Source organism: Paraburkholderia sediminicola (assembly GCF_046026895.1).
In the GTDB taxonomy this organism is placed as follows: domain Bacteria; phylum Pseudomonadota; class Gammaproteobacteria; order Burkholderiales; family Burkholderiaceae; genus Paraburkholderia; species Paraburkholderia sediminicola_C.
Window position 1 is genome coordinate 1 of sequence record NZ_JAQQEU010000011.1, and the last position, 112,817, is coordinate 112,817.

The following is a 112,817-nucleotide window of genomic DNA, read 5'->3' on the forward strand; positions in this document are numbered from 1 at the left end:
CAGTCTGAGAGTTGGATTGAACTTCGTTTCCGCTGCTGTCGTTCATGCCGGACGCGTTGCCGCCCTCGCCTGTTCGGCGGACTGCCCCGTCGCCGCCCGACGACGCCGCGCGATCCGCTGAATGCGGTGCGTGGCCATACCAGCGCGGATAAAACTGTCGCACCGCCTCGCCGTCGAAACGCAGCGCGTGGCAGCGTCCCAGCTGGAATGGCGGTTTGTCGTTGGAATGCTCGCCTGGGCTGTTAGACGATTCGTCCCCTGAACTCGCGTTCGCGCCCGGTGTGCTGTCGTTGGTGTTCCACACGTCGCCGGCGAATGCCTGAATGGCGGCCGTGGGCAGGATTGCGCACAACTCGGTGAGATGCGTGCAACCAGCCGTGCCGCCCAGCAAACGGGCGACATCGCGACGGAAGTTGTTGAACAGATTGAGCCCGATGAGGGCACGGTAGGCGGGATTGCTGACTTGGCACAAACCAGGATACGGCACCCAGTCGGACGACGCCTCGGCGTCGACGACATTGAGCGTGCGATCGATGGTGATGCGAAGCCAGAGTTCATGGATCGGCTGACCATTGGGCCGGACGCCCGACGCAAGCACCACGTCACGCGGTTTTTCGTCGGTCAAGCATGCTTCCACATCCCACAGGCCATCTGCTCGCTCATAGGCTTCCGCTCTGATTGCGCGGCGATGGCGCAACTGACGGGACACTGGCGGGGAGAGCGGCATGCGGGAAGGAAAGGCCGGATTGGAAAACCCACGAATTTTAGCATACTGGGTATGTGAAACAGGTTGGAATACACGCGAGCGTTTGGCGCCCCTGAGCGCGCGGCGGACGTTGCGCCGCTAATCGCCACTCCATGTCTCGTCGATGCCTTTGAGGATTTTGCCGATTGTTGCGCCGGAGAAACCACGCGCCGCCAGAAAGCGCGCCTGCTTCGCCCGCTCGGCCGGCGTTTCGGGAAGCTGACCGAATTTTTTGCGCCAGATGGCTTGAGCGCGCGTGAGTTCGGTGTCACGCAATTGCGCGCTGGCCTCTTCGACGAGCGTCTGATCGACCGCATGCTGCTTCAGCTCGCCGATGATCCGGCTCGTGCCCAGTCGCGACGAGCGCCGGTGAATCAGACTTTCCGCGAAACGTGAGTCGGATAGCCAGTTCTCGGCTTCCAGTGCGTCGAGCACCGTGTCCAGCGAATCGGTTTCCTCGACGAATGGCTTCAGTTTGCGTGCGAGTTCGGCGCGGCTGTATTCTCGGCGAGATAGATAGCCGAGCGCGCGTCCTTTGAGTGAACGTGCGGGGCGTTGGGATTTTTTGGCTTCGTCCTGCCCTGGCTTCGCTTCGCCAGACGTGCGACGCGAGCGGGTGTAGGTGGTCTCGGAAGGATCCGAGGCGGCAAGCGCAGAGGATTCAGACGGCGCGCGCTGCGGGCCACGGCCCGCGGCGCGATCGTGTGAGTCGAACGATTCGAACGGGTCGAACGAATCGTCGTCTTTGTCACGCGGGCCGTCCGAGTGACGTCCGGTATCGGACAACGGCCGGCCCTTGCGTATCACTTGAGGGTTACTCTTCTTCGTCCGCGACTTCTGCGCCTGCGCCGGTCACTGCCTCGGCCATTGCATTGACGCCCAGCGATTCGCGGATACGGTTTTCGATCTCACGAGCGATGTCCGGATTCTCGCGCAGGAACTCACGCGCGTTGTCCTTGCCCTGACCGATCCGCTCGCCGCTATAGCTGTACCACGCACCGGCCTTGTCGACGATCTTGGCCTGCACGCCCAAGTCGATGATTTCGCCCTGACGCGAAATACCTTCGCCGTACAGAATGTCGAAAATCGCTTCCCGGAACGGTGGCGACACCTTGTTCTTGACGACCTTCACGCGCGTTTCATTGCCGATCACTTCGTCGTTCTTCTTGATCGAACCGATCCGGCGAATGTCCAGGCGCACCGACGCGTAGAACTTCAGCGCGTTGCCGCCCGTGGTGGTTTCCGGGTTGCCGAACATCACGCCGATCTTCATGCGGATCTGGTTGATGAAGATCACGAGGCAGTTCGTGCGCTTGATCGTGCCGGTGAGCTTGCGCAGCGCCTGCGACATCAGACGCGCTTGCAGACCCGGCAGCGAGTCGCCCATTTCGCCTTCGATTTCAGCCTTCGGCACGAGCGCCGCGACCGAGTCGATCACGATCATGTCGATCGAGCCCGAGCGCACCAGCGCGTCGGCGATTTCGAGCGCCTGTTCGCCGGTGTCCGGTTGAGAAACCAGCAGGTCGTTCACGTTCACGCCGAGCTTGCCCGCGTACTGGATGTCCAGCGCGTGTTCCGCATCGATAAACGCCGCCGTGCCGCCGATCTTCTGCATTTCGGCGATGACTTGCAGCGTCAGCGTGGTTTTACCGGACGATTCCGGGCCGTAGATTTCGACCACACGGCCACGCGGCAAACCGCCGACGCCCAGCGCGATGTCGAGGCCGAGCGATCCGGTTGAGACCACCTGGATGTCTTCGACTACCTCACCCGCGCCGAGCCGCATGACCGACCCTTTGCCGAACTGCTTTTCGATCTGCGCGAGCGCGGCAGCCAGCGCCTTGCTCTTTTCCGCAGTCAGTCCAGCCGAGCCTTTCTTGCTTTCTTCCATGAATCGTCCTTTGCTATGATGAACGGCGTCTGAGGCGGGTATGCCGTCCACTTTTAGCGAACAGCACACGAAACTCAGACACTGTATAAAAAAACAGTGGTTTTGGCAAGCACGATTCTCATGCGAACGCGCATTTTTACCGTCGCGCTGCCCAAACCACCCACAATAATTTTCGGAGACCGCTGCGCGCCGCGGACACCCACGGCGCCGGCAAAGCCAGGCTGGCGCATCATGCGAATTCTGATTGCCGAAGACGACAGCATACTCGCGGACGGTCTGGTTCGATCACTCCGCCAATCGGCCTATGCGGTCGATCACGTGAAGAGCGGCGTGGAAGCCGATACAGCGCTGTCAATGCAGACTTTCGACCTATTGATACTCGATCTGGGCCTGCCGCGCATGTCCGGACTCGAGGTGCTGCGCCGCCTGCGCGCGCGCAATTCCAACCTGCCGGTGTTGATCCTGACCGCCGCGGACAGCGTCGACGAACGCGTCAAAGGTCTCGACCTCGGCGCCGACGACTACATGGCCAAACCCTTCGCGCTGAACGAGCTCGAAGCGCGCGTGCGCGCGCTGACCCGCCGCGGCGCGGGCGGCGGCCCCACGGTCGTGCGGCACGGCTCGCTGTCGTTCGACCAGGTCGGCCGGATCGCCTATGTGAACGACCAGGTGATCGACCTGTCGGCGCGCGAACTCGGCTTGCTCGAAGTGCTGCTGCAAAGGATCGGCCGGCTGGTGTCGAAGGAACAGCTCGTCGACCATCTGTGCGAATGGGGCGAGGAAGTCAGCAACAACGCGATCGAGGTCTACGTGCACCGCCTGCGCAAGAAGATCGAGCCGAGCGGCGTGCGCATCATCACCGTGCGCGGCCTCGGCTACTGCCTCGAAAAAGCGGCTTCGCCCGCTACCGCAAGCGCGAATGCAAGCGCGGCCGCCCCGCCCGCTCCCGCCGAGCCCGACCCGCCCGCCACGCCGCCGTCCGGCGCGATGCCGGCGAGTCATCACTACAAATAGAGGAAGAGGACGCCCATGTCCGCACGCGCAGATCGCGCCACGGCGCACGCGGCGGACCTCGACGAAGCGCGCGACGAGCGCTACGCCAATCCGTTCGCGCCGCCCGACGAAACCGAAGCCGCCGCCGAAGCGCGCCCGCGCTCGCTGTTCGGCGAGATTCTCGACTGGATGCTCGCGCCGCTGCTGCTGCTCTGGCCGATGAGCCTCGCGGTCACCTATCTGGTCGCCAAGTCGATCGCGAACGGGCCGTTCGACCGCGCGCTCGAAACCGACGCCTACGTGCTCGCCCGCCAGATTCATTCGGTCAACGGCGTAGCGGAGCTGTCGCTGCCCGACTCCACCCGCGATTTTCTGCGCGCCGACAACGTCGACAGCGTGTTCTATCAGGTGCTCGGCACGCGCGGCGAGCTGGTGAGCGGCGAGCACGACATGCCCTTGCCGCATGAAGAGGACCGGCCGCAGCCGGGCATCGTCGAATTCCGCGACGACGTGCTGCGCGGCAACGATATCCGCGTCGCCTACACGACCGTCGAGTTCCCGCAGACGCCGGGCGCGCAGCCCGTGCTGGTGCAGGTCGCCGAAACGCTCGACAAGCGCAGCCAGCTTGCCAACGACATCATCAAGGGTGTGATCCTGCCGCAGTTCGTGATCCTGCCGCTCGCGATCCTGCTGGTGTGGTTCGGCCTGTCGCGCGGCCTCGCGCCGCTGCACGCGCTGCAGGCGCACATCCGCGCGCGGCGTCCGGACGATCTGTCGCCGCTCGAGGCGCGGCGAGCACCGCCGGAAATCGAGCCGCTGGTGACCTCCTTCAACGATCTGCTCACGCGGCTCGAACAGAACATGGAGTTGCAGAAGCGCTTCATCGCGGATGCCGCGCATCAGATGAAAACCCCGCTCGCCGGCCTGCGCACCCAGGCCGAGCTGGCGCTGCGGCAGGACGTCTCCGAGGAAGTGCACCGCTCGCTCGAACAGATCGCCACCAGTTCGGAGCACGCCGCGCGGCTAGTCACCCAGTTGCTGGCGCTGGCGCGTGCGGAAAACCGCATGTCCGGGCAGATTTTCACGCGGGTCGAAGTGGGCGAGGTCGCGCGCAGCGCGGTGCGCGACTGGGTGCAAGCCGCACTCGCCAAACAGATGGACCTGGGCTATGAAGCGCCCGACGAGCCCGTCGAGGTCGACGGCAATCCGGTGATGCTGCGCGAAATGCTGTCGAACCTGATCGACAACGCGATCCGCTACACGCCCTTGGGCGGGCGCATCACCGTCAGGGTGAGGCACGACGCGGCGGCGCGGCTCGTCCATCTGGAGGTCGAGGACACGGGCCTCGGCATTCCGGTCGCCGAGCGCTCGCGGGTGATCGAGCGGTTCTACCGGATTCTCGGCCGCGAAGGCGACGGCAGCGGCCTGGGACTGGCGATCGTCCGCGAAATTGCCACCATGCACGGCGGCGAGCTGACCATCGACGACAATGTTTATCAGACCTCGCCGCGGCTGGCCGGGACGCTCGTGCGTGTCAGTTTGCACGTGCATGGGCGGGACGGGACTTACCCTAACGCGGCTTGAGCCTCGAAATCATGCAAGCGCTATTTTGAGATAAGTTGCGCGTTCTTTGGACTCCATTAGCATCCAATTACCGATCTTTGCCCGAATCTGGCGGGCACCGGGCGCCCCTTCGTTTCACCCCGTCACGTCAGTACGCCGTAAGTTTCCACTCCAATAATCGGTTGCACGGGAACGTCTTTGCTAGGCGACCGCGTGGATATCAATATTGGAGACGACATATGGCTACCGTTGGCGGACACATCTCGCCCGTACCGATGACGCGCGAAGAGAAGCGGGTGATCTTCGCTTCGTCGCTAGGTACGGTTTTCGAGTGGTACGACTTTTATCTGGCCGGCTCGCTCGCGGCCTTCATCAGCAAGAGCTTCTTCTCGGGCGTCAATCCGACCGCGGCCTTCATCTTCACGCTGCTCAGCTTTGCCGCGGGCTTCGCGGTCCGGCCGTTCGGCGCAATCGTGTTCGGCCGGCTCGGCGACATGGTCGGGCGCAAATACACGTTCCTCATCACGATCGTGATCATGGGCCTGTCGACGTTCCTCGTCGGCTTCCTGCCGGGCTACGCGGCGATCGGCATTGCTTCGCCGGTGATCTTCATCGCGATGCGGATGCTGCAAGGCCTCGCGCTCGGCGGCGAGTACGGCGGCGCCGCGACCTACGTGGCCGAACACGCGCCGCCGGGACGCCGCGGCTTCTACACCGCGTGGATCCAGACCACCGCCACGCTCGGCCTGTTCCTGTCGCTGCTGGTGATTCTCGGCGTGCGCACGGCGATGGGCGAAGACTCGTTCGGCGACTGGGGCTGGCGCATTCCGTTCGTCGCGTCGATCATCCTGCTGGCCGTTTCGGTGTGGATTCGTCTGCAACTGCATGAATCGCCGGTGTTCGAGCGCATCAAGGCCGAGGGCAAGACCTCCAAGGCGCCGCTGACGGAAGCATTCGGCCAGTGGAAGAACCTGAAGATCGTGATTCTCGCGCTGATCGGCCTGACCGCCGGCCAGGCCGTGGTCTGGTACACGGGCCAGTTCTACACGCTGTTCTTCCTGACGCAGACGCTGAAGGTCGACGGCAGCAGCGCCAACATCATGATCGCGATCGCGCTGCTGATCGGCACGCCGTTCTTCCTGTTCTTCGGCTCGCTGTCCGACCGCATCGGCCGCAAGCCGATCATCATGGCCGGCCTGCTGATCGCCGCGCTCACGTACTTCCCGCTGTTCAAGGCGCTCGCGCACTACACCAACCCGGCTCTGGAGGCCGCGACCGCGCGGGCTCCGATCGTCGTGATCGCGGATCCGGCGCAGTGCTCGTTCCAGTTCAACCCGGTCGGCACGGCCAAGTTCACCAGTTCCTGCGACATCGCGAAGAGCGCGCTTTCGCGGGCAGGTCTGAACTATGAGAACGTCGCGGCGCCGGCGGGCACGCTGGCGCAAATCCGGGTCGGCGATACGGTGGTCAACACGTTCGACGGCCGCGCCGCCGATGCGAAGGAGCAAGGCAAGCTGTTCGACAAGACGCTCGCCGCGACGCTGAAGGCGGCCGGTTATCCGCCGAAGGCCGATCCGTCGCAGATCAACTGGCCGATGACGGTGGTGATCCTGACGATCCTCGTGATCTACGTGACGATGGTCTACGGTCCGATCGCGGCGATGCTGGTGGAAATGTTCCCGACGCGCATCCGCTATACGTCGATGTCGCTGCCGTATCACATCGGCAATGGCTGGTTCGGCGGCTTCCTGCCGGCCACGGCGTTCGCGATCGTCGCGGCGAAGGGCAACATCTACTCGGGGCTGTGGTATCCGATCATCATCGCATTGGTCACCTTCGTGATCGGTATGCTGTTCGTCCGGGAAACCAAGGACTCGGACATCTACGCGAAGGACTGACAGTCGCTGACGGACGGGCAACTTGAAAAAGTTGTGCGCCGGGGGTTGACAGCCTCCGGCGCGGTCAGCATAATCTCGCTTCTTTCGGCGAATTAGCTCAGTTGGTTAGAGCGACGGAATCATAATCCGCAGGTCCGGGGTTCGAGTCCCTGATTCGCCACCAGCATCACTCGCAAGGCCCGCTCCTCTTAACCGAGAGCGGGCCTTTCGTTTTGCGGCGGCGCGATCGGTGCGCGAGTCGAGTCTGTCGCACGAAGAACCGTCACTCACGATCTGTTACCATCCCTGAGCCGATGTTTCCAACGGAGTGAGTTATCCTCCTAGCATTGATTCTTCGCCAGTTGCAAAAAGCCGCTGCCCCTCAAGGTTCAGCGGCTTTTTTATTTTGGCTTTCCCGATCGCAACTTCAAGGAGGTTTCTTGATGACGTTCCGCACCGCCGCGCTCGCCGTGGCGACCGCTTCCATCGCGCTGCTCGGCGCGACGTCCGCGTTGACCGCGCAGGCGCAGACTCCGCCCGACAGCCAGTGGCGCGCCAGTCCCATCACCCTGTCCACGCTGCTGCAGGACGGCTACAGGATCGCCGCCGTGGTGAACGACGCGCACGGCAATGCCGCCCCGGCCGACATCATTTTTGTCCAGCGCGATCAGAGCGCGTTCAAATGTATCGACCCGCAGCAACCGGACGCGAGAACGAAAACAGCCATCGCTGCGCCCGCGTGTTTCGAACTGGTTCCGCCATCGGGAACAACACCGGCCGGCGATTCGAAGTAACCGTCGATGTGAATCAGCCGCGCGCTCACCAGCGCGGGCAAGCACGGCGCCGCACGAACGCCTCAGCGATCCACCAGCCGGCTCAGATTGCCGCGCACGCGCTGCAATAGCGCGATCAATTGCGCCGCCTCCTCGTCGGTGAAGCCGTTGAGCGCTTCGAGCGCGACCTCATCGCCCACCTTGCGCGCCTTGCCGAGCGTGCGCTCGGCCTTCGGCGTCATCCGCACCTGGTACTCGCGCCGGTCCTGCGGATTGGCGATCCGTTCGATCCAGCCGCCCTCCGACATCCGGTCCAGCAAACGGCCCGCCGAAATCGGCGCGACTTCGAGCAGATCCGCCAGGCGCGCCTGATTGATGTCGCCGTAATGCGCGAGATAGGCCAGCACGCGACACTGCGCGCGCGTCAGATCGACCGAGGACTTCGCGAGATCGTCGAAACGCTTGCCTGCGAGCCGGCCGACGTCGGAAACCAGAAAGCCGAAGCGCTCTTCGAGTTGGGTTTTCATGCGCGGATTATACGAAAGCCGTTCGGCGTCCAGCGTCGTTGCGCACACCGTTCGACTTTCGGATAACTCCCGATGGCGCTCGTCCACCACGTCGATATAATAAGCATGCTTACTATATCGACGACCCGCCTCCCATGTCCTCCGCTTCCTCGCCGGCAAGCGCAAGCGCGCCGCTCAACCGGCCGATGATCACCATCTCGATCATGCTCGCAACGCTGATCCAGACGCTCGACAGCACGATCGCCAACGTGGCGCTGCCGCATATGCAGGGCGCGCTGTCGGCGTCGCAGGACGAGATCACGTGGGTGCTGACCTCGTACATCGTCGCCGCCGCGATCGCCACGCCGCTCACCGGCTGGCTGTCCGACCGGCTCAGCGTGAAACGCCTGCTGATCGTCGCGATCGGCGGCTTCACGGTGGCGTCGGCGCTGTGCGGGTTGTCGGAAACGCTCACGCAGATCGTCGCATCGCGTTTGCTGCAAGGGATTTTCGGCGCGTCGCTGGTGCCGCTGTCGCAGTCCATCCTGCTCGACATCAACCCGCGCGAAAAGCAGGGCCAGGCGATGGCGGTATGGGGCATGGGCGTGATGGTCGGACCGATTCTCGGACCGACGCTCGGCGGCTGGCTCACCGACAGCTACAACTGGCGCTGGGTGTTCTTCATCAACGTGCCGATCGGCGCGTTCGCGCTGTTCGGCGTCGCCACCTTCCTGCCCTCGCGCGAGCCGAAACACGACGTCAAGTTCGACGCGTTCGGCTTCATCACGCTGGGTCTCGCGATCGGCGCATTGCAGGCGATGCTCGACCGCGGCGAACAACTCGACTGGTTCTCGTCGACCGAGATCGTCATCGAGTCGCTCGTCGCGGCGATCAGTTTCGCGTTCTTCCTCGTGCATACGGCAACGGTCGGCGAGACCTCGTTTTTCAAATATAAGTTGCTGAAGGACCCGAACTTCGCGACCGGCACCTTCTTCATCTTCGTGATCGGCGCTGTCATGTACGCGACCCGCGCGCTGCTGCCGCCGATGCTGCAAAACCTGATGAACTATCCGGTCGCGACCACCGGGCTCGTTACGGCGCCGAGCGGCGCGGGCACGATGATCGCGATGCTGTTCGCGGGACGGCTGTTGCGGCGGGTGGATGCCCGGCTGTTGCTGCTCGCCGGCTTCCTGATTTCGGCGTTCGCGTTGTGGCAGATGATGCACTACACGATCGTGCTGTCGCCGTCGGACATCGTGTGGCCGGGCGTGATCCAGGGCTTCGGACTCGGGCTCGTGTTCGTGCCGCTGAGCGCGCTGACCTTCTCGACACTCGCGCCGGAACTGCGCGCGGACGGCACCGCGACGTACAGCCTGATGCGCAATATCGGCAGCAGTATCGGCATTTCGATCGTGCAGACGCTGATGACGCGCAACACGCAGATCTCGCACGCGGACCTCGCGGCGAATATCACGCCGTTCAATCCGGCGATCCAGCCGATGCTGGGCAGCGGCTCGAACTACGACATCGCAGCACTGAACGCGTCGATCACGCAGCAAGCGTCGATGATCGCCTATCTGAACGACTTCAAGCTGATGTTCGTGGCGACGCTGCTGGTGATCCCGCTGCTGCTGTTGATCCGCCCGTCGCGCAAGGCGCCGGACGCGTCGGTCGCCCATGCGGCGATGGATTGATCGTTCACCCCTCGATCCGCCCGCGCGTCATCCCGAGTAACGACGCCATGGCCGCGCGCGCCGCAGCGGCATCGCGCTCGCGAATCGCCTCGAACACCGCCGTATGTTCGGCGAGCGACGCGTTGAACACCTCCGCGCGTTTCGCATTCAGCCGGAGCTGCGCTTCGAGCGTGCGCTCGATCAGCGTGCCGAGCGGAATCAGCAATTCGTTGCTGCAAGCGGTCAGCACGCTCAAATGAAACTGCAGATCGGCCCGCACCCACTCATCGACATTGCGCGCCGCCGCCATCGCCGCATGCGCGTCGGCCAGCGCGCGGAACGTGTCGTCCGTATAGGAGGCTGCCGCGAGACTCGCGGCATACGGCTCGATCATCTCGCGCATTTCCTGCAGCTTGAGCGCAAACACCATCGGCTCGGCGACGCGCGAGTACCAGTCGAGCAGATCGACATCGAGCAGGTTCCACGCGGGCTTTGGCCGCACGCGCGTGCCCACGCGCGGCCGCGATTCGATCAGCCCTTTCGAGGTGAGCGTGCGCAACGCCTCGCGCAACACCGTGCGGCTGACGCCGAACATCTCCATCAACTCGGCCTCGCGCGGCAGAATCGAATCGGGTGCGTAGTCGCCGCGCAGAATCGCAGTCGCCAGCAGATGGGCGACGCGCCCATGCAAATCGTGCTGAATCACTTTCTCCCAGCGGCCTTGCGGCGTTGTTGAAATTGGAACCGGGCGCTGAACCGGCGGGATTGGCGCTTCGCTCACGAATTCCGAGCCACGCCGCTAAGACGCCGTCCGGCTCCGACCATCCTCGGGTCACTATTTGGCCAATAATACTATTAATAGTACTTAAAGGCGCTTTTGTTGTAGCATGTGAATCCTCGAAATATTTCGCAGGCGCCCAAGCCGCAAGGAGACGCACACCATGAAAATCACCAAGCTCGAAACCTTCATCGTTCCGCCGCGCTGGTGCTTCCTGAAGATCGAGACTGACGAAGGTATCGTCGGCTGGGGTGAGCCGGTGGTCGAGGGCCGCGCGCACACCGTCGCGGCTGCGGTGGAAGAACTGTCCGACTATCTGATCGGCAAGGACCCGCTGCTGATCGAAGACCACTGGCAGGTGATGTACCGCGCGGGCTTCTATCGCGGCGGCCCGATCACGATGAGCGCGATCGCCGGCGTCGATCAGGCGTTGTGGGACATCAAGGGCAAGCATCATGGCGTGCCGGTGCATGCGCTGCTCGGCGGCCAGGTGCGCGACAAGATCAAGGTGTACTCGTGGATCGGCGGCGACCGTCCGAGCGATGTCGCGCACAACGCGCGCGCGGTGGTCGAACGCGGCTTCAAGGCCGTGAAGATGAACGGCTCGGAGGAACTGCAGATCATCGACACCTTCGACAAGGTGCAAGGCGTGATCAACAACGTGGCGGCGGTGCGCGAGGCGGTCGGGCCGAACATCGGTATCGGCGTGGACTTCCACGGCCGCGTGCACAAGCCGATGGCGAAGGTGCTGGCCAAAGAACTCGACCCGTACAAGCTGCTCTTCATCGAAGAGCCGGTGCTGTCGGAGAACGCCGAAGCGCTGCGCGACATCGTCAACCAGACCAACACGCCGATCGCGCTGGGCGAGCGCCTGTATTCGCGCTGGGACTTCAAGCACATTCTGTCGGGCGGCTACGTCGATATCATCCAGCCGGACGCGTCGCATGCGGGCGGCATCACCGAGTGCCGCAAGATCGCGTCGATGGCCGAAGCGTACGACGTCGCGCTCGCGCTGCATTGTCCGCTCGGCCCGATTGCCTTGGCAACCTGCCTGCAGATCGACGCGGTGAGCTACAACGCGTTCATCCAGGAACAGAGCCTCGGGATTCACTACAACCAGGGCAACGACCTGCTCGACTACATCAAGAACCCGGAAGTCTTCAAATACGAAGACGGCTTCGTATCGATTCCACAAGGCCCCGGCCTCGGCATCGAGGTCAACGAAGAGAAGGTGCGCGAGATGGCGAAGGTCGGGCATCGCTGGCGCAACCCGGTGTGGCGCCACGAGGACGGCAGCGTCGCCGAATGGTAAGTGCGTGAATGCATGCCGCCTGCGGGCGGCATGTTTATTTGCGTTGCGACCGCTCGCCCGACGCTCCACCCGCCTGTTACGGTGACATCACGCGCGGGCCGTCGCAGTGACGAAACATCCCGGGCCAAACCAGCCGAAACTCGCATTCCCCAGCCCCTTCCCCGCCTCGCCCCATCTCGCGCAAAGCCTATCCGCCAAGGCCTTCAGGCTGTTGGTTCGGCATCAGACATACGCATGGCCCTGTCCTTGCTGAAATGCCTGCAAACAACACAGGCAGCGGGGAACATCATGGGCGAATTCCTGCCGGACTATCTGATCCGGGAACAGGCCGCCGTCGGCGCACTCGTTGCGTTCGGCGTGCTGCGCATCCTCGGCGCGGTGCTCGCGTTCGAATGGGGCTGGCGCATCTCGGTGGTCGAAAAATGCTTCATCGCCGCCGCGCTCGCCTATTGCCTGCCGCAGCTTTTCAACCTGCTGACGCATCTGTACGGCTCGCGCGCCGCCTGCGCCGAACTCGAGGGCAAGGCTGCGGGCTGCGCGATCGCGCTCTTCTGCGCGCCGATCGTTGGCCATCACCTCGGGCTGGAATGAGCGGGCATGTCAGGCGGACTACTTCCCGTGCGGCTGGCAAAGCGGCTCGCGAAGCCCGCGTACCGCGCGGGCGACGTGCTGAAGCTGCGCTCCGGCGGACGCCCGATGACCGCGACATGGAGCGGGCCGGTGCTCTTCGCGCCGGGCAACTGGCTGATTTGCCAATGGTTCAGCGACGCCGGCGAACTGCAGCAGGAGATGTTCGCGGAGGAGACGTTGGAACGGACGGATCGCGCCGCGCCGCAATCATCCACTAGAGAGCAGTAACGGGTCTGCTGGCCACCGCCAGGCGACCGTGAGTATTGCGCCGCACGCTTTTGCTGTGCGGCGTTTTCTTAGGTGGCAAGTGCCTGTTGGAAACGTGAGCGATGTGCGTCTCGCACACGCTGGCGAGGTAGGCGGTGAAGTACGGCCAGCACGGAAGCATGCCGCACGAGGCTTCGCTCAGGACGCAAGCATCCGATGCACAGACGCTTGCGATTCGAACCCCGAGCCCTCGGGCTGCCCGAAGCGGCGCGCCCCACCAACCCGAAGCGGCGCGCCGCGCGCTTCACCCCAGCGCCGCGAACGCCGGCACGCTATGCGACAGCACGGCCGCCGCGGCAAACGCACCGATCATCGCCAGTGCTTCCAGATACAGCACGTTGACGAACGTATGCGCATCCATCGTCGAGGCGGTGCGGCGCAGACGCGGCAGCGCGAGGAACCGGTTGAGTCCGCCGAGCACCAGCGCCAGCGCGACGAGCACGAGCTTCAGCGTCAGCACATGGCCCCAGGGGCTCAACTGAATCGCTTCGAGCGAGCCGCCCGAGCCGCGCACCGCGTTGAAGATGCCCGACAGCAACACCAGCCCGACCGCCACCACGGACACATTCGACACCTGGGTCGCGGTGCGAATCAGCATCCCGCGCGCGGTCGAAGCGCCAAGCGCCGGCAGAACCGCGAGGCCCGCCGCCATCGCCAGCCCGCCCCAAACGGCGGTGACGAGCACGTGCAGCGTTTGCATGCCGATCGCCGCCGAGGCCACGCCGGCATCGGCCGCATGCCCGAGCGACGCCTTGCCCGCGGCGATCGCGATCACGGCGAGCCACAGCAGCGCATTGCGCAACATGCCCGGCTGACCGGTCAGCGCGGTGCCGAGCAACACCAGCGCGCCGCCGAACGCGACACTCCAGCCGTAGCCGACATGGGTTTGCGTCAGCACGGTCGGCACCACGCCGAATGCGGCGGGCAGTGCGATGCCGCTCATCGACGCCGCCTGATACAGCAGCCAGCCGAGGTCCGCGAGCACCAGCACGACGCTGGCGGTCAGCATCGAACGATGCGCGCGCAGCCAGGCCGGACGCGCCGGCGAGATCTGCTGCTGGGCGTCTTTCGCGAGCCACGCGCCGAGCAGCGCCGAACCGACGGCAAACGCAAACGCGACATTCATGAGCGCGGCCATCGCGACCTGCCCGATCCACAGTCCGTCGATGCTCATTTGACGTTGAACGCGAAGTCGCCTTGGGTACGGTGGCCGTCCGTGGCCACCGCGATCCAGTGCACCGCATAGCGGCCCGCGCTCAACTGCGGCAGCGCGAGGCGCATGAGCTTCGGATCCTGTTTGTCGACTTCCGCCGCAGCGGGCGCTGCGGCCTTGCCGCTCGCGTCGGCAAGCGCGATCCGGCTGAAGACCGGCTCGAGCGGCTCGGTGAAATGGATCGTGACGGCGGCGGGCGCCGCGACTTCGGCGTTGGCCGCCGGTTGGCTCGACGCCAGATGTGCATGCGCAAACGCCGCGGACGTCGCAAACAGCGCCGCGGCGCCCAATATCAACGCACGCAGCGCCGGACGGGAAAATTGGATTAGCTTCATGTAGGGCCGATAGCGGATGAACAGGAAAACGATGGCTCGAACCGGGGCGCGCCCGGCTCCGGGAGCGGCCGGCAAGCCCGGAAGTGTACGCTTCGATGGTTCTCGCGGACATCGGTTCAGCCTGCTTTGTCGAACGGCATGCCGCGAGTCGCGCTGGCGGCGTGGAGCGCGCGGCTAATTTGGAGATGACACAAAAAAACCCATGGACGCGATTGCGCGTCAAACTGTCGCATGGCTGTCACACCCCGGAACCTTCTCATCTGTGGCAAATAGTCACCGTCACCCTTCGATGATAGAATGCTGCGTCGCCGCAGCGCCGGCTGCCCTTCACACCGAGCCGCTCGAAGTTCGGTCAGGTCCCCGATTTTGATGGAGTTACGCGTGTCTCCAAGACGCCTTTTCCGCCCGTTGCTCGCCCTTCTGCTGATCGGCTCTGCGGGTGCCTATAGCGCAGCGAAAGCGCAGACTCAACCGAAGGCCCCCGACACGATGGAAGCGCGCGTGCAGGGGTGCACGGCCTGCCACGGCACGCACGGGCAAGGTACCGACAACGACTACTTCCCACGCCTCGCGGGCAAGCCGGCCGACTACCTGTACAACCAGCTGCAGAACTTCCGCGAAGGGCGTCGCAAGTACCCGCCCATGAATTACCTCGTCACGTATCTTTCGGACGACTACCTTCACAAGATCGCCACCTACTTCTCGCAGCAGCGTCCGCCGTATCCGACGCCGGCCAAGCCGACGGTGTCGTCGGCCACGCTCGCGCGCGGCCAGCAGCTGGTGCTCAATGGCGACACAGCGAAGCAGATCCCGGCTTGCGTGGCTTGCCACGGCAAGGCGTTGACGGGTATGGAACCGGCTATCCCCGGTCTCGTCGGTCTGCACTCCGATTACATCAGCGCGCAGCTCGGTGCATGGCGCTCGGGCTCGCGTCATGCCATCGCGCCTGATTGCATGCACACCATCGCCACGCGCCTGACCGACGAAGACGTGAACGCCGTTGCAGCATGGCTTTCCACGCAGCAGGCCCCACAAAACCCCGTGCCGGCTCCGGCCCGCTCGATGAAGACTCCGCTTGCCTGCGGCAGCGAACCGCAATAAGGCACCGGGAGAGACACTCAAATGAAACGCAAGTCTTTGTTCGCCCTCTCGGCAGTCGTCGTGGTTGCGGCTGCCGCACTCGTTCCCGTCCTGTGGTCGGGCGGCGACAACCTGCACAACGGCTCGGCGATGGCGGCAACGCCCGCCGATCAGGCCGAACTGATCAAGAAGGGCGAGTACCTCGCCCGCGCCGGCGACTGTATCGCCTGCCACACGGTGCGCGGCGGCAAGCAGTTCGCCGGCGGCCTGCCGATGGCGACGCCGTTCGGCACGATGTTCACGCCGAACATCACGCCCGACGACCAGTACGGCATCGGCAAGTGGACCCAGGACGACTTCTATCGCGCGATGCACACCGGCCGCTCGAAAGACGGCAGCCTGCTGTATCCGGGCTTCCCGTTCACGAGCTACACGAAGGTCACGCGCGCCGACTCGGACGCGATCTACGCGTTCCTGCGCTCGGTCCCGCCGGTCAACGTGCCGAGCCGTCCGCACGAACTGAAATTCCCGTTCAACCAGCGCAACATGCTGATCGGCTGGCGCACGCTGTTCTTCCGTGAAGGCGAGTTCAAGCCGGACCCGACCAAGTCGGTCGAATGGAATCGTGGCGCGTATCTGATCGAAGGCCTTGGCCATTGCGGCATGTGCCACACGTCGATCAACGCGATGGGCGGTCCGGTCAACTCGGCGGCATTCGCCGGTGGCCTGATTCCGCTGCAGAACTGGTACGCGCCGTCGCTGACGTCGAACCGCGAAGCGGGCCTCGGCGACTGGGACCTCAAGGACATCGCCGATCTGCTGAAGACGGGGGTGTCGAACCGCGGCGCAGTGTTCGGTCCGATGGCCGAAGTGGTCCACAACAGCCTGCAGTACATGACGGACGAGGACATCAACGCGATGGCCACGTACCTGAAGACGATTCCGCAAAAGAGCGAGGCGCCTGAGCCGCTGCAGCTCGAAACCTCGGAAAAGTTCGGCGGCGAACTGTTGAAACAAGGTCAGAAGATCTACGCTGACAACTGCGCGAAGTGCCACGCGGAAAATGGTCTGGGCATGCCGCCGTCGTTCCCGCCGCTCGCGAACAACCAGTCGATCCAGATGCCGTCTGCGGTCAACCCGATCCGTATGGTGCTGAACGGCGGTTACCCGCCGAGCACGGGCGCCAACCCGCATCCGTATGGGATGCCGCCGTTCGCGCAGGCGCTGTCGAATCAGGAAGTGGCGGCAGTCGTGACGTACATCCGTATGTCCTGGGGCAACCACGGGACGGCCGTGTCACCGCAGCAAGTGGCCGATCTGCGTTCGGCGCCGCTCGACTAAGCAGCGTTGGTTGCACCTCGGGCGCGGCCTGCGAGATTCGCGGCCGCGCCCTTCGTTTTTTCAGGACCGGTATCATGTGGGCAGGTTTGTGCTTGTAGTGGCCATTATGAAACCGGGCAGGAGGAAAGAGTCGTGCATGTCGGTGAGCGTTTGAACAGCATTACCCATCTCGTCGGCGCCGTGCTGTCGGTGGTGGGGCTGGCGGCGCTCGTCACGATGGGCGCGCTCGACGGCGACGCGTACAAGGTGGTCAGCTTCAGCGTGTACGGTGCGATGCTGTTCGTGCTGTATGCTATCTCGACGCTCTACCACAGCGTGCGCAACCCGCGCGTGAAAGCGGTTCTGCAGAAGTGCGACCATTCGGCGATCTACCTGCTGATCGCCGGCAGCTACACTCCGTTCACACTTGTCACGTTGCGCGGGCCGTGGGGCTGGTCGTTATTCGGCGTGAGCTGGGGGCTCGCCGTTCTCGGCATCGTGCAGGAACTGACGCTCGGACGACGCACCCGAAGCGTTTCGATGGTGCTGTATGTATTGATGGGATGGCTCGCGCTCGTGGCCGTCCGCCCGCTGGTGCAAGCATTGCCGGCAGCGGGTACCGCATGGCTCGTGGCCGGCGGGATCATTTACAGCGCCGGCATCTACTTCTTCATCAACGACGAGCGCATCCGGCATGGACATGGTATCTGGCACCTGTTCGTACTGGCGGGCAGTCTGTGTCAATTCGTCAGTGTTGCGCGCTATGTCGCGTGACATCCACGGCGACGAAATGCAACTTAAGGCCAGTCAACGTGTCTGCATAGCGCGTTGAAGCATTCGGCACGTGTTTGAGCGTGCCGCCGATTTCTCTGCGACCGGAACTGGGCTTTGGCCTCGAACGCGCCATGCGGGCGTGTTCATGCCGCGTTGATGCCCGCCTGGGCCCATATGCGCCGTTCGCGAAACTGCATTGCAAAGAGTTTTTATGTCTTTTGATTCCCTCGGCTTGTCCGAACCGTTGGTCCGCGCTGTACACGAACTCGGCTACACCACCCCGACACCGATCCAGACGCAAGCCATCCCCGCCGTGCTCAACGGCGGCGATCTGCTGGCCGGCGCGCAGACCGGCACCGGCAAGACCGCCGGCTTCACGCTGCCCATCCTGCAGCGTCTCAATTCGATGCCCGCGGTCGCCGCGGGCTCGGGCAAGCGCGCCGTGCGCGCGCTGATCCTCACGCCCACGCGCGAGCTGGCCGCACAGGTCGAAGAAAGCGTGCGCGCCTATGGCAAGTATCTGAAGCTGAAGTCGACCGTGATGTTCGGCGGCGTCGGCATCAATCCGCAGATCGGCGCGTTGCGTAGCGGCGTGGACATCGTCGTCGCGACGCCGGGCCGCCTGCTCGACCACATGCAGCAGAAGACCATCGACCTGTCGCATCTCGAGATTCTCGTACTCGACGAAGCCGACCGCATGCTCGACATGGGCTTCATTCACGACATCAAGCGCGTGCTCGCGAAGCTGCCGCCCAAGCGCCAGAATCTGCTGTTCTCGGCCACCTTCTCCGATGAGATCAAGACCCTCGCCGACAACCTGCTCGACTCGCCGGCACTGATCGAAGTGGCTCGCCGCAATACGACGGCGGAAACGGTCGCGCAAAAGATTCACCCGGTGGACCGTGACAAGAAGCGCGAACTGCTCACGCATCTGATCAAGCAGCACAACTGGTTTCAGGTGCTGGTGTTCACGCGCACCAAGCACGGCGCCAACCGCCTTGCCGAGCAGTTGAGCAAGGACGGCATCAGCGCGCTCGCGATTCACGGCAACAAGAGCCAGTCGGCTCGCACGCGCGCGCTCGCGGAGTTCAAGGACGGCACGCTGCAGGTGCTGGTCGCGACCGACATCGCCGCACGCGGCATCGACATCGATCAGCTGCCGCACGTGGTCAACTACGACCTGCCGAACGTGCCGGAAGACTACGTGCACCGCATCGGCCGCACGGGCCGCGCCGGTGCGACGGGCGAAGCGATATCGCTGGTGTGCGTCGACGAGCTGCAACTGCTGAAGGACATCGAGAAGCTGATCAAGCGTGCGGTGCCGCAGGAAGTGATCGCCGGTTTCGAGCCGGACCCGACCGCGAAGCCGGAGCCGATCCTGCGCCGTGGCCAGGGCGGTGGCGGCGGCGGACGTTCGCCGCGTCAAGGCCAAGGCGCGCCCAAGCGTGACGGCACCGCGTCGGCGAAGCCGGCGCAACGCTCGGGCCAACGTCCGGCGAACGGTCAGCAGCAGCCGAAGCCGCAAGGCGCGAAGCCGGCCGGCAACGGCGGCCAGCCGCGCCGTGACGGCCAGCGTCACGACGACCGGCCGCGCGCTGTCGCGCATGAAAGCAGCGCCGCACAGCACGCGCCGCGCAAGCCACAGGCCAACAAGCCGCAAGGCGGCAATCCGGGTGCGTTGCTGGGCGGCGCGAAGCCGCGCAACGACGCGCCGCGTGGCGGCATGCCGACGCGCAGCGGCCAGCGCGGCCGTTAAGCTTCGAGGCTGTTGGCCTGCCAGCCGTGGCCTCTCGTCGAGGGGCTAACGGCCGGCCGTGGCGGCGGCTTGCTTCAGGTGCTCGATCTGCCGTTCCCACCGGTCGAGCACCGCACTTCCCTCCGCTTCCAGTTCGAACGTAATACCGCTTGTCAGGCGCGCATAACGCACGCTCTGCGCGTCGGCTGTATCAATCGAGCCAATCAGATAGACGAGCCCGCTATCGTCGCCAGTCACGCCGGCTAGCGGCGTGACGAGCAACTGCACCTGATAGAACGCTGCGTCGCAGACAAAGCTGAGCGCGGCGCGCCCGCTTTGCGCAATCGCGCGCGCCGCCCTCGCTTGCGGCCACAACGCCAAACACAGCGTGCGCGAGTCGGGCGCATACAACTCGCCGACGCTCAGTAGCGATGTGCGCACATGGCCGTTCGTATCGACGCTCAGCAGCGACGCGGCGAACCCCGTCTTGCTCGCCAGCGAGGAACCGTCGAACAACGCGCGCACGGCGTCGGGCCATTCATCGAACACGCTTTGTTCGAGCGGAGATGCGGGTGTGGGTCCGGGTGCGGAGGAATCGCTCATGCTGTCGATCCGGTTGAAGGTGGGCAGGGCTCAATCATGCCTCGAAAAAAGAATGGCCCGCATTGGCGGGCCATTCATCGTGGTGTCGTCGGGTCGCCTGGTCGCCGCGTGATGGCGCGTTGTGTCCTCTCTGCGCGACTCAGCGAAAGAACACATGCTGCGTGATCTTCGCGAGCGGATAGTGCACGCCCGGCTGAATTTTCGCAGGCAGATTGAGCGGCTTGAGCAGCATCTTCACGCACATGTCGGCGGAAAGATTGCGCCGCACCAGCGTATTGATCCTGGCGGCGCGGTCGCGGTTATACGCCGAATCATGCACGCGCTCCGGATAGCGAATCGCGAACACGTGGCGCAGCGCGATCTCCGAGTCCTCGTTCTTGATCTCCATCACGCGGCGCATCAACGCACCGAGCACGGCGAGACGGCCGTTGCCTTCAATCCTGTTGTACTTCTTGAAGAACTTGAAAAAGTGCTTGTAGTGACGGACTTCGTCGGTGCGGATGTTGTCGGTAATCTGCTTGAGCACCGGTTCATCCGAACATTCGCCGATCGCGCGATACAACGTCGCCGTGCCCGTTTCCACCACACAGCGCGCGACCATTTCGAGCGCGCGGGTCTTTTCGAAATCTTCGACCGAGCAGGTCAGCGAATATTCGTCCATGAAATTGCGGAACGCGGTATCCCAGTCGAATTCGGGCCACACGTAGGCCACATACGTCTTGAGCGCGCGGCCATGCTGCATTTCCTCCGGCTCCCACTCGTTGTTGAGCCAGGCCGAAACTTCGGGATCGCCGTTGAAGAAGGTGCTCAGATTGCTCGTGTAGAGATCGGTGCCGCTTTCAATGAACGAAGCCGCGCACAGGAGCAGCAGTAGATCTTCATTCGCGACGGCCTTTTGCCGATCAATGCGGGTGAGGTCGATGTCCTCGATCCGCCAGGGCATGACATGGTTCAGCTCGGTGTGCATCGTGTCTTGCTCCGAATGCTGTATCGACTCGTGAAGCATGCTCGACCCGTTCGCAACCGCCGTGCGGTTCGCCGTGCCGGATACAGCGCTTGAATTAGAGTTGACCCCTGCTATCTGCATCTTAGCCGGTGTTTGCCAACTCTGCAGATAACCACAGCACAGACCATGCCGGGCAGCCGCAGTTCCAATTCGAAATAAGTCGAAATATTCGGGCGTAAAAAAGCCAGCTCAAAGAGCTGGCTTCAAGCTGGACACGAAGCCCCGCGAGTCGCGTCTGACGAGGCCGGCGCGGCGTCCGTGAACGCCGCACCGGCATGCGCTCAGGCGGGCTGAATGCTGCGCATGAAACCCGCGCGACGCATGCGCCACGCGACGATGATCAGCGACACGCCCGACAGCAAAGCGGCAAGCAACACGTAGTAACTTGGCGCAAGCTTGTCGCCGGTCAGATGAATGAACGTCTCGACGATGGTCGGCGCAAACCCGCCGAAAATCGTCACGCCGATGCTGTAGCCGATCGAAAGACCCGTCGAGCGCACGTGCGTCGGAAAGATCTCCGACATCAGCGCAGGCATCGGCCTGGAGTAAGCGGCCTTGAAGATACCGGCCGTGCCTTGCAGCACCAGCAGCCAGCCGATCGTCGGATGCGACTGTAGCCATGCAAACATCGGATAGATCAGCAAGCCCATCAGGATCGACGTAGTCAGCATGATGCGGATCCGGCCGATACGGTCGGACGATGCACCCATCACCGGCGAGAGGAGGAATTGCAGCCCGCCGTTGAGCACCACCACGCCGAACCATGCGGCCGCGGGCATGTGCAACTGCTTGACCGCGTACATCGGCATATAGAGTTGCAGCACATACACGCCGACCGTCGACTGCGCGACGATGCCGATCGCGAGCAGCAGGTTGACCCACTGGCTGGAAAACGATGTGCCCTGCTCTTCGCTTGCGGCCTTGCTCTCGCCGGCCGCCTCGCGCGCTTTGCGCAAGGCGAGGAACTCCGGCGTCTCGTCGAGATGCGAACGGATGTAGAAGCCCACCGGCCCGACCAGCAAGCCGAATACGAACGGCAAGCGCCAGCCCCAGCTATTCAGATGCTCAGGCGGCATCCACGCAGTCAGCAGGGAGCCGAAGGCCGCGGCCGTGATCGCCGCCAAGGCGCGATGCGCGGCGCCGTGCCCGCTGCGTCGATAAATCCATAAGCTCAACGCGGCGCCGCCCGCACGCCGCGAGCAGTGGCGTCTCAAGGCACGCGCACAAACAGCGCCACGCCGCGCATTTGCGGGTTCAGAACCCCGCGGCCAGCCCGTCGCGGCGGCTGTCGCTAGCCGCCACATAGCCGCGCTCCGGATCGTTGCGGTCGAGCTTCCAGATGTACTGGCCGGAGCCGAAGTCCATGTACGGATCGTCGACCGACTTGATCGTGTGGCCCAGCTTCTGCAACGCCTCGGCGGTCTTCGGATCGAGCGTCGATTCGATGTCGATCGTGAAGTCGCGATTGACCTTCCAGCGCGGCGCGTCGCATGCGGCCTGCGGCTGCTGGCCGTAGTCGAGCATTCGCACGATGGATTGCAGGTGCCCTTGCGGCTGCATGTCGCCGCCCATCACGCCGAAGCTCATCACCGCTTCATGCTGGCCGTTCACCTGCTGCGTGAGGAACGACGGGATGATGGTATGGAACGGCCGCTTGCCGCCTTCCACCACGTTCGGCGACTTCGGGTCCATCGAGAAGCCGCAGCCGCGGTTCTGCATCGCGATGCCGCTGTCCGGCACCACGATGCCCGAGCCGAAGCCCATGTAGTTCGACTGGATGAAGCTCACCATCATGCCGCGCTCGTCGGCCACCGACATAGATGGTGCCGCCCGCCTTCGGCATGCCGAAGTCGAACTGCGTGGCGCGCTTGTGGTCGATCAGCTTCGCGCGCGACGTGAGGTACGCGTCGTCGAGCATCTGCTCGGGCGTGACTTCCATCGAGCGCGGATCGGCGACGTAGCGGTAGACATCGGCGAACGCCAGCTTCATCGCTTCGATCTGCAAATGCTGCGATTCGACGTTGTCGACCGCCAGTTCCTTCACATCGAATTTTTCGAGGATGCCCAGCGCGATCAGCGCCGCGATGCCCTGGCCGTTCGGCGGAATCTCATGCACGGTGTAGCCGCGATAATCCTTGCCGATCGGCTCGACCCAGTCGGCGCGGTAGTTGCGCAGATCCTCGAGCGTGAGCGCGGCGCCGCCTTCACGGGCGAATGCCGCGATCTGCTCGGCGATTTCGCCTTCGTAGTACGCGCGCGGGCCTTGCTCCGCCAGCTTGCGCAGCGTCTTCGCGTGGCCGGGGAAGCGCACCAGTTCGCTCACTTCCGGCGCGCGGCCGCGCGGCATGAAAGTTTGCGCGAAGCCCGGCAGATCCTTCAACTCCGGCACGGCCGCGGTCCACTTGTAGGCGACGATGCTCGCCACCGCGTGACCGCGCTCGGCGATCTCGATTGCCGGCTCCATCAGGTCGGCGAACGGCAGCGTGCCGAACTTTTGATGCAGCGCTTCCCAGCCCGCGATCACGCCGGGCACCGTCACCGCATCCCAACCGCGCTTGGGCTGCTTCGCGAGGCCATTCTCCTCGCCGTACTTGCGCTTGAAGTAATCGACGTTCCACGCGGCCGGCGACACGCCCGACGCGTTCAGGCCATGCAGCTTCTTGCCGTCCCACACCAGCGCGAACGCGTCGCCGCCAAGGCCACACGACACCGGTTCGACGACGGTGATGGCGGCGGCCGCCGCGATCGCCGCATCGACGGCATTGCCGCCTTTCCACAGCATGGTTGGTCGCCTGAATGAAGGCTCGGATGAGCGTCGCCCGGTTTATGCGGGTTGCACGCGTTGGCTGACACGGGGTCCGATGGTCTTACAATACCCGCAACCCGTTCCTGCCTGCCCCGCTTTCCCGCCGTGCGCAGCGCGCCGGCGGCAGGCCGAGCCGACCTTCAGTCCACCACCCGACACCCATGACCCGAGACCCCCGCCTGACTCTCAACGCCCGGCAACAGGAATTGCTGGAGTGGGTGCAACGCGACGGCTTCGTGACCGTGGACGACCTCGCGTCCCACTTCGACGTGACGCCGCAGACGATCCGCCGCGACGTCAACTGGCTCGCCGACATGAACCTGCTGCGCCGCTATCACGGCGGCGCCAGTCTGCCGACCAGTTCCGAGAACGTCTCGTACACCGCGCGTCAGCGGATGTTCCATGACGAGAAGCGGCGCATTGCGACGCTAGTGGCCACTCACATTCCCGATCAGGCCTCGCTGTTCATCAACCTCGGCACGACCACCGAGGAAGTCGCCCGCGCGCTCAACCGGCATCGTGGGCTGCGCGTCATCACCAACAATCTGAACGTCGCCAGCATGATGAGCGGCTATCCGGATTGCGAGGTGCTGGTGACAGGCGGCATCGTGCGGCCGTGGGACAAAGGGATCGTCGGCGAACTGGCGATTGACTTCATCCGCCAGTTCAAGGTGGACTTCGCGATCATCGGCACGTCGAGCATAGAACCGGACGGCACGCTGCGCGATTTCGACACCCGCGAAGTACGCGTGGCCGAGGCGATCATCGAGCACGCGCGCACGGTGTTCCTCGCCGCCGACAGTTCGAAATTCGGCCGCCCGGCGCTGGTTCGCCAAGGTCATCTGGATCAGATCGATGCGCTCTTCACCGACGCCGCCCCGCCCGCCGAGATGGTCGAAACGCTCGCCGCCGCCAACTGCCAGGTGTACGTCGCCGGATAGGTCGCGCGCCTTTGCAGCCATGCTGCAGCGCACGCAAAACTTCGAGTGAAATCAAGGATCTGGCTGCGACTCCAGACCGCCTCCGAGGCACCGGATTGTCAAACGGAATATTAACCGGGGCATGTTTGGCGTTTGACACACGGTTGACTACACTCCAGTTCCCGGCGTCCGTTCCGCATTCTGCGTAGCGCCGGTTGAGTGTATCTGTCGTGTGAGCCGTACTTCCCGCCTGATCTTCCCGCGGACTTCACTGGCACCCGCCAGTTGCCGGCAAGGCCGTCCGCGTTTGCTTGACATGGAGAGAAAGATGCTGAGTCCGCATGAATTCGCCACGCTGCTACTCGTCAAGGACGCCCCCAATCAGGTCGACATGGGCCGAGAAGAACTCGACGCACTGCTGGAACGTCAGCTGGTGCAACTCGAACGACTCGCGTCGGGCAATGAACAATGGCGCGTGACGGAAACCGGCGACGAAGCGTTGCGGGCCATCAAGCGTCTTTCCTAGTGTCATAGGGCTCGTCGCTGCTGTTGCAGCACGCGGCCGGCCTGGCAGTGACGGCAGGGTGCGTCGGGTTCCCGCGCATTCTCGGCCTCTTCAAACCGCACTGATTTTCTTCGCACGACAAGGCCGCCGCCCCGGCGGCCAATTTGTTGTGCACGGGTCATTTACACAGTAAATTAACGCGACGGACTTTCAACCCTTCGCGCATGCCCAAAACCCTTTCCGCCGACGACATCCAGCAATTTCGCGAGGCTATGCGCCGCGTCGCCGAGAATGCGTTCGCCACGCGCGGCGCCCAAGGCGTGACGATGCGCGAACTTGCGAAGGAACTCGGTTGCAGCGCGATGACGCCGTACCGCTACTTTCGCGACAAGGACGAGATTCTCGCCATGGTCCGCGCCGCCGCGTTCAACCGCTTCACGGCCCGCCTCGAAGCCGCCGCGACAAACGCCCCCGCGACCGATCAGTCACCGGTGAGCGAAGCCTACGTCGCGTTCGCACTCGACGAACCGCACGCCTACCGTTTGATGTTCGATCAAACGCCGCAGCAAGGCGCTTACCCGGAACTCGCCGCCGCGTCGCAACGCGCGTGGCGCCTGCTCGGCGCGCACTTCGAAGGGCTCGTCGCGGCTGGCGTGCTGGAAGGTGACCCGCAGTTGATCGCCTACGCGTATTGGGTGAGTCTGCACGGCTTCACGATGCTGGCGCTCGCCAACCAGTTGCCGCTGCCCGAGGCGCAACAAGCCGCCGCGAACGCGGCTCAAGCAAACGAAGCAGGCAGCATCACAATCGCCCATCCCGCGCCGACGCGCGAAGCGGTGTTCGCGCAGATCCGCCGCATGCTGTGGCGCGGTGCGCAGCCGCAACGCGGCTGACCCCGCCCACCGAACGCGCGATGCAGTTCGCGCAAAGCCCAGCAGTCAACGCCCGCCGCTCGTCAAAACGAAACTCGAACGCCCCGCTCAACCGCTGCGCAAGGTCGGATCGACCGCCGCGCGCCAGCTCAATGCCTTCGCCCGCTGTTCGGTGAAAAACTCGACCCACCGGTTGCGCACCTGCGGGTCGGTGCTCACGCCCTCGCTCGCATGGCGCTGGGCAATCGACGCCTGGAACGCGCAGAACTCGTCCTTCGACACCCTGCCGCGCCGGGTCGCCACGTAAGCATCGAACATCGCCGCGTAGACACCTTGCGCGTCCTGCCCGTAGTCGACGGTTTGGGCCGTGCACATCTGCTGGAGCGCCTCGAACGACGGCGCGCCAAACGTTCCGTCCAGGCTCGGCGAACTGACGCATCCCGCAAGTAGCGCGGTGGCGCCGATCATCAAAAGTCCACGCATTGTTCCCCCTCGATATGGCCGTGCCGAGAGTATCGTCCGTGGCCGCGCGTTGCGCCACTCCCCTAGCCGAGTGGACAAGTGCCGTTCACATAAAGCGAACTTTACTTTTTCGAATATGTTCATTAAAGTTCGAAAACGAACACGCTTTGGTCGACAGATTTTCCATTCGGCTTGTCACGCGCAACCTCAACGCGCAACCCAAAGGACCAGCAGGTGACGCAAGGCTCGAAATACGATGTGCTCGTCGTAGGCGGCGGGATCAACGGGGCAGGCATCGCACGCGATGCGGCCGGCCGCGGCCTGTCGGTGCTGCTGTGCGAACAGGACGATCTGGCCTCGCACACGTCGTCGGCCAGCACCAAGCTGATTCACGGCGGTCTGCGCTACCTCGAATACCGCGAGTTCGGACTGGTGCGCAAAGCACTGCAGGAGCGCGAAACGCTGCTGCGCGCGGCGCCGCACATCATGTGGCCGCTGCGCTTCGTGATGCCGCACATGCCTGATCTGCGGCCGGCCTGGTTGATCCGCGCGGGCCTGTTCCTGTACGATCATCTCGCCAGACGCGAACTGCTGCCGGGTTCACGCGGCATCACGATGCGCCACCATCCGGCGGGCGCGCCGCTGGTCGATTCGATCAAGCGCGGTTTCGTATATTCGGACGGCTGGGTCGACGACGCGCGTCTGGTTGTGCTGAACGCGCTCGATGCGCAGGAGCGCGGCGCGACGATTCTCACGCGCACGAAACTGGTCAGCGCGGTGCGCGCCGGCGGCGAATGGCGCGCGCAACTGCAGCGCGCGGACGGCACGGCCTTCGACGTGCGTGCCGCTTCGATGGCGAACGCGGCGGGCCCGTGGGTCGGCCAACTGTTGCAAGGAGCGCTCGGCCGTCAGGCGACCAGAAGTGTGCGCCTCGTGAAAGGCAGTCACATCGTCACCCGGCGCCTGTTCGAACACGACCACGCGTACATCTTCCAGAACCCGGACAAGCGGATCATCTTCGCGATTCCGTACGAACACGATTACACGCTGATCGGCACCACCGACCTCGAATATCGCGGCGACCCTTCGCAAGTGGCGATCGACGCCAGTGAAACGCAGTACCTGTGCGACTCGATCAACCGCTACTTCAAGCAGAAGATCTCGCCGGCCGACGTGCGCTGGACCTACTCCGGCGTGCGTCCGCTGCTCGAAGAAGAAGGCGCGGACAATCCGTCGGCGGTCACGCGCGACTACTCGCTCGAACTCGACGCACCCGCGGGCGAAGCGCCGCTGCTGTCGGTATTCGGCGGCAAGATCACGACCTTCCGCAAGCTCGCGGAGCAAGCCGTCGACACGCTCGCGCAGGCGTTGCACAACGGCGCGCCCGCGTGGACCGTCGCTGTGCCGTTGCCCGGCGGCGATATGGCGCACGCCGACTTCGAGCGCTTTCTGAGCGGCTTCATGCAAAGGCATGCGTGGCTGCCGGCCGATCTCGCGCGCCGCCTCGCGCGCGCCTATGGCACGCGCGTCACGCGGGTCATCGGCGATGCGCGTTCGGTGGCCGACCTCGGCCGCGCGTTCGCGCCGGGTCTACACGAAGCCGAACTGACTCACCTGCGCGACACCGAATGGGCGTGCAGTGCTCAGGACGTGCTGTGGCGCCGCTCGAAACTCGGTCTGCACGTCGAACCGGGCACGCTCGATTCGGTCACGCGTGAGATCGACGCCTGGTTCGCGCGTGAACCGGCGCGGCAGAGTGCCTAGACTGCTTGGAGGCGCAGGGTTGGGAATCATAAAGCAGCGCAACGCGGCGTGCGCTGCGTGCTGGACGCCGACCCAATCCCCCCTTCCGTCTGAACCACGCCGGGCTGCACAATCACATCCGGTTGCCCGCCCGCTGAAAACAACAGGGCGTTCCCATAGCCGGTCAGCGGTCCGGGGATTCGCAAACGCATGGAGAAGAGACAATGCAGGATCAGTACATCCTCGCGCTTGACCAAGGCACCACCAGCTCGCGTGCGATGCTGTTCGACCGGCGCGGCGGTATCGTGTCGATCGCCCAGAAAGAATTCCAGCAGATCTATCCGCATCCGGGCTGGGTCGAGCACGACCCGCAGGAAATCTGGTCGACCCAGGCCGGCGTCGCCGCGGAGGCCGTGACGCGCGCCGGCATGAACGGCACCTCGATCGCCGCGATCGGCATCACCAATCAGCGTGAAACCACGATCGTATGGGATCGCGAAACCGGCCACCCGGTCTATAACGCGATCGTCTGGCAGGACCGCCGCACCGCCGACTTCTGCGACGAACTCAAGGCGCAAGGCCTCGAAGAGAGGGTCCGCGCGAAAACCGGTCTGCCGATCGACTCGTATTTCTCGGCGACCAAGATCCGCTGGATTCTCCACAACGTCGAAGGCGCGCGCGAGAAAGCGCAACAAGGCCGCCTCGCGTTCGGCACGGTCGACAGCTGGCTCGTGTGGAACTTCACCAAGGGTGGCCTGCACGTCACCGATGTGACCAACGCATCGCGCACGATGCTGTTCAACATCCACACGCTGAAGTGGGACGACGAACTGCTCGACGCGCTCGAGATTCCGCGCAGTATGCTGCCGGAAGTGCGGCCGTCGTCGGAGATATACGGGCCGACCAAGACCACGGTGTTCGCGTCGAAGATTCCGCTCGCGGGCATCGCCGGCGATCAGCACGCCGCGCTGTTCGGCCAGATGTGCACGCAGTCGGGCATGGTGAAGAACACCTACGGCACCGGCTGCTTCCTCGTGATGAACACCGGCGACAAGCCGATCGAATCGAAGAACAACCTCGTCACCACGATTGCGTGGCAGATCGGCGACAGGATCGACTACGCGCTCGAAGGCAGCATCTTCATCGGCGGCGCGGTGGTGCAATGGCTGCGCGACGGCCTCGGCATCATCAGGAATGCCGGCGAGATCGAAACGCTCGCGCGCGGCGTGCCCCATTGCGACGGCGTGTATCTGGTGCCCGCGTTCGCCGGCCTCGGCGCGCCGCATTGGAACGCACGCGCGCGCGGCACGCTGTTCGGTGTCACGCGCGGCACGAGTTCCGCGCATATCGCTCGTGCCGCGCTCGACTCGATCGCCTATCAATCGCTCGACGTGCTGAAGGCGATGGAAGCCGACTCCGGCATTCGCATCGGCGAATTACGCGTGGACGGCGGCGCCTGCGCGAACAATCTGCTGATGCAATTCCAGGCGGACATTCTCGGCGTCGACGCGGTGCGGCCGCAGGTGGCGGAAACAACCGCACTGGGCGCGGCTTACCTGGCCGGTCTGGCGGTCGGCTACTGGCAAGATATCGACGAGCTGCAAAACCAGTGGAAGCTGGAGCGGCGCTTCTCGCCCGCGCTACCGCACGCCGAGGTCAAGGCATGCCTCGACGGCTGGCAGCGGGCGATCCGCGCGGCGAAAGCGTGGGCGGATATGCCTGGCTGAACGAATCGCCGCGGTCGTTGACGCCGCTCTGACCGGCGACCTGCTTCAGCCATCGTGCGCCCGCGCGCCCGGCGGCGCGGCGCCAGCAGCCCTACCTGACGCGCGCGCCGATCCAGAATCCGGCGGCATCAAAGCACGTATCATGACGTTTTCCATTGCGGCGCGCGAGCTTGCAACCGTCTTTGCTCGCACGCGTTCCGCTTTCCGTTTCCTGGCATGATCGACCACCTCATCTGTGACTGCGACGGCGTTCTCGTCGACAGCGAAGTCATCGCTGATCGCGTGATGCTCGAAACGCTCACTACGACTTTTCCCGGCCTCGACTTCGACCCCGTCGTCAAAACCGCCTTCGGTCAGCAGACCTCGCGCTTTCTCGCAGGCATCGAGACGTCCTTCGACATCACGTTGCCCGGCGACTTCCTCGACACCATCGAACACAACGTCGAGCTGGCGCTCGCGACATCGCTCAGCCCGATCAACGGTGTGCGCGACGCGCTGCAACGCGTGACGCTGCCGGTCGCGGTCGTGTCGAACAGCCGCATGTCGCGTGTGAACGCATCGGTGCGGCGCGCGGGTTTGCAGCAGATTTTCGGCGAGCGGATTTTCAGCGCCGAACAGGTGGCACGGCCGAAGCCTTATCCCGACGTGTATCTATTCGCCGCGCAAACGCTGGGCGTGGAGCCGTCGCGCTGCCTCGTGGTCGAAGACAGCGTCGCGGGCCTGAACGCGGCGCGCGCGGCGGGAATGAAGACGATCGCCTTCGTCGGCGCGAGCCATATTCCGGATGGCTATGCGGACGCGCTTCGCAAGATGGGCATGACGCGCATCATGATGCACATGGATGAATTGCCCGCGCTGGTCGAAGCCGGCGTGCTCGGCGAGTTTGGGGATGTGCAGTCGTAGCGAGCCGCAGCACGCGTTGCTTCTTGCCTGTCCCGCAGGCCTGCGGGGCGGCAACGAAAAAAGCCGGTTCACCATGAACCGGCCTTTTCCATTCTGGCAGCGTGCGTCGCGTCGTCGTCCACACCGGGCAACGAGAAACGCGCGACTTGCATCAGGCTTCGTCGGCGACACACTCGCGCGCCTGCGCGAGCGACGCGCGAAACTCCACCAGTTCGGCGATCGTCAGCATCGGCAGATTGTGTTGCGCGGCGAAACGTTCGACGTCCGCGCCACGCGTCATGGTGCCGTCCGCGTTCATCAGCTCGCACAGCACGCCAGCCGGCTTCAGCCCGGCGAGGATCGCCAGATCGACGGTACCCTCGGTATGGCCGCGGCGCGCCAGCACGCCGCCGGGCATCGCGCGCAATGGGAACACGTGGCCAGGGCGCACGATGTCGGCAGGCTTTGCGTTATCGGCAATCGCCGCGCGAATGGTCGTCACGCGATCGAGCGCGGACACTCCCGTCGTCACCCCGTCGCGTGCTTCGATCGACACCGTGAACGCAGTGCCGTGACGGCTTTCGTTGTTGACGGCCATCGGCGGCAGTTCGAGCGCGCGGACCCTGTCGTCGGGCAGGCACAGGCAAACGATGCCGCTGCATTCGCGGATCAGCAGCGCCATGGTTTCGACGGAAAGACGCTCGGCCGACACGATCAGGTCGGCTTCGTTCTCGCGGTCATGGTCGTCTTGCAGAACCACGGCGCGGCCGTCGCGCATCGCTTGCAACGCGGCGGCGATGCGCGGCGGAACGGCTTCGGTGTCGAGCAGCGGGAGATCGGCGAATGCATCCGGTGCAAACGTCGACGGAGCGGGAAAAGTAGCAAAGGACATAGTTGAAACGCTCATCGCAAAAGTTGGGCGAAAAACGTTTCAGGGCATTGCAAACAGACAACGACGCGCCGCCGAGCGCCGCACACGGCGACGCTCGCACACCGCCTCGACCACGAGCGGCGTTACGGAAACGCACATGACTATCTGCACATCTTCTTCCATCCGGACTGTGACCGTCGGCTCTGGCTTCGCACCAGATCTGCTGACCCCGCGTGGTTCCCGATACTCCCAAAACCGTACGACGCGGGCGCTCGCGGGCTCACCGGCTCACGCTGTCGCGCTGCCGGCATACCGCCGGTGGGGAATTGCACCCCGCCCTGAAGACGCACTGATTGCCGGATAAACCGGCTGGCGAAGCATACAACAGTCGCACGAGACCTGCAGCGCAACCGTACTGAGCCCATGGAGGCGCTGAACGGCGAGCGCCCGCATGGGGCGAAATGCAATCAGACCGGCGTGGCCGCGCGCGCCGCTTCATGTGCCACTTTCGCGTCCCAGCTCATGCCGCGCCTCGCTGTGCGCCGGCACGTCCCAGCGCGGCGGCGTCTCCGCCTTCAGCGTCACGCGAAACGCGCGCGCTTCGGTGTCGCCCGGGTTGCGCAGACTGTGCGGCTGATCGGCGTCGAACACGATCGCGTCGCCGGTCGCGAGCAACTGGCGCTGATCGTGCACACTGACTTCCAGCGTGCCTTCGCTGACCACCAGGTTCACCGTCGTGCCGGGCGCGCGCCGGGTGCCGGCTTCGGTATGCAACGGCGCGATGCGCAGCTCGTGGAACTCGGCGGCAGTCGGCTCGGACTCCGGATACAACGGCCGGGCCGAATAGCGCCCGTTCGCGCTGACGACGCGCGCCGAGCGCTCGGCCGGCAAATGTTCGAAACCATTGGTCGCGTGACGCCGCAGAAAAGCCGCCACCGACACCTTCAACGCCGCCGCCACCTTGCACAGCACCTTGATGGACGGCACGCTGCGCGCCGACTCGATCTGCGCCAGCATCGCCCGCGACACGCCGGACGCTCGCGCCAGGGCGTCGAGCGACAGTTGCCGTTCGGCGCGCAAGCGGGCGAGGTTCACGCCGACCAGCTGTTCCAGTGCATCGAAGGGTTCGGCGGCACGCCGCGACGCATCGCTATCGGCCGAGGGATCGCGAACCAGCGCGAGCGGGGAATGCATGATTGCCTCCAAAGCGCCGCCGGGCGGCGCGCAAGCAGTTGGTGGAAGCAAGATAGCATCGCGTCCCGCCACGCCCAACGAAGTTATCTTCACACTGTTATCAGCATGGCGGAGGATGGTTCTCGCAAAGCTTGTGCGCATTTTTCATATGGGCGAGCGGGACTCGCCGATTCGCGGGATCGCACACTCTGTCACGCACTTTTGCTTTGGGCGTTGGCGTGGCGATTCGCGGCGCAAGGCTGGCCAACAACCATGCACGCTCAAAATCGCGCTCTGCTTGCGGCGAGCGCTCACCCTGCCGCGCTCGCAGTTCACACCCGCTCCTGCGCGCCCACCCGCCGCGCCATCGCCGATACCGGCGCATCCGCGCGCGCCGCGAACCACGTTAGCAGCAACGCCGCCACGCTGACCGCCGCCGCGACCCATGGCAAGGTATCGAGCGCATGGCCGTGATTGATCACCAGTCCGCCGAGCCACGCGCCACCCGCATTACCCACATTGAACGCGCCGATGTTCAGCGTCGACGCCAGATTCGGCGCCGCGGCCGCCTTCTCGACCACACGCATCTGCAACGGCGGCACGGTGGCGAACGCGGCAATGCCCCACACGAAAATCGTGATCGCCGCGGCCACCGGCGAATGGCTGGTGTGCGCAAAGAGCGCCATCACCACCGCGAGCGCGGCCAGAATGCCCATCAGCGAAGGCATCAGTGCGCGGTCCGCGAGCTTGCCGCCCACCGTGTTGCCGATCGTCAACCCCACGCCGAACAGCACCAGAATCAGCGTCACGCCACGCGGCGAGAAGCCGCTCACCTGCTCGAGAATCGGCGCGATGTAGGTGAACACGACGAACACGCCGCCAAAGCCGAGCACGGTCATCATGAGCGCGGTCCAGACCTGCGGGTCCTTGAGGACGCGCACTTCATGACCGAGTCCGACCGGGGCGGCATCGTGGCGATTCGGCAGCAGCGCCGTGACGCCCGCGAGCGACAGCACGCCGAACCCGCTGACGATCCAGAACGCCGCGCGCCAGCCGAACTCCTGGCCGATGAAGGTGCCGAACGGCACGCCGAGCACGTTCGCGAGCGTCAAGCCGGTGAACATCAACGCGATCGCGCTGGCGCGCTTCTCGGCCGGCACGAGCGAGGCCGCCACCACCGCGCCGATGCCGAAGAACGAACCGTGTGCGAACGAGGTCACCACTCGCGCGACCATCAGCACGGAATAGCCCGGCGCAATCGCGCACAGCGTATTGCCGACGATGAACACGCCCATCAGCAACTGCAGCGCGAGCTTGCGCGGCATCTTGCTGGTGATCACGGCGAGCAGCGGCGCGCCGACGGCGACGCCGAGCGCGTAGCCGCTCACCAGCAAACCCGCCGATGGGATCGACACGGCCAGATCGTGCGCGACCTCGGGCAGCAAGCCCATGATGACGAATTCGGTCGTGCCGATCGCGAATGCGCTGATCGCTAGCGCAAGTAATGGCAGGGGCATTGCTCTTCTCCAGATTTCAAGGTTGAGCGTGAGGCGAAGCCGTCACGAATTCGATGACCACGCCCGGCGCGAGCGCGACGAACAGTTGTCGTTCGGCGGGATGCACGCCCATTTGCGGGACTTGCGCGCTTTGATAGCCGACGCCGGCCGCATCGAGGCGGCCCAGCAGCACCTGCCATTCGGCCGCGCTCTCCATCCGGAAAGCGAGACGGTCGATGCGCGGCGCCGCCCGGCCGGAGGTGGCGGGCGCCGTCGCGGCGATCAGATGAAGCGCCGGCCGGCCGTTCAGATAGAGCCAGTAGCCGTCGACCGAAAACGGCGGGCGCGCGCCTTCAGTGAGTCCGGCGATGTCGACGAAGAAACGTCGGGCGGTGTCGAGATCGCCGGTGACGATCGTCGCGTGATCGAGTTGCATGGCTTGCTGCCGGCACTTGCACGCGGCATGAGGGTTTTCGAGGAGTGGATTGTCGGGGCAAAGCTTTGATTTGAGAATTGGCGTAGCATTTGAATCATTTTCAAATCTAATTTGAAGGCCGACGATGGATAACCTCGGTGACATCCGCCTGTTCGTCGAAGCGGCGCAGCAAGGCAGCCTGTCGGCGGCGGGCCGCAAGATGGGGCTGACGCCGGCCGCCGCGAGCGCGCGCCTCGCCAAGCTCGAAGCCGGGCTGAAAACGCGCCTGTTCGAGCGCACCACGCGCCAGTTGCGGCTCACCGACGAAGGCCGCCTCTACCTGAATTGCTGCCGCCAGGCACTGCAATCGCTCGACGACGCCGAAGCCGCGCTGCAAGCGGGCCAGGGCGTGGTGCGCGGCAAGGTGCGGATTTCCGCGACCTCCGACTTCGGCCGCAATCTGCTGATGCACTGGCTCGACGAATTCAACGCGCTCTACCCGGAAGTGCAGTTCGCGCTGACGCTATCGGATTCGCTGTCGAATCTCGTGCAGGAGGACATCGACCTCGCGATCCGTTTCGGCGTGCCGGCGGACAGCTCGCTGGTCGCCCGCAAACTGGCACCGAACCGGCGCGTGCTGTGCGCGTCGCCGGACTACATCGCGCGCAAGGGCGAGCCGAAGGACCCGCAGGATCTGGCCAATTTCGATTGCATCGTGGTGGGCACCGCGTCCGGGCCGGCGAACGAGTGGCGCTTCACGCGCGGCGACGAAGTGCAGAACTACACCGTGCCGCTCGACTCCGCCCGCGAAACCAACGACGGCGCGGTCGCCCGCGAATGGGCGCTGCGCGGCTACGGGATCGTGATCAAGTCGATGTGGGATGTCGAAGCGGATCTGCGCGCCGACGGTCTGAAGATCCTGCTGCCGCAGTGGCGATACCCGGATGCGCCGTTGCACGCGCTCTATCACCGCAACCGCTTCATGGCGCCGCGCGTGCGGGTGCTGCTGGATTTCCTGAGCGAGCGCTTCGCGCAGGTGTCGGGCGAACTGGAAGGCCTGCTGAGCTTGCCGCCGGAGCGGCCGCCCGCCGGTGCGGGCGTCGAAACCCGCAATCCGTGAAGGGCTATAATGTTGCGCTACGCAGCAGACGTGCATCGCGGATCGACCAGGCGGGACGCCAATCAGCGTCAACCAGGCTCGAAGCGGCCCAAGCGCCGCCCTCCGGCCTTCTCCAGCGCCGCCCGCACGTCCCGCCCCCTTCACTTTTTAAACGACGCCCCCAGATTAACCACTGCGACCGGCGAAATTCGATGACCAAGAAAGTTTATGTAAAGACCTTTGGCTGCCAGATGAACGAGTACGACTCCGACAAGATGGTCGACGTACTCGGCGCGGCTGAAGGGCTCGTCAAGACCGACACGCCGGAAGATGCCGACGTGATTCTGTTCAATACCTGCTCGGTGCGAGAAAAAGCGCAGGAAAAAGTCTTCTCCGACCTCGGCCGCGTGCGCGAGCTGAAGGAAGCGAACCCGAACCTGATCATCGGCGTGGGCGGCTGCGTGGCGAGCCAGGAAGGCGCGTCGATCGTGGCGCGCGCGCCGTACGTCGATCTGGTGTTCGGTCCGCAAACGCTGCACCGTCTGCCGCAGATGATCGACAAGCGCCGCGCAAGCGGCCGCGCGCAAGTCGACATCTCGTTCCCCGAAATCGAAAAGTTCGATCATCTGCCGCCGGCGCGCGTCGACGGCCCGAGCGCGTTCGTGTCCATCATGGAAGGCTGCAGCAAGTACTGCAGCTACTGCGTCGTGCCGTACACGCGCGGCGAGGAAGTGTCGCGGCCGCTCGACGACGTGCTGACCGAAATCGCCGGCCTCGCCGACCAGGGCGTGCGTGAAGTCACGCTGCTCGGCCAGAACGTGAACGCGTATCGCGGCGGCCTGACGCTCGGCTCGTCCGAGATCGCCGACTTCGCGACGCTGATCGAATACGTCGCCGACATTCCGGGCATCGAACGGATTCGCTACACCACCTCGCATCCGAAGGAATTCACGCAGCGCCTGATCGACACCTACGCGAAGGTGCCGAAGCTCGTCAGCCACCTGCATCTGCCGGTGCAGCACGGCTCCGACCGCATCCTGATGGCGATGAAGCGCGGCTACACGGTGCTCGAATACAAGTCCGTGATCCGCAAGCTGCGTGCGATCCGCCCTGACCTGTCGCTGTCCACCGACATGATCGTCGGCTTCCCCGGCGAGACCGAAGAAGACTTCGACAAGATGATGGCGCTCGTGCACGAGATGAAGTACGACACCAGCTTCTCGTTCATCTACAGCCCGCGTCCCGGCACGCCGGCCGCGAATCTGCACGACGACACGCCGCGCGAAGTGAAGCTCAAGCGTCTGCAGCACCTGCAGGCGACCATCGAGGAAAACGTGCAGCGCATCAGCGATTCGATGGTCGGCAAGATCGAGCGCATTCTGGTCGAGCGCCCGGCGCGCAAGGACCCGAACGAACTCGCGGGCCGCACCGAGAATAACCGCGTGGTGAATTTCCCGGCGCCCATCGCGTCGCACGCGCGGCTGATCGGCCAGATGGTCGACGTGAAGATCGTCCTCGCGTACCCGCATTCGCTGCGTGGCGAGCTCGTGCTGGTGCACGACGACTCGCGCCCCGAAGCAGGCGCCCTCGGGGCAGCCACCGCCATCCACTAAGCCGCGCGCCCCCGCGCATCGAAACCGACAGGATCGACCCACCGCCTTGAAGACCACTCAGCAGCATCTGGAATTCACCGCACCGCGCGACGACAACACGCGGCTCGCCAACCTCTGCGGACCGCTCGACGAAAATCTGCGGCAGATCGAGCAGGCGCTCGACGTGACCTTGCAGCGCCGCGCTCACCGCATCACGATCCGCGGGCGCGGCGCGAAACTCGCGCTCACCGCGCTCGAGAACTTCTACAACAACGCGCTCGAGCCGCTTTCGGTCGACGACATCCAGCTCGCACTCGTCGAAGTGCGGCATCCGGCGCGCCATCGGCCGAACGGCAATGGCGACGAAGCCGGCGAGCCGCGTTTCCACGGCAATCCGGATCATCCGTTCGACGAGCCCGCCGACGCCGCCGACGCCAACGATGACGAGCTCGCGGAACTCGGCCCGAAGCTCTATACGCGGCGCGCCGATCTGCGCGGCCGCACACCGGCGCAGCGCGAGTATCTGAAGCAGATCGTCTCGCACGACGTGACCTTCGGCGTCGGTCCGGCCGGCACCGGCAAGACCTATCTCGCGGTGGCCTGCGCGGTGGATGCGCTGGAGCGCGACCAGGTCAAGCGCATCGTGCTGACGCGGCCCGCGGTCGAAGCGGGCGAGCGTCTCGGCTTCCTGCCGGGCGATCTTGCGCAGAAGGTCGATCCGTATCTGCGGCCGCTTTACGACGCGCTGTACGACCTGCTCGGCTTCGACAAGACCGCCAAAATGTTCGAACGGCAGATGATCGAAATCGCGCCGCTCGCGTACATGCGCGGGCGCACGCTGAACCACGCGTTCATCATCCTCGACGAGGCGCAGAACACCACGCCCGAGCAGATGAAGATGTTCCTCACGCGGATCGGCTTCGGCTCGAAGGCGGTCGTCACCGGCGACACGACCCAGGTCGATCTGCCGCGCGGCCACAAGAGCGGCCTGATCGAAGCGCAACAGGTGCTGTCGGACGTGCGCGGCATCGCACTCACGCGCTTCACCAGCGCGGACGTGGTGCGCCATCCGCTGGTCGCGCGAATTGTGGAGGCGTACGATGCGCATTCGCAGAAAACCGCCAGTCCGGCGGATTCGCGCTGATCGCGCTGATTCGCGTCCACTGAACCTGCGGCCGCCATCCACGCGGCGGATGCAACACAACAAAACCGCATGAGCCGCGCCCCGAAACTGACGTTGAATCTGCAATTCCCCGCCGCCAAGACCTGGCCGGAACACAAGGCGCTGCTGCCGCGCGCCACCGTGGCCGGCTGGATCAAGGCGGCGCTGTTCGCGGACGGCGAGCTGACCGTGCGTTTCGTCGATGCCGAAGAAGGCCGCACGCTGAACCGCACCTATCGCGGCAAGGACTACTCGACCAACGTGCTGACCTTCGCGTACGCGGAATCGGAAGACGATCCGGTGACGGGCGATCTGATCCTGTGCTGCCCGGTGGTCGAAAAGGAAGCCGCCGAGCAGGGCAAGCCGCTCATCGCGCATTACGCGCATCTGCTGGTGCACGGCACGCTGCACGCGCAAGGCTACGATCACGAAGTCGAAGAGGAAGCCGAGGAAATGGAAGCGCTCGAAACCGAAATCCTCGGCAAGCTCGGGTTTCCCGATCCGTATCAATAGGCGCCGTCACCGCCGCGCCGCTTATCCGCCACCCACGTTCATTCTCATTCGAACCGACACCGTGAGCACCTCGTCCCCTGAAGCCGACACCCGTACGCCCTGCCCGGATTACCCGCCCGTGCTCGGCGAATCGCGGCTTCTGACCGACGAGGAGTTGCGCGCGTCGCTCGAATCCACGCTGCGCGACTGGGACCGCAAGAGCGACCTGTGGCTGTTCGGCTATGGCTCGCTGATCTGGAACCCCGGCCTGCCCACCGTCGAAGCGGCCCGCTCGAAGGTGCACGGCTATCATCGCGGGCTGTATTTGTGGTCGCGCGTGAATCGCGGCACGCCGGAGCAACCGGGCCTCGTGCTCGCGCTCGATCGCGGCGGATCCTGCACCGGCATCGCGTTCCGGCTCGCGGCCGTTGGCTCGATGCCGCATCTCGAAGCGCTCTGGCGGCGCGAAATGCCGATGGGCTCGTACCGTCCGGCATGGCTGCCGTGCGTGCTCGCCGACGGCCGGCGCGTCGACGCGCTGGCGTTCGTGATGCGCCGCGACGTGCCGACCTACACCGGCAAGCTGCGCGACGAGGTCGTCAAGACGGTATTCGGTTGCGCGAGCGGCCGCTACGGCAGCACGCTCGATTACGTGAGCCGCACCGTTCACGCGCTGCGCGAAAGCGGGATGCCCGACCGCGCGCTCGAAGCGCTGCTGGAACGCTGCAAAGAGGAAGGCCGCGAGCGTGAGGCGGCTCGGCAAGCCGGACAGGTCTCCGGGAACGGGTCGGGGCAATGAACGCAAGACGGCGCGCCCGATTGGCTCGCTGCGCTCAATGACCGTTAGCCGCCGGCGGCGCTGACTGTTTTTCGCAAGCCGCGCGGCGAAATCGCCGCCACTCACAGCCCGCAACGCGCCACGTGGAGGCCGGCCAGGCCGCCATTCATCACCGCACACCCAGCATTTTTTGCTCAAAAACGTTTTTCCGCGCGTAATCAGTTAGCATTGACCCACGCCCCGCCGCTCGCGACGGAGCCGCTTCACCCTGCTTCACCCCTCGCCCAGGCCGGCGGGACACGGTCCTGCCACGTGCCTGGTGTATCCTAAATACTCTGCAACAGCGCGCCCAGTCTTGCCGGGCGCACTACCATGAACGACACGTATCCCAGTCGACGCCCAACCGACAAACCGCAGGAAAAGCGCTCGCTCCTCGAGCGTCTGACCGACTTCATCTCGCCCGAACCCGAGTCGCGCGCCGAACTTCTGGAAATTCTGCAGGACGCGCACGAGCGCAACCTGATCGACGCCGACTCGCTGTCGATGATCGAAGGCGTGTTCCAGGTGTCCGAACTCAGCGCGCGCGACATCATGGTGCCGCGTGCGCAAATGGACGCGATCAATATCGCGGACAATCCTGCCGAATTCATCCCCTACGTGCTGGAAAAAGCGCACTCGCGCTATCCGGTCTACGAAGGCAATCGCGACAACATCATCGGCGTGCTGCTCGCCAAAGACCTGCTGCGCTACTACGCCGAAGAAGAGTTCGACGTGCGCGGCATGCTGCGCCCCGCCGTGTTCATCCCCGAGTCGAAGCGCCTGAACGTGCTGCTGCATGACTTCCGCGTGAATCGCAATCATCTCGCGGTGGTGGTCGACGAATACGGCGGCGTGGCCGGCCTGATCACGATCGAGGACGTGCTGGAGCAGATCGTCGGCGACATCGAGGACGAATATGATTTCGACGAGGAAAGCGGCAACATCATCGCGTCGCCCGACGGACGCTTTCGCGTGCGCGCGCTGACCGAGATCGAGCAGTTCAACGAAACCTTCGGCACGCACTACTCGGACGAGGAAGTCGACACGATCGGCGGGCTCGTCACGCATCATTTCGGGCGGGTCCCGCATCGCGGTGAAAAGGTCCGCCTCGACGATCTGATCTTCGAGATTCTGCGCGGCGACGCCCGCCAGATCCATATGCTGCTGGTGCGCCGCGACCCGCTCGCCGGCCAGCGCGAGCGCGACGCGCAGCACGTGCAAACCTGAGCCGCGCGGGTTCCCGGCTCCTTCACCCGTTTCTTCAACTCCTCACGCCGACCGCGCAACAATGGCCGACCCGATGACTTCCCGTTCGCGCCCAGGCGTGAGCGCTCCCGCCGCCGACGAACCGCGCGGCCGCACGCTGCCTCGCTGGCACTACCTCGTCGCGCTGGCCGCGGGCGCGGCCAACACGCTGTCGTTCGCGCCGACGCCGCACGGCGGCTGGCTGCAAGTCGCGATCTTCGCGTTCTTTTTCGCGTGGCTCACGCGCACCACCGGCTGGAAGAGCGCCGCGCTGACGGGCGGTGCGTTCGGCTTCGGTAATTTCATGACCGGCGTGTGGTGGCTGTACGTCAGCATGCATGACTACGGCGGCATGGCCGCGCCGCTTGCGGGCGCGGCGGTCGTGCTGTTCTCGCTGTACCTCGCGCTCTATCCGGCGCTGGCCGCGGCCATCTGGTCGTTTTGCGCCGGCCACGCGCGCAACGGCGCGACCGACGCCTCCCCCCCGTTCTCGCCGACCTGGCATGGCTCGATGGCTTTCGCGAGCGCCTGGGCGATCGGCGAATGGTTGCGCGGCACCGTGTTCACCGGCTTTCCGTGGCTCGCGAGCGGTTATGCGCAGGTGGATGGCCCGTTCGCCGGGTTTGCACCAGTGGTGGGCGTCTATGGCGTGGGCTGGATGCTGGCGCTGGTGGCCGCGCTGATCGTGCAGGCGCTGCTGGCGTGGCGGCCGCGGCTTGCTTCGCGCGAGCCGCGCGGCGCAACGCACGCCGACGCCGGCCGCGATAAAGACGGCAGAAGCGCCGGCAACAGCGCGCCCCGAAGCCTCCCGCGCAGCATAGTGCCGGGCGGCGTCGCGCTGGCGCTGATCGCGGCCGGCCTGCTGCTACCGCTCGTCCAATGGACTTTGCCGGCCAACGCGCCGCTGACGGTGCGTCTGCTGCAAGGCGACGTCAAACAGGAGATGAAGTTCGAGGAAGCCGGCATGCGCGCGGCGATCGACCAGTATCAGCAGATGATCACCGCGAAGCCGGCCGACCTGATCGTCACGCCGGAAACCGCGATTCCCGTGCTCGCGCAGCAATTGCCCGCGCCCTTCGCGGCGACGGTGCGCGAATTCTCCGACTCGACCGGCAGCGCGATCCTGTTCGGCGCGATCGGCGGCACGATCACGCCGGAAGGCCGGGTCATCGACTATACGAACAGCCTGTTCGGCATCACGCCCGGCTCGCACGACGTGTACCGCTACGACAAGCATCACCTCGTGCCGTTCGGCGAATTCGTGCCCTGGGGCTTCCGCTGGTTCGTCAATCTGATGAATATTCCGCTCGGCGACTTCTTCCGCGGCGCGCCGGTGCAAAAGCCGTTCATGGTCCACAACCAGCCGGTCGCGGTGAACATCTGCTACGAAGACATCTTCGGCGAAGAGATTGCGCGGACCATCCGCGAGAGCGACACGCCCGCCGGCGTGCTGGTCAACTCGACCAATCTTGCCTGGTTCGGCGACACGATTGCGCTCGATCAGCATTTGCAGATCGCGCGCATGCGCACGCTCGAAACCGGCCGCCCGATGCTGCGCGCGACCAACACCGGCATGACCGCCGCGATCGATGCCAACGGCCGGGTGATCGGACGCCTGACGCCGTACACGGTCGGCTCGCTCGACATCAAGGTGCAAGGTACTTCCGGCAATACGCCATATGTGACGAGCGGCAACAACACGGTGCTGGCGGTATCGATGCTGCTGCTGGCGTTCGGCTTCGCGTTCGGGCCGGGGATCACGCGGCGTCGCAACGGCAAGCAGTGAGCTGCGCTGCGTTGCGATAGCCCCGAGACAAGCGGCATGCGGGCGCGCCGCCGCTCACGCGAACTGCTCGTGCATCCGTTCCCGCACGCTGTTGCTGCATCGCGCAGCGCGGCGAGACGCGGTACGAAACGCGCCGCATAAAAAATGCGCCTGACGAGCAGGCGCATTTTCAATTCAAACACACGCTTCCACACGAGCTTTCAGGAGTTTGAACCCACTCCTTCAGCCCCTCTTGCCGCGATCGGGCGCGTCGTTCAGTCCGCCGGCACGGTGTCGATGAACGACTGACGCAGTGAAAGCTTCTGGAAATGCTTGTCCAGGTTCGGATGCGATTCGCGCCAGTTCAACTGGGGCATCCGGAAGTCGAGATAGCCCAGCGCGCAACCCACTGCGATGTCCGCGAGCGTGTAGTGATTGCCCGCGCACCACGGCTTGCTGCCGAGCCCCCGCGCCATCGCGATCAGACCTTCGTCGATCTTGCGCCGCTGCCGGGCGACCCACGCGTCCACCCGCTGCTCGGCCGTGCGCTGCGTGCCTTCGAGGCGAATCAGCACCGCCGCGTCCAGCACGCCGTCCGCGAGCGCTTCCCAGCAGCGCACCTCGACGCGTTCGCGGCCCGATTGGGGAATCAGCTTGCCGACCGGCGACAGCGTATCCACGTATTCGCAGATCACCCGCGAATCGAACACGGCTTCGCCATCTTCCATCACCAGACACGGCACCTTGCCGAGCGGATTGAAGGTGTGAATCCGGGTATCCGGCGCCCAGACGTTCTCGGGCACCAGTTCGTAGTCGATCTTCTTGTCGGCCAGCACGATTCGCGCTTTACGCACGAAGGGGCTGCCGAGCGAACCGATGAGTTTCATCATGACCATCTGCCTTTAACTGAATCCGGCGAAAGTATAGTGCTAGGAGGTCTTCACGAGCATTGCGCCGCCCGTTCGCAAGCGGCACGCGGCCGCGTTGTGGATGGATTGCAACATGCCGGCGGCCGTCCTGCCAGCCGCCGTCGCGCAAAATGACTGCCCGCATTGGGCGCTACAATCGCACGATGAACCAGCCGACCGAACCCACCATCGCCATCGACGTCTACCGCACGCGCCGCGAGCGCGTACTCGCCGCGCTGCGCACCGCGGGCGGCGGCGTCGCCATCGTCCCCACCGCGCCGGAAGCGCTGCGCAACCGCGACGCCGACTACCCATACCGGCACGACAGCTACTTCTATTATCTGACCGGCTTCACCGAGCCCGAAGCGCTGCTGGTGCTCGACGCAAGCGCCGCACCCGGCGAGCCGGCCTCGGTGCTGTTCTGCCGCGAGAAGAACGTCGAGCGCGAAACGTGGGAAGGCTTTCGTTTCGGCCCGGACGGCGCGCGCGCGGCCTTCGGTTTCGACGCCGCGTTCGCGATCGGCGAAATCGACGCGCACCTGCCGCGGCTCATCGCCGACAAACCGGCGCTGCATTACGCGCTCGGCACGTCCGCGCGCCTTGACGAACAGGTGCGCGGCTGGCTGGACGCGGTGCGCGCACAAGGACGCAGCGGTACCGTTGCACCCGCCGCCGCGCGCGATCTGCTGCCGCTGCTCGACGAGATGCGGCTGGTCAAGGACGAGCACGAACTCGCGATCATGCGCCGGGCGGGGCGGATTTCCGCCGCCGCCCATCGCCGCGCGATGGCCGCGTGCCGCCCCGGCGTGCGCGAGTATGAACTCGAAGCCGAACTGCTCTACACGTTCCGCAAATTCGGCGCGCAGGCGCCGGCTTATACATCGATCGTCGCGGCGGGCGCGAATGCCTGCGTGCTGCACTACCCGGCCGGCAACGCGATTGCCCAGGAAGGCGACCTGATCCTGATCGACGCGGCCTGCGAACTCGACGGCTACGCGTCGGACATCACCCGCACCTTCCCGGCGAGCGGCCGCTTCACGTCGGCGCAGCGCGAGCTGTACGACATCGTGCTGGCCGCGCAGCAGGCCGCCGTCGACGCCACCCGCGCCGGCGCCACCTTCGACGATCCGCACCAGGCCGCGTTGCGCGTGCTGTCGCAAGGCCTGCTCGACACCGGCATCATCGAACGCGCGAAGTTCGCGTCGGTCGACGACGTGCTCGCCGAGCGCGCCTACGCGCCGTACTACATGCACCGCACCGGCCACTGGCTCGGCATGGACGTGCACGACGTCGGCGACTACCGCGAGCGCGGCGCGCCGCGCGGCGAAGGCGGGGCATTGCCGTGGCGCACGCTGCGCGCGTCGATGACGCTGACCATCGAGCCCGGCCTGTACATCCGGCCGGCCGAGGGCGTGCCCGAGCGCTACTGGAACATCGGCATCCGCATCGAGGACGACGCGATCGTCACGCCGACCGGCTGCGAACTGATCACGCGCGACGTGCCGGTCGCCGCCGACCAGATCGAGGCGCTGATGGAGGAAGCGCGCGCGGCCCATGAAACGAGGAACTAATCCGCAATGAACGACGCTTCTCCGTCGACGGTGATTCTGAAGCCCGGCGCGACCGATCCTTCCTTCGACTTCGACGTGACGATCGTCGGCGCCGGTCCGGTCGGGCTCGCGCTCGCCGGCTGGCTGGCGCGGCGCAGCGTGACGCACGCGCTGAAGATCGCGCTGATCGACGCGCGCGAGCCGGAAGATTCGATCGCCGATCCGCGCGCGATCGCCGTGTCGCACGGCAGCCGGATGATCCTCGAACCGCTGCGCTGGCCCGCCGACGCCACCGCGATCCAGCGCATCCACGTCTCGCAGCGCGGCCATTTCGGCCGCACGCTGATCGATCACAGCGAGCATGGCTTGCCGGCGCTCGGTTACGTGCTGCGGTACGGCTCGATCGTGCACGGTCTCGCCGAGGCGGTCCACGCGGCCCCGGTCCGCTGGTTCCGCTCCACGTCCGCCGCCGCGCCGGTTCAGGAACACGACGGCGTGACGCTGCCGATCGAAACCGCAGGGGTCGCGCGCAAACTGCGCACGCGGATTCTGGTGAATGCCGAAGGCGGATTGTTCGGCGACCTGAAAGCGCGCAAGGGTACGGGCATAGGCGTCGACAAGACAGCGGAAGCCGCCGGCAAAAACCCGGCCGATGCCGCGGCGGGGAACCAGCCCGGCAAAGGCACGCGCGACTACGAGCAAACCGCGCTGGTCGGCACGGTCACCGTGTCCGCGCCGCAGCCGCACGTGGCGTGGGAGCGCTTCACATCGGAAGGTCCAATCGCGTTGCTGCCGATGGGCGGCGTGCGCGGCGCCGACTACGCGCTGGTCTGGTGCTGCGCGCCCGACGCAGCCGCGCGCCGCGCGCAACTCCCCGACGACGCGTTCCTGCGCGAACTCGGCGCCGCGTTCGGCGACCGCATGGGCCGCTTCACGCACATCAAAGGCCGCGCGTCGTTCCCGCTGGGACTGAACACGGTCGAGACGCTGGTGAACGGCCACGTCGTCGCGATCGGCAACGCGGCGCAGACGCTGCATCCCGTCGCGGGTCAGGGCCTCAATCTCGGCTTGCGCGATGCGCACGCGCTCGCCGACGCATTGTCGGCGCAAGGCCCGACGCCGCTCGCGCTCGCGACCTTCGCGCAACGCCGCGCGCTCGACCGGCGCATGACGATCGGCGCCACCGACATCCTCGCGCGCCTGTTCACGGTCGACTTCGCGCCGCTCGCGATCATGCGCGGCCTCGCACTCACCGCCCTCGAGTTCGCGCCGCCGGTGAAAACCGCGCTGGCACGCCAGATGATGTTCGGACAACGCCGCTAGGCGCACCGCCTGCGCGCGCGCTGCGGCTTTTTCGAGCAGCCCGCGCAAGGCCGCCGGTTCTATGAACCGGCGCACTTTCATAGAAGATTTAACGGGTTACGACACATACATGGCGGGTGTCGATTGCCTGTTAACGCTAAAATGGCAGTTTTCCCTCGCATTTTCGCGGTGCTTCGATCGTCCAGATCCTCGACAGTCCGTCGCACGCGCGTCGTCCTCCATGTCATGCCCACTCTCGGCTCCCACAATCTGCGTAACAACCTGTTCGTCGCCCCGATGGCCGGCGTGACCGACCGGCCGTTCCGGCAGCTCTGCAAGCGGCTGGGCGCGGGCTATGCGGTGTCGGAAATGGTCGCCTCGAACGCGCAGCTATGGAAAAGCGAAAAGACCATGCGCCGCGCCAATCACGCGGGCGAAGTCGAGCCGATCGCCGTGCAGATCGCCGGCGCCGACCCGGCGATGATGGCCGAAGCGGCCCGCTACAACGTGGCGAACGGCGCGCAGATCATCGACATCAACATGGGCTGCCCGGCCAAGAAGGTGTGCAACGTGGCCGCGGGTTCCGCTCTGCTGCAGAACGAACCGCTGGTGCAGCGCATCGTCGAAGCGGTGGTGGGCGCGGTGGGCGTCGGGCCCGACGCGGTGCCCGTCACGCTGAAAATCCGCACCGGCTGGGACCGCGACAACAAGAATGCGTTGCGCGTCGCGCATCTGGCCGAGGCCGCCGGCATTTCGATGCTGACCGTGCACGGCCGCACGCGCGCCGACCTGTACCACGGCGACGCCGAATACGAGACCATCGCCGCGGTGAAGGCGTCGGTGCGCATCCCGGTGGTGGCCAACGGCGACATCACAACGCCGCAAAAAGCGCGCGAGGTGCTTGCCGTCACGGGCGCCGACGCGATCATGATCGGCCGCGCCGCGCAGGGGCGCCCGTGGCTGTTCCGCGAGATCGAGTATTTCCTGCAAACGGGCGAGTTGCTGCCGCCGCCGCGCATCGACGAAATCCAGCAGGTAATGAACGAGCATCTCGAAGATCACTACGCGTTCTACGGCGAATTTACAGGCGTCCGCACTGCGCGCAAGCACATCGGCTGGTACACTCGCGGCCTTTCCGGCGCCAACGTGTTCCGGCATCGCATGAATACGCTGGACACCACGCGCGAACAACTCCTCGCCGTCAACGAGTTCTTTGACGCACAAAAGGCGCTCTCCGACCGCCTCGTCTACGTCGACGAAACACCCGACACCCAGGGCGAGGACCCTACCGACCGACTAGCAGCATGAGCAAGAACAATATCGAACAATCTGTCCGAGACAGTCTGGGGATGTATTTCCAGGATCTCGACGGCTCCAATCCGCACGATGTCTATGACATGGTGATTTCGTGCGTGGAAAAACCCCTGCTCGAGGTGGTGCTCGAGCAGGCCGGCGGCAATCAGTCGCTGGCCGCCGAGTATCTCGGCATCAACCGCAATACGCTGCGCAAGAAGCTGCAACAGCACGGTTTGTTGTAGCGCGTCGTAGTTTCTTCGCGCCCCGCCACGTTTCTCTTCGGCTTTTCGTCTTCATCATGATCAAGCAAGCGCTCATCTCCGTTTCCGACAAGTCGGGCATCGTCGACTTCGCGAAGTCGCTGTCCGACCTCGGCATCAAGATCCTGTCGACCGGCGGCACCGCGAAACTGCTCGCGGACGCGGGCCTCTCCGTCACCGAAGTCGCCGACTACACGGGCTTCCCGGAAATGCTGGACGGGCGCGTGAAAACGCTGCACCCGAAGGTGCACGGCGGCATCCTCGCGCGCCGCGACCTGCCGGAACACATGGCAGCGCTTGAGAAGCACGACATTCCGACCATCGACCTGCTGGTCGTGAACCTGTACCCGTTCGTGCAGACCGTGTCGAAGGAAGAGTGCTCGCTCGAAGACGCGATCGAAAACATCGACATCGGCGGCCCGACCATGCTGCGCTCGGCCGCGAAGAACCATCGCGACGTGACGGTGGTGGTCGACCCGGCCGACTACGCGCTGGTGCTCGAAGAAATGCGCGCGAACAGCAACGCGGTGTCGTACAAGACGAACTTCCGCCTCGCGACCAAGGTGTTTGCGCACACCGCGCAATACGACGGCGCGATCACGAACTATCTGACGAGCCTGACCGACGAGCTGCAACACGCGTCGCGCAATGCTTATCCGGCAACCTTCAATCTGGCGTTCAACAAGGTGCAGGACCTGCGCTACGGCGAGAATCCGCATCAGAGCGCCGCGTTCTACCGCGACCTGAGCGTGCCGGCCGGCGCACTGGCGAACTACAACCAGTTGCAAGGCAAGGAACTGTCGTACAACAACATCGCGGATTCCGACGCGGCGTGGGAATGCGTGAAGACGTTCGACGTGCCGGCCTGCGTGATCGTCAAGCACGCGAATCCGTGCGGCGTGGCGGTCGGCGCGGATGCGCACGAGGCGTACTCGAAGGCGTTCCAGACCGACCCGACCTCGGCGTTCGGCGGCATCATCGCGTTCAACCGCGAAGTGGACGAAGCGGCGGCGCAAGCCGTGGCCAAGCAGTTCGTCGAAGTGCTGATCGCGCCGTCGTTCAGCGCCGACGCGCGCCAGGTGTTCGCGGCGAAGCAGAACGTGCGTCTGCTGGAAATCGCGCTGGGCGAAGGCCATAACGCGTTCGATCTGAAGCGCGTCGGCGGTGGCCTGCTGGTGCAATCGCTCGATTCGAAGAACGTGCAGCCGCACGAATTGCGCGTGGTGACCAGGCGTCATCCGACTCCGAAGGAAATGGACGACCTGCTGTTTGCCTGGCGCGTCGCGAAGTACGTGAAGTCGAACGCGATCGTGTTCTGCGCGAACGGCATGACGCTAGGCGTCGGCGCCGGCCAGATGAGCCGCGTGGACTCGGCGCGCATCGCCAGCATCAAGGCGCAGAACGCCGGTTTGACGCTGACCGGTTCGGCGGTGGCCTCGGATGCGTTCTTCCCGTTCCGCGACGGCCTCGACGTGGTCGTCGCAGCAGGCGCGAGCTGCGTGATTCAGCCGGGCGGCTCGATGCGCGACGACGAAGTGGTCAACGCAGCCGACGAGCACAACATTGCGATGGTGATGACCGGCGTGCGTCATTTCCGGCATTGAGGCAAGGTTGGCTGGCGGTTGTACTGCCGCGTGCCTGCTGCAGATTGCATGTCGCGGCGCAAATCGCTGAGTAAGCGCTGAGCTTCACAAAAATGGCCTGGTGGAACTTCCGCCGGGCCGTTTTCTTTTCAGGCGCGCTTCCTGGGGCGCGTTCCTTTGCTCTCTCCCTGCTACGCGCTCCGCTCAACCGTCCGGCTGTTTTCTCGCATAGCCGTTCTTCACCTCCGGATGCTGGCTGATATACGTGCCAAGTCCCTGTCCGCGTCGCGCGAGGCGCTTCAGCACGGCGAGGTGCCGCGCGCCGACACTGGCCTCGGTGTACCAGTACACGACGCCCGGCCTGAAGCGGACCTTGACGAAATCTTCGCCGAGTTCATAGGCGTCGACGCCCGAGTCGCCGCTGAGATTCCGATAGCGCTCCATCTGCGATTGCCTCCTCGCAACGCCTCCAGCAGCTTTTATTCCGCCGATCCCGCCGTCTGCCGGCCGCCATCCAGCGTGCGTGTTGTAGTATCGCAGGCACCTGGCTTTTACCGCATTCGCGGCACCTCATGAGAATTCTCGGCATCGACCCCGGCCTGCGCGTCACCGGCTTCGGCGTGATCGACCAAAGCGGCCACACGCTCAGCTACGTCGCGAGCGGCGTCATCAAAACCGCCGACGCCGATTTGCCGTCGCGGCTCGGCACCATCTTCGAAGGCATCTCGACGCTGATCCGCCAGCATTCGCCGGATCAATCGGCGATCGAAAAAGTGTTTGTCAACGTCAATCCGCAATCCACGCTGCTGCTCGGCCAGGCACGCGGCGCGGCGATCTGCGGGCTGGTGGCGGGCGGCGTGCCGGTTGCCGAATACACCGCGCTGCAATTGAAGCAGAGCGTGGTGGGCTATGGCCGCGCGACCAAGGAGCAGATGCAGCAGATGGTGGTGCGGCTGCTCAATCTGTCCGGCGTACCCGGCACCGACGCCGCCGACGCGCTCGGCATGGCGATCTGCCACGCGCATGGCGGTTCGACGTTGAGCACGCTAGGCGGCATCGCGCCTTCGCTGGCGAAGAAAGGACTGCGGGTGAGGCGCGGCCGGCTGGTGGGATAGCGCGGCAGTGGGCCGTTTTCGTGTTGCACAGCATGCCACCGCATGACTCACGGTTCGCGCGTCGCGGGCCAGGACAGTGTGCGGCTCGCGCCCGCGGTCAAAACCGGCTTACGCCACCCGCGAAACGCACGGCGTCATAAGCCATCGGCACCGCCAGCAAGAGTTGCGACAAACCGAACGCCGCTGCCGACGCGTGGCAGTACGTGCCGACCAGAATACCAGCCAACGACGCGAATCCTGCCGAACGCCCCTGGCTCACGCTGCGTGAGGCGATCAACAACATGTCGGGTCCGGGCGTGGCGGTCAACGCGAGACACGCGCCGGCGAATAGCGCGAGAGTGGTCAGGCTCAGCAGGGAAGCTCCTTCTGGGGTGAATGGGTTGAGAACCCGCCAAAAGGGATCTCAATCCTTGCACCCGGCTCGCGGGGGGTCAATGTCGGTCGACGCGGGTGCGCATCGCGCGACGCGCACTCGCTGCGCTACACTCGCCCTTTCCCTCGAAATTGAATTCGCCATGATCGGTCGCATTGCCGGCGTTCTGCTGGAAAAAAACCCGCCGCATCTGCTCGTCGACTGCAACGGCGTCGGTTACGAAGTCGACGTGCCGATGAGCACGTTCTACAACCTGCCGTCGAACGGCGAGCGCATCGTGCTGCTCACGCAGATGATCGTGCGCGAAGACGCGCATCTGCTCTACGGCTTCGGCACTGCCGAGGAACGCTCGACCTTCCGCGAACTGCTGAAAATTTCGGGCATCGGCGCACGCATGGCACTCGCGGTGCTATCGGGCATGAGCGTGCACGAGCTGGCGCAGACCGTCACGATGCAGGACGCGGCGCGCCTCACGCGTGTACCGGGCATCGGCAAGAAGACCGCGGAGCGGCTGCTCCTCGAACTGAAGGGCAAGCTCGGCGCGGACCTGGGCGCGATGGCGGGCGCGGCGTCGGCATCCGGCCATGCGCCCGATATCCTCAACGCGCTGCTCGCGCTGGGCTACTCCGAGAAAGAAGCGTTGGCGGCCATCAAGAACGTGCCGGCCGGCACTGGCGTCTCCGAGGGCATCAAGCTCGCGTTGAAGGCGTTGTCGAAGGCTTGACACGGATCGGGCGGCTCGACGTCCGCGGGTTGACCAGAGCTTCGCACAAGCCCCGGCTGAACGCACCCTGGCCGTTCGGCCGGGTTTCGCGCCGAACTCCTCGCGGTACAATGACCGGATGATCGAAACCGACAAACTCGCCGCCGAGCGCATCATCGCGGCCACGCCCGTCTCGCCGAACGAAGAAGCGTTCGAGCGCGCGTTGCGCCCGCGCCAGCTCGAAGAATATGTCGGGCAGGAAAAAGTGCGCGGCCAGCTGGAAATTTTCATCGAGGCCGCCAAGCGCCGTTCCGAATCGCTCGACCACGTGTTGCTGTTCGGGCCGCCGGGCCTCGGCAAAACCACGCTTGCGCACATCATCGCGCGGGAGATGGGCGTCAATCTCCGGCAGACGTCAGGACCGGTGCTCGAACGCGCCGGCGACCTCGCCGCACTACTGACCAATCTAGAAGCCAACGACGTGCTGTTCATCGACGAAATCCACCGGCTCTCGCCGGTCGTCGAAGAAATCCTGTACCCGGCGTTGGAGGATTATCAGATCGACATCATGATCGGCGAAGGGCCGGCCGCGCGCAGCGTGAAGCTGGACTTGCAGCCGTTCACGCTGGTCGGCGCAACCACGCGCGCGGGCATGCTGACCAATCCGCTGCGCGACCGCTTCGGCATCGTCGCGCGGCTCGAGTTTTACAACGCCGAGGAACTGGCGCGCATCGTCACGCGCTCGGCGTCGCTGTTGCACGCGCAGATTCATCCGGACGGCGCGTTCGAAATCGCCAAACGCGCGCGCGGCACGCCGCGTATCGCGAACCGCCTGCTGCGCCGCGTGCGCGACTTCGCCGAGGTGAAAGCGGACGGCAACATCACCGCGTCAGTGGCCGATGCCGCGCTGCGCATGCTCGACGTCGACCGAGTCGGCTTCGACCTGATGGACCGCAAGCTGCTCGAAGCCATCCTGCACAAGTTCGACGGCGGCCCGGTCGGCGTCGACAATCTGGCGGCGGCCATCGGCGAAGAGCGCGACACGATCGAAGACGTGCTCGAACCGTATCTGATCCAGCAAGGCTTTCTGCAACGCACGCCGCGCGGCCGCGTCGCCACACTGCTGACCTACCGGCATTTCGGTCTCGCCGCGCCGGACGCGTCGAGCACGCTGCCCGGCCTGTGGGATGCGGCCGCGCAGTGAGCCGCACGTAGCGAGGCCGCTCAGGATGTCCGACCAGACGACGAGGCGTTCCGGCTCATCCAGTGGGATCGCCCAGTTGCTCACACGCAGGCTCCGCTCGAAACTGGCCGCGGGCGTCACGCATCTGACGAGCGGCAGCGGCCCTACTCTCGACTATTCAACGCCGCCCGGTGATCCGGGCCTGTTCGGGCCCGACTCCGTGTGCTGGACAGTCCACGCCGACTTCACGTCGATGATGACGGGCGGCATCAGCGCGTTGCTGCTTCAGGCATTGCACCCGTTGGCGCTCGCCGGCGTGTGGGACCATTCGACCTTCCGCACCGATATTCTCGGGCGCTTGCGCCGCACGGCGACCTTCATCGCCGGCACGACATACGGCAGCCGGCACGATGCGTTGGCGCTGATCGAACGCGTCAGGCGCATCCATCTCGGCGTCAGCGGCGTCGCAGCGGACGGACAGCCGTATCGCGCGAGCGAACCGGCACTGCTGACGTGGGTGCATGTCGCCGAGGTGTCGAGTTTCATGACCGCGCACTTGCGTTATGTGAATCCGCAACTGTCCGTGGGCGCGCAGGATCAATACTTCGCGGAAACGGCGCGCATCGCCGAAATGCTTGGGGCGGAGAGCATTCCACGCTCGCGTGCCGAAATCGACGCTTATCTGCTGGCCATGCGGCCTGCGCTGGTGGCCAGCGAGCGCACGAGCGAAGTCGTGAGGATTCTGATGAGCGCGCCCGCGCCGAGCCTGGCGATGCGGGCCGCCGGCACGTTGATGCTCAATGCGGGTGTGGATCTTCTGCCGGACTGGGCGCAGCCGATGTTGGGATTCGAGCGCTATGCGGCGCTGCGCCGGACGTTCGCGAGGCCGGGCGTGCGGCTCGTCGCGCCGGTCATTCGTTGGGCGCTGGTGAATGGGATATCGAAACGCGCGCGCAGGCGCGTGGCTGCGACGCACGAATCACATTGACGCGGGCTGCGGCTACGCGCACACAACCGCTCAGCCAACCCGCGCCTGGCGCTCCTCCATGCCACGCCACGTCGTTCGACGTGACCGCGGCAAACTTCTGCGTTCAAACCGCGCGCAGCGCTTCTCCGCTCAACGCCCCGGTTCCGGAATCTTTCTGAAACCATCGTCCGCGGCAGGCGCATCGAGATGCGCAATGTCCGCCCACGAGACGATCGTCGCCGCACCGTGATCGAAATCCACCACGTTCAGGCTGGCATTGAGCAGCGGGTAATCACGCGGCGCGTCGAGCGGCAAACCACACGCGAAACGGCGCACGCAATCGAGCACGCCGCCATGCGCGACACAAGCGATCCGCTCGCCCGGATGCGCGGCGACCAGCGGCTCGATCGCATGGACCACGCGATGGTAGAAGACCCGCTGCGACTCGCCTTCAGGCGGCGCAAAACCAGGATCGCGGGTTTGCCAGTGCGCGTATTCATCGGGAAAGCGCAGCGCGATCTCGTCGCTGTCATGCCCTTGGAAAGCGCCATAGGACCGCTCCCGCAGACCTTCGCGCAATTGCAGCAGCAAGCCGAGCGCGTCGGCAATGGGCCGCGCGGTCTGCTGCGCGCGTTGCAGATCGCTCGAATAGATCGCATCGAGCCGCGCGCCTTGCTTCGCCTCGTCGGCGAGGCGGCGCGCGAGACGTTGCGCCTGGGCCAATCCGGTGGTCGCGAGCGGAATGTCGATATGACCTTGAATGCGCTTGATGCGGTTCCAGTCGGTCTCGCCGTGCCGGATGAACAGAATCTGCGTAGTCATGAGATAGGAGTGGGCGCCGTTCGCCGGTTATGCCGAGCCGCTATTGTCGCAAAAACGGCTGGAGGGTAAGTCGCGCGCAAAGTGGCGCGCGCCGGAGGCTAGCCGACGAGGCGTCTCGCCTCGTTTGCCGGATGCAGGCTCAGGCGTTCGTCTGCAACCAGAACTTGACCGGCCCGTCGTTGACGAGCGACACCTGCATATCCGCGCCGAACTCGCCCGTCTCGACGATCGGATGCTTCGCGCGCGCGGCCGCCACGAAGTAGTCGAACAGGCGCTGGCCTTCATCCGGCGGCGCGGCCGGCGTGAAGCTCGGGCGCAGGCCGCTGTTGGTGTCCGCTGCCAACGTGAATTGCGACACCAGCAGCAGGCCGCCCGCGCGCCCCGCCCCATCGAGATTCTGCACGGAGAGATTCATTTTGCCCGCCGCGTCGCTGAACACGCGATAGCCAAGCACTTTGGCGAGCAGCCGGTCGGCGGCCGCCTCGGTGTCGCCGCGTTCAGCGCACACGAGCGCGAGCAGACCCGCGTCGATCGCGCCGGTCACCCGGTCGGCCACGCGCACTTCGGCGCGGCGCACGCGTTGGATCAGCGCGATCATCGGCTGTTCGACTCCGCTGGCAACGATCGATACATCACCGGGCCGTCACGCCGTGAGCGTGACGCGTGCAAAGCGGCGCTTGCCGACCTGCACCACGTACTCGCCGGCTTCGACCTTCAGGCCCTTGTCGGACACGGTCGCGCCGTCGATCTTCACGCCGCCCTGCTCGATATTGCGCAACGCTTCGCTGGTCGACGGCACCAGGTTGGCCTGCTTCAGCAACTGGCCGATCGCGAGCGGTGCGCCGGCGAGCGTCACCGCCGGGATATCGTCCGGCACGCCGCCCTTCGCGCGATGGTTGAAGTCTTCGAGCGCGCGCTCGGCGTCGGCTTGCGAGTGGAAGCGCGCGACGATCTCCTGGCCGAGCATCACCTTGAAATCGCGCGGATTGCGGCCCGCTTCGATCTCTTTCCTGAAGCCCGCGATTTCGTCCATCGGACGGAACGACAGCAGTTCGAAGTAACGCCACATCAGCGTGTCGGAGATGCTCATCAGCTTGCCGAACATGTCGGTCGGCTTCTCGCTGATGCCGATGTAGTTGTTCTTCGACTTCGACATCTTCTCGACGCCGTCGAGCCCTTCGAGCAGCGGCATCGTCAGGATGCACTGCTGCTCCTGGCCGTACTGCTTCTGCAACTCGCGGCCGACCAGCAGATTGAACTTCTGGTCCGTGCCGCCGAGTTCGAGGTCTGCGTTCAGCGCGACCGAGTCGTAGCCTTGCATCAGCGGGTACAGGAACTCGTGAATCGAAATCGGCACGCCGCCCTGGAAACGCTTGGTGAAATCCTCGCGCTCCAGAATCCGCGCCACCGTGTAGCGCGACGCGAGCTTGATCATGCCGTCGGCTCCAAGCGGCATCGACCATTCGCTGTTGTAGCGGATCTCGGTCTTGTCGCGGTCGAGCACGAGCGCGGCCTGCTCGAAATAGGTCTTCGCGTTCGATTCGATCTGCTCGCGCGTGAGCGGCGGGCGCGTCGCGTTACGGCCCGACGGATCGCCGATCAGCGACGTGAAATCGCCGATCAGGAAGATCACCGTGTGACCGAGATCCTGCAACTGGCGCATCTTGTTCAGCACGACCGTGTGGCCGATGTGAATGTCGGGCGCGGTCGGATCGAGCCCGAGTTTGATGCGCAGCGGCTTGCCGGTGGCCGCGCTCTTCGCGAGTTTTTGCGCGAACTCGTCTTCGATCAGCAGTTCGTCGACCCCGCGCCTGGTGACGGCGAGGGCGTGCCGGACTTCGTCGGTGACCGGAAAGGCGGAAGCGGGGCTAGGCTTGGTGGACTCGGTGCTCATGCTGGAAACGTGAAGTCGCGAAAAAGGGAGATTGTCCCATAGATACGCGCCGACGCGCCCACTGACGCGGCGACGAACGAGTCACGAGCGAGTCACGGGCGATTCACAAGCGGCCTGGAGGCGTGCTTGGGGGCGCGCGATTCGCGCGGCACGCCGCGCCGGCGGCGTCGACGCGCTCATATTCGACCGCGCTTGCGCCGATAATCTGCTAAAACGGATCGCAACGACCCTCGACAGGAGCAGCAACGTGGCGCAACACCCAGCAGACGGCGTCTACTTCGGATTGATGTCAGGAACGAGCATGGATGGTGTGGACGGCGTGGCCGTCCAATTTGAGGAAGGAAAGTCGCCGGTGGTGCTGGCCGAAGCGTTTGTCGGCTTCTCCGCGGGGGTACGCGAGGCGCTGTTCGCGCTGCAGCAGCCGGGCGACAACGAGATCGAGCGCGAAGCGCTGGCCGCCAATGCGCTCGCCACGCGCTATACGGTGTGCTGCCACGAACTGCTGCGCGGCAGCCGCGTGTCCGCTGCGGAAGTGCGCGCAATCGGCGTGCACGGGCAGACGGTGCGGCATCGGCCGGAAAAAGGCTATACGCGGCAGATTAACAACCCCGCGCTGCTCGCGGAAATGATGCACATCGACGTGGTCGCCGATTTCCGCAGCCGCGACGTGGCGGCCGGCGGCCAGGGCGCACCGCTCGTGCCGGCCTTTCACGCCACGGTGTTCGGCGCGAAGGACGAAACGCGGGTGGTCTGCAACCTCGGCGGCATCAGCAACATCACGATCCTGAACGCGACCGGGAGCGTGCGCGGCTTCGACTGCGGACCGGCGAACGCGCTGCTCGACGAATGGGCACAGCGCCACCTCGGCAAGCCGTTCGACGAAAACGGTCATTTCGCGGCCGGCGGTCAGGTCGATCGCAAGCTGCTCAATGCATTGCTCGACGAGCCGTTTTTTTCGCAGCAGCCGCCGAAGAGCACTGGCCGCGACCTGTTCAATCCCGAATGGCTCGACGCGAAGCTTCAGCCATTCGCCACGCTAGCCCCCGCCGACGTGCAGGCGACGCTGGTCGCGCTGACAGCGGTGACGGTCGCGCGTGAAATCGAGCGGCACGCGTCCGACGCGAGGGCCGTCTATGTGTGCGGCGGCGGCGCGCGCAATCCGGAGATTCTGAAGGCGTTGCACCAGGCGCTGGAGGACAGCGGCGTGAGCGGTGTGCCTGTGATGACGACCGATGCGCTCGGCGTGCCGCCAAGCCAGGTCGAGCCACTCGCGTTCGCGTGGCTGGCGATGCGCTGCATCGCGCGGCTGCCGGGCAATTTTCCGGCCGTTACCGGCGCGGCCGCCGAACGCGTGCTCGGCGCCATTTACCCGCGTTGATGACGTCCCCGTATTACGATTCGGGCGGGCAATAAAAAACGGGGCCGAGGCCCCATCCAGTATGAAATGGCCTGGGCGGCTGTGACCCGCTCTTACGGCAAACTGCCCGCGCTGCTCAGTCGCCTGCGTGAGCGGCTCAAGCAACTTACCAACAAAAAACGGCCCGGGCGCTGCTGCGCTCGGGCCGTCAAATCTAGACCTTTCCGTTATACCGTTCGATACCTGAAAAGAGACCTTTACTGAACGGCATTAGGGCCGCGGCCCCGTTTTTCTTCACAACCGGCTGTGTGGCCTGACGCCGATCAAACCGAGAACGACGAGCCGCAACCACAGGTGGTGGTAGCGTTCGGGTTCTTGATGACGAACTGCGCGCCGTTGATGTCATCCTTGTAGTCGATCTCTGCGCCCACCAGATACTGGTAGCTCATCGAGTCGATCAGCAGCTGGACGCCGCTCTTGTTCATGACGGTGTCGTCTTCGTTGACGGCTTCGTCGAAGGTGAAACCGTACTGAAAGCCCGAGCAGCCGCCGCCCTGCACGAAAACGCGCAGTTTGAGGTCCGCATTGCCTTCTTCTTCGATCAGTTGCTTGACCTTGTCAGCCGCTGCGTCGGTAAAAACGAAGGGGGCGGGCATCTCGGTCACAGGTGTATCGGTGACTGCGTTCATTCGAACTCTCCAAAAAGCTTCTAGCCGCTATTGTAGGGCTGATCGCAATATCGTGCTGAAGCCCACAAAATCAATGGGTTCTTCCCGCGACACCGACGGACGGTGCGAATGTCGCCGCCAGCCAGCGCGAACGGGAAAAACACTGCTCTGGCGACGAATCCGCAGCCGCCCCGAGCCTCGAAGCCACAACTCAAAGCCCCAAGCCAGACCCGTAAAAAAAAGCCGCCTTCGCGAAAGCGTTGGCGGCTTTTGCAGCGCACCGGCCCTGGAGCCGGCTCGCACCCGAAACGATTAACGCTTCGAGAATTGCTTCCTGCGGCGTGCCTTGTGGAAACCGACCTTCTTACGTTCCACTTCACGAGCGTCACGCGTGACGAAGCCTGCGTGCGACAGTTGCGGCTTCAGCGTTGCGTCGTAGTCCATCAGCGCGCGGGTGATGCCGTGGCGAACCGCACCGGCTTGACCCGTTTCACCGCCACCGGTCACGTTGACCTTGATGTCGAACGTAGCGCCGTGGTTCGTGAGTTCCAGCGGTTGACGCACGATCATCAGCGACGTTTCGCGCGAGAAGTAATCGGCGATAGGCTTGCCGTTCACAACGATGTCGCCTTTGCCTGCCTTGATGAACACGCGTGCGACGGCGCTCTTGCGGCGGCCCGTGCCGTAATTCCAGTTACCGATCATGTGGGCTCCCCTTAGATCTCGAGCGCTTTCGGCTGTTGTGCCGAATGCGGGTGCGTTGCTTCAGCGTAGACCTTCAGCTTCTTGATCATCGCGTAGCCGAGCGGGCCCTTCGGCAGCATGCCCTTGACCGCTTTCTCGAGCGCGCGGCCCGGGAAGCGTTCCTGCATCTTGCCGAACGTCGTTTCATAGATACCGCCCGGGTAGCCCGAGTGGCGATAGTACTTCTTGTCAGTAGCCTTGTTGCCCGTGACCTTCAGCTTGCCGGCGTTGATAACGATGATGAAATCACCGGTGTCGACGTGCGGAGTGAATTCAGGCTTGTGCTTGCCGCGAAGACGGTGTGCCACTTCGCTGGCGACACGCCCGAGAACCTTATCCGTCGCGTCAATCACGTACCATTCGCGCGTCACCTCATGGGCTTTTGCGGAAAACGTCTTCATGATCGATCCAAAAAAATTGCTGCGCCCAATGTGTTTTTTCCTGCTTGTAGTGTGCGCATCGAGGCGCGTGCAGGCTCTCCCTGGTTCTTCCTCCGCGGGCGCGGATGCGGAAAAGCCCTGAATTATAAAGGAATTTGCGACTGCAAGTCAAAACGTGCGGGGTTTTGTGACTTCGCACGCTCGAGACACGACGCCACGGAGGCCATTTCGCGCCCTCTGCCCGCCTGAAATCGAGCGCTATTTCAAACAAGAGCACGCAACCGCAGGGGCGAAGACGGGCGAAAAAAAACCCGAACGAGCGGTTCGGGTTTAATCCACCAAAGGAGGAGGTGGAGGAGACAGCGGAGGTCGCAAACTGCTGCAACCGATGACAGCGATTATATGAGCCCAACTTGTGCGACGCAAGAATATTTGCATTGCGAAATTCGATTTCATAATGTGGCATATGGCTGCGAGCAGAACGAGCCAAAATTCCCTTTTAAATCAAAGACTCACCGCTCCGACGTCAACGGATCAAGCGAAGCGGGTCTAGAGTAAAACCCCTAAAATAGTGAGGGCATTCCCGAATCGTCCGAACATGCCGCACCGCAACACACAAGCCGCCATCCCGCATAATTTTCGTCAAAAGTCGCCTCGGGCGGATCCGCAGGCATCGGGCTACAATGCCCGTCTCTCGATATTGCAAAGCGCGGTGGAGCACAGCATGGAATGCAAAGTGAGCTGGATGGGGCAAGACGGGATGGCATTTGCGGCCGAGACAGGCAGCGGTCATCTGGTCGCGATGGACGGCGCGCCTGAAGGCGGCGGCCGCAATCTCGCGCCGCGTCCGATGGAAATGGTTCTGCTCGGCACCGGCGGCTGCACCGCCTACGACGTCGTCATGATCCTGAAGAAGAGCCGCCAGGAAATCGCCGGTTGCTCGGTGACGCTGAAGGCCGAACGCGCCAGCGAAGATCCGAAAGTGTTCACCAAGATCCACTTCCACTTCACCGTCACCGGCAAGAACCTGAACCCGGCCACCGTGGAGCGCGCAATCAATCTGTCGCACGACAAATACTGCTCGGCCTCGATCATGATCGCGAAGACCGCGGAGCTGACTCACTCGTTCGACATCGTCGCGAACTGACTGCGGCCAGCCATGCTGGCGCCGGACCGGGCGTCCCGAATACCCGCATCAAATGAAAATGCCGGCGTCCGCAAGGACGCCGGCATTTCTTGTTTAAGTGGCAAAGCAGGCCGATAAGCCGGATTCTGTGCACGCGCAACGTCCGAAAACGCGACGCGCGTGGCAGCCATTCCTCTAGGCGCGCCATTACTGACGCGCTCAAGCTTCCTACCCGCAGACGAGACGGGGGCCCCGTCCTGCATCTCGAAGATGCGCGCCTGCCTACTTGGAATTGCTCCGGGTGGAGGTTACCGTGCCGGTCTGCCTTGCAGCAGCCGCGGTGCGCTCTTACCGCACCGTTTCACCCTTACCTGATCCCGGCTTGCGCCGGGCCATCGGCGGTTTGCTTTCTGTTGCCCTGTTCCGCGTGTTGCCACGGATGGCCGTTAGCCATCACCCTGCCCTGTGGAGTCCGGACTTTCCTCGCCCTCTTTGGCCGAAGCCACCGAGGCCGCGACTGCCTAGCCTGCTTTGCTGCGGCGAATTTTAACATCTGCGCGGTCGGCAAGCCGCCGCATCGGCTGAAATAGACGAATGGCCAGCGGAAACGGCAATCGGATGCGAACGATCCGCCGTAGTGGACACGAGCAGCGGGTCTCGCCGAATACCTCGCGGTCCCTCTTAGCGGCTGCGCCGCCCTGTGCGAAATACCGATGCGTCGTCGTAAAACGCGGGCGATTCGTTCTCAGGCCACCAGCCCGGAATGCCCAGCACCGGAAGCGGCGCAAACATGCGGCTCGTCAGCGCTTCGGTGTCGAGCAGCGCTGTGCTGACCGCTTCATCCAGCCACGCGTCGCGCGCAGCGACGTCCCATTCGAAATACACGGCCGGCACGTCGACGATCCACGCATGCCCCGTGCAAGCCTTGAACGGCTCGATCAGCTTTTCCAGCAATGCGTGGCCGAAGCAGCGTACTTCACAACTCGCACCCCACGCATCGCGCCGGGCCACCAGCAGCGTCTGCCAGTCGAAGCCGCGTAGCGCCGCGCTCAATGCGGGATCGGCACAGGCGAACAGCAACGCATTCTCGTCGAACAAGGTCAGCGTATCGCGCACCCCGCCACGGGTCGGGCCGACGCCCAGCACGTCGATCGCCGCCGACTGCCGCGCGTTCAACGCCGCCTTGATGCGCGGAAACGCAAACCACATCGAGCCGTTGAAGAAGTCGTGCAGATTGTGGCGCGTCGGCACGCAGCCGGTCGACGCGATGTGCGCCTCGTACGCCGCGCCGGCCGACAGATCGTCCTGCGCGATGAACGCGAGACGCTGACCCCGGCCCGTGGTCCGCCGCATCTGGGCGGCGTCGGCGTTCATTTCGGCGAGCAAGGCCGCGTCGCTCGTCAGCGCGGCCTGCTGCCAGCGGCGGCCGCGCGGAGCGAACTGCGCGAACCAAGGCTTCGACCAGTCGACCGCGGCAAAGCCCGGCTGCGCCCCTGCCCCTGCGTGCGCCGCGTCGTGCTCCGTCTCACGCAACTGCATCGCGCCGATGCCTCAAACCAGACGCCAGCCAATCGACTCGCCGCCGCGCAGCGGCACGACCGGCGTATCGCCGACCGGCAATTCAGCCGGCAGCGTCCATTCCTCGCGACGCAGCGTAACTTGTTCCACGTTGCGCGGCAGGCCGTAGAAATCCGCGCCGAAGAAACTCGCGAAGCCTTCGAGCTTGTCGAGCGCACCGGCTTTGTCGAATGCCTCGGTGTACAGCTCGAGCGCGTGCAGCGCCGTATAGCAGCCCGCGCAACCGCACGCATGCTCTTTCAAGCCCTTCGGATGCGGCGCGCTGTCGGTGCCGAGGAAGAAGCGCGGATTGCCCGACGTCGCCGCCTCGACCAGCGCCACGCGATGCGTCTCACGCTTCAGCACGGGCAAGCAGTAGTAGTGCGGGCGAATGCCGCCCTGGAAGATCGCATTGCGGTTGTACAGCAGATGGTGCGCGGTGATCGTCGCGCCGAGCAGCTCAGGCGCCGCACCGGCTTCGCGGATGTAGTCGACCGCGTCTTTTGTCGTAATGTGTTCGAACACCACCTTTAGCGCCGGGAACGCGCGGCGCAACGGCGTCATCACGCGGTCGATGAACACCTTCTCGCGGTCGAACAGATCGATCGACGAGTCCGTCACTTCACCGTGCACCAGCAGCGGCATGCCCAATTCCTGCATCGTTTCGAGCGTTTTCGCGCACTTCATGAGGTCGGTGACGCCCGCGTCCGAATTGGTCGTGGCCCCCGCCGGATACAGCTTCACGCCATGCACGAAGCCGCTCTCGCGCGCGCGGCGGATCTCGTCGGGCGGCGTGTTATCGGTCAGGTACAGCGTCATCAGCGGTTTGAATTTCGCCCCTTCGGGAATCGCGGCGATGATCCGCTCGCGGTACGCCTGCGCCATTGCGGTAGTCGTAACCGGCGGCTTCAGGTTCGGCATGATGATCGCGCGGCCGAACTGGCGCGCGGTGTCCGGCAACACGGCGGCCAGCATCGCGCCGTCGCGGACGTGCAGGTGCCAGTCGTCAGGACGGGCGAGCGTGATGGAATCGGTGGAAACGTTGGAAGCGGTCATGGCGAATGGGGAACGAGATTCTGCGGCAAAAGCCAATCGACCCGGTCAAACCGCCATGTTGCGGCACAAACACACGTCAATTCTGCTATTTGGCGTTTCTGGCTCGGTGATATGCTTGGAAAATCATCATTGTAACGGCTCGCCCCGTTCACAGGCTTACCCGCAACATGTGCCAACTTCTCGGAATGAACTGCGCCGCGCCGACGGACGTCACGTTCTCGTTCACCGGCTTTGCGGCGCGCGGCGGCGTCACCGATCATCATGCGGACGGCTGGGGCATCGCCTTCTTCGAGGATAAAGCCTGCCGGCTGTTCATCGACCATCAGTCGTCGGCCACCTCGCCGATCGCCGAGATGGTCAAGCGCTACCCGATCAAATCGAAGAACACGATCGCGCACATCCGCAAGGCGACGCAAGGGCATATCCTGCTCGAAAACTGCCACCCGTTCATGCGCGAACTGTGGGGGCGTCACTGGATCTTCGCGCACAACGGCGATCTGAAAGACTATGCGCCGCAACTGTCGGGCGTTTATCAGCCGGTCGGCACGACCGACAGCGAGCTCGCTTTCTGCGCGCTGCTGGAAGGTTTGCGCAAGGCGTTTCCGGGTGCGCAGCAACCGCCGCTCGAAGAACTGTTCGCCGCGCTCGAAAACCTCACGCGCGAAATCACGCAGTTCGGCGTGTTCAATTTCCTGATGTCGAACGGCCAGGCGCTGTTCGCGCATTGCTCGACGCATCTGCACTACATCGTGCGGCGCTGGCCGTTTTCCACCGCGCACCTGGTCGACGCGGACGTGTCGATCGACTTCGCCAAATACACGACGCCGGAAGACCGCGTCGCGGTGATCGCGACCCAGCCGTTGACCGACAACGAAGTCTGGACCGCATTCGAGCCGGGCGATCTGATGATGTTCCAGCATGGCGACGTGATCGGCCGCATCAACGTGCCGGTGCCGGCGTCGGTGCTCGAAAAGCTGCGCAATCCCGTGCTGGATGCGTCGGCGTCGGCCACCACGATCGCGGCATCGACGGCGCCCGCGGTCATGGCCGACAGCGAGTCCGACCTCGAAGCGGCCGACGACGCCGCGGCATTCGAGTCCTGATCACGCCACACGCCGCGCTCGAGGACCCGACCGGATCAAATCACTGGCCAACAAAAAAGCCGCTCCCAGGAGCGGCTTTCTTTCGTTCCCGCCAGCACCCAAGCGCTAGCCGTGCAACACCCTCAGTGCAGGATCTTCGCCAGAAAATCTTTCGCGCGATCCGACTTCGGATTGGCGAAGAAGTCTTCCTTGCGGTCGTCTTCGACGATCAAGCCCTGGTCCATGAAAATCACGCGGTGCGCGACCTTCTTCGCAAAGCCCATTTCGTGCGTGACGCACATCATGGTCATGCCTTCCTGCGCGAGTTCGACCATCACGTCGAGCACTTCGTTGATCATTTCCGGATCGAGCGCCGAAGTAGGCTCGTCGAACAGCATCGCGATCGGGTCCATCGACAACGCACGCGCAATCGCCACGCGCTGCTGCTGACCACCCGACAACTGTCCCGGAAACTTGTCCGCATGCGCGCGCAAGCCGACGCGATCGAGCAGCTTCAGCCCTTTCGCGGTGGCTTCGTCGCTCGAGCGGCCGAGCACCTTCACCTGCGCGAGCGTCAGGTTCTGCACGATCGACAGATGCGGGAACAGCTCGAAGTGCTGGAACACCATGCCGACCTTCGCACGCAGCTTCGACAGATTGGTTTTCTTGTCGGTCAGCGACTGGCCGTTGATGACGATCTCGCCCTTCTGGAACGGCTCGAGGCCGTTGACCGTCTTGATCAGCGTGGACTTGCCCGAGCCCGACGGCCCGCACACCACCACCACTTCACCTTTTTTGACTTCCGTCGTGCAGTCGGTCAGCACCTGGAACTGACCGTACCACTTCGAAACATTCTTGATAGAGATCATCTTGCGACCTTTTTCTGAAGACCTTTGACAAGGCTCGACGCGACCACACAGATCACGAAATAAACCGCGCCCGCGAACAGTACCATCTCGACATTCGTGCCGTCACGATCGCCAATATTCGTGGCGGTGCGGAAGAAGTCGGCGAGGCTGATCACATAGACGAGCGACGTATCCTGAAACAGCACGATACCCTGCGTGAGCAGCAGCGGCACCATCGCGCGGAACGCCTGCGGCAGCACGATCAGGCGCATCGACTGCGCGTAGGTCATGCCGAGCGCGAACGCTGCGTTGACCTGCCCGCGCGGCACCGACTGGATGCCGGCGCGGATGATCTCCGAATAGTACGCCGCCTCGAACAGCGAGAAAGCGACCATGGCCGACGCGAGGCGGATGTCGATATCCGGCGACAGCCCGAGCACGTTTTGCAGCACTTGCGGCACGATCAGGAAGAACCACAGCAGCACCATCACCAGCGGGATCGAACGGAAGATCGTCACGTAGCCCTTCGCGAACCACTCGAAGGGTTTGAACGACGACAGCCGCATCATCGCCAGAATGGTGCCCCAGATGATGCCGAACACGATCGCGATCAACGTGATCTTCAAGGTGACGATGGCACCGGTCCACAGCGTAGGCAGTGCGCCCGGAATACCGCTCCAGTCGAAATGGTGCATCACTTGCCTCCGATATAGCCGGGCAACCGGGTTTTCGCTTCGACCCAGCGCATCAGTTGCATCACCACCAGGTTGATCAGCATGTACGCCACCGTGACCGCGATGAACGACTCATAAGTCTGCGACGTGTAATCGACCAGTTGGCGCGCCTGCGCGGACAGGTCCAGCAGACCGATCGTCGACGCGACCGCCGAGTTCTTGAAGATGTTGAGAAATTCGGACGTGAGCGGCGGCACGATGATGCGGTACGCGACCGGCAACAGCACGTAGCGATACGTCTGCCATTGCGTGAAGCCCATCGCCAGACCGGCGGCGCGCTGGCCGCGCGGCAACGCGTTGATGCCCGAGCGCACCTGCTCGCACACACGCGCGGAAGTGAACAGCCCGAGACAGATGATCGACGACGAGAAGAACTGCGCGGCCGGCGGCAGTTGCTTGAACCAGTTGCCCATCGACACGGGCAGCAGCTCCGGTATCACCAGATACCAGATGAAGAACTGAACGATCAGCGGGATATTACGGAAAATCGCGACGTACACCGTGCCGATTCCCGACGCCCATTTGTTCGGCACCGTACGCAGCACGCCAAAAAGCGAGCCGACGATCAGCGCGATCACCCATGCCGACAGCGACACGGTAATCGTCACCCAGAGGCCCGAGAACAACCAGCCCAGATAGGTGGTCGGCTCGCCGGTGGAGACCGGACTCAGCAGAATGCCCCAGTTCCAGTGATATGACATGACCAAGACTCCAGCAAAAAGAAACGGAAGAAGCGCGTGGCCCCTTCCGTTCCGTTGAGCGTTTCAAAAAAACAGCTAAGGTTTAATCGATTGCCTTGTCATTCGGATTCTTGAACAGCGCTCGCATGTCATCGCTTTGCGGGAAGTTCAGATTCAGGCCCTTCGGCGGAATCGGCGATTCGAACCACTTCTTGTAGATCTGATCGGCTTCGCCCGAGGTCTGGACCTTCGCGATCGCGTCGTCGGCGACCTTCTTGAACTCCGGATCGTTCTTGCGCAGCATGCAGCCGTAAGCTTCACGCGATTGCGGCGCGCCGACGAGCACGAAATCGTTCGGGTTGTTCGACTTCGCGCGTTCGCCCGCGAGCAATGCGTCGTCCATCATGAACGCGGCGGCACGGCCCGTGGACAGCGTCAGGAACGACTCGCCGTGGTCCTTCGCGCTGATGATGTTCATGCCCATGCTCTTGTCCTGGTTCATCTTGCGAAGCAGGCGCTCGGAGGTGGTGCCGGCGGTCGTGACGACCGTCTTGCCCTTCAGGTCGGGCCAGTCCTTGATGCCGGAGTCTTTCTTGGTCATCAGGCGAGTGCCGATCACGAAGATGGTGTTCGTGAACGCGGCCTGCTGCTGGCGCTCCAGGTTGTTCGTGGTGGAACCGCATTCGATGTCCACGGTGCCGTTCTGCACCAGCGGAATGCGGTTTTGCGACGTGATCGGCGTCAGCTTCACCTTCAGGTTAGGCATGTTCAGCTTCTGCTTGACGGCCTCGACGACCTTCATCGCAAACTCTTGCGAATAGCCGATGACGTTCTGCTTGTCGTCGTAATACGAAAACGGGATCGACGATTCGCGATGGCCCAGCGAAATGACGCCCGTGTCCTTGATCTTTTTCAGCGTACCCGCGTCTTGCGCGTGCGCGCCGACCGTAAACAGTCCGAGAGTCGCGAGCAGCAGCGCAGCTTTTTTAACCTTCATGTTGTGATCTCCTAGGCAAGAACCGGCGCCAGTTTAGCAAAGTAATTATTCTGAAAGTATGGCTATAAACCATGCTGTTGCGCGCGCGCCGCTAAAGGGCTCGCGGCGCTGGGAACCCGTCCGCGGACTTTTGTGCATAGGCAAAGGCGGGCGGCATCGATCCGATGCCGCCCGCCGGGTACGACACGCGGTCTTGTGAACCGCGTTCAGGCAAGAATTGCCGGCGAATCCGCGGGGTAGCGCAGCCGCCGTTCAAACAGAAATCAGGGGTATAGACCGCGCATTTCGCGCGCTTGCAAAATCCGCTTACAAGCAACGATAAACGCCGCCGTGCGCACCGACACGTTCTGCTCGCTCGACACCTGCCACACCGCGGCAAATGCTTCGCGCATCACGCGCTCCAGACGCTGGTTGATCTCGTCCTCCGTCCAGAAGAAGCTGGAGAAGTCCTGCACCCACTCGAAGTACGACACCGTCACGCCGCCCGCGTTGGCCACCACATCCGGGATCACGAGGATGCCGCGATCGTGCAGGATGTCGTCCGCCGCCGTGGTGGTCGGACCGTTGGCGCCTTCCACGATGATCTTCGTCTTGATCTTTCCGGCGTTCTTTTCGGTGATCTGATTTTCCAGCGCGGCCGGGATCAGGATGTCCGATTCGATCGTCCAGAACTCTTCACTGCTCACGACATCCGCTTCCGGGAAGCCGCCCACGCCACCCGTCTTCGCGACGTGCTCGAGCAGCGCGCCCGCGTCGATGCCGGTCGATTTGTACAGCGAGCCGGTGTGATCCTGCACCGCGACCACCTTCGCGCCCGCTTCCTGGAACAGCCGCGCGGCAATCCCGCCGACGTTGCCGAAGCCCTGCACGGCGATGCGCGCGCCTTCGATATCGAAGCCGATGCGGCGCGCCGCCTCGCAACCGACCACGAACACGCCGCGGCCCGTCGCCTCGCGGCGGCCCAGCGAACCGCCGAGCGTGATCGGCTTGCCGGTCACGACGCCGGTGGCCGTTTGGCCCTGGTTCATCGAGTACGTGTCCATCATCCACGCCATGATCTGCTCATTCGTGTTCACGTCCGGCGCGGGGATGTCGGTATTCGGTCCGATGATGATGCCGATTTCACTGGTGTAGCGGCGCGTCATGCGCTCCAGCTCGCCACGCGACAGCGTGCGCGGATCGACGCGGATACCGCCCTTTGCGCCGCCGTACGGCACGTTCACCGCCGCATTCTTCACTGACATCCACGCGGACAGCGCCATCACTTCGGAGAGCGTCACATCCTGGTGATACCGCACACCGCCCTTGCCCGGACCGCGCGACACGTTGTGCTGCACTCGATAGCCTTCGAAGTGAGCGACGGTGCCGTTATCGAGTTCGATGGGCACGTCGACGATCAGAATGCGCTTCGGGCGCTTCAGGGTTTCGAGCCAGCGGGACAGCGAGCCGAGGTACGGCGCGACCCGGTCGACCTGGCGGAGGTAGTTGCCCCAGGGGCCGAGGTCTTCGCGATTGAGATAGGAGGGAACGGACTGCAACGATGCTGCGGATTGGGCGGTTTGCTGCTGGGAAGACATGAACGCTCCGGCGTTGATCGAATAGGTGCATTGTCGAAAAACGCCGTTTTGAAATCCAATGCCGTTTCCTTATCCGATTATGTTTTTTTTGCATAACGTTCGGGAAGCTGCAAATGCGTGTCGTGGCGCCGCAGTTTTTTTACGCGGCGCCCTGTCCCAGTTCTTCCGACACGACCTCCCACAACTGCCGCACCAGCACCTGGCGCGCGTCGTCGCTTTTCGCCGCGAGCTTGTCGCGGTACAGGCGAATCTCCATGCTCAGCGTGAGCTGCCCCTCGGGCGTGCCGCGCATCGCGCGATCGAGCCGGATCAGCTTGCCATCGGCGACCGCGTCTTCCACCGCGCTATGCGGCAGGAAGGCGATGCCGTGGCCGGCCAGCGCCATTGCCTTGAGCCCTTCGGCCATGTCGGTTTCATACAGCCGGTCGAGATACAGGCGCTCCGGCGCATTGGCGAGGATCACCTCGGTCATGCGTCCGAGATACGCGTTCGGCGTGTAGGACAGATACGGCGCGGGCGTCTCGGCCGTGCCCGGCAGCGTATGACGCGGCCGGCCCGCGCGGCCCGGCGCCGAGAATGGGCTGATCGGCTCGTTGCCGAGCGTCAGCATGTCGTAGCGTGCCGGATCGAGCGCGACCGGGTGGCTGGGATGGTGATAGCCCATCATCAGGTCACAGCCGCCCTCCACTAGGGACAACGCCGCATCGTGCACGTTGAGCGCCCGCAGCCGCGTATGGATCGGGCCCATCTGCGCTTCGATGCGTTGCAGCCAGCGCGGGAAGTACGTCAGCGACAGCGTATGCGGCACCGCGAACTCGATGGTCGCCTGCGGCGTCGCCGTATGGCCGCGCAGCAGCGCGCGGGCCTCGTGAAACTGCGAGAGCATTGCGAGCGCCTGCTCGTTGAACACCTGACCGGCCGCCGTGAGCCGCGTCGGATAAACCGAACGGTCGATCAGTTCCGTGCCGAGCCACGCTTCGAGCGCCTGGATGCGGCGCGAAAACGCCGGCTGCGTGACGTGGCGCAATTCGGCCGAGCGGCTGAAACTACGCGTTTCCGCGAGCGAAACGAAGTCTTCGAGCCATTTCAGTTCCATCGAGGTGTGCTGCCGGGCGGGAGGAAGAAGTCAGCATTCTAGCGGCGCGCAAGCGGCGTGACGCGTTCACGCCGTTGCGGATCGCGCAGCGGCTGGCCGAGCGAGCGCCCACGCGCCTCGCGTCGGGCGTGCCGGCGAAATCACGGCTGGAATCGGCACGCGCGCACACAGTGGTAAAATTCGCGGTTCCCTCCGTTCCCGATCCGCTCTCTGAGCGCTCAACGCTTCGACCCGGTCCCCATCATGTCCGACACCCGCCCCGACACCCTGTTCGCGCTGAACGCGCTCTCCCCGCTCGACGGCCGTTACGCGTCGAAAACCGAAGCCCTGCGCGACTGGCTCTCGGAAGCCGCTTTCATGCGCAATCGCGTGACGGTCGAAATCCATTGGCTGATCGCGCTATCGCGCGCCGGCTTCGCCGAAGTGCCGCGTTTTTCCGAAGCATCCGAGCAATTCCTGCTGCAACTGGCCGAGCGCTTCACCGCGCACGACGCCGCGCGCATCAAGGAAATCGAACGCGTGACGAATCACGACGTGAAAGCAGTCGAGTACTGGCTGAAGGAATCGGTCAAGGGTCAGGAAGAGCTGGAGCGCGCGAGCGAGTTCATCCACTTCGCGTGCACGTCGGAAGACATCAACAACACGTCGCACGGTCTGATGCTGGCCGGCGCCCGCGAACACGTGATCCTGCCGGCGCTGCGCTCGGTGCATCAGCGCCTCGTGGCGCTGGCGCACGCGCACGCCGAGCAGCCGATGCTGTCGCGCACGCACGGCCAGCCGGCCAGCCCGACCACGCTCGGCAAGGAAATCGCCAATGTCGCCGCGCGCCTCGAACGCGCAATCGACCGTGTCGCGAAGGTCGAGCTGCTCGGCAAGATGAACGGCGCGGTGGGCAACTTCAATGCGCACCTGTCCGCGTATCCGGAGTTCGATTGGGAGGCGTTCTCGCGCGAAGTGGTCGAACAGCGTCTGAAGCTCACGTTCAATCCGTACACCATCCAGACCGAGCCGCACGATTACATGGCCGAACTGTTCGACGCCATGTCGCGCGCCAATACGATCCTGCTGGACCTGGACCGCGACGTCTGGGGCTACATCTCGCTCGGCTACTTCAAGCAGCGCACCAAGGCGGGTGAAATCGGCTCGTCGACGATGCCGCACAAGGTCAACCCGATCGACTTCGAAAACTCCGAAGGCAACCTGGGTCTCGCGAACGCCACGCTGCGCCACCTGGCCGACAAGCTGCCGGTGTCGCGCTGGCAGCGCGACCTGACCGACTCGACGGTGCTGCGCAACATGGGCGTCGCGTTGGGTTACTCGCTGCTCGCGTACGATTCGCTGATCCGCGGTCTCGACAAGCTCGAAGTCAACGCGCAGCGTCTGAACGACGACCTCGACAACTGCTGGGAAGTGCTGGCCGAGCCGGTGCAGACGGTGATGCGCCGTTACGGCATCGAAAATCCGTACGAGCAGTTGAAGGAACTGACGCGCGGCAAGGGCATCACGCGTGAAGCGCTGCAAAGCTTCGTCGGCGGCCTCGCGATTCCGCAAGACGCGAAAGACCTTTTGCTCGCGATGACCCCGGCTTCGTACATCGGCAAGGCTGTCGAACTGGCGAAGCGCATCGCTTGATGCGTCGCGTCGCGCTTCATACATGCCTGCCTCGTTACACGAGGCAGGCATAGAAAAGCCGCTCCGGGGAGCGGCTTTTTTTCATCCCTACGACAACGACGAGCGAGCTAGCTAGCCGAAACTCACCGCTCGCCGACCTGCTTCAACACATCGTCGACGATCTGTTCCGGGGACAGTTCGATGCTCACCGTGATCGCTTCATCCGCGCCCGGCTCTTCGAGCGTGTCGAGCTGGCTTTGCAGCAGCGACGGATCGAAGAAATGGCCGGTGCGGCTGGTCAGACGCTTTTCGAGCACCTCGCGCGAGCCCTTCAGGTAGACGAAGCACACGTCCTTGTCGCCGGCGCGCAGGATGTCGCGATACGAGCGTTTGAGCGACGAACATGTGAACACCGCCGTCTCGCCCGCCTTCTGCTTTTCTTCGATCGCGGCGCGGATGGTTTGCAGCCACGGCCAACGGTCTTCGTCGGTGAGCGGAATGCCGTGGTGCATCTTCTCCTTGTTGGCGGCGCTGTGAAACGCGTCGCCGTCGGTGAACGCGCAGTGCAGGCGCTCCGCCAGCATTTCGCCAATTCTCGTCTTGCCGGCGCCCGACACGCCCATTGCGATCAAAATCATCTGAAACTCCTTACAGGACCGCCGCGAGCGCGAAGGTCAAGCCCAAACCCATCAGCGAGATGATGGTCTCGAGGAGCGACCATGTCTTGAAGGTCTGCCCCACCGTCATACCGAAGTACTCCTTGATCAGCCAGAAGCCGCCGTCGTTCACGTGCGAGAAGATCAGCGAGCCCGAGCCGGTGGCGAGCACCAGCAACTCCGGCTTGACCTGCACCGCGCCCGCCGCCGCGATCGGCGCGACGATGCCGCAGGCGGTGGTCATCGCGACCGTGGCCGAACCGGTCGCAAGACGGATCAGCGCCGCGACGAGCCAGCCGAACAGCAGCGGCGACATATGCACCGCGGTCGCCACGTTGACGATTTCCTTCGAAATGCCGCTATCCATCAGCACGCGGCCGAAACCGCCGCCCGCGCCGACGATCAGCGTAATACCCGCGATCGGCGCAAGACAGTCGCCGCAGAACTTCTGGATCTGCTCCCGCGTGAAGCCGCGGCTAGCGCCGAAGGTCCAGAAGCTGACCAGCACGGCCGTCAACAACGCGACGTCCGAGTTGCCGAAGAAGCGCAGCAGATCGTTCGCCAGCGTCTTCGGCGTGGAGATCAGATCGGCCCAGCTGCCGATCAGCATCAGAATCACCGGCAGCAGGATCGTGAACAGCGTGATGCCGAAGCTCGGCAATTCGCGCTTCGGCGCCTTGCTCGCCACGTTGCTTGCCGCGCCGTTTTTCAGGTCATTGCCGTTGCCGCCGGCGCTGCCCAGGAATTGCGCGGCGAGCGCGTTCTCCTTCGGCAAGGTGATATAGCGGGAGATGAGCAACGCGAACAGCGGACCGGCGACGATCGCAGTCGGAACCCCGACGATCAAGCCATAGGCAATGGTCCTGCCGATATCCGCGTGATACGCCTGCACCGCGAGCATCGCGGCCGGATGCGGCGGCAGCAGCCCGTGCACGACGGACAGACCCGCGACCATCGGCAAGCCGACCAGCAGCAGCGATTTATTGGTGCGCTTCGCGACGTTGAACGCGATCGGAATCAGCAGCACGAAACCGACTTCGAAGAACACCGGCAAGCCGACGATGATCGCGACGACCATCATGGCCCAGTGGATGTTCTTCTCACCGAAGAAGTCGATCAACGTGGTGGCGACGCGCTCGGCGCCGCCCGATTCGGCCATCATCTTGCCGAGCATCGTGCCGAGACCGACCACGACCGCGATGTGCCCAAGCGTGTTGCCGTTGCCCGTTTCGAACGATTTGACGATGGTGGCCATCGGCATGCCGGCTACGAGGCCGAGCAGCAACGACACCATGATGAGAACGAGGAACGGATAAACCTTGTAGCGCGTGATCAGCAAGATCAGCAAGGCGATGGCGATCACCGCGTAGACCAGCAGCATGCTGCCGTGGACAGCTTCCATGAAGCTCCTCCTTTGCGTTATTGATTGTGTGTGCGGAACGTGGGCCCGCACGGTGTCTCACGGCGACCTGCGCTGCGCCGAAAACCCGGCTGACCGCGCGGACGCTGAATTTTACTGTTTGTTTCCTGAAAGCGCGCGTCAATCCGTAGCGCAAATGGCAAAGAACAAAGAAGCCTCGGCGCGACAGCCTGAGCGGCTGTATCGACGAGGCTCCTGGGTCGGACCTTGAGCGAGTGACTTGAAGTGGCTGGGCTCTTAGTGCGCGGGCGCGGCGAGTTGGCTGGCGGCACGCGCCAGACGCGTGACCTCGGCCCAGTTCTGCGCGGCCAGCGCAGCCTTCGGCGTGAGCCACGAACCGCCGACGCACACCACGTTCGGCAACGACAGGAAAGTCGTCGCCGTTTCAGCCGTGACGCCGCCCGTCGGGCAGAACTTCAGCGTCGGGAACGGGCCATGGAACGCTTGCAGCATCGGCACGCCGCCGGCTTGCTGCGCCGGGAAAAACTTCACGATCTCATAGCCGAGTTCCAGCGCCACGATGATGTCGGTGGGCGTCATCACGCCCGGCAGCAGCGGTAGGCCCGCATCCTGCGCGGCCTTGTGGATCTCCCTGGTCAGGCCCGGCGACACGCCGAACTGCGCGCCCGCTTTCTTCGCCTGTGCGCAGTGCTCGGGCTTCGTGATCGTGCCGACGCCGACCACGATGTCGTCGGCCAACTGGCTCGCGCGCTCGATCGCTTCCAGCCCGGCTGCGGTGCGCAGCGTGATTTCCAGCACCTTCACGCCGCCCGCGTGCAATGCGCGCGACACCTGTTCGCCCTGTTCGACCGAGTCGAACGCGAGCACCGGAATCACCGGGCCGAGGCGCACGATATCGCTTACTGATTTCGACGTCATGGTCAGACTCCTTGTTTCTGCAGCACTTAGCTGGCTTGGGTGGTGCTTGTGTGTTTGTCGGTATGTGCTTTCGACGCAGCGCCGTGGTGCGCTGTGTGCGCGGTTGCGTCCTGACCCGCGTGCTCGCCCACCATCTTGCCGAACACCGACGCGCCCTGCTCCGCCGGCGCCGCCGCCGCGCGGAACACGCCGAACAGCTCGCGGCCGAAGCCGACCTCGTTTTCCGCCTGATGCTTCGACTCGGCGTTCGGCCGCGCCGCCCATTCGGCCGCGTCGATCTCGATGTCGAGCACCCCCGCTTCGGCGTCGATCACCAGCACGTCGCCGCTGCGCACCTTGCCGATCGGGCCTTGCAGCAACGCTTCCGGCGACAGGTGGATCACCGCCGGCACCTTGCCCGACGCGCCCGACATGCGGCCGTCCGTGACCAGCGCGACATGGAAACCTTGATCCTGCAACACACCGAGCAACGGCGTCAAACGATGCAGCTCGGGCATGCCGTTTGCGCGGGCGCCCTGGAAGCGCACCACGGCGATGAAATCGCGCTTCAGTTCGCCCTTGTCGAAAGCCTCCTGCACCGCTTCCTGCGAATCGAACACGATCGCCGGCGCCTTCACCTTGCGATGCTGCGCCGCGACCGCCGAAATCTTGATCACCCCACGGCCGAGCTTGCCCTGCATCAGACGCAGGCCGCCGTCCGGCTGGAACGGCTCCTTGATGCCGCGCAGCACAGCGGTATCCGCGCTCGCCTCGACGGCCGGCACCCATTGCAGCTTGCCGTCGATCAGCTTCGGCTCTTCGGTGTAATGCTTGAGCCCCTTGCCCGCGACCGTGTTCACGTCGGCGTGCAGCAAGCCGCCTTCCAGCAGGTTGCGCACGAGGAACGCGACGCCGCCCGCCGCGTGGAAATGATTCACGTCGGCCTTGCCGTTCGGATAGATCTTCGCGAGCAGCGGCACCACTTGTGACAACGCGTCGAAGTCGTCCCAGTCGATCACGATGCCCGCCGCCCGCGCGATCGCGACCAGATGCAGCGTGTGGTTAGTCGAGCCGCCCGTCGCCAGCAACGCGACGATGCCGTTGACGATCGCCTTCTCGTCGACCACGTGGCCGATCGGCATGTAATGGCCGCGCTCCACCGTCAGATCGAGCACGCGGCGCGCGGCCTGCGCGGTCAGCGCGTCGCGCAGCGGCGTATGCGGATGCACGAAGGCCGAGCCCGGCAGATGCAGGCCCATCACTTCCATCAGCATCTGGTTGCTGTTCGCGGTGCCGTAGAACGTGCAGGTGCCGTGGCTGTGATACGCGGCGGCTTCCGCTTCGAGCAGCGCGTCACGGCCGCATTGGCCGGTGGCGAACTGCTGGCGCGTCTTGGCTTTGTCGTCGTTGGACAGGCCGCTCGCCATCGGGCCGGCCGGCACGAAGATGGTCGGCAGATGGCCGAACTGCAGCGCGCCGATCAAGAGGCCCGGCACGATCTTGTCGCAGATGCCCAGGCATAGCGCGGCGTCGAACATGTTGTGCGTGAGCGCGACCGCCGTGCCCATCGCGATCACTTCGCGCGAGAACAGCGACAGCTCCATGCCCGCATTGCCCTGCGTGATGCCGTCGCACATGGCCGGCACGCCGCCCGCGAATTGCGCGACGCCGCCGTTCTCACGCGCGGCCTGCTTGATGATGTCCGGGTAGTTTTTGTACGGCGCGTGGGCCGACAACATCTCGTTGTACGCGGACACGATGCCGATGTTCGGCTCGCGAATCTGCTTGATGACGAGCTTGTCGTTGCCTTCCAGACCGGCGAAGCCGTGGGCCAGATTCGCGCACGAGAGCGCGCCGCGCGCCGGGAACTTGCCCTGCGCGTGATGGATGCGGGCCAGATAGGCGTCGCGTGTGGGTTTGCTGCGCTCGATCACGCGCCGCGTGACCTTCAACAATTGCGAATGCGGGGAAACCATCGGAGCTCCTTCGTCTCTGGCGGCAGGCGCACGCGCACTTTGCCAGGTAGGTATCGCGGGGGGCGTCGGCTCAACCGACGACGCCATCTTAGTAGAAAAACTACAGGATCGCAACGACGTTTCCTGCTGCACCGCCGCATCTCACCGGATCGCGCAACGCCTTACTGGCGGCCCATCAGTGGCGAACGACAGAAAACCTGGGGATTACACCTACGGTCGAAAATGTAGTTTTTGTACCTTCTTGTGCAATCGGCTATAGTCCACGCATTCTTCAGCATAGTGCGAGTTTTCCGATGATGCTGTCCCAAGTGGAAGCGATGCGCGAGCAGTTGCGCCCGTCCGAACGCAAGCTGGCCGATTACGTGATCGAGTCGCCGCGCGAGGTGCTCGATCTGTCGATGACGGAAGTCGCCGCCCGCGCGGGCGTCAGCCAGCCGACCATCGCGCGGTTTTGTCGCGCGCTCGGCTTTTCGGGGTTTCGCGAGTTCAAGATCCGGCTCGCGCAGGGCATTGCCGCCGAGGTGCCCGCCGTCTATCGCGACGTGCGGCCCGATGAGCCCACGCCGGGCGTCGCCGCCAAGGTGCTCGACCGGACCATCGGCGCGCTGATCCAGGTGCGCAACAATCTGTCGTCGGACAGCGTGGCGGCGGCGATCGGGATACTGGCGCAGGCGCGGCGCATCGAGTTCTATGGCGCGGGCGGCTCGGGAATAGCCGCGCTCGACGTGCAGCACAAATTCTTCCGGCTCGGCATGCCGAGCGTCGCGTATTCGGACCCGCATACGTTTCTGATGTCGGCGGCGCTTCTGGGCGAAGGCGATGTGGTGGTGGCGATCTCGAACACCGGCCGCACGCGCGACATCATCGACGCCGCGAAAGCCGCGCTCAACGCGGGCGCGAAGGTGATCGCGATCACACACGGCAATTCGCCGCTCGCGCGGCTTGCGACGGTCGGCCTGTTCGCGAACGTCGACGAAGACACGGATATCTTTTCGCCGATGACCTCGCGCGTGTCGCATCTGGCGATCGGCGACATTCTGGCGGTGGGCGTGGCGCTCAGCCGTGGACCGGAGCTGGTGGAAAAGCTCGCGCAGACCAAAGAGGTGATTCACCGGCGCAGGGTCGATTCACACGGGTGAGGCATCGGCCATTCGCGAAGCAGCACGCCAGATACGGAAAGGGCTGTTTGCCGATTGATCGGCAAACAGCCCTCCCTCATTGCAGCCGTGAAACTCACGTCGGGACTCGCGGCCCGGGCGTCGCAATCAGAACGGCTTGATCACGACCAGAGCGACCGCCGCCAGCATCCCGAGCACCGGCAGTTCATTGAACATCCGATACCACCTGTCCGAGCGGCGATTCTCGCCGCGCTCGAAAGTGCGCAGCAGCACGCCGCAATACGCGTGATAGATGATCAGCAGCACCACCACGCCGACCTTCGCATGAATCCAGCCCTCCCCGCTGCCAATGCCGATGAAGAGCCATAGCCATAGACCGCACGCCAAAGCCGGCACCGCGATGAAGGTCATGAAGCGGAACAGCTTGCGCGCCATGATCAGGAGCCGCGCAATCGCGGCGGGTTCCGTTTCCATCGCCAGATTGACGAAGATGCGCGGCAAATAGAACAGGCCGGCGAACCAGGAGGCAATCAACACGATGTGAAACGTCTTTACCCAAAGCATCAGCGGTCCTTATGCAACGTGGTGGCGCAGGCCGGCGCCAGGCCGGCACGCTGCCGCGATTATCGCGGCTATTGACGGCCTTCGCCGTGGCCCAGCACGACGTATTTGAGCGACGTCAACCCTTCCAGGCCGACCGGACCGCGCGCGTGCAGTTTGTCGTTCGAAATGCCGATCTCCGCACCCAGGCCGAACTCGAAGCCGTCCGCGAAACGTGTCGAGGCGTTGACCATCACGCTGGCCGAGTCCACTTCGCGCAGGAAGCGCATCGCGCGATCGTGGTCTTCCGTGACGATTGCGTCAGTGTGCTGCGAGCTGTAGGTGTTGATGTGGTCGATCGCCGCGTCGAGATCGTCGACCACCTTGATCGCCAGCACCGGCGCGAGGTATTCGGTGCGCCAGTCTTCCTCGGTGGCGTCGACGAGCGGGCCCACGCCCGCATCCGCCAGCACCGCGCGCGCCGCCGCGTCCACCCGCAACTCGACGTCCTTGCCGCGATACAGCTTACCGAGCGGCGGCAGCACGTCGGCGGCGATGCCGCGTGCGACCAGCAGCGTCTCCATCGTGTTGCAGGTGCCGTAGCGGTGCGTCTTCGCGTTGTCGCAGACGGTCAGCGCCCGGGCCAGGTCCGCGCGGTCGTCGACATACACGTGGCAGATGCCGTCGAGGTGCTTGATCATCGGCACGCGCGCTTCGTTGATGAGCCGCTCGATCAAGCTCTTGCCGCCGCGCGGCACGATCACGTCGACATAGCCGGTCATCGTGATCAGCTTGCCGACCGCCGCGCGGTCCGGGGTGGCGACCACCTGCACGGCATCCTGCGGCAAGCCGGCCGTCTGCAGGCCTTCGCCGATCAGCTTCGCCAGCGCGGTGTTGCTTTCGAGCGCTTCCGAGCCGCCACGCAGAATCGTCGCGTTGCCGGACTTCAGGCACAGCGCCGCGGCGTCGATGGTCACGTTCGGGCGCGATTCGTAGATGATGCCGATCACACCGAGCGGCACACGCATCTGGCCGACCTGAATACCGCTCGGCCGATACTTCAGATTGCTGATCTCGCCGATCGGATCGGCCAGCGCCGCCACTTGCCGCAAGCCTTCGAGCATCGTGTTCAGCGCTTTGTCCGACAGCGTCAGACGGTCGATGAACGCGGCGTCGTGTCCCTTGTCGCGGGCGCGCGCGACGTCGCGTGCGTTGGCTTGCTTGAGCAGCGCGGCATCGCGCTCGATGGCCTGCGCGACGGCCGCGAGGGCGGCGTTCTTCGACGCCGTCGAGGCGCGCGCCATCGCACGCGAAGCCTGACGGGCGCGGCGACCGAGGTCGGTCATGTACTGGTCGATATCCATGGTCATTCTCGTGGTGCCGCGCACGTCGACGTGCGGCGGACAAGCGGGATTAGCGAAAGATCAAACGATTGTAAGTCGGGTACAGGTGCTTTGCTCGCGGCGGCGGACGGTATGGCCCGGCTCGAACTGGCGCGCTTGATACGGCGCTTGAAAGAGACGATCGGAGCTGGAGGGCGCCGCGCGTGCCGAGCCGCGCGTGAAACTGACAGAAACGATGTCCCGGCTGCGTCGCGCTGTGCTTCAGGCTGTGGTTCAGGCTGGCCTTCGCCCCGGCACGCCCGCTCCCGCCCGAGGTCGTGGCGGCGGCACCGGCGCCGTCTTTGGCGACGCGACGGTCATTGCCAGTTCGAACAGGCCGTCCCACGGATCAGGCGGCGGATCGTTGCGATGATTGCCCGGCGTACCGCCCGACAAGCCCTTCACCTGCCGATCCAGCCGCGCCGCCAACGCCAGCGCCTTCTCCATCGCGTCTTCGGTGACACGCGAGAGCGCCGGCCCGATCAGCCGTTCACGCGGACCCCACACGCGGTTCTCGCGCACCAGCATTGCGAGCGGCTTGCCGGCCGCGACGCCGCGCTTGATCCGCAACAGCGTGCGCACTTCCTCGACGACCGCCCACAACACCAGCACCGCAGCCTCGCCTTCGCCGCGCAGTCCGTCGAGCATGCGCGACAAACGGCCGACATCGCCCGCCAGCATCGCTTCGTTCAGCTTGAAGACGTCGTAGCGCGCGACGTTGAGCACCGCCTCGTGAATCTGTTCGAAGCTCAGCGAACCGGCCGGATATAACAGCCCGAGCTTCTGGATCTCCTGATGCGCGGCGAGCAGATTGCCCTCCACCCGTTCGGCGATGAACGCGAGCGAGCGCCGCCCTTCCTCACCGGCGGCCACGCGCTGACCCTGCGCCGCGAGACGCTGACCGACCCAGTTCGGCAACTGCGCGCGCTCGACCGGATCGATTTTCAGCGCGACACCCGCGTCCGCGAGCGCCGTGAACCAGGCCGACTTTTGCGTGGCCGCGTCGAGACGCGGCAGCGTGACGATGGTCAGCACGTCGTCGTTGACGGCGGCGGCGAGCGTCTTCAGCGCATCCGCGCCTTCCTTGCCGGGCTTGCCCGACGGAATGCGCAACTCGACCAGTTGCCGGTCGCCGAACAGCGACATCGACTGGCTCGCGCCCAGCAGCGAACTCCAGTCGAAGCCGCGCTCGACCGTGAACACCGAGCGGTCGGTAAAACCGGCCGCGCGCGCCGTCACGCGAATCCGGTCGCACGCTTCCTGCGCGAGCAGGTGCTCGTCGCCGTAGACGACGTACAGTCCGGCGAGTCCCTTCGCGAGATGCGCTTCGAGCGCGTCAAGTCGCAGTTGCATGGCTACTGGCCGGCGAGGTTGGACAGGTGGAGTGAATCGGACACGGCATCACGCTCACAGCGGCGGCGGCGGCAACGGCGCGCGCGGCGCGATGGCCGGCACGCCTTCGCCCGGCGCGGGATTCATCGAACGCACTACCCCGAGGCGGCGGATCAACTGGTCGACCGCGTCGTTTTCCATGTCGGCGAACAGGATGTCGGACTCGGCGGCCTTGGCTTGCGAGAACTGGTCGCTGTAGGTCATCGCGCGATTCAAGGCGATCACGCTCGCCGGGATCAGCACGGTGCCGTCCTTGCCGGTCAGCGAGTAGTTCATCGACAGATTCAGTTGATACTCCGCGACTACGCCGAGCGAGGTCAGCGTCAACGTGCTCGTGCTTCGGGCTTGCGCGAGTTGCAGGATCGCGTCGGCATTCGCGAGCGAAGTGACCACCACCGTGTCGCTGCCGCCCTGCACCATGCGCGTGAGCCGCGCGACGGCGGCCGGGGAGCCGCCCGAAACATAGAGGCGTTTGAATGCGTAGTCTTGCTGGCCGCGCAACTGGAAGCCGCAGGCCGACAACATCATCACGCTGCAAGCCAGCGTCAAAAACGATCTGCGAGTCACATTGGCTCCCGGTTCGCAGTAGATTGCGCAACGCAGACAAGCACCGCTGCGCGCGGCGGCGCTTTGTCTGCCGGCATGTTTTCGTGGCTCGTCAAACGACCACGTTCACGAGACGGCCCGGCACCACGACGATCTTCTTCGGCGCCTTGCCTTCGCTGAATTTGGCGACCATGTCGTGAGCCGCCGCGAGCTGTTCGATCGCTTCGCGAGTCGCGTCTTTCGCCACCGTGATAGCGCCGCGCACCTTGCCGTTCACCTGCAGCACGAGCTCGATCTCGGCCTGCTCCAGCGCCTTTTCGTCGACCTTCGGCCATGCGGCGTCGAGCAGCGAGCCGAATTCGTCGGCGTAGCCGAGTTCCTGCCACAACTGGAAGGTCTGGTGCGGCACCACCGGATACAGCACGCGCAGCATCACGCCGTAGGTTTCGCGCAGCACGGCCGGCTGGGCGCCCTTCGCGCTGTCGAGCGCGTTGAGCATCTTCATCGCGGCCGACACCACCGTGTTGTACTGCAAACGCTGGTAGTCGAAGTCGGCCTGCTTCAGCACGCTGTAGATCTCGCGGCGCAGCAGCTTGTCGGCGTCGTTGAAATGCGCGGCGTCGAGTTGGCCGCCCGCGCGCAACGCGGTTTCGTTCGCGTAACCGAAGTTCCACACGCGGCGCAGGAAGCGGCTCGCGCCTTCGACACCCGAACCGGACCACTCGAGCTGCTGCTCGGGGGGCGCCGCGAACATCACGAACAGACGCGCGGTGTCCGCGCCATGCTGATCGATCAGCAATTGCGGATCGACGCCGTTGTTCTTCGACTTCGACATCTTCTCGACGCCGCCGAGCACCACCGGCTGGCCGTCCTCATTGAGGACCGCGCCGACCGGACGGCCCTTGTCGTCGAACGACACGGTGACGTCCGCCGGGTTGTACCAGGTCTTCTTACCGGCTTCGTTTTCGCGGTAGTAGGTTTCGTTGAGCACCATGCCCTGCGTGAGCAGATTCTTCGCCGGCTCGCCGAACTTGATCAGGCCCATGTCGCGCATCACCTTCGCCCAGAAGCGCGAGTACAACAGGTGAAGAATCGCGTGTTCGATGCCGCCGATGTACTGGTCCATCGGCGCCCAGTAGTCGGTGCGCTCGTCGACCATGGTCTGCGCGTCCGGCGCCGCATAGCGGTAAAAGTACCAGGACGAATCGACGAAGGTGTCCATCGTGTCGGTTTCGCGCTTGGCCGCGCCGCCGCAGGTCGGGCAGGTGCAGTTCACGAACGCTTCGGACTTCGCGAGCGGGTTGCCCGTGCCGTCCGGCACGAGGTCTTCCGGCAGTACCACCGGCAGATCTTTTTCCGGCACTGGCACGTCGCCGCAGCTCGGGCAGTGGATGATCGGAATCGGCGTGCCCCAGTAGCGCTGACGCGACACGCCCCAGTCGCGCAGACGCCACGTGATCTGCTTGTCGCCGAGGCCCAGCGCCTTCAGGTCAGCGGCGATCTGGTCGACCGCCTGGTCGTACGCGAGGCCGTCGTACTTGCCGCTGTTGACCAGCGTGCCGGCCTTCTCGCCATACCACTCCTGCCAGGCTTCAGTCGAGAATTCCTTGCCTTCGACCGCGACCACTTGCTTGATCGGCAGACCGTATTTCTTCGCGAACGCGAAGTCTCGCTCGTCGTGCGCGGGCACACCCATTACCGCGCCTTCGCCGTAGCTCATCAGCACGTAGTTGCCGATCCACACTTCGACCTGTTCCTGCGTCAGCGGATGCGTGACGTAGAAGCCGGTGGCGATGCCCTTCTTTTCCATCGTCGCGACGTCGGCTTCGGCGACGCCGCCGCGCTTGCATTCGTCGATGAACGCCTGCAGTTCCGGCTTTCCTTGCGCGAGACGCGTGGCGAGCGGATGTTCGGCGGCGATCGCGCAGAAGGTCACGCCCATGATCGTGTCGGCGCGCGTGGTGAACACGCGCAGCAGCTTCCGTTCGCCGTCGATTTCATACGGGAAGCCGAAGTTCACGCCGAAGCTCTTGCCGATCCAGTTCTGCTGCATGATCTTCACGCGCTCGGGCCAGCCGAGGCCGTCGAGGTCGTTCAGCAGTTCGTCCGCGTACTGCGTGATGCGCATGTAGTACATCGGGATTTCGCGCTTCTCGACGAGTGCGCCCGAACGCCAGCCGCGCCCGTCGATCACCTGCTCGTTGGCAAGCACCGTCTGATCGACCGGATCCCAGTTGACCGTGCCGGTCTTCTTGTACGCGATGCCCTTTTCGAGCATCTTCAGGAACAGCCACTGGTTCCACTTGTAGTAGTCGGGACTGCAGGTCGCGACTTCGCGCGTCCAGTCGATTGCGAGGCCCATCGACTGCATCTGCTTCTTCATGTAGGCGATGTTGTCGTAGGTCCACTTCGCGGGCGGCACGTTGTTGGCCATCGCGGCGTTTTCCGCCGGCATGCCGAACGCGTCCCAGCCCATCGGCATCAGCACGTTGTAGCCGTTCATCCGCAGATAGCGGTACATCACGTCATTGATCGTGTAGTTGCGCACGTGCCCCATGTGCAGCTTGCCCGACGGATACGGCAGCATCGAGACGCAATAGAACTTGGGCTTGTCGGTGGTTTCCGTCGTCTTGTACGCGTCGATGGCGCGCCATTGCCCTTGCGCGGCGGCTTCGACGTCGGAGGGAACGTATTTTTCGTGCATGGTGTGATGAGATCGCTGGGTTCGGTGCTTTCGCACCGGCCGCTTTGGTGCTCTGCTGGATGAAATGGCGTCGTTTCCCCGGTCGGCGGGGAAAGGGCTGATTATACCGTTCGCGGACGGGTACGCCGCGCGGCGTGGTGCGCGGGCGGGGTGTGGTGCAGGGTTTGATGTGGGATGTGGGATTTAATGCGCCGCGTCCCGCGCTGGCGGGTCCGTCACAAAACCAATCCGCTCGAGCCCCGCCTGCTGTGCCGCGCCCATCACCTGCGCGATCACCTCGTAGCGCGTCGCGCGCTCCGCACGCAGTTGAATCTCCGGCTGCTCCGCCTGCTTGCCCGCTTGCGCGAACTGCGTGCTCATCTGCGCCAGCGTGATGATGTTGCCGTTCCAGTACAGCTTGCCGGCGGCGTCGATGGAAAGAGAAATGGTTTGCGGGGTCTGGCGCGCGGGCGCTGCCGCGACTTTCGGCAGATCGAGCCGGATCGCGTGCGTGAACAACGGCGCCGTGATGATGAAAATCACCAGCAGCACCAGCATCACGTCGATCAGCGGCGTCATGTTGATCTCGGCCATCGGCCCGGCCGTCTGCTTTTTTTCGAGTCCGCCGAATGCCATGTCGCCTCCTTCTTCCTGAGCTTTCCGCCTGAACAGCGCGCTAGTGGGTCGAAGCCTGCTGCGCCCGCATCGGCGCCTGCGCCGGTTCCGCCGGCGCGCACACGTAGGCATGCAAGTCGTGCGCGAAGCCGTCGAGTTCCTCCGACAATTGCCGCACGAGACGTCCGAGCACGTTGTACGCGAGCACCGCGGGAATCGCGACCACGAGGCCGAAGGCAGTCATGATCAGCGCCTCGCCGACCGGTCCCGCGACATTTTCGATCTGCGCCTGACCGCTCGCCGCAATACTACCGAGCGCGTGATAGATGCCCCACACGGTGCCGAGCAGGCCGACGAAGGGTGCCGTGCTGCCCACCGAGGCCAGCAGCACCTGACCGAATTCGAGCCGCCGCTGCGACGCGTTGAGCGCCTGGCGCAACGCGCGCAGCACCCGTTCGCCGCGTTCGACGCGCGCGAGCAGCACACCGGGAATGTCGACTTCGGCGGCACGCAGCGCCGCTTCGGCGAGCGGCGTGAAAACGCGCTCGCGATCCGCGCGCCGCAATGCCACGACACCTTCGGAGAGCGTCGGCGCTTGCCAGAACTGCGCAATCGCCCGCGTGGCCTGACGTTTGGCACGCGTGAGGATCCAGCTTTTGACGATCAGAAAGCACCAGCTCGCAACCGACATGGCCAGTAGCACATAGGCGACGCCATGCGTAATCGCGTCGCTGGTTTGCAGGTAATGGATGATGCCGCTGCTGCCTGCCATCTGACCTCGCCTTGGAAGAGTGTTTTCAGAGAACGCGCCAGGGCCGCGACGCCCCTGACTCAGTGCTCAGTGCTCCGTGCTCCGGGCTCCGTGCTCAAGATTAGCGCGCAAGACCGTTCAACGCAGGCCGAGCACGTCCTGCATATCGAACAGGCCGGTTTGACGGCCTTCGAGGAAACGCACGGCACGCAGCGCGCCTTGCGCATACGACAAACGGCTCGCCGATTTGTGCGTGATTTCGATGCGCTCACCGATGCCCGCGAACAGCACCGTATGGTCGCCGACGATATCGCCGCCGCGAATCGCCGAGAAGCCGATCGTAGACGGATCGCGCTCGCCGGTCACGCCTTCGCGGCTGTAGACCGCGCAGTCGTCGAGATTGCGGCCGAGCGCGTTGGCGATCACCTCGCCCATGGTCAGTGCGGTGCCGGACGGCGCGTCGACCTTGTGACGATGATGCGCCTCGATGATCTCGATGTCGTAGCCGGTCGCGAAATGCTTCGCCGCGTATTCCAGCAACTTCAGCGTGACGTTCACGCCGACGCTCATGTTCGACGACAGCATGATGGCGATTTTGCCCGCGGCCGCGCGCAGTTGCGCTTTCTGCTCGCTGTCGAAGCCGGTCGTGCCGATCACCATTTTCACGTTGTGACGCTGCGCCGCTTCCAGATGCATCAACGTACCCTCGGGGCGCGTGAAGTCGATCAGGTAGTCGGATTCGGCGAACACGCGCTCGATGTCGTCGGTGAGCAGCACGCCCGTCTGTTTGCCGAGAAACGCGCCGGCGTCCTGCCCGAGTTGCGCGGAGCCCGCGCGGTCGAGCGCGCCGGACAACGTGGCGTCGGAATCGTTAAGGACGGTTTCGATGAGCATGCGGCCCATACGGCCCGATGCGCCAGCAATGGCAATTTTCATGGCTACGAGGGTTCGAAAAGGCAAAACCCGGCAAGTGCGGGCGAAAGCGGCGGCGGGCAGCACACCCGGGCGCCGCACCTCATTGGACAAGCGGAGAAGCCGACGGGCGCGGCGCATAGCGCCGGGCCCGCCTTAAAACAAGGACAGCGCGATTACTCGCCCGTTCCCGAAGTCGACGGAGAAGACGTCACGGGCGCACTGTTCGTCGGGCTGCCGCTGCTTTGCGCACCGGTCGGTCCCACCGGATTGCTCTGCGTGGTCGGAGCCGGCGGCGGCGGACGGTGGAACTGGAACTGCGGCTGACCCGGGGCCGTCGGGCCTTGCGACGGAACGCCGCCGGCATTGGCGGTCGGCGCGGTGGCACGTGCGGGCGAGCGGCCGTTCGGCGTGGATTGCACGGCATTGGTCGCACGATTGGCGGCTTCTGCGGCTTCCGCGTTCGCGGCGGTGGACGGCGCGCCCGCTGCAGCGGCGCCCTCGACTGACGGCGAGCGGGTGGTGTCCAGCGTAGCCGCCGGCGCGCTCGCGGCGGCCGTGGCGCTTGCGGCGGTCGCGTCCGCGGCGGCTGTGGCGCTTGCCGCGGTCGTCGCAGCCGGCCTTTTGCCACCGCGCCGGTCGCCGTCGATCTCCGCGAGCAATTCGAGATTGGACGGCAGATCGTCGCCGCCCGTCCAGCTCGTCACGAGATCACCCGAGAAGAACACCACGAAGTCGCGCTGCTGCACGATGGCCGTCGAGCCGCGCTTGAAATAGAACACGTAGTCCCAGCGGTCCGCGTGGAACATGTCGGTCAACAGCGGCGTGCCGAGCACCTGACGCACTTGCGCGCGTGTCATGCCGACTTTCATCTGCGCCGCCGCTTCCGACGACACGAAATTGCCTTGCACCACTGTAATCCGGTACGGCGTGATGCTTTGGGCGATGCGCTGTGTCACGCTGTCGTAACTGGAACATCCGGCAAGAACCGCGACAGTCGCAACAGCGATCAAGGTACCCCGCATGCGGCTCCCCCGGTAGATCAATTGAGATTTTGAAATCATTTCACTCACCGTGCGGGCCCGCTGACGAGCCGCGCGAGTTTCATTCCATCGAAGATGACCAGAACGGCAAAAACACATTACTATGAGAGCCCAGCATTGTACTCTAGGGATCCCTTGTCATGACCAATCCAACCGATCTCAAGAATATCGGGCTCAAGGCGACCCTTCCGCGCCTCAAAATCCTTGAGATTTTTCAGCACAGCCCGGTGCGTCACCTGACGGCCGAAGACGTCTACCGCAACCTCCTGCACGAGGAACTCGATATCGGCCTGGCAACCGTGTATCGCGTGCTGACGCAATTCGAGCAGGCCGGCCTGCTTTCGCGCAGCAATTTCGAGTCGGGCAAGGCAGTGTTCGAGCTCAATGAGGGGACGCATCACGACCACCTCGTCTGCATCGATTGCGGGCTCGTAGAGGAATTTTTCGATTCCGAAATCGAAAGCCGTCAGCAGTCTATCGCGAAGGAACGCGGCTTCAAGCTGCAAGAACACGCGCTGGCGCTGTATGGAGCCTGCACGAAGGAGAATTGCCCGCATCGCAAGCATTGATGCAAAAACGCCGCCCGCGCCGGGGTGCGCGGGGCGGCAATAAGAAAGACCCGGCCGATGCGAATCGGCCGGGTCTTTCTTTTCACGCTGGCGCCAGCGCCGCGTGCACGGCGTGCGTCGCTAGACCGCCAGTTCGGCGCTCGCTTCGAACGTGAGGCGCCACGGCTCGGCCAACGGCAATTCGTCACAATTATTGCCGTCGCCGCCACGATCGACCACCACGAAATCGCTCACCTGATCCAGCGCCAGCAGCGGGTGATGCCACACCCCTTTCGCGTAATTGACGCCCTGCCACGCGTCGGTCCAGAACGCCCGCATCAGCGTCGCATCGAACTCACCGGCTGGCGCGACCACCACCAGATAGCGGCCCTGCCGTAAGGGAATGAAAGCCTGGCTGCCGAGCGGATGGCGCTCCATCATCGTGATGTCGACCGGCAGCGTGCGCGGCTGCGCGCGGAACAGATTGATCAGCGCGCGGCCGCCGCGCTCCGTCACGTCGACGTTGGCAAGGTCGTGATAACGCTCGGTCGTGCCGCCGTTGATCGCGAAATGGCGCGCACCGTCCAGTTCGATGACGTCGCCGAACGGCGCGAACGCCGCGCGCGTCAATCGTTCCATTTGAAATGTCTTCATCACGCCACTCCGTTACGCGATCTCGCCCCACAGACGCAGGCGCGACACGCCGCCGTCCGGAAAGATATTGAAACGCACATGCGTGACGGGTCCGAGCGACGCGAGGCCGTCCGTGAACGTGTGCACGTGGTCCATTTGCAGTTTGTGTTCGCCTAGCAGCACCGGCCAGAACATCGCCTGCGTGACGAGCGAGTCGTCCGTGCCGCCTGTCACCGAGGCCGCCTGCACCGAACAGCGGTCGGGGAAATTGCCCTTGAAGTGCGCCGTGTCCACGTCGATCTTGCGGATCACGCCCGGCCGCGCCAGCGCGACGATCGCCCAGTCGTTGCCCGGCTCGCGACGGCGCCGGGTTTCCCAGCCGTCGCCCATGTTGACGCCGCGGCCCGGCATCAGCATCTGCGAAGCCGGCCCGAAATGCTGGTTGTTCGCCGCGACGAGGTACGCGCCGTTTTCGATCGCGGCGAGGTCCAGCAGCGTGCCACGCTCGACCCGCGCCCAGTCGCGCTTCGGCTGGCCGTACACGCGCAGCCGCGCAAGACCGCCATCCGGATACAGATTCACGCGCAGATGGGTGAACGCGCGCGCGTCGCTCACTTCGACGTAGTGGTGCTGGTTGCCCTGCAGCGTGGTCGCCGGCACGAGGGGTTGCCAGTCGGCGTGATCGGGCGGCAGGTCGGCGTCCGCATAACAGGCGTCGATCGACGCGGCCGGCGGGAAGTTACCGGTGAAGTGGCTCGTATCCAGATCGACGCCATGCACGACGCCGGGCCGCGCGAGGCGGATCACACAGTAGTCGTGGCCGGTCCTGCGTTTGCGGCGGGTTTCCCAGCCGTCCATCCACTTGCCGTGGTCGTCGTATTTGCCGGGGATGAACACCGCCGGCTGCGGTTCGAGCATGCGCTCCTTCGGCGCGAAGAATTCGTCGCTGGCGAAGAGTGCCTGCGCGCCCAGACGCGGGTCGGCGAGGTTCATGTAGCGGCGGGTGAAGGCTGGAGCGTTCGGGTCGAGGATCGGAGTGGCCATGATGGGTTCGGTGAGAAGCAAATGGTTTGGGACGGACGGCGCAATCGCGGTGTCCGCCGGTGCGGTAAGCGCGCCGGGTTGGCGCGCGGGATCAGGATTCGGAGTTGCCTATGTCAGTCCGCCCGCGTCATACGGCCGGCGCGTGTTCGCCGCCGACCGGCTCGGCGCCCGTGTCTTCACCGGCGGGCACATAGCGCAACGCCGCGTCGCGGTTGAGCACGCGATGAGCGCGCACTCGGTCGATATCGTTCTCCCACACGGCGACCACCACCGTCGCGACGCAGTTGCCGATCAGGTTGGTCAACGCGCGCGCAATGCCGACGAACCAGTCGACCGGCAGGATCAGCACGAGGCCGAGCACGGGAATCGCCGGAATCGCGGACAAGGTCGCGGCCAGAATCACAATGGCCGAGCCGGGAATGCCGTGCGCGCCCTTCGACGTCACCAGCGACACCAGCACCACTACGATCAGGTCGTGCATGGACAACGGCGTGTTGGTGGCCTGCGCGATGAAGATCACCGCCAGCGTGAGATAGATCGAAAAGCCGTCGAGGTTGAACGAGTAGCCCGTCGGAATCACGAGACCGACGGTCGAGTCCTTCACGCCCATCCATTCGAGCTTGCGCATGATCTGCGGCAGCACGGCGTCGGACGAAGCCGTGCCGAGCACGATCGACAGTTCCTCGCGCAGATAGCGAATCAGCTTGAAGATGCTGTAGCCCGCCAGTCGCATGACGATGCCCAGCACGAGCGCGACGAACACGAAGCAGCTCGCGTAGAACACGAGCACCAGCATGCCGAGCTGCTTGAGCGACTCGACTCCGTACGTGCCGGTGGTGAACGCAATCGCGCCTAGCACGCCGAGCGGCGCGAGTTTGATGATGAAGCCCATCACGCGGAAAAACACCTGCGACAGTTCGTCGATCAGGCCGCTCACGCGCTGCGCCCTCTTGCCGAGCAGCGACAGCGCCGAGCCGAACAGCACCGAGAACACCAGAATCTGCAGGATGTCGCCGGTCGCGAACGCGTTGATCGCCGTGTCGGGGATGATCTTCAGCAGAAAGCCGGCGGTGTCCTTGAGGCTTTTCGCGTGCTCGGTGTAGGTCGAGAGCGAAGCCGGATCGAGCGAATGCAGATTGATGTTCATGCCGACGCCAGGCCGCATCGCATAAGCGAGCACCGCGCCGATCACGAGCGCGATCGTCGTCATCACCTCGAAGTAGATCACCGCCTTCAACCCGACGCGCCCGACCTTGCGCAGATCGCCCGCGTGCGCCATGCCGCTGACCACGACGCAAAACACGATCGGACCGATCACCATCTTGATCAGCTTGAGAAAGCCGTCGCCGAGCGGGCGCAGCGATTGGGCGAAATGCGGATAAACCGCGCCGATCACGATGCCCGCCACTAGCGCAATGACGACCCGGCCAAACAGCGAATTGAAGAATTTCAACACGGCTTCCTCCTGGTTTCGATTCCTACCTGTTCAGACTGGTCCGACCAGTACTGTTATGGCCAATAGTAAGAAACCGATATACTGGCGTCAAGGATTCATAGAACAGTGTTTTACCCGTTGTTTTTCCAGCCATCCCGGGTCGGGTCGCGAAGGCCGGCTGCGCAACCGCACCACGCGTCCAGATCGCGTATTACAATGCTGGTCAGACCGCGCCACCCAGTGAGCAACGATGAAAAACGTTCCGCATACCGTCACCGATGCCGCCATCGCGACCATCCGCGAACGGATCGAAGCGGGCGATTATCCAGTGGGCAGTCTGCTGCCGGCCCAGCGTCAACTCTCCGAAGAACTGTCGATCAGCCGCGCGTCGCTGCGTGAGGCGCTCTCCACGTTGGAGGCACTCGGTCTGCTGATGATCCGGCCCGGCAAGGGCGTGTATGTGGAAAGCGCGCAGGCCACGGCCGCGCGTTCGTGGCGTTTCTCCGAGCAGTCGTCACTGCCGGACACCTATCAGATGCGTTTTGCGCTGGAAGGCTTTGTCGCGCGCATGGCGGCGCTCGCCATGAGCGACGCCGACCTCGCGTGGTTAGAGGAAAACATCACGGCGATGCAGACCGCGCTCGCCTGCGACGAACTCGACGAAGCCGCGCGCCTCGATTACGAGTTCCATATGCGGATCGTCAGCATTGCCGGCAATGCGGCAATCGAATCGATCCTGCAAAGCAGCGCGGAGATCATGAAGGAAAGCCAGCGGATGCCGTTCTACCGGCGCGAACTGGTGCTGTCCACGTACACCGAGCATCGCGCGATTCTCGACGCGCTTGGCGCGCGCGATTCAGCGGCTGCGGGCAAGGCCATCGAAACCCACATCTCGAACGCCGCGCAGCGCGCCGGCGTCCACTTCCCGACCCCACGGATGTAAAAAAAGCCGCTCCGAGGAGCGGCTTTTTGTTTGCCCCGCCGCCGACCCAAGCCGGCTTTGCAGGGCGTCGCGCGAAACGCGCAGCAACTTACTTCGCGTTGGCGAGCGCCACAGCCGTGTCCAGCATGCGGTTCGAGAAGCCCCACTCGTTGTCGTACCAGCTCGACACCTTCACCAGACGGCCCGACACCTTGGTCAGCGTCGAGTCAAACGTCGACGAAGCCGGGTTGTGGTTGAAGTCGATCGACACCAGCGGCGCGTCGTTGTAGCCGAGGATGCCCTTCAGCGCGCCTTGCGATGCTTCCTTCATGATCGCGTTGACTTCTTCGACCGTCGTGTCGCGCGCGGCGATGAACGACAGGTCGACGACCGACACGTTGATCGTCGGGACGCGAATCGCGTAGCCATCCAGCTTGCCGTTCAGTTCCGGCAGCACCAGACCGACCGCCGACGCAGCGCCGGTCTTGGTCGGGATCTGGCTGTGCGTGGCCGAGCGCGCGCGGCGCAGGTCTTCGTGATACACGTCGGTCAGAACCTGGTCGTTCGTGTACGCGTGGATCGTCGTCATCAGGCCGTTCACGAGGCCGATCTTGTCGTTCAGCGGCTTGACGAGCGGTGCGAGGCAGTTGGTCGTGCACGATGCGTTCGAGATCACCGTGTCCGATGCCTTCAGCACGTTGTGGTTCACGCCGTAGACAATCGTTGCGTCGACGTCCTTGCCGCCCGGCGCCGAGATGATGACCTTCTTTGCGCCGCCCTTGATGTGCGCACTCGCCTTTTCCTTGGTCGTGAAAAAGCCCGTGCATTCCATCACGACGTCGACGTTCAACTCGCCCCACGGCAGTTCAGCCGGGTTGCGATTGGCCAGCACGCGGATCTTGTCGCCGTTGACGACGAGGTAGTCGCCGTCCACCGACACTTCGCCCGGGAACTTGCCGTGCGCGGTGTCGTATTGCGTCAGGTGGGCGTTGGTCTTGGCATCGCCCAGATCGTTGATGGCGACGATTTCGATATCGTGCTTCTTGCCGTTTTCATAGAAGGCGCGCAGGGTGTTGCGGCCGATCCGGCCATAGCCGTTGATTGCAACGCGAATCGTCATGATTTATCTCCTGATGGCTGAAAAAATACGTCCTGGTTGGTCTGACCGGCAGCGTTGCCGCGCGTTTGCACGCGAGCGGCAACGCTTTGCTCCCGATCAGCCGAGCGCGGCTTTTGCCGTCTCTACCACGTGCTCGACGGTGAAGCCGAAATGCTTGAACAGCACGCCCGCCGGGGCCGATTCGCCGAACGTGTCGATCCCGACCACGCCGCCTTCCAGACCCACGTACTTGCGCCAGAAATCCGTCACGCCCGCTTCGACCGCGACGCGGCGCACGCCGTGCGGCAGCACGCGTTCGCGATACTCGGCGTCCTGCTTGTCGAACACCGTGGTCGACGGCATCGACACGACACGGGCCGCGATACCTTCACGTGCGAGCGGCTCGACCGCGTTTAGCGCCAGCTCGACTTCCGAACCGGTGGCGATCAGGATGATCTTGCGCGCGACGATCTCGTCGTTCCAGTCGCGCAGCACGTAGCCGCCCTTCTCGATGTTGGCGATCTGCGCATCCGTGCGCTCCGAGAACGCGAGGTTCTGACGGCTGAAGATCAGGCACGACGGGCCGTGATGTTCGACCGCGTGGGTCCAGGCCACCGCGGTTTCGACCGTATCGGCCGGACGCCACACTTGCAGGTTCGGAATCAGGCGCAGGCTCGCGACGTGTTCGATCGACTGGTGGGTCGGGCCGTCTTCACCCAGACCGATCGAGTCGTGCGTGAACACGAAGATGGACGGCGCCTTCATCAGCGCGGCGACGCGCAGCGCGTTGCGGCTGTAGTCGGAGAACGTCAGGAACGTGCCGCCGAACGCCTTGAAGCCGCCATGCAGCGCCACGCCGTTGATCGCGGCGCTCATGCCGAATTCGCGCACGCCGTAATTCACATAGTTGCCGGCCGCGTGGCCTTCCGCGTTCACGCGCACCGGCTTCGCGGCCTTCCAGTTGGTCAGGTTCGAGCCAGTCAGGTCGGCGGAGCCGCCGAGCAGCTCGGGCAGCACTGCCGACAGGCTTTCGATGGCCTGCTGCGATGCCTTGCGCGTCGCGATGGTTTCCGCGCGCTCATTTGCGCCGGCGATGATCGCCTGCGCCTTTTCCTGCCAGTCCGCCGGCAATTCCTTCGCGTTACGGCGCTTGAATTCCGCCGCTTCCTGCGGATACTTGGCCGCGTAGGCCGCGAATGCCTTGTTCCATTGGCCTTCGATTTGCGCGCCGGACTCCTTCGCATCCCACGCCGCATAGACTTCCTGCGGAATCACGAACGGCTCCCACTTCCAGCCGATCGCCTCGCGCGTGGCCGCGACTTCCTTGTCGCCGAGCGCCGCGCCGTGCGAATCATGGCTGCCCGCCTTGTTCGGCGAGCCTTCGCCGATCACGGTCTTGCAGCAGATCAGCGTCGGCTTGTCGGACAGCTTGGCCTGCCTGATCGCGGCGTCCACGGCGTCGACGTTGTGGCCGACCACGTTCGGGATCACGTTCCAGCCGTACGCTTCGAAGCGCTTGGGCGTGTCGTCGTGGAACCAGTGCACCACTTCGCCGTCGATCGAGATGCCGTTGTCGTCGTAGAACGCAATCAGCTTGTTCAGCTTCAGCACGCCCGCCAGCGAGCATGCTTCGTGCGAGAGGCCTTCCATCAGACAGCCGTCGCCGACGAACACGTAGGTGTGGTGATCGACGATCTTCGCGTCAGGCTTGTTGAATTCGGTGGCGAGCAGCGACTCGGCGAGCGCCATGCCGACCGCGTTCGCCAGACCCTGGCCGAGCGGGCCAGTGGTGGTTTCGACGCCCGGCGTGATGCCGTATTCCGGGTGGCCCGGCGTCTTCGAATGCATCTGGCGGAAGTTCTTCAACTCTTCCATCGGCAGGTCGTAGCCGGTCAGATGCAGCAGCGAGTACAGCAGCATCGAGCCGTGGCCGTTCGACAGCACGAAACGGTCACGATCGGCCCATTGCGGGTTCTTCGGGTTATGGCGCAGATGACGCGACCACAAAGCCACGCCGATTTCGGCCATGCCCATCGGCATGCCGGGGTGGCCGGAATTCGCTTTTTGAACGGCGTCCATGGACAACGCGCGGATTGCGTTGGCCATCAGGGAGGTGGGTGCGGAAGACGAGGTCGTCATGTCGAGTCCGGAGACAGAGTCAGAAAGCGGTGTGCGCTTGAGGACCGGGAGCTCGGCGGCCAGTTCGCTACGGCGCACGGTGCGGCGCCAGTCGACGCGAAACGGGCAGAGCAAACGGACAAGGCTGAAAGCGACACATTCTAACAGATCGTTGCCGCGCGTCCGCCCCAGAGGGCCGCCTGGCCGTGCGGTCCGGCGCACATGCCGAGGCTGTGTCGAGCGGCGCCCTTTACAATGGGTCAACCGAATCCACCCGGCTCCGAAGCGAGCCCGCCATCCGTGAACGCTCCGCTGTTGTTCCACCCGAGTTCAGACGCTGTGTACGGATTCGCGCAGGCGCGGCGCGTGGCGCGCGTCGATTCGCCGTATCAGCGCATCGAGGTGTGGGATACACCGCAGCTCGGCCGGCTTTTCACGCTCGACGGCCGCCCGATGACGTCTACCGGCGACGAGTTCATCTACCACGAATGCATGGTCCATCCGACGGCGCTCGCGCATCCGTCGCCGCGCGCGGCGCTGGTGCTGGGCGGCGGCGATGGCGGCGCCGCGCGGCAACTGCTGCGGCATCCGGGTATCGAACGGATCGTGGTGGCGGAGCTGGACGCGCAAGTGGTCCGCCTGATACGCGAGCATTTGCCCGAGGTGCACGGCGGCGCGTTCGACGATCCGCGCGTGGAACTGGTGATCGGCGACGCCGCGCACTATGTCGCGGCAACGGCGCCGGCGCAGTTCGACCTCGTCGTGTTCGATCTGACGCCGCCCGACTCACCCGCCGCCGGCCTCTACACACGCGCCTTCTATGAACAGCTCAAGCGCGTAATGAGCGCACCCGCCGCGCTCTCCGTGCATCTCGGCTCGCCCTATTTCCACGCCGGCCGGGTGGCCGCCCTGCTCGGCGAGCTGCGCGCCGCATTCGCCGTGGTGCGCACGATGAACACCTTCGTGCCGCTCTACGGCTCGCTGTGGATGATGGCAACCGCAAGCGACACACTCGACCCCGCCGCCCTCACCCTCGACACGCTCGCCGAACGCCTCGCCGCGCGCCGAATCGATTCGCTGAAGCACTACGATCCGGCCCTGCACGCCGGACTCTTCTCGGCATCGCGGGCCGTGCGCGATAAACTAAGCCAATTCTTAAAGCCATCAAGCTAACGTGTGGGCACAATTTACGGTTGGGTCGGACCGCGCTATCCGCATGTCGGTACGCGAGCGCCGGCCTCGTCCCGTAGCGTGTGTCCCGCCAATCTTCATGATCCGGAGAAACCCATGACCGCCTCTCGCCCAGCCGGTGTGCCCTGGTTGACCCCCTATCTGACGGTACGCGACGCGCGCGCCTCGACCGCGTTTTTCGCGGCGGCTTTCGGCTTCGAAGTGCGCGACAGCGTCCAGGACGACGGCGTCGTCATGCATGTCGAGATGACTTATCAAGGGCAGTTGATCGTGATGTTCGCGCCGGAAGGCGCGTTCGGCTCGGCTGCGAAAACCCCCAAAAGCGCGGGCGCGATCGCCCCACAATCGTTCTATGTCTATGTCGACGACGTCGACGCGGTTTACACGCGGGCGCTGGCTGCCGGTGCGAAATCGTTGAGCGAGCCGCAGGATCAATTCTGGGGCGACCGGTTCGCTCAGGTCGAAGATCTGGACGGCTACCGTTGGGCGCTCGCTCGCCACCTTTCCTGAGCCAATGAGTATTTTTTTGATGCCTCGCTTCTTTGTCAGTGCCGCGCTCCACCCCGACGACTTCATGCAGCTTCCTGATGACGTCGTGCGGCACATCCTCGTGCTGCGTTTGCAGCCCGGTGATTCAATCGTGCTTTTCAACGGGGAGGGCGGCGAATACAGCGCCGAGCTCGTCGAGGTCGAGCGGCGTTCGGTCCAGGTGCGAATTCGCGAATTCCGTCCAATCGAGGTCGAGGCGCCGTATCAGCTCACGCTGGCCCAAGGCATTGCGGGCGGTGACAAGATGGACTGGCTGATTGAAAAAGCGGTCGAGCTTGGTGCGTCGTGCTTCGTGCCGCTGACCACCACGCGCAGCGTCGTGCGACTTGCCGGCGAGCGCGCGCAGCGGCGGCATGCACACTGGCAGGGGATCGTGCGCGCGTCGTGCGAACAATGTGGGCGTAACAGGCTGCCCGAAGTGATGCCCGTGCGCGAGATCGCCACCTGGCTCGGCGCGCTGCCGCGCGAGGCCGGCGAAGGCGAGCTGCGCATTCTGCTATCGCCGCGCGCCAGCATCAGTTTTTCGGCGCTGCCCGCCACGCCGCCGCAAGGCCGCGTGACCGTGCTGGTCGGCCCGGAAGGCGGCTTTTCCGCAGCGGAAGAAGCGGCGGCCACCGATCACGGCTTCACTGCCGTCGGCCTCGGACCACGCGTGCTGCGCACCGAAACCGCGGGCGTCTCAGTGCTGTCGGCCCTGGCTGCTCGCTGGGGCGGCTGGTAACGCAGCTTGCCCACGTCGCCCACGCAAAGGGCGCGAGCACCAAAAGCAAAGGCCCGCCGGGCGGCGGGCCTTTCTCTTTTCTCGTCCTGCGACAAGCTGTGCTTACATTGGCGAGATTCAGGCAAACGAATAAAAGACCCGGAACGCCACTTTGCGCTCCGCCCAGAACTCGGCCGCTTCGCGGAACACGTCCAGCAGCGTCTCGCGCCCTTCCTTGTCGAACTTCTGCGCGACCGGCAAGTGTTCGAGCACGATCACGAAGCCCGGCTGCGCGCCGGCCTTATGGACGAGATCGGTCAGGCAATCGTAGAGCGCGTCGTAATTCTTGCCGAAATGCTTGGGAAACAGAAACGATGTCGCGATGGTCTCGAGCACTTCCTGCTTGGACTGCGCGTTCGCGCAGTTGGAATACAGAAAATGCTGGCCGAGCCGGCTCGCCTCGTCAGCGAGATCCTGCACGCGGAACGCGCGGATCGACTGGACGATGTTCGGTCGCACGGTCTTGAAAAGACTCATGGGCTCCTCGTTCGATGAAACCACCGTGCCAGCATCGCCCTGGTTGTCGCGGCCCTGATCGCCGGCGCGCATCTTCATGACGCGTTGGAACAAATTGCCGTCGCCGGCCGCGAAAAGATCCCTCGCGACTCCGGTGTCGTGCGCGTAGATGTTGTCGCTCATGCCGTTCATCCCGATGTCATTCAACAATACGATTAAAACTGGTGTAGTGGTCGCCCGAGTAGTAACAATCATCGGTTCGCGTTAGCGGACCGCCGCAGACGATGCGACGCGCCCCGCGATTGTGCGCGCGGGGCGTGGGAACGGTGTATTCGTGGTAATAGCCGCGCCGATGGGGCGGCAGCAACCGTTCGCGATTGCCGAATACGATGCCGTCCTTTTCATACGGGTAAGGCCCGCCGGCCGCAATCAAGTTCAACGTATTGACCGCTTCGCGCGGCAACTGCGCCAGCGCAACGGTGCCCTGGACCTGCGCGTTCGCGTCTGCGGACGCCGCGTAGTCGCGTGCGAACGCGCCAGGCACGGGGCCGAACAACGCGCACAGCGTAAAAGCACCGATCAGCACGCCTTTGATGCGCAGCCACTTGCGTGCCATGTATCAAGGTTCCCCGCTGTTAAATCACGAGTTTGACGACCATGAAAGTCGTAAGGGTATCGCTAATGGCCTTTGGAATCAACGTTCGCCGGGCCGGCGAAGGCTGCCGGATCGTGTGGAAAAGGCCCCCAGTCGGGACTTTGACGACTTTTGACAGAATGTTTAGCTCACCCGGGCTAGACTTTGCCTGACTGCGCCAATGGAGGGGTCATGCAGGCTAATCTGCACGCGGCCCGCACGCCTCTTTGTACCTCGTGGCGAGAGCCGTGGGCGTGCAGTCTTTGAAGGTGAAGTGTGTCATGAGCCGTATTTAGGGTGGCAATCCCCTGCTTTACCCGCAGGCGTGCCCGTTGCAGGCACGCCTTTTTTTTTGCATGGCGCGCGTTCAGCCTGCGCCATGTTTCACCGGGCCGGAATTAGCGCGTGGCGATTACGTCCGCCACCAGCAGCGCCGTCATGTTGACGATCCGGCGCACCGTCGCCGAAGGCGTCAGCACATGCACCGGCCGGGCCGCACCCAGAAGGATCGGGCCGATCGCGATGTTGTTGCCCGCCGCGGTCTTCAGCAGGTTGTACGAGATATTGGCCGCGTCGATGTTCGGCAGCACCAGCAGGTTTGCGTCGCCTTCGAGCGTCGAATCGGGCAGCACCTCGCGACGCAGATTCGCGTCAAGCGCCACGTCGCCGTGCATTTCGCCGTCCACCTGCATTTCCGGCGCGCGTTGGCGCAGAATCTCCAGCGTGTCGCGCATCTTCTGCGCGGTCGGCGCGTTGCTCGACCCGAAGTTCGAATGCGACACCAGCGCGACCTTCGGCTCGATACCGAAACGGCGCACTTCCTCGGCGGCCATGATGGTGATCTCGGCCAGCTGCTCCGGCGTCGGATCGACGTTCACGTGCGTGTCGACCAGGAAAATCTGCCGGTTCGGCAGCACCAGCGCGTTCATCGCCGCGTAGACCTTCGCCCCTTCCTTCTTGCCGATCACCTGATCGATGAAGTGCAGGTGCCGGTGGGTCGTGCTGACCGTGCCGCAGATCATGCCGTCCGCCTCGCCCTTCTTTACCAGCATCGCGCCGATCAGCGTGGTGCGGCGGCGCATTTCGAGCTTTGCCATCTGCGGCGTGATGCCCTTGCGCGACATCATCTTCGCGTATTCCTGCCAGAAATCGCGGTAACGCTCGTCATGATCGGTGTTGACGACCGTGTAGTCCTGCCCCGCGACCAGACGCAGACCGTAGCGCGCCATGCGCTGCTCGATCACCGCCGGACGCCCGATCAGGATCGGCTTCGCCAGCTTTTCGTCGACGATGATCTGGATCGCGCGCAGCACGCGCTCTTCTTCGCCTTCGGCGAACACGATGCGCTTCTTCTCCGGCTCGACGCCACGCGCGAGCTGGAAAATCGGCTTCATGGTCGTGCCGCTGTGATACACGAACTGCTGCAGATGCTGCTGGTACGCTTCCATGTCCTCGATCGGACGCTCGGCGACGCCTGAATCCATCGCGGCCTTCGCCACCGCCGGCGCGACCTTGACGATCAGGCGCGGATCGAACGGCTTGGGAATCAGATACGCCGGCCCGAACGACAGATCCTGGATGCCGTACGCGGTCGCGACGATGTCGCTCTGCTCCTGGCGCGCCAGTTCGGCGATCGCATTGACCGCCGCGATCTCCATTTCCCGCGTCACCGTGGTCGCGCCCGCATCCAGCGCGCCGCGGAACAGGAACGGGAACACCAGCACGTTGTTCACCTGGTTCGGGTAGTCGGTGCGGCCCGTGCACAGCACGGCGTCCGGGCGCACTTCGAGCGCCAGTTCCGGCAGGATTTCCGGCGTCGGGTTGGCGAGCGCGAGAATCAGCGGCTTGTCCGCCATCTGCCTGACCATGTCCTGCTTGAGCACGCCGCCGGCCGACAGGCCGAGGAACACGTCCGCGCCGCCGATCGCTTCGGCGAGCGTGCGCGCGTCGGTTTCCCGCGCGAAGCGTTCCTTGTCCGGGTCCATCAATTCGACGCGGCCCTTGTAGACCACACCGGCCAGGTCGGTGACGAGGATGTTTTCGAGCGGCAGGCCGAGATCGACCAGCAGGTCCAGACAGGCCAGCGCCGCGGCGCCCGCGCCGGAGGCGACCAGCTTGACCGACTTGATGTCCTTACCGACCACCTTCAGGCCGTTGGTAATTGCCGCCGCGACGACGATCGCCGTGCCATGCTGGTCGTCGTGGAACACTGGAATCTTCATGCGCTTGCGGCATTCGCGCTCGACGATGAAGCAGTCCGGCGCCTTGATGTCTTCCAGGTTGATGCCGCCGAAAGTCGGTTCGAGCGCGGCGATCACCTCGACCAGCTTGTGCGGGTCGGACTCGTTCAACTCGATATCGAACACGTCGATGCCGGCGAACTTCTTGAACAGGACGGCCTTGCCTTCCATGACCGGCTTCGACGCGAGCGGCCCGATGTTGCCGAGGCCGAGCACCGCGGTGCCGTTCGTGACGACACCCACGAGGTTGCTGCGCGCGGTGAAACGCGCGGCGTTCATCGGGTTCTCGACGATCTCCTCGCACGCGAACGCGACGCCCGGCGAGTACGCCAGCGCGAGGTCGCGCTGGTTGATCATCTGCTTGGTCGGAGTGATCGCCAGCTTCCCTGGGGTGGGGAACTCGTGGTAATCGAGTGCGGCTTCGCGGAGTTTGCTATTGACGGGAGTCGACATAAGGCGGGCTTCGAAGTGCGGATTAGAATAGACGTTCGACGGCATTGTAGCCCCAATTGCCGACGCGATTCCTTCAATACGGGTACAAGTGCCACGACTTAAACAGAGCGAAAGGCCGGCGTGACATGCTGCGCGAAACGTGTGGCCCGGCTCGCAGTCGTTAGTGATATGGGCGCGGAATGCGGGTGCTGTGGGTGCGAATAGCGCCGGCACTTCGTACAATGCGCGCCGTTAGCCGCTGTTCGCGGTAGTAATCCGTTCATCATTGGCCGCCATGCTCTCCGAGTTCTCGCTGATCGACCGCTTCTTTGCCCGCCGAGCGGCCGCCGCTCGGCCGTCCGACGCCACCAGCGCATCGCTCGGCATCGGCGACGACTGCGCGCTGCTCGCGCCGCGCGCCGGCGAAATGCTGGCGATATCGACGGACATGCTGGTGGAAGGCCGCCATTTCTTCGCCGATATCGATCCCGAAGCGCTGGGTCACAAGACGCTCGCGGTGAATCTGTCGGATCTCGCCGCAATGGGCGCGCAGCCGCAGGCGTTCACGCTGGCGTTTTCGTTGCCGAAGGCGGATGAAGCGTGGCTCGCCGCGTTCAGCGAGGGACTCTTCGCGCTCGCCGGGCGCTACGGCTGCGAACTGATCGGCGGCGACACGACGGGCGGCCCGCTGAATCTGTGCGTCACCGTGTTCGGCAGCGTGCCGTCGCAAGCGGCGCTGCGGCGCGACGCGGCCCAGCCGGGCGACGACATCTGGATTTCCGGCACCCTCGGCGACGCGCGCGCCGGTCTCGGCGTCCAGCGCGGGGAATGGTCCGCCGCTGCCAGCGACGCTGCGACGTTTCGCCGCGCCCTCGAACGGCCCGAGCCGCGCGTGCCGCTCGGGCTCGCGCTGCGCGGCCTCGCGCATGCGGCGCTCGACCTGTCGGACGGCCTGGCCGGCGATCTGCTGCACATCCTCGAGCGCTCGCGCATGCGCGCCACGGTCGACGTCGACGCCGTGCCGCGTTCCGCCGCGCTGCGCCGCCTCGCGCCCGCCATCCAGCAGCGCTGCACGCTCGCCGGCGGCGACGATTACGAGCTGTGCTTCACCGCGCCCGCCACGGCACGCGCCGCGATCGAAGCAGCCGGGCAGGCGGTGGCCGTGCCGGTCACCCGCATCGGTACAATAAGCGCTCTCGAGACGGCGGACGATCGCCCGGCCATCGAGTGGCGCAATGCCGACGGCGCACCCCTCACCCTGACGTTGCAAGGCTTCGACCACTTCCATGCAGACTGATCCCCCGCTCGGCCCCGCCGACGATCTCATCGGCAGCGAGCCGCCCCAGGCGCCGGAACCGCGTGCGCCGCGGCCTCAGCCGCGCCGCGCCACCGCGCGTTTCATGCTGTCGCATCCGCTGCACCTGCTGTCGCTCGGGTTCGGCAGCGGCCTGTCGCCGGTGGCCCCGGGCACGATCGGCACGTTGTTCGCGTGGGCCTCGTTCGCCGTGCTGAGCCGCTATCTGACCGTGATCGAATGGGGCGCGCTGATCGGCGCCGGCTTTGTCGGCGGCATCGCGATCTGCGGCTTTACCGCCAGGCGACTCGGCATCGGCGACCCGTCGTCGGTCGTGTGGGACGAAATCATCGCGTTCTGGCTGGTGCTGCTGATGGTCACGCCGGTGACGCTGACGGGCCAGCTGTGGGCCTTCATCGTGTTCCGCTTTTTCGACATGGTGAAGCCGCCGCCCATCAGTTATTTCGACCGCCGCCTGAAAGGTGGCTTTGGCATCATGTTCGACGATCTGGTCGCCGCCTTTTTCACGCTGCTTGTGATTGCGCTGTGGCGCATGTCGGTTTGACCGCCGCACGGCAATCGCCGCCTACGCCGCGCTTCAGTGCCGGCTCCCGTTTTCCGGATTGACGCCATGCCTACCGATTCCGTCGTTCACCAGCTCGCGATTCGCGTGAGCAACCGCCTGCGCGACGAGCGCCTGACGCTCGTCACCGCCGAGTCCTGCACGGGCGGCATGGTGGCGACCGCGATCACCGACATTTCGGGCAGCAGCGGCTGGTTCGAGCGCGGCTTCGTCACGTATTCGAATCAGGCGAAGAGCGAGATGATCGGCGTGCCCGCCGACCTGATCGACAAGCACGGCGCGGTCAGCGAGCCGGTCGCGCGCGCCATGGCCGAAGGCGCGCTGCGCAACAGCCGCGCGCAGGTCTCGGTGTCGATCACCGGCGTCGCCGGACCGGGCGGCGGCTCCGAGACCAAGCCGGTCGGGATGGTGTCGTTCGGCTGGAGCAACCGGCTGCATACGTCGGTGGAGACGAAGATCTTCAAGGGCGACCGCGAGCAGATTCGCGTGCAGGCCGCCGCGCACGCATTGCGCGGCGTGCTCGCGCTGCTCGACGAGCGCGAACATTGACCCTCGTTTGAAGGGCGGAAACGATGCGCGATTCGCAGGCAGCCAAAGACGAACTGATTCGCCGCTTCAATCTGAAGCCGCATCCGGAAGGCGGATTTTTTAGCGAGACGTATCGGTCGGCGCAACGCGTGGTTCGCGACGACGGCTCGGCGCAGAATCTCTCGGCGTCGACCGCGATTTACTACCTGCTCTGCGACGGCGCGCATTCGGCGTGGCATCGGATCAGGTCAGACGAAGTGTGGCATTTCTATGCGGGCGAGCCGTTGCACGTTCACGTGCTCCACAAACACGGCGCATTGATCACGCACAAGCTGGGCAATACGGTGACGCATCCCGACGCGGTGTTTCAGGCGGTAGTCCCGGCGGGTTTGTGGTTCGCGGCGGAATGCGCCGATCCGGCGGCGTTCGCGCTGGTGGGCTGCACGGTCGCGCCGGGATTCGAATTCAGCGAATTCGAACTGGCGGATCTGGATGCGTTGAGGGCGGAGTATCCGCAGCACGCGGAGTCTATTGTGCGGCTGGGGCCGGCGGCTTAGATAGCCTTCTTGCTCTGGTCGGGCAGGAGGCTCGAGAAAACCTGATCAGGCGGAACGTTCTGAACCGTTCCGAACCCTCTCATCAAACCGGGCCGAACCGAGCCCGCTCAAAAGCTGGCTTGTTCAACCCAGAGCCAGCTTCACCAACCCACCCCTCGATCAGCGGAACGCGTTGATCCGGTCGCGGGTATCCATCGCGGCTTTCGCCGCGGCTTGCGCGAAATCGTCGCCTTTGCCCGCGTAGATGATCGCGCGCGACGAGTTGATCAGCATGCCCGTGCCGTTCGCGGTGCGCCCGGCGTTGACGGTCGCCTCGACATCGCCGCCTTGCGCGCCGATGCCCGGAATCAGCAGCGGCATATCGCCGACGATCCCGCGCACCACATCGATTTCCTTCGGGAACGTCGCGCCGACCACCAGCGCCAGCTGCCCGCTCGCATTCCACTTGTCCGCCGCCAGTTGCGCGACGACCTGGTACAGCGGACGGCCGCCCGTCTCCAGGAATTGCAGATCGGAGCCGCCCGGATTCGACGTGCGGCATAGCACGATCACGCCTTTGCCTTCGTGTTCCAGATACGGCTGGATCGAGTCGAAACCCATGTAAGGATTCACTGTCACCGCGTCCGCCTTGTAGCGCTCGAACGCCTCGCGCGCGTATTGTTCGGCGGTGCTGCCGATGTCGCCGCGCTTCGCGTCAAGGATCACCGGCAGGCCCGGATGGTTCGCATGAATGTGGGCGATCAGCTGTTCGAGCTGGTCCTCCGCGCGATGCGCGGCGAAGTACGCGATCTGCGGCTTGAACGACGACGCATACGGCGCGCTTGCATCGACGATCGCGCGGCAGAAGTCGAAAATCGCGTCGGGCCGGCCGGCGAGCGCGCCCGGGAATTTGCTGGGCTCGGGATCGAGGCCGACGCACAGCAGCGAGTTGGTGCGCTGCCAGGCGTCGTTGAGTGTCTGGATGAAATGGGACATGTGGGTCTCGCGGCGAGCCGGTAATCGGAAGAGGCGCGTATTTTACCTGTCCTGCGCGCCGGGTCAGGCGCGCAGCGGCGCGCTCGACCAGTTTCTCGCGGCGCGGCGCGAAGGGTTGCGTTCACGCCGTATCGCGTCGCGCCAGTCCCTTCACGCCACCCCGTCCTGCTACTGCCGCCGCGACCCGCGCGCGCCGGGCATCGAACGCAAACCGGTGCGCTCGACTGTGAAGCGGAACGTGCGCGTCAGCCGCTCGCCGCGTCCCAGCAGGGTCATGCCGTTTTCGCACGCGCCGCCGGCCAGATTCATCGCGTTGATCGGATGATCGACCGGCTCGAAGCAAAAAAAGTTTTCGCCGGGCGGCGTGTACAGCACGTAGTAGTCGGTGTCGGCGGCGATGTTCAGCGACAGGCGGCGCTTCGGCCACACCACCGCCGCCTGCCCGCTCCAGCCGGTGAACGCGTGGTTGACGATCGTCTCCGGCAACGGATACGCGACGCCGAATTGCCACGCGGGGGGCGCCTGCACGTGGCGCACCGGCAGCCAGTCGTCGCCGGACAGCCACAGGCCGCCGGCCGCAGCCGACAGTTCCGTGTCCGCGTCGCGCACGAAGAACGGATGCACGCCGAGCCCGAACGGCAGCGCCTCGCGCCCCGCGTTCTCGATCTCCAGCGCGACGATGAGCGTCGGGCCGTCGAGCGTATAGGTTTGCGTCGCGCGGAACGCGTAGGGCTTGCCGTCACGGCGATCGAGCGTCAAGCGCACGTTTTCGCGGTCCGACTCCGCCACCTGCCACTCCGACAGCCAGCCGTCGCCGTGAATCGGCCATGGTTCGTCGTCGCGATTGCGCGGCACTTCAACACGCCGCCCCGCGACATTGAAACGGCCGCCGCCGATCCGGTTCGAATACGGCAGCAGCGGATAGCAGGCGAGCTGGTTCGGCTGGGTGTCGGCGCCGACGTGCCGGCAGCGCCGGAAGATCGGCGTGAGCGCGCCGTCGCCGCGCCAGTCGAAACGGGTGACGCCGCCACCGAGCGTCGGAGCGACGTCCAGACGTAAATGCGCGTTGGCGAGCGTGATACAGGCGACATCGCCCGCGCTGCTTTCGCCGACCGCCACCGCCGACGTGCTCGGCCCGGCCAGCACCGGATTGGCCGCCGCGGCGAGGCGCGAGCGCCGGCTCTGCGAGGTTGGGGGAGAAGCGGAAACAAGATTCGCAACAGTCATATCTGGCTCCATCGAGAGGCGAGGGACGTTGCCGTCATTGCTGACGGATGCTGTTGGGCGATTTTTTGAACCGATCGCCTCTGGGTCCGAACTGCATGCTGCCGATTTGCTGCCACTGGAATTGCGACATCACCTTCTGATTCTTTCAAACACATTGCAGAAACAAGCCGCCGCCGCGGCCTGTGGCGACCGGGCTGCGTCATTCTGCGCCTAGGCGGGCACGCCCAGGAACTCCGGTTCGGGCAAACCGCGCCGTCCGACCGTCGCGACGAACACGCCGCCCGCCCGAGTATCGTTCGCCAGCGCCGCGGCGTCGAGACCGGTGAGCGCGCTCGTGATGTACAGCGTGCCGAGTTGCGGGCCGCCCAGCGCGACACAAGTCGGCTGAATGGTCGGCACCTCGATGCGGTCCGTTTCCACGCCGTCGGGGCCGTAGCGCACCACGCGCGCGCCGTTCCACTGCGCGTTCCACAGGCCGCCGTCGCGGTCGACGGTCGAGCCGTCCGGCTCCACGCCCGCACCGATGACCTGCGTGAACTGACGGTCGTTGGCGATGCTGCCGTCCGCGTGATAATCGCACACGCGAATTTCCGGGATCAGCGAGTCGCAGTAATACAACGTCGCGCCATCTGGACTGAATGCGATGCTGTTCGAGATCGCCGGTGCCGGCAGCGGCAGGCGCTCCAGCGACAGATCCCGATTGAGCCGGTAAAAGCCGCCGACCGGTTGCGCCGGCGAGTTTTCGTCTTTCGTGCCGAATACGAAGCGCCCCTGGCGGTCGCAGCGGCCATCGTTCACGCGCGTGGTCAGACCCGGTTCGATATCGACGATGCGCCGCGTCTCACCAGTCGCCAGATCGAAAAACGCGAGGTGCGTGGCGAGGCCGAGCAGCAGGTATTGCGGATTCGCGCACAACGCGAACGTCGCGAGGCGCTCGGGCATGCTCCAGGAGGTGCTGCGGCCGTCGCCCGGATCGTAGCGCCACAGCCGCGCGCCTTCAATGTCCGTCCAGTACAAGCGGCCGGTTTTCGCGCACCATGTGGCCGCTTCTCCGAGCGTGCATTTCGTGTCGAGCAGCAAAGCCGCCCGCTGCGTCGTGACGCTCGACGGCGCGCCAGCGCTCACGCCCAGCCTCCATCGACGACGATGTCCTGCGCGGTGATCATCCGGCTGTCGTCGGCGGCGAGAAAGAGTGCCATGCGGGCGAGGTCGGCCGGTTCCAGCTCGGCGTCGATGCACTGCCCTTCCTTGATCTGCCGGCGGCCGGTGTCGTCGAGCCACAGGCGCTTCTGCTTTTCCGTCATCACCCAGCCCGGCACCAGCGTGTTGACGCGAATGTTGAAGTGCCCGAGGTCGCGCGCGAGTCCGCGCGTCAAACCCTGCACCGCCGATTTCGACATCACGTACACCGGATAGCCGCCGTTCTTCAGCATCCAGCTGATCGAACCGAGGTTGATGATCGAGCCGCTGTTGGCCGCTTTCATGTCCTCCATCACCGCCTGCGCCGCGAAGAACTGGTGACGGATATTCACCGCGATGCCCGCGTCGAACGACTCGCGCGTCACCTCGCCGATCGTGTGACGCTTGTCGTTCGCCGCGTTGTTGACCAGCACCTGGATGGACCCTAGGGCGGCCTTCACGTCGGCGATCGCTTTTTGCAGCGCGTCGATATCGGTCAGATCGCAGCTCAGGAACAGCGGCTTGTGTTTCGAATCGCCGAGCTGGTCGGCGAGCGCTTCACCCGCGCTAGCGTCGATATCGAAGAACGCGACGCGCGCGCCTTGCGCCGCGAAATGCTCGACGAACGATGCGCCGATGCCGGTCGCGCCGCCCGTGATCAACACCGTGCGGTCGACGAGACTCGGATAGCGCGCGAACGCGTTGTCCGCGAGTTGGGCGGTTGCATTGGCCGGAGACGACATCGTTCGATTCCTTTGAGAGCTATGGGGTGAGTGGCGCGGTGGATTCAGCCCTGGGCTCAATCCCGCGAACCGCGGTTCTTCAACTGGTCGAGCAGCACGGCGGCGAGCAGGATCGCGCCGCGCACGAGGTACTGATAGAACGCGTCGATGTTCAGCAGGTTCATCACGTTCTCGACCGTACCCATGATCAGTACGCCGATCACCACGCCGGAAATCGTCGCGCGGCCGCCGAGCAGCGATACGCCGCCCAGTACGCACGCCGAAATCACGTTCAGCTCGAAACCTTCGGCGGCATTCGGCTGACCCGACGTGATGCGCGACGCGAGGATCACACCAGCCAGCGCGGTCACGGCGCCCTGAATCAGGAAGATAAAAACGCGCGTGCGTTCGACATTGATACCGGCCAGACGCGACGCTTCCGGATTGCCGCCGATCGCGAGCGTATTGCGGCCGTACACGGTCTGGTTGAGCATCACGCCGAACACGATGAAGCACAGCAGCGTGACCCAGATCGGCAGCGACACGCCGAAGAAGCTCAGGCCGCCCAGCGCGATGAACGTGTCCGACGACACGCCCACGGCCTGCCCGTGCGACACGATGAAGCCGAGGCCGCGGACGATTTCCATCGTCGCGAGCGTCGTGATCAGCGCATTGATGCGCAGATACGCGATCACCGCGCCGTTGACGAAGCCGATCACCCCGCCCGCCGCGACCGCCGCGATGATCGCGATGAAGGTATTACCGGTGGCGTTGAGCACCATCGCGCACAGCACGCCGGCGAACGCCACGGTCGAGCCCACCGACAGGTCGAAGTCGCGCGAGGCCAGGCAGAACATCATCGTGCACGCGACCATGCCGATCTGCGAGATCGACAGTGCGAGACCGAGCATGTTCTCGATCGAGAAGAAGTGGTCGACGGTCAGCGACATCGTGACGAACATCACGACGAAGATCACGATCAGGCTGTACTCGGTGATCTGCTGCCACCATTTCGCCTTGTCGTTGGTCTGTGGAATCAGCGCATCGGCGGCACTTTTGGCGGCCTGTTGCGCGAGGTTTTCTCTGGCTTGCATGTTCAATACTCCTCCCGTATCCCCACGGGTTGCCGGACTTGCGTCCAAATAGTGTTCAGGCCGCCTGCTGGGCAGCGGTTTCGGTTCCGGGTAGCGCAGTCGAGCTTTGCGGCAGTGCGAGGCTCAGCACCGATTGTTCCGTTGCGTCCTTGCGCGCCAGCTCGCCGGAAATCCGGCCTTGGCGCATCACGACGATCCGGTCGGACACGCCGAGCACTTCCGGCAATTCCGACGAGATCATCACGATCGCGCAGCCGCGTTCGGCAAGCTGATAGATCACGTTGTAGATTTCATGCTTCGCGCCGACATCGATACCGCGAGTCGGCTCGTCGAGAATCACGACCTTCAGATCGGGCTCGGCGAGCCAGCGCGACAGAATCGCCTTCTGCTGATTGCCGCCCGACAGGAAGCGGATTTTCTGCCGGCGGCTCGGCGTTTTGATCTTCAGCAGCTTGATGAAGCGGTCCGCGGTTTCCGCTTCCTTCTTGCGATCGAGGAACATCCCCGCGCGCAGGTAGTGACGGCGGCAACTGATGTTGATGTTCTCCGACACCGTCGCCATCGCGACAATGCCCTCTTCCTTGCGATCTTCCGGACACAGCACGATGCCGTGTCTGATCGCTTCGCCCGCGCTGCGCACCTTGATCGGCTTGCCGTCGAGCAGCAGTTCGCCGCCCTTCTTGTGATCGGCGCCATACACCAGATGCATCAGCTCGCTGCGGCCCGCGCCCACCAGACCGAAGAAGCCGACGATCTCGCCGCGCCGCACCTCGAAGCTGGCCGGCTGCGCGAGCGCATGGCCTTCGATCGCTTTCGCCGCGAAGCGCACTTCGCCGAGCGGGCGTGCCGAATAGTTGTAGATGTCCGAAATTTCACGCCCGACCATCTCGCTGACGATGGTGTCGCGCGACACGCCTTCGAGCGTCGGATGCGACGCGATCTTGCGGCCGTCGCGGAAGATCGTGCAGGCGTCGCACAACTCGTAGATCTCGTCCATCCGGTGCGAGATGTAGATCATCGCGCGGTTGTCGGCGCGCAGATCGCGCACCAGTTTGAACAGCACCTCGGTCTCGCGATGCGACAGCGAACTGGTCGGCTCGTCGAGCGCGATCACGCGCGCGTTGCGCAACAGCGCCTTGCAGATTTCGACCATCTGCCGTTGCGCGATCGACAGCTTGCGCAGCTTCGCGTTCGGATCGAGCGCCACGCCCATCGCTTCCAGACGTTCGCGCACGAAGCGCTTGGCTTCGCGCTTGTTGACCCAGCCGAGCGAGTTCGGCAGCTGGCCGAGCAGCAGATTTTCCGCGACCGTCAGATCGGGAACGTACTGCAGTTCCTGGTGAATCACCGCGATGCCCGCCGCGATCGACGACGCCGCGCTCGTGAAGCGCACCTCGTTGCCGTCGATCAGCACGCGGCCCGAGTCGGGCTGATATTCACCGCCGAGTATCTTCAGCAGGGTCGATTTTCCTGCGCCGTTTTCGCCCATCAGGCCGTGAACCTGGCCGACGCTGACGTCGAAGGACACACCGTCGAGCGCACGCACGCCTGGAAAGACTTTGCCGATATTGTCAAAACGTAGCGTCGCTGACACTTCGCCTCCTGTGTCGGCCGGAGTTGGCGCTTTAGCGCCTACTCCGGTCCCATGCAAGATAGTTGCTGTTTCATGTGAACCGCGCCTCGCCGTGCCGCGAACTTCGCTCCTCACGTGCAGACGCAAACATGGCTTGTCTCTACTGCTGATCTTCTATTGCTATTGCCGGCGCGTCTGGTTCGAGCGCGACGCGCCGGCAGTTCACTTCATGTCGCTACGTAGCAACTTAATTCGACGCAAGGCCCATCTTCTGGCGCACTTCACCGACGTTCTCACGCGTGGCCAGCATGCCGGTCGTCAGCGTGAGCATCGGCGGTTCCTTGCCTTGCGTGATCCAGTCGTACATCAGCGTCGAGGTTTCTTCGCCGTGGCGCTTCGGGCTGATGATGACCGTGCCGTAGAAGCCCGTCGGCGTCGGCTTCTTGAACTCGTTCAACGCCGAGTCCGAACCGCCGATGCCGATCCCGATCATATTGTCCGCCTTGAAGCCGCGGCCTTCCGCTGCGCGCACCGCGCCGAGCACG

Annotated in this window: 106 protein-coding genes, 1 tRNA gene, 1 other RNA gene, 4 pseudogenes and 1 riboswitch (1 of these 113 running past the window's edge); of the genes and pseudogenes, 50 read left to right on the forward strand and 62 right to left on the reverse strand. The window is 64.5% G+C overall.

All coding sequences use genetic code 11. The annotated features are described in order from the left end of the window. The 3 genes from PQR02_RS10190 to recA form a co-directional block, all read right to left on the reverse strand. On the reverse strand, positions 1-727 hold a 727-nt coding region (locus PQR02_RS10190; protein WP_408229237.1), incomplete at its 3' end, for a DUF2889 domain-containing protein. 117 nt (positions 728-844) lie between these two features. Further along, on the reverse strand, positions 845-1,552 hold the full coding sequence (gene recX, locus PQR02_RS10195; protein WP_408229240.1) for a recombination regulator RecX: 708 nt from the start codon (positions 1,550-1,552) through the stop codon (positions 845-847). A gap of 7 nt (positions 1,553-1,559) precedes the next feature. After that, positions 1,560-2,636 (reverse strand): recombinase RecA, encoded by a 1,077-nt coding sequence (gene recA, locus PQR02_RS10200; protein ID WP_042321135.1) that lies wholly within the window; start codon positions 2,634-2,636, stop codon positions 1,560-1,562. Positions 2,637-2,867: 231 nt separating this feature from the next. Here recA and PQR02_RS10205 point away from each other — a divergent pair, with 231 nt between their 5' ends. From PQR02_RS10205 to PQR02_RS10225, 5 genes are all read left to right on the forward strand, one after another. Further along, a complete protein-coding gene (locus tag PQR02_RS10205) occupies positions 2,868-3,650 on the forward strand; it encodes a response regulator (protein ID WP_408229243.1) in 783 nt (260 codons plus the stop codon). A 15-nt stretch (positions 3,651-3,665) separates the two neighbouring features. Continuing rightward, the gene (locus tag PQR02_RS10210; protein ID WP_408229246.1) at positions 3,666-5,213 is read left to right on the forward strand and encodes a sensor histidine kinase; all 1,548 of its coding nucleotides are present in this window, start codon (positions 3,666-3,668) and stop codon (positions 5,211-5,213) included. 218 nt (positions 5,214-5,431) lie between these two features. Then, on the forward strand, positions 5,432-7,090 hold the full coding sequence (locus PQR02_RS10215) for an MFS transporter (protein ID WP_408229249.1): 1,659 nt from the start codon (positions 5,432-5,434) through the stop codon (positions 7,088-7,090). Between the two features lie 86 nt (positions 7,091-7,176). Further along, positions 7,177-7,253: transfer RNA gene (locus PQR02_RS10220), tRNA-Met, on the forward strand. A gap of 259 nt (positions 7,254-7,512) precedes the next feature. After that, on the forward strand, positions 7,513-7,863 hold the full coding sequence (locus PQR02_RS10225; RefSeq protein WP_408229650.1) for a hypothetical protein: 351 nt from the start codon (positions 7,513-7,515) through the stop codon (positions 7,861-7,863). Positions 7,864-7,925: 62 nt separating this feature from the next. On the opposite strand, the gene PQR02_RS10230 is transcribed toward PQR02_RS10225, so the two are convergent. After that, complete coding sequence (locus PQR02_RS10230) at positions 7,926-8,369, reverse strand: MarR family winged helix-turn-helix transcriptional regulator (protein WP_408229252.1); 444 nt, start codon at positions 8,367-8,369, stop codon at positions 7,926-7,928. A gap of 134 nt (positions 8,370-8,503) precedes the next feature. On the opposite strand from PQR02_RS10230, the gene PQR02_RS10235 reads away from it, so the two are divergent. Then, positions 8,504-10,042: a DHA2 family efflux MFS transporter permease subunit gene (locus PQR02_RS10235; RefSeq protein ID WP_408229256.1), complete on the forward strand. Its 1,539-nt coding sequence runs from the start codon at positions 8,504-8,506 to the stop codon at positions 10,040-10,042. A 4-nt stretch (positions 10,043-10,046) separates the two neighbouring features. On the opposite strand, the gene PQR02_RS10240 is transcribed toward PQR02_RS10235, so the two are convergent. Next, positions 10,047-10,727 carry a FadR/GntR family transcriptional regulator gene (locus PQR02_RS10240; RefSeq protein WP_408229259.1) on the reverse strand — a complete coding sequence of 227 codons (681 nt, stop codon included), beginning with the start codon at positions 10,725-10,727 and terminating at the stop codon, positions 10,047-10,049. Positions 10,728-10,962: 235 nt separating this feature from the next. On the opposite strand from PQR02_RS10240, the gene dgoD reads away from it, so the two are divergent. The 3 genes from dgoD to PQR02_RS10255 all read left to right on the forward strand — a co-directional run bounded on the left by dgoD (position 10,963) and on the right by PQR02_RS10255 (position 12,969). Further along, positions 10,963-12,111: a galactonate dehydratase gene (gene dgoD, locus PQR02_RS10245; protein WP_408229262.1), complete on the forward strand. Its 1,149-nt coding sequence runs from the start codon at positions 10,963-10,965 to the stop codon at positions 12,109-12,111. Between the two features lie 288 nt (positions 12,112-12,399). After that, positions 12,400-12,702, forward strand: coding sequence for a hypothetical protein (locus PQR02_RS10250; protein WP_408229653.1), 303 nt, complete (start codon positions 12,400-12,402; stop codon positions 12,700-12,702). 6 nt (positions 12,703-12,708) lie between these two features. After that, a complete protein-coding gene (locus PQR02_RS10255; protein WP_408229265.1) occupies positions 12,709-12,969 on the forward strand; it encodes a YodC family protein in 261 nt (86 codons plus the stop codon). 283 nt (positions 12,970-13,252) lie between these two features. Here the strand turns inward: PQR02_RS10255 and PQR02_RS10260 are convergent, their stop codons facing one another. Next, entirely contained in the window at positions 13,253-14,182 is a 930-nt protein-coding gene (locus PQR02_RS10260; RefSeq protein WP_408229268.1) for a CopD family protein, read from the reverse strand. Then, positions 14,179-14,556 carry a copper homeostasis periplasmic binding protein CopC gene (gene copC, locus PQR02_RS10265; protein ID WP_408229271.1) on the reverse strand — a complete coding sequence of 126 codons (378 nt, stop codon included), beginning with the start codon at positions 14,554-14,556 and terminating at the stop codon, positions 14,179-14,181. Before copC ends, PQR02_RS10260 begins: the two co-directional genes overlap by 4 nt. Positions 14,557-14,925: 369 nt before the next feature. On the opposite strand from copC, the gene PQR02_RS10270 reads away from it, so the two are divergent. The 4 genes from PQR02_RS10270 (at position 14,926) to PQR02_RS10285 (ending at position 19,486) form a co-directional block, all read left to right on the forward strand. Further along, entirely contained in the window at positions 14,926-15,657 is a 732-nt protein-coding gene (locus tag PQR02_RS10270; protein ID WP_408229274.1) for a c-type cytochrome, read from the forward strand. Between the two features lie 21 nt (positions 15,658-15,678). Further along, entirely contained in the window at positions 15,679-16,977 is a 1,299-nt protein-coding gene (locus PQR02_RS10275; protein WP_408229277.1) for a c-type cytochrome, read from the forward strand. A 132-nt stretch (positions 16,978-17,109) separates the two neighbouring features. Next, positions 17,110-17,730 (forward strand): PAQR family membrane homeostasis protein TrhA, encoded by a 621-nt coding sequence (gene trhA / locus PQR02_RS10280; RefSeq protein ID WP_408229280.1) that lies wholly within the window; start codon positions 17,110-17,112, stop codon positions 17,728-17,730. 211 nt (positions 17,731-17,941) lie between these two features. Then, a complete protein-coding gene (locus tag PQR02_RS10285) occupies positions 17,942-19,486 on the forward strand; it encodes a DEAD/DEAH box helicase (protein ID WP_408229283.1) in 1,545 nt (514 codons plus the stop codon). A 45-nt stretch (positions 19,487-19,531) separates the two neighbouring features. Here PQR02_RS10285 and PQR02_RS10290 read toward each other — a convergent pair whose 3' ends face one another. The 4 genes and pseudogenes from PQR02_RS10290 to PQR02_RS10305 form a co-directional block, all read right to left on the reverse strand. Then, positions 19,532-20,068 carry a hypothetical protein gene (locus PQR02_RS10290; protein WP_408229286.1) on the reverse strand — a complete coding sequence of 179 codons (537 nt, stop codon included), beginning with the start codon at positions 20,066-20,068 and terminating at the stop codon, positions 19,532-19,534. A gap of 139 nt (positions 20,069-20,207) precedes the next feature. Beyond that, complete coding sequence (locus PQR02_RS10295; protein WP_408229289.1) at positions 20,208-21,035, reverse strand: ferritin-like domain-containing protein; 828 nt, start codon at positions 21,033-21,035, stop codon at positions 20,208-20,210. A 320-nt stretch (positions 21,036-21,355) separates the two neighbouring features. After that, a pseudogene (locus tag PQR02_RS10300) lies at positions 21,356-22,210 on the reverse strand (MFS transporter); the annotation flags it as partial. Between the two features lie 118 nt (positions 22,211-22,328). Further along, positions 22,329-23,856, reverse strand: a pseudogene (locus tag PQR02_RS10305) (gamma-glutamyltransferase family protein); the annotation flags it as partial. A 185-nt stretch (positions 23,857-24,041) separates the two neighbouring features. Between PQR02_RS10305 and PQR02_RS10310 the strand changes: the two are divergent. The 3 genes from PQR02_RS10310 to PQR02_RS10320 all read left to right on the forward strand — a co-directional run bounded on the left by PQR02_RS10310 (position 24,042) and on the right by PQR02_RS10320 (position 26,198). Next, the gene (locus PQR02_RS10310; RefSeq protein ID WP_408229292.1) at positions 24,042-24,821 is read left to right on the forward strand and encodes a DeoR/GlpR family DNA-binding transcription regulator; all 780 of its coding nucleotides are present in this window, start codon (positions 24,042-24,044) and stop codon (positions 24,819-24,821) included. Positions 24,822-25,128: 307 nt separating this feature from the next. Next, the gene (locus PQR02_RS10315) at positions 25,129-25,326 is read left to right on the forward strand and encodes a hypothetical protein (protein ID WP_408229295.1); all 198 of its coding nucleotides are present in this window, start codon (positions 25,129-25,131) and stop codon (positions 25,324-25,326) included. Positions 25,327-25,529: 203 nt separating this feature from the next. Continuing rightward, positions 25,530-26,198, forward strand: coding sequence for a TetR/AcrR family transcriptional regulator (locus PQR02_RS10320; protein WP_408229298.1), 669 nt, complete (start codon positions 25,530-25,532; stop codon positions 26,196-26,198). Between the two features lie 87 nt (positions 26,199-26,285). Here PQR02_RS10320 and PQR02_RS10325 read toward each other — a convergent pair whose 3' ends face one another. Next, positions 26,286-26,660 carry a hypothetical protein gene (locus PQR02_RS10325; RefSeq protein ID WP_408229301.1) on the reverse strand — a complete coding sequence of 125 codons (375 nt, stop codon included), beginning with the start codon at positions 26,658-26,660 and terminating at the stop codon, positions 26,286-26,288. Between the two features lie 213 nt (positions 26,661-26,873). Between PQR02_RS10325 and glpD the strand changes: the two genes are divergently transcribed. The 3 genes from glpD (at position 26,874) to PQR02_RS10340 (ending at position 31,012) form a co-directional block, all read left to right on the forward strand. Then, the gene (gene glpD, locus PQR02_RS10330) at positions 26,874-28,403 is read left to right on the forward strand and encodes a glycerol-3-phosphate dehydrogenase (protein WP_408229304.1); all 1,530 of its coding nucleotides are present in this window, start codon (positions 26,874-26,876) and stop codon (positions 28,401-28,403) included. 203 nt (positions 28,404-28,606) lie between these two features. Continuing rightward, complete coding sequence (gene glpK / locus PQR02_RS10335; protein WP_408229307.1) at positions 28,607-30,109, forward strand: glycerol kinase GlpK; 1,503 nt, start codon at positions 28,607-28,609, stop codon at positions 30,107-30,109. Between the two features lie 216 nt (positions 30,110-30,325). Then, positions 30,326-31,012: an HAD family hydrolase gene (locus PQR02_RS10340; protein ID WP_408229310.1), complete on the forward strand. Its 687-nt coding sequence runs from the start codon at positions 30,326-30,328 to the stop codon at positions 31,010-31,012. Positions 31,013-31,163: 151 nt separating this feature from the next. Here PQR02_RS10340 and ribB read toward each other — a convergent pair whose 3' ends face one another. From ribB to PQR02_RS10360, 4 genes are all read right to left on the reverse strand, one after another. After that, positions 31,164-31,883 (reverse strand): 3,4-dihydroxy-2-butanone-4-phosphate synthase, encoded by a 720-nt coding sequence (ribB, locus tag PQR02_RS10345; RefSeq protein WP_408229313.1) that lies wholly within the window; start codon positions 31,881-31,883, stop codon positions 31,164-31,166. Between the two features lie 146 nt (positions 31,884-32,029). Then, positions 32,030-32,212, reverse strand: a riboswitch (FMN riboswitch). 145 nt (positions 32,213-32,357) lie between these two features. Further along, complete coding sequence (locus PQR02_RS10350) at positions 32,358-33,056, reverse strand: helix-turn-helix domain-containing protein (RefSeq protein WP_408229316.1); 699 nt, start codon at positions 33,054-33,056, stop codon at positions 32,358-32,360. A 311-nt stretch (positions 33,057-33,367) separates the two neighbouring features. Further along, the gene (locus tag PQR02_RS10355) at positions 33,368-34,552 is read right to left on the reverse strand and encodes an MFS transporter (protein WP_408229319.1); all 1,185 of its coding nucleotides are present in this window, start codon (positions 34,550-34,552) and stop codon (positions 33,368-33,370) included. 16 nt (positions 34,553-34,568) lie between these two features. After that, positions 34,569-34,967 (reverse strand): VOC family protein, encoded by a 399-nt coding sequence (locus tag PQR02_RS10360; RefSeq protein ID WP_408229322.1) that lies wholly within the window; start codon positions 34,965-34,967, stop codon positions 34,569-34,571. A 124-nt stretch (positions 34,968-35,091) separates the two neighbouring features. On the opposite strand from PQR02_RS10360, the gene PQR02_RS10365 reads away from it, so the two are divergent. The 7 genes from PQR02_RS10365 to lnt all read left to right on the forward strand — a co-directional run bounded on the left by PQR02_RS10365 (position 35,092) and on the right by lnt (position 43,139). Then, positions 35,092-36,066 (forward strand): LysR family transcriptional regulator, encoded by a 975-nt coding sequence (locus PQR02_RS10365; protein ID WP_408229325.1) that lies wholly within the window; start codon positions 35,092-35,094, stop codon positions 36,064-36,066. 191 nt (positions 36,067-36,257) lie between these two features. Continuing rightward, positions 36,258-37,658, forward strand: coding sequence for a tRNA (N6-isopentenyl adenosine(37)-C2)-methylthiotransferase MiaB (gene miaB / locus PQR02_RS10370; protein WP_408229328.1), 1,401 nt, complete (start codon positions 36,258-36,260; stop codon positions 37,656-37,658). 46 nt (positions 37,659-37,704) lie between these two features. Next, positions 37,705-38,781: a PhoH family protein gene (locus PQR02_RS10375; RefSeq protein ID WP_408229331.1), complete on the forward strand. Its 1,077-nt coding sequence runs from the start codon at positions 37,705-37,707 to the stop codon at positions 38,779-38,781. A 69-nt stretch (positions 38,782-38,850) separates the two neighbouring features. Next, a complete protein-coding gene (gene ybeY, locus PQR02_RS10380) occupies positions 38,851-39,312 on the forward strand; it encodes an rRNA maturation RNase YbeY (protein WP_408229334.1) in 462 nt (153 codons plus the stop codon). Between the two features lie 61 nt (positions 39,313-39,373). Beyond that, complete coding sequence (locus PQR02_RS10385; RefSeq protein WP_408229337.1) at positions 39,374-40,090, forward strand: gamma-glutamylcyclotransferase; 717 nt, start codon at positions 39,374-39,376, stop codon at positions 40,088-40,090. A gap of 351 nt (positions 40,091-40,441) precedes the next feature. After that, the gene (locus tag PQR02_RS10390) at positions 40,442-41,335 is read left to right on the forward strand and encodes a CorC family transporter (RefSeq protein ID WP_408229340.1); all 894 of its coding nucleotides are present in this window, start codon (positions 40,442-40,444) and stop codon (positions 41,333-41,335) included. 61 nt (positions 41,336-41,396) lie between these two features. After that, positions 41,397-43,139: an apolipoprotein N-acyltransferase gene (lnt, locus tag PQR02_RS10395; protein WP_408229343.1), complete on the forward strand. Its 1,743-nt coding sequence runs from the start codon at positions 41,397-41,399 to the stop codon at positions 43,137-43,139. Between the two features lie 254 nt (positions 43,140-43,393). On the opposite strand, the gene PQR02_RS10400 is transcribed toward lnt, so the two are convergent. Then, positions 43,394-44,008 carry a glutathione S-transferase C-terminal domain-containing protein gene (locus tag PQR02_RS10400; RefSeq protein WP_408229346.1) on the reverse strand — a complete coding sequence of 205 codons (615 nt, stop codon included), beginning with the start codon at positions 44,006-44,008 and terminating at the stop codon, positions 43,394-43,396. A gap of 182 nt (positions 44,009-44,190) precedes the next feature. On the opposite strand from PQR02_RS10400, the gene PQR02_RS10405 reads away from it, so the two are divergent. From PQR02_RS10405 to purH, 5 genes are all read left to right on the forward strand, one after another. Then, positions 44,191-45,597 carry an aminopeptidase P N-terminal domain-containing protein gene (locus tag PQR02_RS10405; protein WP_408229656.1) on the forward strand — a complete coding sequence of 469 codons (1,407 nt, stop codon included), beginning with the start codon at positions 44,191-44,193 and terminating at the stop codon, positions 45,595-45,597. Between the two features lie 6 nt (positions 45,598-45,603). Next, entirely contained in the window at positions 45,604-46,899 is a 1,296-nt protein-coding gene (locus PQR02_RS10410; RefSeq protein ID WP_408229349.1) for a UbiH/UbiF/VisC/COQ6 family ubiquinone biosynthesis hydroxylase, read from the forward strand. A gap of 225 nt (positions 46,900-47,124) precedes the next feature. Then, positions 47,125-48,186: a tRNA dihydrouridine synthase DusB gene (gene dusB, locus PQR02_RS10415; protein ID WP_408229352.1), complete on the forward strand. Its 1,062-nt coding sequence runs from the start codon at positions 47,125-47,127 to the stop codon at positions 48,184-48,186. Then, positions 48,183-48,416, forward strand: coding sequence for a Fis family transcriptional regulator (locus tag PQR02_RS10420; RefSeq protein WP_007180440.1), 234 nt, complete (start codon positions 48,183-48,185; stop codon positions 48,414-48,416). The genes dusB and PQR02_RS10420 overlap by 4 nt, the downstream gene beginning before the upstream one ends. 56 nt (positions 48,417-48,472) lie before the next feature. Continuing rightward, complete coding sequence (gene purH, locus PQR02_RS10425; RefSeq protein ID WP_408229355.1) at positions 48,473-50,038, forward strand: bifunctional phosphoribosylaminoimidazolecarboxamide formyltransferase/IMP cyclohydrolase; 1,566 nt, start codon at positions 48,473-48,475, stop codon at positions 50,036-50,038. Between the two features lie 183 nt (positions 50,039-50,221). Here the strand turns inward: purH and PQR02_RS10430 are convergent, their stop codons facing one another. Beyond that, a complete protein-coding gene (locus PQR02_RS10430) occupies positions 50,222-50,461 on the reverse strand; it encodes a hypothetical protein (RefSeq protein WP_408229358.1) in 240 nt (79 codons plus the stop codon). Positions 50,462-50,589: 128 nt separating this feature from the next. Here PQR02_RS10430 and ruvC point away from each other — a divergent pair, with 128 nt between their 5' ends. Further along, positions 50,590-51,132, forward strand: coding sequence for a crossover junction endodeoxyribonuclease RuvC (gene ruvC, locus PQR02_RS10435; protein WP_408229361.1), 543 nt, complete (start codon positions 50,590-50,592; stop codon positions 51,130-51,132). A gap of 115 nt (positions 51,133-51,247) precedes the next feature. Here the strand turns inward: ruvC and PQR02_RS10440 are convergent. Further along, a pseudogene (locus PQR02_RS10440) lies at positions 51,248-51,487 on the reverse strand (LysE family translocator); the annotation flags it as partial. 160 nt (positions 51,488-51,647) lie between these two features. On the opposite strand from PQR02_RS10440, the gene ruvA reads away from it, so the two are divergent. From ruvA to PQR02_RS10455, 3 genes are all read left to right on the forward strand, one after another. Continuing rightward, entirely contained in the window at positions 51,648-52,229 is a 582-nt protein-coding gene (ruvA, locus tag PQR02_RS10445; RefSeq protein ID WP_408229364.1) for a Holliday junction branch migration protein RuvA, read from the forward strand. Between the two features lie 118 nt (positions 52,230-52,347). Further along, the gene (ruvB, locus tag PQR02_RS10450) at positions 52,348-53,412 is read left to right on the forward strand and encodes a Holliday junction branch migration DNA helicase RuvB (RefSeq protein ID WP_408229367.1); all 1,065 of its coding nucleotides are present in this window, start codon (positions 52,348-52,350) and stop codon (positions 53,410-53,412) included. A 25-nt stretch (positions 53,413-53,437) separates the two neighbouring features. Next, positions 53,438-54,379: an oxygenase MpaB family protein gene (locus PQR02_RS10455; RefSeq protein ID WP_408229370.1), complete on the forward strand. Its 942-nt coding sequence runs from the start codon at positions 53,438-53,440 to the stop codon at positions 54,377-54,379. 129 nt (positions 54,380-54,508) lie between these two features. Here PQR02_RS10455 and PQR02_RS10460 read toward each other — a convergent pair whose 3' ends face one another. The 3 genes from PQR02_RS10460 to tyrS all read right to left on the reverse strand — a co-directional run bounded on the left by PQR02_RS10460 (position 54,509) and on the right by tyrS (position 57,074). Next, the gene (locus tag PQR02_RS10460; RefSeq protein WP_408229373.1) at positions 54,509-55,180 is read right to left on the reverse strand and encodes a histidine phosphatase family protein; all 672 of its coding nucleotides are present in this window, start codon (positions 55,178-55,180) and stop codon (positions 54,509-54,511) included. 139 nt (positions 55,181-55,319) lie between these two features. Beyond that, on the reverse strand, positions 55,320-55,778 hold the full coding sequence (gene dtd / locus PQR02_RS10465; RefSeq protein WP_408229376.1) for a D-aminoacyl-tRNA deacylase: 459 nt from the start codon (positions 55,776-55,778) through the stop codon (positions 55,320-55,322). A 45-nt stretch (positions 55,779-55,823) separates the two neighbouring features. After that, positions 55,824-57,074, reverse strand: coding sequence for a tyrosine--tRNA ligase (gene tyrS, locus PQR02_RS10470; protein ID WP_408229379.1), 1,251 nt, complete (start codon positions 57,072-57,074; stop codon positions 55,824-55,826). A gap of 247 nt (positions 57,075-57,321) precedes the next feature. Between tyrS and PQR02_RS10475 the strand changes: the two genes are divergently transcribed. Next, positions 57,322-58,452 (forward strand): anhydro-N-acetylmuramic acid kinase, encoded by a 1,131-nt coding sequence (locus PQR02_RS10475; protein WP_408229382.1) that lies wholly within the window; start codon positions 57,322-57,324, stop codon positions 58,450-58,452. A gap of 54 nt (positions 58,453-58,506) precedes the next feature. Further along, positions 58,507-58,695: pseudogene (locus tag PQR02_RS10480) on the forward strand (IS4 family transposase); the annotation flags it as partial. Positions 58,696-58,754: 59 nt separating this feature from the next. Here the strand turns inward: PQR02_RS10480 and erpA are convergent. The 3 genes from erpA to rplM form a co-directional block, all read right to left on the reverse strand. Next, positions 58,755-59,120, reverse strand: coding sequence for an iron-sulfur cluster insertion protein ErpA (gene erpA, locus PQR02_RS10485; protein WP_007180424.1), 366 nt, complete (start codon positions 59,118-59,120; stop codon positions 58,755-58,757). 291 nt (positions 59,121-59,411) lie between these two features. Then, positions 59,412-59,804 (reverse strand): 30S ribosomal protein S9, encoded by a 393-nt coding sequence (gene rpsI / locus PQR02_RS10490; RefSeq protein WP_331602689.1) that lies wholly within the window; start codon positions 59,802-59,804, stop codon positions 59,412-59,414. 11 nt (positions 59,805-59,815) lie between these two features. After that, on the reverse strand, positions 59,816-60,244 hold the full coding sequence (gene rplM, locus PQR02_RS10495; protein WP_020069304.1) for a 50S ribosomal protein L13: 429 nt from the start codon (positions 60,242-60,244) through the stop codon (positions 59,816-59,818). 703 nt (positions 60,245-60,947) lie between these two features. Here rplM and PQR02_RS10500 point away from each other — a divergent pair. Beyond that, entirely contained in the window at positions 60,948-61,370 is a 423-nt protein-coding gene (locus tag PQR02_RS10500) for an OsmC family protein (protein ID WP_025602559.1), read from the forward strand. Positions 61,371-61,468: 98 nt separating this feature from the next. On the opposite strand, the gene rnpB is transcribed toward PQR02_RS10500, so the two are convergent. From rnpB to pyrC, 3 genes are all read right to left on the reverse strand, one after another. Beyond that, positions 61,469-61,882: RNase P RNA component class A (gene rnpB, locus PQR02_RS10505), an RNA gene on the reverse strand. Between the two features lie 148 nt (positions 61,883-62,030). After that, entirely contained in the window at positions 62,031-62,888 is an 858-nt protein-coding gene (locus PQR02_RS10510; RefSeq protein WP_408229386.1) for a DUF3025 domain-containing protein, read from the reverse strand. A gap of 12 nt (positions 62,889-62,900) precedes the next feature. Beyond that, entirely contained in the window at positions 62,901-63,962 is a 1,062-nt protein-coding gene (gene pyrC / locus PQR02_RS10515) for a dihydroorotase (protein ID WP_408229389.1), read from the reverse strand. 167 nt (positions 63,963-64,129) lie between these two features. Between pyrC and PQR02_RS10520 the strand changes: the two genes are divergently transcribed. Beyond that, positions 64,130-65,065 carry a class II glutamine amidotransferase gene (locus PQR02_RS10520; protein ID WP_408229392.1) on the forward strand — a complete coding sequence of 312 codons (936 nt, stop codon included), beginning with the start codon at positions 64,130-64,132 and terminating at the stop codon, positions 65,063-65,065. A 122-nt stretch (positions 65,066-65,187) separates the two neighbouring features. Here PQR02_RS10520 and PQR02_RS10525 read toward each other — a convergent pair whose 3' ends face one another. From PQR02_RS10525 to PQR02_RS10550, 6 genes are all read right to left on the reverse strand, one after another. Next, positions 65,188-65,913 carry an amino acid ABC transporter ATP-binding protein gene (locus tag PQR02_RS10525; protein ID WP_408229395.1) on the reverse strand — a complete coding sequence of 242 codons (726 nt, stop codon included), beginning with the start codon at positions 65,911-65,913 and terminating at the stop codon, positions 65,188-65,190. Further along, positions 65,910-66,587, reverse strand: coding sequence for a glutamate/aspartate ABC transporter permease GltK (gene gltK / locus PQR02_RS10530; RefSeq protein ID WP_408229398.1), 678 nt, complete (start codon positions 66,585-66,587; stop codon positions 65,910-65,912). The genes PQR02_RS10525 and gltK overlap by 4 nt, the downstream gene beginning before the upstream one ends. Then, positions 66,587-67,327 carry an amino acid ABC transporter permease gene (locus PQR02_RS10535; RefSeq protein ID WP_408229401.1) on the reverse strand — a complete coding sequence of 247 codons (741 nt, stop codon included), beginning with the start codon at positions 67,325-67,327 and terminating at the stop codon, positions 66,587-66,589. The genes gltK and PQR02_RS10535 overlap by 1 nt, the downstream gene beginning before the upstream one ends. 82 nt (positions 67,328-67,409) lie before the next feature. Beyond that, on the reverse strand, positions 67,410-68,303 hold the full coding sequence (locus PQR02_RS10540) for a glutamate/aspartate ABC transporter substrate-binding protein (protein WP_408229404.1): 894 nt from the start codon (positions 68,301-68,303) through the stop codon (positions 67,410-67,412). Positions 68,304-68,566: 263 nt separating this feature from the next. Then, the gene (locus PQR02_RS10545; RefSeq protein WP_408229407.1) at positions 68,567-69,880 is read right to left on the reverse strand and encodes a Glu/Leu/Phe/Val family dehydrogenase; all 1,314 of its coding nucleotides are present in this window, start codon (positions 69,878-69,880) and stop codon (positions 68,567-68,569) included. Between the two features lie 139 nt (positions 69,881-70,019). Then, entirely contained in the window at positions 70,020-70,976 is a 957-nt protein-coding gene (locus PQR02_RS10550) for a LysR family transcriptional regulator (RefSeq protein WP_408229410.1), read from the reverse strand. 243 nt (positions 70,977-71,219) lie between these two features. Between PQR02_RS10550 and purB the strand changes: the two genes are divergently transcribed. Then, positions 71,220-72,608, forward strand: a complete 1,389-nt coding sequence (gene purB / locus PQR02_RS10555) for an adenylosuccinate lyase (protein ID WP_408229413.1) — start codon at positions 71,220-71,222, stop codon at positions 72,606-72,608. Positions 72,609-72,730: 122 nt separating this feature from the next. On the opposite strand, the gene PQR02_RS10560 is transcribed toward purB, so the two are convergent. The 4 genes from PQR02_RS10560 to edd all read right to left on the reverse strand — a co-directional run bounded on the left by PQR02_RS10560 (position 72,731) and on the right by edd (position 77,497). Further along, positions 72,731-73,225, reverse strand: coding sequence for a gluconokinase (locus PQR02_RS10560; protein WP_408229416.1), 495 nt, complete (start codon positions 73,223-73,225; stop codon positions 72,731-72,733). Positions 73,226-73,235: 10 nt separating this feature from the next. Next, on the reverse strand, positions 73,236-74,645 hold the full coding sequence (locus PQR02_RS10565) for a GntT/GntP/DsdX family permease (RefSeq protein WP_408229419.1): 1,410 nt from the start codon (positions 74,643-74,645) through the stop codon (positions 73,236-73,238). Positions 74,646-74,900: 255 nt separating this feature from the next. Further along, entirely contained in the window at positions 74,901-75,542 is a 642-nt protein-coding gene (gene eda / locus PQR02_RS10570) for a bifunctional 4-hydroxy-2-oxoglutarate aldolase/2-dehydro-3-deoxy-phosphogluconate aldolase (RefSeq protein WP_408229422.1), read from the reverse strand. A gap of 26 nt (positions 75,543-75,568) precedes the next feature. Next, entirely contained in the window at positions 75,569-77,497 is a 1,929-nt protein-coding gene (gene edd / locus PQR02_RS10575) for a phosphogluconate dehydratase (RefSeq protein WP_408229425.1), read from the reverse strand. Positions 77,498-77,790: 293 nt separating this feature from the next. Here edd and PQR02_RS10580 point away from each other — a divergent pair, with 293 nt between their 5' ends. Next, positions 77,791-78,636, forward strand: coding sequence for a MurR/RpiR family transcriptional regulator (locus tag PQR02_RS10580; protein WP_408229428.1), 846 nt, complete (start codon positions 77,791-77,793; stop codon positions 78,634-78,636). Positions 78,637-78,762: 126 nt separating this feature from the next. Here PQR02_RS10580 and PQR02_RS10585 read toward each other — a convergent pair whose 3' ends face one another. The 9 genes from PQR02_RS10585 to PQR02_RS10625 all read right to left on the reverse strand — a co-directional run bounded on the left by PQR02_RS10585 (position 78,763) and on the right by PQR02_RS10625 (position 88,461). Further along, positions 78,763-79,179, reverse strand: a complete 417-nt coding sequence (locus tag PQR02_RS10585) for a CopD family protein (protein ID WP_408229431.1) — start codon at positions 79,177-79,179, stop codon at positions 78,763-78,765. A 68-nt stretch (positions 79,180-79,247) separates the two neighbouring features. Next, positions 79,248-80,519, reverse strand: a complete 1,272-nt coding sequence (locus PQR02_RS10590; RefSeq protein WP_408229434.1) for a glutamate-5-semialdehyde dehydrogenase — start codon at positions 80,517-80,519, stop codon at positions 79,248-79,250. Positions 80,520-80,771: 252 nt separating this feature from the next. Then, positions 80,772-81,890: a DNA polymerase III subunit delta gene (holA, locus tag PQR02_RS10595; RefSeq protein WP_408229437.1), complete on the reverse strand. Its 1,119-nt coding sequence runs from the start codon at positions 81,888-81,890 to the stop codon at positions 80,772-80,774. 54 nt (positions 81,891-81,944) lie between these two features. Then, complete coding sequence (locus PQR02_RS10600; RefSeq protein WP_408229440.1) at positions 81,945-82,496, reverse strand: LPS-assembly lipoprotein LptE; 552 nt, start codon at positions 82,494-82,496, stop codon at positions 81,945-81,947. A gap of 91 nt (positions 82,497-82,587) precedes the next feature. After that, entirely contained in the window at positions 82,588-85,179 is a 2,592-nt protein-coding gene (gene leuS / locus PQR02_RS10605; RefSeq protein WP_408229443.1) for a leucine--tRNA ligase, read from the reverse strand. A gap of 183 nt (positions 85,180-85,362) precedes the next feature. Next, the gene (locus tag PQR02_RS10610) at positions 85,363-85,794 is read right to left on the reverse strand and encodes an ExbD/TolR family protein (protein ID WP_408229446.1); all 432 of its coding nucleotides are present in this window, start codon (positions 85,792-85,794) and stop codon (positions 85,363-85,365) included. Positions 85,795-85,834: 40 nt separating this feature from the next. Further along, positions 85,835-86,545: a MotA/TolQ/ExbB proton channel family protein gene (locus tag PQR02_RS10615; protein ID WP_408229449.1), complete on the reverse strand. Its 711-nt coding sequence runs from the start codon at positions 86,543-86,545 to the stop codon at positions 85,835-85,837. Positions 86,546-86,662: 117 nt separating this feature from the next. Continuing rightward, on the reverse strand, positions 86,663-87,460 hold the full coding sequence (dapB, locus tag PQR02_RS10620; protein WP_408229452.1) for a 4-hydroxy-tetrahydrodipicolinate reductase: 798 nt from the start codon (positions 87,458-87,460) through the stop codon (positions 86,663-86,665). 152 nt (positions 87,461-87,612) lie between these two features. Next, positions 87,613-88,461, reverse strand: a complete 849-nt coding sequence (locus PQR02_RS10625) for an outer membrane protein assembly factor BamE (RefSeq protein ID WP_408229659.1) — start codon at positions 88,459-88,461, stop codon at positions 87,613-87,615. Positions 88,462-88,619: 158 nt separating this feature from the next. Here PQR02_RS10625 and fur point away from each other — a divergent pair, with 158 nt between their 5' ends. After that, entirely contained in the window at positions 88,620-89,048 is a 429-nt protein-coding gene (gene fur, locus PQR02_RS10630) for a ferric iron uptake transcriptional regulator (RefSeq protein ID WP_149673379.1), read from the forward strand. A gap of 120 nt (positions 89,049-89,168) precedes the next feature. On the opposite strand, the gene PQR02_RS10635 is transcribed toward fur, so the two are convergent. From PQR02_RS10635 to PQR02_RS10645, 3 genes are all read right to left on the reverse strand, one after another. Continuing rightward, entirely contained in the window at positions 89,169-89,681 is a 513-nt protein-coding gene (locus PQR02_RS10635) for an ureidoglycolate lyase (protein ID WP_408229457.1), read from the reverse strand. 12 nt (positions 89,682-89,693) lie between these two features. Then, positions 89,694-90,704 (reverse strand): allantoicase, encoded by a 1,011-nt coding sequence (gene alc, locus PQR02_RS10640; protein ID WP_408229460.1) that lies wholly within the window; start codon positions 90,702-90,704, stop codon positions 89,694-89,696. Between the two features lie 127 nt (positions 90,705-90,831). Beyond that, the gene (locus tag PQR02_RS10645; protein ID WP_408229463.1) at positions 90,832-92,160 is read right to left on the reverse strand and encodes a C4-dicarboxylate transporter DctA; all 1,329 of its coding nucleotides are present in this window, start codon (positions 92,158-92,160) and stop codon (positions 90,832-90,834) included. A 229-nt stretch (positions 92,161-92,389) separates the two neighbouring features. Here PQR02_RS10645 and PQR02_RS10650 point away from each other — a divergent pair, with 229 nt between their 5' ends. Continuing rightward, complete coding sequence (locus tag PQR02_RS10650) at positions 92,390-93,082, forward strand: FadR/GntR family transcriptional regulator (RefSeq protein ID WP_408229466.1); 693 nt, start codon at positions 92,390-92,392, stop codon at positions 93,080-93,082. An 88-nt stretch (positions 93,083-93,170) separates the two neighbouring features. Here PQR02_RS10650 and gap read toward each other — a convergent pair whose 3' ends face one another. Together gap and tkt are read right to left on the reverse strand one after the other, a co-directional pair. Further along, a complete protein-coding gene (gap, locus tag PQR02_RS10655; RefSeq protein WP_408229469.1) occupies positions 93,171-94,181 on the reverse strand; it encodes a type I glyceraldehyde-3-phosphate dehydrogenase in 1,011 nt (336 codons plus the stop codon). Positions 94,182-94,277: 96 nt separating this feature from the next. Then, complete coding sequence (gene tkt / locus PQR02_RS10660) at positions 94,278-96,299, reverse strand: transketolase (RefSeq protein WP_408229472.1); 2,022 nt, start codon at positions 96,297-96,299, stop codon at positions 94,278-94,280. Between the two features lie 279 nt (positions 96,300-96,578). Here tkt and speE point away from each other — a divergent pair, with 279 nt between their 5' ends. From speE to PQR02_RS10675, 3 genes are all read left to right on the forward strand, one after another. Next, positions 96,579-97,451, forward strand: a complete 873-nt coding sequence (speE, locus tag PQR02_RS10665) for a polyamine aminopropyltransferase (protein ID WP_408229475.1) — start codon at positions 96,579-96,581, stop codon at positions 97,449-97,451. A gap of 114 nt (positions 97,452-97,565) precedes the next feature. After that, positions 97,566-97,979 (forward strand): VOC family protein, encoded by a 414-nt coding sequence (locus PQR02_RS10670; RefSeq protein WP_408229478.1) that lies wholly within the window; start codon positions 97,566-97,568, stop codon positions 97,977-97,979. A gap of 19 nt (positions 97,980-97,998) precedes the next feature. Then, the gene (locus PQR02_RS10675; RefSeq protein WP_408229481.1) at positions 97,999-98,739 is read left to right on the forward strand and encodes a 16S rRNA (uracil(1498)-N(3))-methyltransferase; all 741 of its coding nucleotides are present in this window, start codon (positions 97,999-98,001) and stop codon (positions 98,737-98,739) included. A gap of 117 nt (positions 98,740-98,856) precedes the next feature. Here PQR02_RS10675 and PQR02_RS10680 read toward each other — a convergent pair whose 3' ends face one another. The 3 genes from PQR02_RS10680 to PQR02_RS10690 form a co-directional block, all read right to left on the reverse strand. After that, a complete protein-coding gene (locus PQR02_RS10680; protein ID WP_408229484.1) occupies positions 98,857-99,426 on the reverse strand; it encodes a barstar family protein in 570 nt (189 codons plus the stop codon). A 7-nt stretch (positions 99,427-99,433) separates the two neighbouring features. Further along, positions 99,434-99,850: a ribonuclease gene (locus PQR02_RS10685; RefSeq protein WP_408229487.1), complete on the reverse strand. Its 417-nt coding sequence runs from the start codon at positions 99,848-99,850 to the stop codon at positions 99,434-99,436. Positions 99,851-100,266: 416 nt separating this feature from the next. After that, positions 100,267-102,606 carry an NADP-dependent malic enzyme gene (locus tag PQR02_RS10690; RefSeq protein ID WP_408229490.1) on the reverse strand — a complete coding sequence of 780 codons (2,340 nt, stop codon included), beginning with the start codon at positions 102,604-102,606 and terminating at the stop codon, positions 100,267-100,269. Between the two features lie 229 nt (positions 102,607-102,835). Here PQR02_RS10690 and thiL point away from each other — a divergent pair, with 229 nt between their 5' ends. The 4 genes from thiL to PQR02_RS10710 all read left to right on the forward strand — a co-directional run bounded on the left by thiL (position 102,836) and on the right by PQR02_RS10710 (position 105,502). After that, positions 102,836-103,837 carry a thiamine-phosphate kinase gene (gene thiL, locus PQR02_RS10695; RefSeq protein WP_408229493.1) on the forward strand — a complete coding sequence of 334 codons (1,002 nt, stop codon included), beginning with the start codon at positions 102,836-102,838 and terminating at the stop codon, positions 103,835-103,837. Beyond that, positions 103,827-104,399, forward strand: a complete 573-nt coding sequence (locus tag PQR02_RS10700) for a phosphatidylglycerophosphatase A family protein (RefSeq protein ID WP_408229496.1) — start codon at positions 103,827-103,829, stop codon at positions 104,397-104,399. The genes thiL and PQR02_RS10700 overlap by 11 nt, the downstream gene beginning before the upstream one ends. A gap of 66 nt (positions 104,400-104,465) precedes the next feature. Next, on the forward strand, positions 104,466-104,966 hold the full coding sequence (locus PQR02_RS10705; RefSeq protein WP_408229499.1) for a CinA family protein: 501 nt from the start codon (positions 104,466-104,468) through the stop codon (positions 104,964-104,966). A gap of 23 nt (positions 104,967-104,989) precedes the next feature. Then, positions 104,990-105,502, forward strand: a complete 513-nt coding sequence (locus PQR02_RS10710; RefSeq protein WP_408229502.1) for a cupin domain-containing protein — start codon at positions 104,990-104,992, stop codon at positions 105,500-105,502. A gap of 159 nt (positions 105,503-105,661) precedes the next feature. Here the strand turns inward: PQR02_RS10710 and pyrF are convergent, their stop codons facing one another. The 7 genes from pyrF to PQR02_RS10745 form a co-directional block, all read right to left on the reverse strand. Beyond that, on the reverse strand, positions 105,662-106,477 hold the full coding sequence (gene pyrF, locus PQR02_RS10715; RefSeq protein ID WP_408229505.1) for an orotidine-5'-phosphate decarboxylase: 816 nt from the start codon (positions 106,475-106,477) through the stop codon (positions 105,662-105,664). 168 nt (positions 106,478-106,645) lie between these two features. Continuing rightward, positions 106,646-107,704, reverse strand: a complete 1,059-nt coding sequence (locus PQR02_RS10720; protein WP_408229508.1) for an aldose 1-epimerase — start codon at positions 107,702-107,704, stop codon at positions 106,646-106,648. A 210-nt stretch (positions 107,705-107,914) separates the two neighbouring features. Next, the gene (locus PQR02_RS10725) at positions 107,915-108,829 is read right to left on the reverse strand and encodes an SMP-30/gluconolactonase/LRE family protein (RefSeq protein WP_408229511.1); all 915 of its coding nucleotides are present in this window, start codon (positions 108,827-108,829) and stop codon (positions 107,915-107,917) included. Further along, positions 108,826-109,626, reverse strand: coding sequence for an SDR family NAD(P)-dependent oxidoreductase (locus PQR02_RS10730; protein ID WP_408229514.1), 801 nt, complete (start codon positions 109,624-109,626; stop codon positions 108,826-108,828). Before PQR02_RS10730 ends, PQR02_RS10725 begins: the two co-directional genes overlap by 4 nt. Positions 109,627-109,682: 56 nt before the next feature. Beyond that, on the reverse strand, positions 109,683-110,699 hold the full coding sequence (araH, locus tag PQR02_RS10735) for an L-arabinose ABC transporter permease AraH (protein ID WP_408229517.1): 1,017 nt from the start codon (positions 110,697-110,699) through the stop codon (positions 109,683-109,685). 55 nt (positions 110,700-110,754) lie between these two features. Beyond that, complete coding sequence (gene araG / locus PQR02_RS10740) at positions 110,755-112,293, reverse strand: L-arabinose ABC transporter ATP-binding protein AraG (protein WP_408229520.1); 1,539 nt, start codon at positions 112,291-112,293, stop codon at positions 110,755-110,757. Between the two features lie 226 nt (positions 112,294-112,519). Further along, positions 112,520-112,817, reverse strand: partial view of an arabinose ABC transporter substrate-binding protein gene (locus PQR02_RS10745; RefSeq protein WP_408229523.1) — the end only. The gene runs 701 nt beyond the window's last position; only the last 298 of its 999 coding nucleotides appear in the window; its start codon lies beyond the right edge, outside the window — the gene reads right to left on this strand; the stop codon is at positions 112,520-112,522.

What these genes read in the sequence shown, in the direction of transcription:
- PQR02_RS10275 (WP_408229277.1), top strand. Translation starts at nt 15,679, where the DNA reads ATGAAACGCAAGTCTTTGTTCGCCCTCTCGGCAGTCGTCGTGGTTGCG.
- PQR02_RS10430 (WP_408229358.1), bottom strand. Translation starts at nt 50,461, where the DNA reads ATGGAGCGCTATCGGAATCTCAGCGGCGACTCGGGCGTCGACGCCTAT.
- PQR02_RS10615 (WP_408229449.1), bottom strand. Translation starts at nt 86,545, where the DNA reads ATGGCAGGCAGCAGCGGCATCATCCATTACCTGCAAACCAGCGACGCG.
- PQR02_RS10500 (WP_025602559.1), top strand. Translation starts at nt 60,948, where the DNA reads ATGGAATGCAAAGTGAGCTGGATGGGGCAAGACGGGATGGCATTTGCG.
- copC (WP_408229271.1), bottom strand. Translation starts at nt 14,556, where the DNA reads ATGAAGCTAATCCAATTTTCCCGTCCGGCGCTGCGTGCGTTGATATTG.
- tkt (WP_408229472.1), bottom strand. Translation starts at nt 96,299, where the DNA reads ATGACGACCTCGTCTTCCGCACCCACCTCCCTGATGGCCAACGCAATC.
- purB (WP_408229413.1), top strand. Translation starts at nt 71,220, where the DNA reads ATGTCCGACACCCGCCCCGACACCCTGTTCGCGCTGAACGCGCTCTCC.
- PQR02_RS10560 (WP_408229416.1), bottom strand. Translation starts at nt 73,225, where the DNA reads ATGATTTTGATCGCAATGGGCGTGTCGGGCGCCGGCAAGACGAGAATT.
- glpK (WP_408229307.1), top strand. Translation starts at nt 28,607, where the DNA reads ATGCAGGATCAGTACATCCTCGCGCTTGACCAAGGCACCACCAGCTCG.
- PQR02_RS10460 (WP_408229373.1), bottom strand. Translation starts at nt 55,180, where the DNA reads ATGACTACGCAGATTCTGTTCATCCGGCACGGCGAGACCGACTGGAAC.
- PQR02_RS10230 (WP_408229252.1), bottom strand. Translation starts at nt 8,369, where the DNA reads ATGAAAACCCAACTCGAAGAGCGCTTCGGCTTTCTGGTTTCCGACGTC.
- PQR02_RS10205 (WP_408229243.1), top strand. Translation starts at nt 2,868, where the DNA reads ATGCGAATTCTGATTGCCGAAGACGACAGCATACTCGCGGACGGTCTG.
- PQR02_RS10250 (WP_408229653.1), top strand. Translation starts at nt 12,400, where the DNA reads ATGGGCGAATTCCTGCCGGACTATCTGATCCGGGAACAGGCCGCCGTC.
- ruvA (WP_408229364.1), top strand. Translation starts at nt 51,648, where the DNA reads ATGATCGGTCGCATTGCCGGCGTTCTGCTGGAAAAAAACCCGCCGCAT.
- PQR02_RS10320 (WP_408229298.1), top strand. Translation starts at nt 25,530, where the DNA reads ATGCCCAAAACCCTTTCCGCCGACGACATCCAGCAATTTCGCGAGGCT.
- dapB (WP_408229452.1), bottom strand. Translation starts at nt 87,460, where the DNA reads ATGAAAATTGCCATTGCTGGCGCATCGGGCCGTATGGGCCGCATGCTC.
- PQR02_RS10260 (WP_408229268.1), bottom strand. Translation starts at nt 14,182, where the DNA reads ATGAGCATCGACGGACTGTGGATCGGGCAGGTCGCGATGGCCGCGCTC.
- PQR02_RS10545 (WP_408229407.1), bottom strand. Translation starts at nt 69,880, where the DNA reads ATGTCTTCCCAGCAGCAAACCGCCCAATCCGCAGCATCGTTGCAGTCC.
- PQR02_RS10720 (WP_408229508.1), bottom strand. Translation starts at nt 107,704, where the DNA reads ATGACTGTTGCGAATCTTGTTTCCGCTTCTCCCCCAACCTCGCAGAGC.
- tyrS (WP_408229379.1), bottom strand. Translation starts at nt 57,074, where the DNA reads ATGAGCACCGAGTCCACCAAGCCTAGCCCCGCTTCCGCCTTTCCGGTC.
- PQR02_RS10410 (WP_408229349.1), top strand. Translation starts at nt 45,604, where the DNA reads ATGAACGACGCTTCTCCGTCGACGGTGATTCTGAAGCCCGGCGCGACC.
- PQR02_RS10675 (WP_408229481.1), top strand. Translation starts at nt 97,999, where the DNA reads ATGCCTCGCTTCTTTGTCAGTGCCGCGCTCCACCCCGACGACTTCATG.
- ribB (WP_408229313.1), bottom strand. Translation starts at nt 31,883, where the DNA reads ATGTCCTTTGCTACTTTTCCCGCTCCGTCGACGTTTGCACCGGATGCA.
- PQR02_RS10635 (WP_408229457.1), bottom strand. Translation starts at nt 89,681, where the DNA reads ATGAAGACATTTCAAATGGAACGATTGACGCGCGCGGCGTTCGCGCCG.
- PQR02_RS10525 (WP_408229395.1), bottom strand. Translation starts at nt 65,913, where the DNA reads ATGATCTCTATCAAGAATGTTTCGAAGTGGTACGGTCAGTTCCAGGTG.
- PQR02_RS10585 (WP_408229431.1), bottom strand. Translation starts at nt 79,179, where the DNA reads ATGCTTTGGGTAAAGACGTTTCACATCGTGTTGATTGCCTCCTGGTTC.
- dtd (WP_408229376.1), bottom strand. Translation starts at nt 55,778, where the DNA reads ATGATCGCGCTGATCCAACGCGTGCGCCGCGCCGAAGTGCGCGTGGCC.
- edd (WP_408229425.1), bottom strand. Translation starts at nt 77,497, where the DNA reads ATGGTTTCCCCGCATTCGCAATTGTTGAAGGTCACGCGGCGCGTGATC.
- PQR02_RS10590 (WP_408229434.1), bottom strand. Translation starts at nt 80,519, where the DNA reads ATGGATATCGACCAGTACATGACCGACCTCGGTCGCCGCGCCCGTCAG.
- PQR02_RS10405 (WP_408229656.1), top strand. Translation starts at nt 44,191, where the DNA reads ATGAACCAGCCGACCGAACCCACCATCGCCATCGACGTCTACCGCACG.
- PQR02_RS10680 (WP_408229484.1), bottom strand. Translation starts at nt 99,426, where the DNA reads ATGAACGGCATGAGCGACAACATCTACGCGCACGACACCGGAGTCGCG.
- PQR02_RS10400 (WP_408229346.1), bottom strand. Translation starts at nt 44,008, where the DNA reads ATGATGAAACTCATCGGTTCGCTCGGCAGCCCCTTCGTGCGTAAAGCG.
- PQR02_RS10235 (WP_408229256.1), top strand. Translation starts at nt 8,504, where the DNA reads ATGTCCTCCGCTTCCTCGCCGGCAAGCGCAAGCGCGCCGCTCAACCGG.
- dusB (WP_408229352.1), top strand. Translation starts at nt 47,125, where the DNA reads ATGCCCACTCTCGGCTCCCACAATCTGCGTAACAACCTGTTCGTCGCC.
- ruvB (WP_408229367.1), top strand. Translation starts at nt 52,348, where the DNA reads ATGATCGAAACCGACAAACTCGCCGCCGAGCGCATCATCGCGGCCACG.
- PQR02_RS10670 (WP_408229478.1), top strand. Translation starts at nt 97,566, where the DNA reads ATGACCGCCTCTCGCCCAGCCGGTGTGCCCTGGTTGACCCCCTATCTG.
- PQR02_RS10710 (WP_408229502.1), top strand. Translation starts at nt 104,990, where the DNA reads ATGCGCGATTCGCAGGCAGCCAAAGACGAACTGATTCGCCGCTTCAAT.
- erpA (WP_007180424.1), bottom strand. Translation starts at nt 59,120, where the DNA reads ATGAACGCAGTCACCGATACACCTGTGACCGAGATGCCCGCCCCCTTC.
- PQR02_RS10455 (WP_408229370.1), top strand. Translation starts at nt 53,438, where the DNA reads ATGTCCGACCAGACGACGAGGCGTTCCGGCTCATCCAGTGGGATCGCC.
- PQR02_RS10290 (WP_408229286.1), bottom strand. Translation starts at nt 20,068, where the DNA reads ATGAGCGATTCCTCCGCACCCGGACCCACACCCGCATCTCCGCTCGAA.
- PQR02_RS10650 (WP_408229466.1), top strand. Translation starts at nt 92,390, where the DNA reads ATGAAAAACGTTCCGCATACCGTCACCGATGCCGCCATCGCGACCATC.
- PQR02_RS10285 (WP_408229283.1), top strand. Translation starts at nt 17,942, where the DNA reads ATGTCTTTTGATTCCCTCGGCTTGTCCGAACCGTTGGTCCGCGCTGTA.
- PQR02_RS10685 (WP_408229487.1), bottom strand. Translation starts at nt 99,850, where the DNA reads ATGGCACGCAAGTGGCTGCGCATCAAAGGCGTGCTGATCGGTGCTTTT.
- pyrC (WP_408229389.1), bottom strand. Translation starts at nt 63,962, where the DNA reads ATGACCGCTTCCAACGTTTCCACCGATTCCATCACGCTCGCCCGTCCT.
- PQR02_RS10550 (WP_408229410.1), bottom strand. Translation starts at nt 70,976, where the DNA reads ATGGAACTGAAATGGCTCGAAGACTTCGTTTCGCTCGCGGAAACGCGT.
- PQR02_RS10520 (WP_408229392.1), top strand. Translation starts at nt 64,130, where the DNA reads ATGTGCCAACTTCTCGGAATGAACTGCGCCGCGCCGACGGACGTCACG.
- rpsI (WP_331602689.1), bottom strand. Translation starts at nt 59,804, where the DNA reads ATGATCGGTAACTGGAATTACGGCACGGGCCGCCGCAAGAGCGCCGTC.
- araH (WP_408229517.1), bottom strand. Translation starts at nt 110,699, where the DNA reads ATGCAAGCCAGAGAAAACCTCGCGCAACAGGCCGCCAAAAGTGCCGCC.
- miaB (WP_408229328.1), top strand. Translation starts at nt 36,258, where the DNA reads ATGACCAAGAAAGTTTATGTAAAGACCTTTGGCTGCCAGATGAACGAG.
- rplM (WP_020069304.1), bottom strand. Translation starts at nt 60,244, where the DNA reads ATGAAGACGTTTTCCGCAAAAGCCCATGAGGTGACGCGCGAATGGTAC.
- fur (WP_149673379.1), top strand. Translation starts at nt 88,620, where the DNA reads ATGACCAATCCAACCGATCTCAAGAATATCGGGCTCAAGGCGACCCTT.
- PQR02_RS10255 (WP_408229265.1), top strand. Translation starts at nt 12,709, where the DNA reads ATGTCAGGCGGACTACTTCCCGTGCGGCTGGCAAAGCGGCTCGCGAAG.
- PQR02_RS10510 (WP_408229386.1), bottom strand. Translation starts at nt 62,888, where the DNA reads ATGCAGTTGCGTGAGACGGAGCACGACGCGGCGCACGCAGGGGCAGGG.
- ruvC (WP_408229361.1), top strand. Translation starts at nt 50,590, where the DNA reads ATGAGAATTCTCGGCATCGACCCCGGCCTGCGCGTCACCGGCTTCGGC.
- PQR02_RS10295 (WP_408229289.1), bottom strand. Translation starts at nt 21,035, where the DNA reads ATGCACACCGAGCTGAACCATGTCATGCCCTGGCGGATCGAGGACATC.
- PQR02_RS10210 (WP_408229246.1), top strand. Translation starts at nt 3,666, where the DNA reads ATGTCCGCACGCGCAGATCGCGCCACGGCGCACGCGGCGGACCTCGAC.
- PQR02_RS10360 (WP_408229322.1), bottom strand. Translation starts at nt 34,967, where the DNA reads ATGCAACTCGATCACGCGACGATCGTCACCGGCGATCTCGACACCGCC.
- PQR02_RS10310 (WP_408229292.1), top strand. Translation starts at nt 24,042, where the DNA reads ATGACCCGAGACCCCCGCCTGACTCTCAACGCCCGGCAACAGGAATTG.
- gap (WP_408229469.1), bottom strand. Translation starts at nt 94,181, where the DNA reads ATGACGATTCGCGTTGCAATCAACGGCTATGGCCGGATCGGCCGCAAC.
- PQR02_RS10535 (WP_408229401.1), bottom strand. Translation starts at nt 67,327, where the DNA reads ATGTCATATCACTGGAACTGGGGCATTCTGCTGAGTCCGGTCTCCACC.
- alc (WP_408229460.1), bottom strand. Translation starts at nt 90,704, where the DNA reads ATGGCCACTCCGATCCTCGACCCGAACGCTCCAGCCTTCACCCGCCGC.
- leuS (WP_408229443.1), bottom strand. Translation starts at nt 85,179, where the DNA reads ATGCACGAAAAATACGTTCCCTCCGACGTCGAAGCCGCCGCGCAAGGG.
- dgoD (WP_408229262.1), top strand. Translation starts at nt 10,963, where the DNA reads ATGAAAATCACCAAGCTCGAAACCTTCATCGTTCCGCCGCGCTGGTGC.
- PQR02_RS10215 (WP_408229249.1), top strand. Translation starts at nt 5,432, where the DNA reads ATGGCTACCGTTGGCGGACACATCTCGCCCGTACCGATGACGCGCGAA.
- PQR02_RS10610 (WP_408229446.1), bottom strand. Translation starts at nt 85,794, where the DNA reads ATGGCATTCGGCGGACTCGAAAAAAAGCAGACGGCCGGGCCGATGGCC.
- PQR02_RS10690 (WP_408229490.1), bottom strand. Translation starts at nt 102,606, where the DNA reads ATGCCGTCGAACGTCTATTCTAATCCGCACTTCGAAGCCCGCCTTATG.
- recA (WP_042321135.1), bottom strand. Translation starts at nt 2,636, where the DNA reads ATGGAAGAAAGCAAGAAAGGCTCGGCTGGACTGACTGCGGAAAAGAGC.
- PQR02_RS10705 (WP_408229499.1), top strand. Translation starts at nt 104,466, where the DNA reads ATGCCTACCGATTCCGTCGTTCACCAGCTCGCGATTCGCGTGAGCAAC.
- PQR02_RS10700 (WP_408229496.1), top strand. Translation starts at nt 103,827, where the DNA reads ATGCAGACTGATCCCCCGCTCGGCCCCGCCGACGATCTCATCGGCAGC.
- PQR02_RS10325 (WP_408229301.1), bottom strand. Translation starts at nt 26,660, where the DNA reads ATGCGTGGACTTTTGATGATCGGCGCCACCGCGCTACTTGCGGGATGC.
- PQR02_RS10270 (WP_408229274.1), top strand. Translation starts at nt 14,926, where the DNA reads ATGGAGTTACGCGTGTCTCCAAGACGCCTTTTCCGCCCGTTGCTCGCC.
- PQR02_RS10730 (WP_408229514.1), bottom strand. Translation starts at nt 109,626, where the DNA reads ATGTCGTCTCCGGCCAATGCAACCGCCCAACTCGCGGACAACGCGTTC.
- eda (WP_408229422.1), bottom strand. Translation starts at nt 75,542, where the DNA reads ATGACGTCGAAATCAGTAAGCGATATCGTGCGCCTCGGCCCGGTGATT.
- purH (WP_408229355.1), top strand. Translation starts at nt 48,473, where the DNA reads ATGATCAAGCAAGCGCTCATCTCCGTTTCCGACAAGTCGGGCATCGTC.
- ybeY (WP_408229334.1), top strand. Translation starts at nt 38,851, where the DNA reads ATGAGCCGCGCCCCGAAACTGACGTTGAATCTGCAATTCCCCGCCGCC.
- PQR02_RS10225 (WP_408229650.1), top strand. Translation starts at nt 7,513, where the DNA reads ATGACGTTCCGCACCGCCGCGCTCGCCGTGGCGACCGCTTCCATCGCG.
- PQR02_RS10565 (WP_408229419.1), bottom strand. Translation starts at nt 74,645, where the DNA reads ATGGAAGCTGTCCACGGCAGCATGCTGCTGGTCTACGCGGTGATCGCC.
- gltK (WP_408229398.1), bottom strand. Translation starts at nt 66,587, where the DNA reads ATGCACCATTTCGACTGGAGCGGTATTCCGGGCGCACTGCCTACGCTG.
- lnt (WP_408229343.1), top strand. Translation starts at nt 41,397, where the DNA reads ATGGCCGACCCGATGACTTCCCGTTCGCGCCCAGGCGTGAGCGCTCCC.
- PQR02_RS10390 (WP_408229340.1), top strand. Translation starts at nt 40,442, where the DNA reads ATGAACGACACGTATCCCAGTCGACGCCCAACCGACAAACCGCAGGAA.
- PQR02_RS10420 (WP_007180440.1), top strand. Translation starts at nt 48,183, where the DNA reads ATGAGCAAGAACAATATCGAACAATCTGTCCGAGACAGTCTGGGGATG.
- PQR02_RS10315 (WP_408229295.1), top strand. Translation starts at nt 25,129, where the DNA reads ATGCTGAGTCCGCATGAATTCGCCACGCTGCTACTCGTCAAGGACGCC.
- PQR02_RS10340 (WP_408229310.1), top strand. Translation starts at nt 30,326, where the DNA reads ATGATCGACCACCTCATCTGTGACTGCGACGGCGTTCTCGTCGACAGC.
- PQR02_RS10355 (WP_408229319.1), bottom strand. Translation starts at nt 34,552, where the DNA reads ATGCCCCTGCCATTACTTGCGCTAGCGATCAGCGCATTCGCGATCGGC.
- holA (WP_408229437.1), bottom strand. Translation starts at nt 81,890, where the DNA reads ATGCAACTGCGACTTGACGCGCTCGAAGCGCATCTCGCGAAGGGACTC.
- thiL (WP_408229493.1), top strand. Translation starts at nt 102,836, where the DNA reads ATGCTCTCCGAGTTCTCGCTGATCGACCGCTTCTTTGCCCGCCGAGCG.
- PQR02_RS10350 (WP_408229316.1), bottom strand. Translation starts at nt 33,056, where the DNA reads ATGCATTCCCCGCTCGCGCTGGTTCGCGATCCCTCGGCCGATAGCGAT.
- PQR02_RS10580 (WP_408229428.1), top strand. Translation starts at nt 77,791, where the DNA reads ATGATGCTGTCCCAAGTGGAAGCGATGCGCGAGCAGTTGCGCCCGTCC.
- pyrF (WP_408229505.1), bottom strand. Translation starts at nt 106,477, where the DNA reads ATGTCCCATTTCATCCAGACACTCAACGACGCCTGGCAGCGCACCAAC.
- PQR02_RS10625 (WP_408229659.1), bottom strand. Translation starts at nt 88,461, where the DNA reads ATGCGGGGTACCTTGATCGCTGTTGCGACTGTCGCGGTTCTTGCCGGA.
- PQR02_RS10365 (WP_408229325.1), top strand. Translation starts at nt 35,092, where the DNA reads ATGGATAACCTCGGTGACATCCGCCTGTTCGTCGAAGCGGCGCAGCAA.
- PQR02_RS10540 (WP_408229404.1), bottom strand. Translation starts at nt 68,303, where the DNA reads ATGAAGGTTAAAAAAGCTGCGCTGCTGCTCGCGACTCTCGGACTGTTT.